The organism is Pseudomonas sp. MC6, from assembly GCF_054790575.1.
In genome coordinates this window covers 3,507,319-3,619,532 of the sequence record NZ_CP186504.1, presented here as the reverse complement: position 1 = coordinate 3,619,532, position 112,214 = coordinate 3,507,319, and the positions used below count along the sequence as shown (strand labels likewise).

Sequence of the window (112,214 nt, the reverse complement as noted above, 5' to 3'; positions counted from 1 at the left end):
GCCTGGACGAGCAGGGCTTCACCTTCTTCACCAACTATGACAGCGCTAAGGGCCAGCATCTGGCGGCCAACCCGTTCGCCGCCATGACCTTCTTCTGGCCCACCCTCGAGCGCCAAGTGCGCATCGAAGGGCGGGTAGTGAAGGTTACGCCCGCGGAGTCGGATGCGTATTATCAGGTGCGTCCGCTGGGCAGCCGTCTCGGTGCCTGGGCATCCCCGCAGAGCCGGGTGATCAACGGGCGCGGTGAGCTGGAAGATTTGCTCAAGGCCACCGAGCAGCGTTTCTCCGACACGCAACCCGACTGCCCGCAACACTGGGGTGGTTACCGTTTGTTGCCTGAGCGCATCGAGTTCTGGCAGGGCCGTTCGAGCCGTCTGCACGATCGCCTCAACTACCGTGTGCAGGGCGCCGACTGGATTCTTGAACGTCTGGCACCCTGAGCAGTCTACCGAGCGGGATAGCCTGCCGCAGCGGCCTCCAGCCACTTCGGCAGATCCCGGCGCTTGATCTTCTGCGCCTGAGCGCGAGCCAGCTGTTCGAGCATGAAGGCACGTTTGTCCTCGTTCTTGCCGGCCAATGACAGCGCCAGATCGCGATCCATCCAGCGCTTGATCCGCACGTACAACCACCAATGGAAGTACAAACCGGCGGCAGTGGTGACGACGATGATGAAGTAATCCATGAAAATCCTTGGTGTCGGTGGCGCAGATTCGGCAATTTGGCGCTACTGTAGGGGCTATGTCAGGGAGAGCGTGCAGGCGTCTGTACCGCGCCTGAATGAAAGCCAATTTATCCGGGCTGCGTCGTGACAGGCGTCAAGCAGCGGAGTTTAATGACTATATGTTTTTTTGGAGTTGATGCTATGCGTAAGTCTGTTCTGCTGGTTGCTTCCTTTTCCACGATGGCGATGTTGCTTACCGGCTGCCAATCGAGCCTGACCGGTGACTCCTACTCCCGTGACGAAGCGCGTCGCGTGCAGACGATTCGCATGGGCACCATCGAATCCCTGCGTCCGGTGAAAATCGAAGGCACCAAAACCCCTATCGGCGGCCTCGCTGGTGCAGCGGTCGGCGGCGTCGGCGGCAGCGCCATCGGCGGCGGCAAGGGCAGCATCGTTGCTGCGGTCATCGGTGCGGTGGCGGGTGGTCTGATCGGTTCGGCGACCGAAGAAGGTCTGACCCGTACTCAAGGTGTGGAAATCACCGTGCGTGAAGACGATGGCAGCATGCGTGCCTATGTGCAGCAGGTTCAGGAGAATGAAGTGTTCCGCGTTGGCGAACGCGTGCGCATCTCCACCGTCGGCGGGACCAGCCGCGTTTCGCACTAAGCGGGATGTAGGGTTAAAAAAAACCCGATCAGGTGACTGGTCGGGTTTTTTTAATGCGTTTCAACGTCCATTGCACGTCAGTTGGAAGTAATAGCGCGGATCTTCGATGGACTTTTGAATCAGCGCCTCAATGGCTTTGATCTGTTGCTGATTCAGGTCGTAGCCTTCCCAACCTTGCTGCTCTGTTTTCCAACCCATGATCGATTTGAGTTGCTCGGTACAATTCTCGGGCAGTTCAATTACTGATGTTTGGAAGTCAGTTTTTTTGTCAAAAGCTTCTACTAAGAATCTCAAGGCTCAATACTCCTTTTCCTGCCTTTTTTCGATTTTTGTTCTTTTTTGTAGACGTTGGCTCGCCAGTGTTTGGATCGAACTCGCCAATGTGTTTGCCTCTGGCGTCATACTTTTCTATAGCGCCATGCATCGAATCCCATTCAAGAATAAGACCTTTAGCGGTTTTCCATCTTTTGCGTTTCGCGCCGCCCCCTTGAACAGCTGTTTTGCGTCCCACAACTTTCGCATCAGGGAAGGCTGGCAAGAAATCAGGCGGCGGATGGTACTCGTGATCCCCTGCTCGGGAATTGATTACGATATATACCGGCTGAACTAACGAACCTGGTGGAAAAACCAGAATAAAGTCTCGGTACTCCGGCGGATAAACCGGATTCACCAGAATCCCATCCGCCACTTTCGTCGGCGGATAAACCCAGATGTGCGGTGCCTGCGGTGCAGTCTCCAGCGCGGGAATACCAAGGATGTCGGAGCCATCCACAGCAGGCGTCCAGATAAGTTCTACGCCTTCACCCAAGTCAGCAATGAACTGGCTGTCACGCAACTTGAACTGCACGACATCAACCATTTCCCAATCGCGATTCTTGCCGGTGTAGAAGCCGTAGCCCTTCAGGCTGCCGTCGGCCTGTTGTTCGACCCTCAGCCGAACACGCGTTCGCGCCTGATCAAGTCCACGCAGTTGCTCGTCGGTATAGAGCGCGCTGTCGCCAAGGCTCGATGGCATGAACAGCGCAACCAAACCAACCAAAGGCGCAACAGCCGCACTAGATACAGCAGCGGGCAGTGCTTCAAACACCGATCCCGCCAGAGCCAGACTGCCAAATCCAACTGGAATAGCAGTTGCACCGATTTTCTTGAGAGGAACTGCGCCGCTCTCATCGGCTTCACGCGCGTCCAGCAGGATCAGCTCGCCGTAATCCTTCAGGCTGTCGGTCGGCACCATCCCCGCAGGATTGGAGTAATCGATAATCGCATCCGGCAATTTGCAGGATTTGGCGAATACGCAGCCGGCACGAACGGGCTCGGCTTTTTTGACCGCCACTTCACGGCTGCGCTCGAACGCTTCTTGTCGCGCCAGCATGGCGTCGTAAGCGTTTTGTCTGGCATCGCGCTCGGCCAGTTCACTGGCTGTCATGTAGCGGTAAGTGACGTGATGCCCGTCGCCTTGCGGTGGGTTTTGAACCCGGGGAATGCCCTTGTTGCCAGCCACTGATCATCCTTTCTTTCATCCGTCGACAGCCCTTCGCAAAGGGCTGCGCGACGTTAACGAAGCAGGAAAATGGTGGCTGTAGGACGCGTCTCTAAAGACGTGGGATTGTTCGCTGTGTAACAGGAACGCAGGAAACTTGTGGCGAGGGAGCTTGCTCCCTCGCCAAAGAGGTTATATCGCTTGGGAGTTCTTGCGACTCGCCGCCGCCGTCACCGCATAACCAATCAACGCCGCCAGAATCGACCCAGTCAAAATGCCCATCCGGTCCATTCCTGCGTAATCGCTCACACCCGGCTCAAACGCCAGCGAACCGACGAACAGGCTCATGGTGAAGCCGATACCGCAAAGAATAGCTACGCCCATGACCTGGCCCCAGTTGGCGCCTTGGGGCAGGGTGGCGATGCCGATCTTCACGGCCAGCCAGGTGAGGCCGAACACGCCGACGGTCTTGCCCAACAGCAGGCCTACCGCGATGCCCATCGGCACATGATGGGTGAAGCTTTCGACGGTAACACCGCTGAGCGACAGGCCAGCGTTGGCGAAGGCGAACAGCGGCAGAATGCCGTAAGCCACCCACGGGTGCAGCGCATGTTCGAGGGTCAGCAGCGGCGACGGCTCGGCGTTTTTCGTGCGCAACGGGATGCAGAACGCCAACGTCACACCGGCCAGTGTCGCGTGAACGCCACTCTTCAATACGCAGACCCAGAGGATCAAACCGATGATCATGTACGGCCCAAGCTTGACCACCCCGAGCCGGTTCATCGCCACCAGCGCCGCGATGCACGCTGCCGCCAGACCCAGCGACAGAGTCGACAGTTCGCCGGAGTAGAAGATCGCAATGATCACGATGGCGCCGAGGTCATCGATGATTGCCAGGGTCATCAGGAACAGCTTCAGCGACACCGGCACGCGCTTGCCGAGCAATGCCAGCACGCCGAGGGCGAAGGCGATGTCGGTAGCGGTCGGGATTGCCCAGCCGTCGAGGGCTGCCGGATTGTCACGGTTGAGGAACCAGTAGATCAGCGCCGGCACCAGCATGCCGCCGATCGCGGCCGCACCGGGCAGGACGATCTGTGACGGCTTGGACAACTGACCGTCGAGAACCTCGCGCTTCACTTCCAGGCCGATGAGCAGGAAGAACATCGCCATCAGACCGTCGTTGATCCACAGCAGCAAGGGTTTAGCGATTTTCAACGCACCGATCTGCGCCACCACCGGGGTGTCGAGCAGGCCGGTGTACAGCCACGACAGTGGCGAGTTGTTGATAATCAGAGCAAGGATGGCCGCAGCGATCAATAACAGACCGCTGGCAGCTTCCAACTGAAAGAAACGCGTGAAAGTGCTACGCAGAGGCAAGGTCGCTCTCCATCGAATCGTCAAAAAGGTGGGACACCCTAACCCGTACTGTTAGTTGTTAAAACAAAAGTTATATTCTTTTTTGTTATATGGCGTTACAAGGTGTCTGGCTCAAGCCACGCTGAGCCTAGCAGTTGTCTGACATATTGAGACTCAGCTGTATCTGTGCGCGCTATAGGATTTTTCCTAAGCTGATGAGTGAGCCTTTTGGACGCATTCATCTCCTGCCCGATTCAAAGAGAACCATCACCATGAGCGACAACCGACAGTGGGCCCGCGAAGCCATCCGCATCATCGAGGCGGATTTTCAGCGTAGCGCCGACACCCACCTGATCCCTTTGCCGCTGCCGGGTTTTGCGGGCATCGAGTTGTACTTCAAGGATGAGTCCAGTCATCCGACCGGCAGCCTCAAACATCGCCTGGCCCGTTCGCTGTTTCTCTATGCGTTGTGTAACGGCTGGTTGAAGCCCGGCGCGCCGGTGATCGAGGCGTCCAGCGGTTCGACGGCGATTTCCGAGGCGTACTTCGCGCGGATGCTCGGTTTGCCGTTTATTGCGGTGATGCCGGCGACCACCTCCAAAGAGAAGATTGCGCAGATCGCCTTCTACGGGGGCCAAAGTCATCTGGTGAAAGATCCCACGCAGATTTACGCTGAATCCGAGCGTCTGGCCCGCGAGCATGGCGGCCACTTCATCGATCAGTTCACCTACGCCGAACGCGCCACCGACTGGCGCGCAAACAACAATATCGCCGAGTCGATTTTCCAGCAGATGCGTTACGAAAAACACCCGGAACCGAGCTGGCTGATTTCCAGCCCCGGCACCGGCGGCACCACCGCAACCCTTGGCCGCTACGTGCGCTATCGCCAGCACTGCACCCGGGTGTTGTGCGCCGATGCCGAGCGTTCGGTGTTCTTTGATTACTACCAGACCGGCGATGCGAGTTTGCGTCTGGATTGCGGTTCGCGGATTGAAGGCATTGGTCGGCCGCGCGTTGAGGCGTCGTTTCTGCCGAAGGTGATCGATGCGATGGTCAAGGTGCCGGACGCCTTGTCGCTGGCGGCCATGCATTATCTGGCGCAGCGTCTGGGACGGCATGTTGGCGGGTCGAGCGGGACCAATCTGATCGGCGCCTTGATGGCGGCGCAGCAGATGAAAGCGGCGGGGGAGTCGGGGTCGATCGTGGCGATTCTGTGCGATGGCGGCGAGCGGTATGCCGACACTTACTACGATCAGGATTGGCTGCAAGCGCAAGGGTATGAGTTGGCGGGGTTGATCGAGGCGGTGACGGCGAGTGCCGAGCGCGGCGAGCCGCTGCCGACTTCAGTCCTGCGCGCCAATATCTGAAGAAACGCAAAAACCAAATATGGGAGCGACGGTGCGACGATTCGACCTGCTCGCGAAGGGGGCATCTCATTCAACATCATTGTTGTCTGAAATACCGCTTTCGCGAGCAGGCTCGCTCCCACAGGGCTTTGTATTGCTTCAGATGATTAGTCAGTCAGGCCGAGAATGTCGCGTGCCACGGCCTCGGCAATGCGAATCCCGTCCACACCCGCCGACAGAATCCCGCCCGCATAACCCGCACCTTCACCGGCCGGGAACAAGCCCTTCACGTTCATGCTCTGCAGTGTTTCGTTACGAGTGATGCGCAGCGGTGACGAAGTACGCGTCTCGATCCCGGTCAACACCGCATCATGCAGCGAATACCCGCGAATCTGCTTCTCGAACGCCGGCAAGGCTTCACGGATCGCCTCAATGGCAAAGTCCGGCAAGGCCAGGGCCAGATCGCCCAGTGCCACGCCCGGTTTGTACGACGGCTCGACTTCGCCCAGCTCGGTCGAAGGAATGTCGTTGATGAAGTCGCCAACCAGTTGCGCCGGTGCCTTGTAATCGCTGCCGCCAAGGATGAAGGCGTGGGACTCCAGACGCTCCTGCAACTCGATCCCGGCCAGCGGGCCGCCCGGATAATCGACTTCCGGGGTGATGCCGACGACGATGCCGGAGTTGGCGTTGCGCTCGTTACGCGAGTACTGGCTCATGCCGTTGGTGACCACGCGGTTCGGCTCGGAAGTCGCCGCGACCACCGTGCCGCCCGGGCACATGCAGAAGCTGTAGACCGAACGGCCATTTTTGGCGTGGTGCACCAGTTTGTAGTCGGCGGCGCCCAGTTTCGGGTGGCCGGCGTACTTGCCCAGACGCGCACGGTCGATCAGTGATTGCGGGTGTTCGATGCGGAAACCCACCGAGAACGGTTTGGCTTCCATGAACACGCCACGGCTGTGGAGCATGCGGAAAGTGTCGCGGGCGCTGTGGCCGAGGGCCAGAACCACGTGTTTCGAATGCAGGGTTTCGCCGCTGGCCAGTTCGACGCCGACCAGTTGGCCGTCTTCGATCAGCACGTCGGTGACGCGTTCCTGGAAGCGCACTTCACCGCCCAGTTCGCGGATCTGCTCGCGCATGTTTTCAACCATGCCGGTCAGACGGAACGTACCGATGTGCGGCTTGCTGACGTAGAGGATTTCTTCCGGCGCGCCAGCCTTGACGAACTCGTGCAGGACTTTGCGGCCGAGGAACTTAGGATCCTTGATCTGGCTGTACAGCTTGCCGTCGGAGAACGTGCCCGCGCCGCCTTCGCCGAACTGCACGTTGGACTCGGGGTTGAGCACGCTTTTACGCCACAGGCCCCAGGTGTCTTTGGTGCGTTGACGGACTTCGGTGCCACGTTCGAGGACGATCGGCTTGAAGCCCATTTGCGCCAGCAACAGACCGGCGAAGATCCCGCACGGGCCGAAACCGACGACGATCGGGCGCTGGCTCAGGTCGCTTGGCGCTTCACCTACGAATTTGTAGCTGACATCCGGCGCCACGTTGACGTTACGGTCGTCGGCGAACTTGCCCAACACCTTGGCCTCGTCGCGCACTTCGAGGTCGATGGTGTAGATGAAGCACAGTTCGGAGGACTTTTTGCGCGCATCGTAGCTGCGCTTGAACAAGGTGAAATCGAGCAGATCATCGCTGGCGATGCCCAGACGTTGCACGATGGCAACGCGCAGGTCTTCTTCGGGATGGTCGATTGGCAGCTTGAGTTCAGTGATTCGTAACATGGCGAGGATCCGGGTTCGCGGGGCGCACAACTGCGCCAGGGCGTTTGAAGGCCGCGATTATAAGCCGCAAAGGCCGGATCCGGTGAGGCTAAAACGCTCAGTCGTTGCGCGATCCGCCGAAATACCCGCACCCGCGCTGCACCTGACCGTCGATGCGCAACTCGGCGCTCATGTGCTGCACGCTGCCGGTGTTGCTGTCGACGCAACGCTGCGGTGCGACCCACAATTCGATGCGCTGATTGTTGGCTTCACTGCTGAGGTTGAAGCGGCCGTCGCCCAGTTGTTCTTCAACATACGGCACGGCAAGCGGCGGCTGGCCTTCGCGGTCGATGACCATGCCTCTGCCGCTGACTTTGACGTTCCATTCCGGGCCATGGCCGGCGGCGCGGAGGATCAGCAGTTTGAAATTCGGATCATCGCAGGCCGTGCCGGAGCGCTCGACGCGATACAACTGAGTCAGGTCGAGGCGGTCACCGGCGACTTTGCCGCGGACATCGGCAAACAGTTTGCCTTGTTCATCAGCAAGTGTTGCTGCTTCCTGCAGAACGCTGGTGCCGCCGATGTCATTGACCACCAGTTGACGCTGCTCCTGGCACGGCTGGAACACCAGTTTGCCGTCAGCGGCGGTCAGTTGCCCCTGCATCCGCGTCTGCCCGACGTGCGAGGCAATTTCTCGCTGGCCGTCGAACAACTGGCAAGCGGCAAACAACGGCAGCAGGGCAACAACGACTAACGAACGGGCAACACGCATCTTCGACTCTCCAGACAAGTGCCGCCACGTTACGCAGCCTGACCGTTCATCACAAGGGTTTAGCCCACGTGAAATGTCTGACCTGTCTGCAAGCCTTCGACACTTTTCGCGTAGGCCAATGCCACATCCGCTGCAGGAACCGGCTTGTAACCACGGAAATACGGGGCGTAACTGCCCATCGCTTCGAGCAGTACGGTCGGACTGATCGAGTTCACTCTCAGGCCGCGTGGCAGTTCGATGGCGGCGGCGCGGACGAAACTGTCCAGAGCACCGTTAACCAGCGCTGCGCAGGCGCCGCTGCGAATCGGATCGTGGCTGAGCACGCCGGTGGTGAAGGTGAACGAGGCGTCGTCATTGGCGAATTCGCGACCAATCAGCAGCAGATTGACCTGACCCATCAGTTTGTCTTTGAGGCCGAGAGCGAAGCTGTCTTCCGTCATCTCGCCCAGCGGTGCGAAGGTCACGTTGCCCGCAGCGCAGACCAGCGCATCGAACTTGCCGGTCTTTTCGAACAGTTTGCGGATCGACGCGCTGTCGCTGATATCCACTTGCAAATCACCGCTGGTGCGGCCGATACGAATGACTTCGTGGCGTTGCGACAGCTCTTTGTCCACCGCCGAACCAATGGTGCCGCCAGCGCCTATCAACAGAATCTTCATCGAGCTGTACCTCAAGTGATTGAACGAGGTTTCAGTCTAGAGTGGTTTTTTCTGCGGATAAGCGCACTAATGGGCAACCTTTGGTTTTCAGATGGAAACAATCCATGAGCGAAATGGATGATCTGGCGGCGTTCGCGGTGTTGATCGAAGCGGGCAGTTTCACCTTGGCAGCGCAGCAGTTGGGCTGTAGCAAGGGGCAGTTGTCCAAGCGCATCAGCCAGCTCGAGGCGCAGTTCTCCGTGGTGTTGCTGCAACGCACGACCCGGCGCTTGAGCCTGACCGCGGCGGGCGCGGCATTGTTGCCGCAGGCGCAAGCGTTGGTCGTCCAGGTCGAAAAAGCGCGTCAGGCCTTGGCGCGGCTAAAAGACGATATGGCCGGACCGGTGCGAATGACGGTGCCGGTGTCTCTGGGGGAAACCTTTTTTGATGGTTTGCTGTTGGAGTTTTCGCACAAATACCCCGAAGTGCAGATCGAGCTGGAGTTGAACAACAGTTATCGCGATTTGTCGCGGGACGGCTTTGATCTGGCGATCCGTAGCGAAGTGGCCAATGACGAACGACTGGTTGCCAAACCGTTACTGGCCTGGCAGGAAATGACCTGCGCCAGCCCGGCATATCTCGAGCGTTTCGGTGAACCGCTGACGCCGCAAGCATTGACCGAACATCGCTGTTTGCTCAACAGCCACTACAGCGGGCGTGAGGAATGGCTGTATCACCAGCAGCATGAATTGTTACGAGTGCGGGTGTCAGGACCGTTCGCCAGCAATCATTACAACTTGCTGAAGAAAGCCGCGCTCAGCGGCGCCGGTGTCGCACGATTGCCTTCCTACTTGCTGCAAGCGGAATTGGCTGACGGCAGATTGCGCTGGCTGCTGCGAGATTTTCAGACCCGACGCATGCCGATGTACCTGGTGCATCCGTATCAGGGCGGATTGCCGAAGCGCACGCAGGTGCTCGCAGACTATTTGATCGGCTGGTTCAAGCGCAGCGGCGAGGCGTTGGATCGACTTCAGCGCTGATCATATGAACATAAACCCCATGTAGGAGCTGCCGAAGGCTGCGATCTTTTGATTTTGTTTTTTTCAAAGCAAGATCAAAAGATCGCAGCCTTCGGCAGCTCCTACAGGTCGGCGTTCAGTTGGCGAAACGGCGGGCGATCAGGTGATCGATCGACACCTTGCCCGGGCCGGTCGCCATCAGATACAGCAACACCGCCGCCCAGGTGCCGTGAGTCGGATAGGCATCGGGGTACACAAACAGCTGAATGGTCAGCGTCATGCCCAACAACGCCAATGCCGAAAACCGTGTGGCGAAGCCGATCAGTATCAGCACCGGAAAAAAGTGTTCGGCGAACGCCGCCAGGTGCGCGGCGAGTTCCGGCGACAGCAGCGGCACGTGGTATTCGCTCTTGAACAACGGAATGGTCGAGTCGGCCAGCCGCGGCCAACCGAGTTGAAAGGTCCCGTCGATCAGGTCGATGGCCAAACCTTCAACCTTGGTTTGCCCTGACTTCCAGAACACCGCGGCTATCGAGAAACGGGCAATGAAGGCGATCAGGCTGTGAGGGATTTTTTCCAGCAGCGCGATGGCGCGGGTGATGAGGAGGAGGCTCATGGCGATTCCTTGTTGTTCAAGTGGGTGATCGCGTTGTGTGCGATCAGCAGGCCGAGGGTTTGGCCGAGATCGAATTCAGGGCTGTTTTCAACCGCTGCCAGAAGTGGTTGGCCATCGATCAGATGACGGATAAACACGCTGGCCCCGGGTTCGAGGGCAAACACTTCGACGTCTAGGCCATTGCGCAGAATCAGGGCATGTTGCCGACGATCGATCTCGATGCCCTCGAGCACAGCGTCCTGCTGATGTGCCGCCCAGATCGCAACCACGGCATAGGCGCAATCGAGCAAGTGCAGGGACGGATGAAACACCAGGCACAATTCACTCAAGGCTTGTGGGGAGGCTAACGCCGCAGTGATTTGTTCGTGCCGCACCGGCTCGGCGTCGGCGGCGTGATAGGCCCGCGTGCGCAAATGCTCGAGCCGCGCGACATCGGCCAGATAGGGCACGCTCGAGGCGGATTCGAATGTCTGGATGAAGGCTGCAAACGCTTCGCCATAGCGATTCATCAGCGGACTTTGCGGCGGCTGCTGTTGTACGAAAATGGCCGCCATGGCGCGGAAGAAATCCTCGCCGACCAATTGCGCAACCACCGGATAACTGTCGCTCAACGCATTGATCAGCGAACCCTGCACGTTATTGCGGTACACCGCGAAACGGCTCGCCGGATCGGCACCGTTGGCGCAGCACAGACCTTCGGGGCAGGGTGCCCGCGTGTCGATGAGCGCGGCAGCGAAATCACGTTGAACGCTCATGAGCGTGCTCCGGCATCCATTAAAAACGCCTCAGCTTGTTGCGCCTCCGCCAGTAGCACCTCGAACGCCGGCACGTGATTGTCGCGCTCGATCAATGTCGCCACCGGACCGATTCGTTGCAGCACTTTCCGGTACAAACGCCAGACGGCTTGATCGATCGGGGCACCGTGATCGTCGATCAGCAAGCGATCGCCAAGGCTGTCGCTATCCTCGGCAAACCCCGCCAGATGAATTTCACCCACCGCGTGTAATGGCAGCGCATCGAGATACGCCAGCGGATCCCGCTGATGGTTGACGCAAGAAACATAGACATTGTTGACGTCTAGCAACAAGCCGCAGCCGCTGCGGCGGATGACCTCGGCGATGAACTCCGCTTCATCGATGGTCGAACGCTGAAAACCCAGATAGGTCGCCGGATTCTCCAGCAACATGGGCCGTTTGAGCGTGCTCTGCACCTGATCGATATGCTCGCAGACGCGGTTCAATGTCGGCGTGTCATAGGCCAGCGGCAACAGGTCATTGAGAAACACCGGGCCATGGCTTGACCAGGCCAGGTGTTCGGAAAAGGATTGCGGTTGATAGCGCTGAATCAGTTCGGCGAGGCGTTTGAGATGCTGTTTATCCAACGGTCCTTCAGCGCCGATGGACAAGCCGACACCGTGCAGCGACAGCGGATACTGCTCGCGGATCAAACCGAGAAAATGATGAAACGGACCGCCGGCCACCATGTAGTTTTCGGCGTGGACTTCGAAGAAGCCAATGTCCGGTAGTGAGCCGAGCACGTCACGAAAGTGCCCGGTCTTGAGCCCCAGCCCGGCACGGGGCGGGAGCCCGAGAAGGGCTGCCTGAGTGCAGGAGGGGGCATGGTCATTGATTGTGAGCATGATCGTCACTCAGGCAGGCCAACGATCAGGACTTGGCTTTGAAGGCTTCCATCTGACCGAAACCGGTCGGCGAGGTTTTGCTTTCAGTGGTGGCGCAGGTGCCTTTCGGTACGAGCTTCCAGGCATTGGCCTGATAGTCCATTTTCGACGTGCCGGCACAGGTGGTGCCCGCGCCTGCTGCGCAATCGTTGTGACCTTTCATGGCCACGCCGAAGCATTTTTCCATGTCGGCGTCGGCAGCATGGACGGTCGATACAGCGGCCATGCTCAGGGCAGAACCGAGGGCCAGAACCAGGGCGGTGGCGGACAGGGTGCGGGTGGTAGCAGTCATGATGTTTCTCCAGTCTTGTTCAGGGTTTTTACAAGCGCGTTTGCGCTTGCTTGTCCCTCTAGAGAAACGAGGTGGCGTTGCGTTACAGCCCGCTCAAAATCTTTTTGGAAAAACGCAAAACCCTGTAGGAGTGAGCCTGCTCGCGATGGCGTCATGTCAGATACTGGTGATGTTGAATGACACAACGCCATCGCGAGCAGGCTCACTCCTACAAGGGCTTTTTGGAGAATCTGAAAATCGTGCAGGCACAAAAAAAACGGCCCGAAGGCCGTTTTTTGTTTAGCGAAACACATCAACCGCCGAGGTACGCCTCGCGTACTTTCGGGTCGGTCAGCAGCGCTTCACCGGTGCCTTGCATGACCACACGGCCGTTCTCCAGAACGTACGCCCGGTCAGCAATTTTCAGCGCCTGGTTGGCGTTCTGCTCAACCAGGAACACCGTCACACCGTCCTTGCGCAGCATTTCGATGATGTCGAAAATCTGCTGGATGATGATCGGTGCCAGGCCCAGCGACGGCTCGTCGAGCAGCAACAGCTTGGGCTTGCTCATCAACGCACGGCCGATGGCGAGCATTTGCTGTTCGCCGCCGGACATGGTGCCGCCGCGCTGGTTGAAGCGTTCTTTCAGGCGTGGGAAAAGTCCGAGAACCTTGTCCATCTGTTCCTGATAGTCGCCTTTGTCGGTGAAGAAGCCGCCCATGGACAGGTTTTCTTCAACGGTCAGACGGGCAAACACCCGACGACCTTCCGGCACCACCGCGATGCTTTTGCGCATGATCTGCGACGAGTCCTGGCCGACCAGCTCCTCACCCATGTAGCGGATGCTGCCGCTGTGCGCTTGCGGCGAACCGCAAAGTGTCATCAGCAGCGTCGACTTGCCGGCACCGTTGGCGCCGATCAGGGTCACGATCTCGCCCTGACGGACTTCGACGTTGACGCTGTGCAGGGCCTGGATCTTGCCGTAGAAGGTGGAAACGTTTTCGAACTGCAGCATTTACGCTTCCCCCAGGTAGGCTTTGATCACTTCAGGATTGTCGCGGATCTGTTCTGGCGTACCGTCGGCCAGAGGCGTGCCCTGGTTGATCACGACGATGTGGTCGGAAATGCTCATGACCAGTTTCATGTCGTGTTCGATCAGCAGCACGGTGACGTTGTGCTCTTCACGCAGCACGCTGATCAGCGCCTTGAGGTCTTCGGTTTCCTTCGGGTTCAGACCGGCAGCCGGTTCGTCGAGCATGAGGATCCGCGGACGGGTCATCATGCAGCGAGCGATTTCCAGACGCCGTTGCTGACCGTAAGCCAGGGTGCCGGCGGTACGGTTGGCGAACTCCTTCAGGTTGACCTTTTCCAGCCAGTACTCGGCAAACTCCATGGCCTCGCGCTCGCTTTTGCGGAACGCCGGGGTCTTGAACAGGCCGGCCAGGAAGTTGGTGTTCAGGTGACGGTGCTGGGCGATCAACAGGTTCTCGACCGCCGTCATGTCCTTGAACAGGCGCACGTTCTGGAACGTGCGCACCACGCCTTTGAGGGCGATCTTGTGGCCCGGCAGGCCTTGAATCGGCTCGCCGTCCAAAAGGATGCTACCGCCGGTGGGCTGATAGAAACCGGTCAGGCAGTTGAACACGGTGGTCTTGCCGGCGCCGTTGGGCCCGATCAGTGCAACCACCTGTTTCTCTTTGACGGTCAGGGCCACACCGTTGACCGCGAGCAAACCGCCGAAGCGCATGCTCAGGTTTTCGACTTTAAGGATCTCGCGGCTCATTTTCGCAACTCCATGTGTGGGCGTTGCATCGGCAGCAGACCTTGTGGACGCCAGATCATCATCAGCACCATCAGCGCACCGAACATCAACATCCGGTACTCGCTGAACTCACGCATCATTTCCGGCAACAGAATCATCACCACGGCAGCCAGGATCACACCCAACTGCGAGCCCATACCGCCCAGCACCACAATGGCGAGGATGATTGCCGACTCGATGAAGGTGAACGATTCCGGGGTCACCAGACCCTGACGGGCGGCGAAGAAGCTACCGGCGAAACCGGCGAATGCAGCGCCGAGGGTGAACGCGGACAACTTGATGATCGTTGGATTCAGACCCAGCGCACGGCAGGCAATTTCGTCTTCACGCAACGCTTCCCACGCACGGCCGATCGGCATGCGCAGCAAACGGTTGATGACGAACAGCGCCGCCAGCGCCAGCACCAGGGCAACGAGGTAGAGGAAGATCACCTTGTTGATCGAGTTGTATTGCAGGCCGAAATACTCGTGGAAGGTTTGCATGCCTTCCGCGGCTTTACGTTCGAAGGTCAGACCGAAGAACGTCGGTTTCTCGATGTTGCTGATGCCGTTCGGACCGCCAGTGATGTCGGTCAGGTTACGCAGGAACAGACGGATGATCTCGCCGAAGCCGAGGGTCACGATCGCCAGATAGTCGCCGCGCAAACGCAGCACCGGGAAGCCCAGCAGGAAGCCGAACGTCGCGGCCATCAGGCCGGCAATCGGCAGGCAGATCCAGAAGCTCAGGCCGTAGTAGTGCGACAGCAGCGCGTAGCTGTAGGCGCCGACGGCATAGAAGCCGACGTAACCGAGGTCGAGCAGACCGGCCAGACCGACGACGATGTTCAGGCCGAGGCCAAGCATCACGTAGATCAGGATCAGCGTTGCGATATCCACCGCCCCACGCGAGCCGAAGAACGGCCACACCAGTGCCAGCAGGATCAGCGCAATGATGAAATAGCGCTGGGTGGTTGGCAGAGTGAGGAAGTTGCTCGCTTTGGCCGGAATCAGCGGCAGGCCCGGCGATGAGCGCCAGGCCTTGCTGATCTGCTGGTTGAACAGCACGCGCAGGAACATCAGCACCGAACAGATGGCGATGGTCGCCAGCACGGTCGGGCTGGTGTTGTGCACTTCCAGGTTGATGCCGACGATGGTCAGTTTCAGACCGAGTACCGGGTAGGCCACGGCCCACACCAGCAAAGCGCTGAACAGCGCCTGTTTAAGATTCCTAGTCATACTTTCTCAACCTCCGGACGGCCCAGAATGCCGGTCGGACGGAACAACAACACCAGAACCAACAAGCCGAAAGCCACGACGTCCTTGTATTGGTCACCGAAGATATCGGCGCCAAACGCTTCCGCCACCCCCAGCACCAACCCGCCGAGCATGGCGCCGGGGATGCTGCCGATACCGCCAAGTACCGCTGCGGTGAAGGCTTTGAGGCCGACGAGGAAACCGGCGTTCGGGTTGATCACCCCGTATTGCATGCTCAGCAGCACAGCCGCAACGGCTGCCAGCGCGGCACCAATGACGAAGGTCAGGGCGATGATGTTGTTGGTGTTGATGCCGAGCAGGTTGGCCATCTTGATGTCTTCGGCGCAGGCGCGGCAGGCGCGACCCAAGCGAGAGCGGGAGATGAACAGCGTCAGGCCGAGCATGGCGATCAGGGTCACCACGAACACCACGATTTGCATGTAGGAAATCAGCACTTCTTGTGCGCCACCTGGGCCGAAGGCAATGTTGCCCGGAATCAGGTTGGGGATAGCTTTGTCCTTGGAGTCTTGCGCCAGCAGAACCGTGTTCTGCAGGAAGATCGACATACCGATCGCGGAAATCAGCGGGATCAGACGGTTGCTGCCGCGCAGGGGGCGGTAGGCAATGCGTTCGATGCTGTAACCGTAGGAACTGGTGACGACGATGCTGGCGATGAACGCCGCCGTCATCAACAGCGGGACACTGTCGAGTCCCATCATGGTCAACCCGGCGATGGCGATGAACGCCACGTAAGAGCCGATCATGTACACCTCGCCGTGGGCGAAGTTGATCATTCCAATGATGCCGTAGACCATCGTGTAGCCGATGGCGATCAAGGCATACATGCTGCCAACGTTCAGGCCGTTAACCAGCTGTTGGAAGAAGTGATAGATGTCAGGCATTACAGCGCTCCTAAAAACCTGATACGCATTTCACTGGTGGAGTCATTTTCCCGCCCGGCCCCGTGGATCTTTATCCACTTCGAATCCGGGTTTTGCCAGCGAACCGCTGATGACGGTTTTGAGATTTTCAGGTGGGGAGACTGGCGGATCACGCCAGCGCGGCCCAATACATTCGTAAAACAAAGCCCACGGCACGCCGTGGGCTTTATTGGCAGTCAGTCAGGCAGCGCCTTACTGAGGCGATACTTCAGTTTTAGGTTTGCCGTTGTGCCACTCGTAGACCACGAATTTGAAGTCTTTGAGGTCGCCCTTGGCGTCGAAGCTCAGGTCGCCAGTCGGGGTCTTGAAGGTCCCGGCGTGGATGGCTTCAGCCACTTTGGTCGCGTCTTCGGACTTGGCTGCCTTGATGCCTTCGGCAATTACAGTCACCGCCGAGTAGGAAGGGAACACGAACGGACCGCTCGGATCTTCCTTCTTGGCTTTGAATGCATCAGCCAGAGCAACGTTGGCCGGATCCTGGTCGAAGGATTTTGGCAGGGTCACCAGCAGACCTTCGGACGCATCCTTGGCGATCTGGGTGATGGAATCGTTACCCACGCCTTCCGGACCCATGAACTTGGCTTTCAGGCCTTTTTCCTGGGCTTGGCGCAGGATCAGACCCAGCTCCGGGTGGTAGCCGCCGTAGTAAACGAAGTCGACGTTGGCTTGCTTGAGCTTGGCGATGATCGCCGAGAAGTCTTTGTCGCCGGCGTTGACGCCTTCGAACACGGCCACCTTGGTGCCTTTCTTCTCGAGGGTCGATTTGACCGCGGTGGCGATGCCTTCACCGTACTGTTGCTTGTCGTGCAGGACGCCGACAATTTTCGGTTTCACGTGGTCGGCAATGTAGTTACCGGCGGCAGGGCCCTGGGCGCTGTCCAGACCGATGGTACGGAAGACCATTTTGTAACCACGGGCGGTGATGTCCGGGCTGGTGGCAGCCGGGGTGATCATGATCACGCCTTCGTCTTCGTAGATGTCCGAAGCCGGTTGAGTGGAGCTGGAGCACAGGTGACCGACGACGAACTTGACGCCGTCGTTGACGACCTTGTTCGCGACCGCTACCGCTTGTTTTGGATCGCAGGCATCGTCGTATTCAACGGCTTCGAGTTTCTTGCCGTCGACGCCGCCCTTGGCGTTGATTTGCTCGATGGCCATTTTCGCGCCACTGAACTGCATGTCGCCGTACTGGGCTACTGGACCGGTTTTAGGGCCGGCGATACCGATTTTGATGGTGTCAGCTGCGAACGAATGGCTGGCAACCCCGGCCAGAACCATAGCGGCAAACAGTTTGGAAATCTGCTTAGTAGCCTTAGTCATAGTGCTCCACTCTTACTGTTGTAATTTTTTTGAGTTCTGGCGCCGTAGCAGCAGAACCGGGTCAGATATCTTTGCGATACCCTCCGGAAATGCCCCCGGCAACTGTACCGGTACAGTGTAGAGCGCCGGTTGTCAGCCTGGGAAGCGGGCGCCGAGGGGCAAAACTTGGGGGTGTCGCATTTTTGAATGAAAAAGACAGAATTGCGGCGGGGCGTTCGTGGGCATATAGCCCAATCAGCAGCATTCCCTGGCGTTCCTGCTCTTTTCGTTCGGTGCAGCCTTTTGCAACCGGGTTTTGCTGGCGGACCACCAACGTTATTATTCGCGTCGATTTCTTTTCCGGACAGCACCCATGAATCAAGAACCTAGCACCCTCTATGCCAAGCTGCTTGGTGAAACCGCATCGATTACCTGGAAAGAGTTGGAGCCGTTCTTCGCCAAGGGTGCCCTGTTGTGGGTCGACCCTGCGCTGGATTTGATCGCCGCCGCCGAGGCCGTGGCCTCGGATGATGGCGAGAAAGTGGCTGCCTGGCTGGCCGAAGACAAACTCGCCAAGCTGTCTGAAACGCGGGCGCTGGATCTTTTCGAGCGCGATCCCGAGATGTGGGCAGTGGTAGTTCGGCCGTGGATTCTGGTCCAGGAAAGGGCGGTCGCTACTGGCGTCGCACCTTGATGGTGCGTCCGGTCATCGGCGAAAAGTGTGTAGCGGAGTAGCGTGATGGCACGTTGCCGTAGAGAAACACCACAAGCGCGGGTGGGCTCACGGTGACGTAAACGTAACGGGAACAGTTTAGTAAGCAGCCTAACGGCTGCTTAATTGTTTCTGGATGTTGGATTCGAGATTTCTTTCGTCTGAAAAGGCCATCGCGAGCAGGCTCACTCCTACAGGGGAACGCATTCCAATTGTAGGAGTGAGCCTGCTCGCGATTGCCGCGACTCGATCCTGGATCAGACCGAGAACGACTTGCCGGTATGGTTATTGAGGGAAATAACCTTGGTCTTGCCAATCCGGTGACGGTAAATCTCGCGCAGGTATTTGATCGACTTCTTCACGCAATCGCGCGACAAACGAATGTCATTGATCGAGACAAACTTCTCTTTGTCGTTGATCAGCTCGCGGTACTTCTTCTCGTACATCGGTTTGATCGCGTACCAGTTGGTATCGAGGATCTTCGCCGGGTTTTCGAACTCGTTGAGCAGGTCGTCGATGCGGTCTTCGTCGAACTCTTCATTAATGATGAAATCGAGGATCGAGTTGTCCAGGGTCTCGTCGAAACGGTACGGGTTCTTCGCGAAGCAGCGTTTGATGAACGCGACGATCAGGGTCAGGAAGTCATCCGAGAGGCACGGGCTCTTCGCGATCAATGTGGTCAGCGACAGGTTGGCCGAGGCGCCGATTACCAGTGCGTAACGCTTGAGCGTGGTATTCGGGAACAGGCTGTTCAGGTGAGTCTTCAACCGGTTCAGGTCCATGTACGACAGCTTGTAGTCTTTCGGCAGCGAGACGATCGAGACCACCGATGAGCAGTTCTTGAAGAAGTGCAGGTCGTGCAGCGCCGCAGCGTCGTAGCCGGAATTCTTGTACTGCTCAAGCGACGCGCGATAACGCTTGGACTCGATTGGCAACAGGCTGATGCCTTCAATCGCCTGGGTCACTTTGTTGAAGTGCGGCAGGTCGATCGAACGGAAGAACAGGTCGTCGATGTTCAGGCGCTGCGGCTCTTTGTCGAACACCTTGAATTTGTCGCTGCTCGGCGGCGGCGTTTCCGGCACCACCGATTCGGCGTAGGCAATCGCCACCGGGCCGGCCAGGCTCATGAACAGGTCGTTGGCGTCGAGGCGAATGGTTTCGCCAATGTCGATACCGGCACGGCGGAAGTAGTTCTGGTCGTAGTCCGTGGTGACAGCCTGCGCCGTCAGAATGTTGAAGATCTGCTGCGAGATGTACTGGTTGGCGTGCTTTTCCATGGCATTGACATCAATGTTCTGGATGTTGCCGTCGTCGCTTTCTTCGGCGTAACGCATGATGTCGTTGGAGATCAACATCATCGCGTTCCAAGGGCGGATACGGCCCATGACGCTGGCTTCGCTGCTGTCTTCGTTGGCGAAGTTGTAGGAGAAATCCCATTCTTCCGAAAGATATTTGCACAGCAGGCGACCGGCGTTGATGTGCAGCGCCTCGGACATTTCGCTGCGGTGATCGGAGATGTTCGGCAGCACGCAGATGCCGCTGGTGAAGATCGGTTCGAACACGAACGAATGCCCGCTCTTGCCGTCATGCTCGTCCATCGGCTTGGTGTCGAACGTCTTGTTCATGTACGAGTGCTGCTGGGCCAGGCCGAACTCCGAGGCCATGCCGGAACCGGTACCGCCGCCAGCACTGAAGATCGAGAAATACAGGCGCGACTGGTTGGCCTTGATGCCGCAGCTGTCGATCAGGTACGAGTGGATCATTTTCCAGTCTGGGCTGGAGAAGCGCTGAGTGTCCTTGTTGAGGATGATCTTCGCCAGGTACTGGCCGAGGATCGGCGCGTTACCGGCGCCACCGGCGTGGACTTCGGACAAGTCCATGATCTTCATTTTGCTGTAGTCGCGCAGGAAGCCGCTTTTCTCGCCTTTGCGCGAGAAACGGATGCGCCCGGCGATGTCCTTGTCGAGGTCGCCGAGCATCACCAGTGGTTCGACCAGAAACACCGGTTTGGTCGATTTGTTTGGGCCGATGCGCAGGTTGTTCTTGATCCACTGCGCCGGGCTGTAGCCCTTGTCGGCCAGGCGGCGATCCGCCGCGCGATCTTCGTTATTGAATTCGTTGAGGTAGAACTTGCGCGCGTTGTACACCAGCTCCGCGACGTCGAGGGCGATGTTCGAGCCGCAGCGACCGAGGCCGATCAGGCACACCGAAGGGAATTCCTGGTCGTTGTGCTGTTCGTTGTCGCCTTCCAAGTGCGGCGGACGCGGGAACACCAGATCACGCAGGCCGTCGAGGTTGTCGAGGATGCGGTCGGTATTGGTTTCGGTGAAGTACAGGTATTGCTGAGTCGACAGCGGGCGCGACGGGACCAATGGCTTCGACGATGACGGGCTGTTGGCGGCAGGGCTCAAAGTCAGATCGGCTACCGCAGTGGCGGGATTGTTTTTAGAATTCATTGTGCGCCATATACCTGGACTGGGTTGGCTCGCGGGCCAGTTGCCTGCGAACCTCACGGAATAAGATCTCGCGTCTTTTAATTGCGCGAATTGAGCCCGAGCATCAGGGTTTTGGCCTGACTGTCGCTGGGGGGAATCCTTTCCTGATCGTTGATGAATCGGCCATTATTCGGCGATCTTTAATCGAAAAGAGGCAAAATGATGTCAACGCTACCTTCGTTGGGGTTCGCCGGAATCGGTCTGATGGGCCTGCCCATGTGCCGGCGTCTGATGGCGGCGGGTTACCCGCTGACCGTGTGGAATCGCAACCCGGCCAAGTGCGCGCCACTGGTCGAGGCCGGTGCCCGCCAAGTGGCGACCTCCGCTGAATTGTGCGAGCACGCCGACGTGGTAATGCTGTGTCTGGCCGATACGGCGGTGGTTCGCGAGGTGGTGTTTGGCGCTGGCGGTATCGCCGAAGGCGCGAAAAACGGCCAGTTGCTGGTGGATTTTTCCAGCCTTGAACCGACGGCCACTCGCGAGATGGCGGCGGCGCTGGCGGATAAAACCGGGATGAGCTGGCTGGACTCACCCGTGTCGGGCGGCGTGGTCGGCGCCGAAGCCGGTAGCCTGGCGATCATGGTCGGTGGTGAAGCGGCAGATCTTGAACGCGTGCGCCCGGTGCTGCTCAACCTCGGTCAACGGGTCACGCACATGGGTGGCATAGGCGCGGGCCAGGTGACCAAGGCCTGCAACCAGATGATCGTTGCCTGCAATGCGCTGGTGATTGCCGAAGTGGTGGCACTGGCCGAACAGGCTGGCGTCGATGCCAGCCTGATCGCCGAAGCCCTGGCCGGCGGTTTCGCCGATTCAAAACCGTTGCAAATTCTTGCGCCGCAAATGGCCGAAAGCCGTTTCGAACCGATCAAGTGGCACGTGCGCACCTTGCTCAAGGATCTCGATACGGCAGTGAAGTTTTCCCGCGAACAAGGCTCGGCGACGCCGATCAGCGGATTGGCCGCACAACTGATGCGCCTGCATGGGGCGCAAGGCTATTTGGCGCAGGATCCAGCGACACTGGTGCAAATGTACCGCGCGCCAGAATCAACGGATTGACCGCGTGTGAATGCTCGCGCTGATTGATTTCTTCCAGCACCGGGCGCAGCTCGTCCAGCGGTACCGGGCGGCTGAGCAGGTAACCCTGAATAAAGTCGCAGCCCGAGCGTTCAAGGAATTCGTACTGCTCCAGGCTTTCCACGCCTTCGGTCACCACTTGCAAATGCAGGGTGTGCGCCATGACGATGATCGCCTGGACAATCTCCATGTCGGCCGTGGCCGTGGGAATGTCGAGGATGAACGAGCGGTCGATCTTCAAGGTGTTGAGCGGCAGGCGCTTGAGGTAGGCCAGTGAGGAATAGCCGGTGCCGAAGTCGTCGATCGACAACGACACCCCGAGCGCACGGATCTGCCGTAGCAGCACCAGGGTGTTGGCGATGTTGCCCATCAACGCGTTTTCGGTGACTTCCAGTTCCAGGCGTTCCGGTGCGACCCCGGCAGTGCGCAAGGCACTTTCGATTTCCGTGGCCAGTTCTTCCCGTGCGAGATTGAGCGGCGAGCAGTTCCAGGCAATTTTCAGTTCTTCGCAGCCATGCCGCGACAATTCACCGAGATCCTTGCATGCGCGGCGCAGCACCCAGTTGTCCAGTTCGGCGATCAGGCCATTGTTTTCGGCGATGGTGATAAAGCGATCCGGGGTCAGCAAACCGTGCAGAGGATGTTGCCAGCGGATCAGCGCTTCGAGTTTGGTGACACGGCCGGTTTTCAGTTCGAAGATCGGTTGGTAATAGAGCGTCAGACCGTTTTCCTCGCGCAGGGCGTGGCGCAGTTCTTCTTCCAGTTGCAGCTCGAAGCTGGCGCGGGTCTTAAGGTTGGAACTGAAAAAGTGCAGGCCATTACGTCCCGCGCCTTTGGATTGATACAACGCCAGATCGGCGTGCTTGAGCAGTTCTTCGCAGGTGCTGCCATCTTCCGGAAACAGACTGATGCCGATGCTGGTGGTCATCACCATGCGACGTCCGGCCAACTCGATCGGCTCTTTCATCTTGAGCATGATGCGCTGCGCCATATTGCGGGCTTCTTCGCGCTCACGCAGGTTAATGAGGATGCAGAATTCGTCGCCGCCGAAGCGCGCGACCACGTCTTCATGGCTGCGCACCGAGCCTTTGATGTGCTGGGCGATGACCTTGAGCAACTCGTCACCGGCATCATGGCCGAGGCTGTCGTTGATCCGCTTGAAGTGGTCGATGTCGAGAAACATCACCGCGAGCATGCCGCCTTCGCTGGTTTTCTGGCTGAGTTTCTCGGCGAAGATCTGGTTGAAACCACGACGGTTGATCAGGTTGGTCAGGGCGTCGTAGTTGGCCACTTGTTGCAGTGACATGCGCGCCTGATCGAGTTGACTGAGCAAGGCGTTGAGCCGGCGCAGATCCTCTTCTTTGTTTTGCAGTTTCTTGTCGGCCAGCCCTGCACTGATCGCACTGCCAAGGATCAGCAGGATGATCAGCGCCACGGTCAGGCCCAGTTGCAGATGCCCGTTATCGCCGCCGCTCGCTGTCAGGTCTCCTTCGGGAAGAACCAGATCCAGCGCAGCCATGCCGGTGAAATGCATGCTGATGATGCCGGCGCCGAGAATCAGTGCAGCGCTGTACTTGAGCAACTGATGCGCCACGCCGCTGCCTTCGCTCAGATAGCGGGCCACCCACAGCGCGGCGAAACTGGCGCCGATGGCGATCGCCACAGACAGCGCGAACAGTACTGGCTGATAGTAGGCGGTGGCGCTCGACTTCATCGCCGCCATGCCAACGTAATGCATGCCGGCGATGCCCAGGCCGATGACAAACGCGGTTTTCAAGCAATGCAATGCACTCGGCTGCGCTTCGCTAAGGGTTTGCATGGCCAGCCAAGAGGCGAGCAGGGCGATCAGCAACGAGAAAAGGGTGATGCCAAGGTCGTACTGAATGTCGATGGGTGTCTGGAAAGCCAGCATGCCGATGAAATGCATGGCCCAGATGCCGCCGGCCAGGCAGGTCGCGCCGATCCAGCGCCAGATCCGCCGCGACCCCGGATCTTCGGCATTTACAACGCGCTCAGCCATATCCAGAGTAGCGAAACTGGCTGCGCAGGCGACCAGATACGCAACCATCACCAGGAGAGGGTTGTGACTGCAATCGAGGATGACCTGCCCGCTCTCCGGCAGCTCGGTAACAAACTGCAAACCAAGCCACTCCATAGCATGCCCCGTCTCTGAAGTCGTCCTGACTGCGCGGTGAACGCAGGCGAATGACAGGAGTATAGAGGCGGTTTTTGGCCTGGAAGGGGTAGTGGCACATTGGCGCTAATGATTTCGGCATTAGCGTCATAGCGATTGGCGCTAAAGGCTCAAGCGATCTGTTCGAAAGGGATTTGCGCCCAGTCCGGTTGCAGCGGCGGCAAACCGAAACGCGCTCGGGCCTTGTCGCAGTCGACATTCTGTTCGCCGTTTTCCCATGACGATTCGAATTCGCGGCAGGGGCTGGAGCGCAATTCATAAATCGAGCACTTCACCTCGCTGCCGACTTCGCCGACCAACGCCGTGCAGCGCGGCGATTTGCAGTCGGTGCCATTCATTGCCACCCGGCTGGGACTGATCTGTGTGACCAGTTCATCGGGCACCGTGCCGCCGGAAGATGAACACTCACCCCAAAAGAAAGACACGCGAAAATGGGAACAGCAGGCACCGCAATTCAGACACGGACTGACTTCAGACATGGGCGAGGGTATCAAAGGGATTGATCGGGAGATCCGGACGGATCCGGCGGCCATTCTAGGCTTTGCCGCAGACTTGGGAAGGGGGGCGCGAAACTATTTTTTTGTGGCAAGGTTTTGCCGCAAAAGCCCCGGTTTTCGGGGGATTGCAGGCTTATCAAGGGCTTACGTTTCGTTACAGTGCCATGGTCCGATATCAGGCAGACGAATGATCACAGACAGCCCCGTCCTGGCTGACTAGATTGCAGGTTCCGGGCTCGGATGCGTTGGCAGTGAAGCCCTATAACAATAAAGAGACGGACCCATGCAGAACTCGACCCAAGCGGCGAATGCCTGGCGCATTCTGTTCCTGCTGTTCCTCGCCAACCTGTTCAACTTCTTCGACCGCACCATTCCGGCGATCATCATCGAGCCGATCCGCATGGAATGGCACCTCAGCGACTTCCAACTGGGGATCGTCGGCACCGCCTTCACCATTGTTTACGCGATTGCCGGCCTGCCGCTGGGGCGGATGGCTGACACCGGCTCGCGCAGCAAACTGATGGGCTGGGGCCTGGCGACGTGGAGTGCGCTGACGGCGGTCAACGGTCTGGTCGGCAGTTTCTGGAGTTTTCTGATCGTGCGCATGGGCATCGGCATCGGCGAGGCCAGTTATGCGCCGGCGGCCAATTCGCTGATTGGCGATCTGTTTCCGGCCCATCGTCGGGCGCGGGCCATGGGCATTTTCATGCTCGGTCTGCCGTTGGGCTTGTTGCTGGCGTTCTTCACCATTGGCTGGATGGTGAAGGCGTTTGACAGCTGGCGTGCGCCGTTCTTTATTGCGGCAGTGCCGGGGCTGATCCTCGCGATCTTCATGTTCTTTATTAAAGAGCCCAAGCGCGGCGCAGCGGAGACCGTGCAGGTTTCGCAAGAGAAAGTCGACAGGCCGATCCGGCGGATTCTCGCGGTACCGACTTTTCTCTGGCTGGTGCTGGCCGGGTTGTGCTTCAACTTCGCAACGTATGCCTGCAACTCGTTTCTGGTGCCGATGCTGCAACGCTATTTCCTCATGCCGTTGCAGGAAGCGGCGGTGGCTACCGGGATGATCGTCGGCGTCACCGGGCTGGTCGGGTTGACGCTGGGCGGCTGGATTGCCGACAAGATTCACCAGCGTGTGGCCAATGGGCGGCTGTTGTTTGCGGCGTTCAGCCTGATTATCTCGACGTTGTGCACGGCCTGGGCGCTGCATGCCGGGCGTATCGAAATTGGTGTGTTTGTCGCGGTGTTCAGTGTTGGTTGGCTGTTTGCCTACAACTTTTACACCTGTGTTTATACGGCGATTCAGGACGTGGTCGAACCGCGTTTGCGGGCGACGGCGATGGCGTTGTTCTTTGCCGGGTTGTATCTGCTCGGCGGTGGTTTGGGGCCGGTGGTGGTCGGCGGCTTGTCCGATCACTTTGCGCATACTGCGATGGCGGCGGCGGGGGCTGAGCAGATGACCGAGGCGTTCAAGGCAGTCGGGCTGCATGATGCGATGTACCTGATTCCGGTGGCGCTGTTTCTGACCATGGTCTTTCTGTTTCTGGCGGCGCGGTGTTTTGTGCGCGATGCACAGCGGATGAAGGAGGGGTTGGTTGCGGTGGTTGAGCCAGAAGTGGCTGCGGCGACGGCTTAAGATCAAAAGATCGCAGCCTTCGGCAGCTCCTACATAGGAGTACGGTTCCTGTAGGAGCTGCCGAAGGCTGCGATCTTTGCTTTTGCTTTGAATAAAAAAGGCGCGCATCACTGCGGGCCTTGTTGTTTTCAGCGCTGGAGCGGGGCGGTCTAGCCCGCCACCAATACCCGAATCGCTTCCAGACGCAACGCCGCTTTATCCAGCATCGCCAGACCCTGCTCACGCTGTTCACGCAACGCCACCAGTTCGCTGTCGCGCACAGTCGGGTTGACCGCTTGCAACGCGGTCAGGCGCGCCAGTTCTTCGTCGGTGTCGGCCGCCAGACGGCGACGGGCCTCGGCCACGCGCTCGGCGTGACGTGGGGCGATCTTGTCTTCACCGGCGTTGATCCGTGGCGTCAACTGATCGCGCTGGGCCTGGATGAACTTGTTGGCGCTGGCGCGTGGCACGCTTTCCAGCTGATCGTTCAGCGTTTCAAACGAGACGCGAGCCGACAGGTCGTTGCCGTTGGCATCGAGCAGGCAGCGCAGCGCGGCCGGCGGCAGGTATCGGCCCAGTTGCAGCGAACGCGGCGCTACCACTTCGCTGACATACAGCAGTTCCAGCAGCACAGTGCCCGGCTTCAACGCCTTGTTCTTGATCAGCGCGACGGCGGTGTTGCCCATCGAACCGGACAGCACCAGGTCCATACCGCCCTGCACCATCGGGTGTTCCCAGGTGATGAACTGCATGTCCTCGCGCGATAGCGCCTGGTTGCGGTCGTAGGTGATGGTCACGCCTTCGTCGTCGCCCAGCGGGAAACTGGCATCGAGCATCTTCTCGCTCGGCTTGAGGATCAGGGCGTTTTCCGAATGGTCTTCGCTGTCGATGCCGAACGCGTCGAACAGGGTTTCCATGTAGATCGGCAGGGCGAACTGATCGTCTTGCTCAAGGATGTCCTCGACCAGCGCTTCACCTTCGCCAGCACCACCGGAGTTGAGCTCCAGCAGACGGTCGCGACCGGTGTGCAGTTCGGCTTCCAGACGCTCACGCTCGCTGCGTGCTTCGTCGATCAGCGCTTGCCACTCGCTGTCGTCGGCTTCTTCGAGCAACGGCAACAGGCGCGGGCCGAACTGATGCTGCAAGGCGTTGCCGGTCGGGCAGGTGTTGAGGAACGCGTTCAGCGCTTCGTGATACCACTGGAACAGGCGCTCTTGCGGGCTGGTTTCCAGGTACGGCACGTGCAGTTCGATGATGTGTTTCTGGCCGATCCGGTCGAGACGACCGATACGCTGCTCGAGCAGGTCCGGGTGCGACGGCAGATCGAACAGCACCAGGTGGTGAGCGAACTGGAAGTTACGGCCTTCACTGCCGATTTCCGAACAGATCAGCACTTGCGCGCCAAACTCTTCATCCGCGAAGTAGGCGGCGGCGCGGTCACGTTCAAGGATGTTCATGCCTTCGTGGAACACCGTGGCCGGGATGCCGGAACGCACGCGCAGGGCGTCTTCTAGATCCATCGCGGTTTCGGCGTGGGCGCAGATCACCAGCACTTTGGTGCGCTTGAGCATTTTCAGCTGATCGATCAGCCATTCGACACGCGGGTCGAATTTCCACCAGCGCTCTTCTTCGCTGGCGTCTGGCTGCGCCTGGAAGCTGACTTCCGGGTACAACTCGGCGTGTTCGCCCAGCGGCAGCTCGAGGTATTCGTCCGGGCACGGCAGCGGGTACGGGTGCAGTTTGCGCTCCGGGAAACCCTGCACGGCGGCGCGGGTGTTACGGAACAGCACGCGGCCAGTGCCATGGCGGTCAAGCAGTTCACGCACGAGGCGCGCGCTGGCTTCGGTGTCGCCGTCGTTGACCGCGGTCAGCAAGGCTTCGCCTTCGTTGCCGAGGAAACCCTGAATGGTTTTGTGCGCTTTGGCCGAGAGACGGCCCTTGTCGAGCAGTTCCTGAACGGCTTCGGCCACCGGGCGATAGTTGTCGCTCTCGGCGCGGAACGCCGCCAGGTCGTGGAATCGGTTCGGGTCGAGCAGGCGCAGACGGGCGAAGTGGCTGTCCTGGCCGAGTTGTTCCGGGGTGGCGGTAAGCAGCAGCACGCCCGGGATGACTTCGGCGAGTTGCTCGACCAGCGAGTATTCGGCGCTGGCTTTTTCTTCGTGCCAGACCAGGTGGTGCGCCTCGTCGACCACCAGCAGATCCCAGCCGGCGGCGAACAGTGCGTCTTGCGCCTTCTCGTCGTCGACCAGCCATTCCAGGGCCACCAGTGCAAGCTGGGTGTCTTCGAACGGGTTGGCGGCATCGCTTTCGATGAAGCGTTCTTCGTCGAACAGCGCGACCTGCAGGTTGAAGCGGCGGCGCATCTCCACCAGCCACTGGTGCTGAAGGTTTTCCGGGACGAGGATCAGCACGCGGTTGGCGCGGCCCGAGAGCAGTTGGCGATGGATCACCAGACCGGCTTCGATGGTTTTACCCAGACCCACTTCGTCCGCCAGCAATACGCGCGGCGCAATGCGGTCGGCAACTTCACGGGCGATGTGCAATTGGTGCGCGATCGGTTGCGCACGCACGCCACCCAGGCCCCAGAGCGAGGATTGCAACTGGCGACTGGTGTGTTCGAGGGTGTTGTAACGCAGCGAGAACCACGCCAGCGGGTCGATCTGCCCGGCGAACAGACGGTCGCTGGCCAGACGGAACTGGATGAAGTTCGACAGCTGGGTTTCCGGCAGGGTGACGGCTTCGTTCTGCCCGTTGAGACCGTGATAGACCATCAGCCCGTCGACGTCGTCGACTTGCTGCACGGTCATCTTCCAGCCTTCGAAGTGGGTGATGCTGTCGCCCGGCGAGAATCGCACGCGGGTCAGGGGCGCATTCCGTAGCGCGTACTGGCGGGTTTCGCCAGTGGCCGGGTAAAGCACGGTCAACAAGCGGCCGTCCTGTGCCAGAACGGTGCCTAAACCAAGCTCTGCTTCGCTGTCACTGATCCAGCGTTGCCCCGGTTGATACTGCTGCGCCATGCTGCCTGACTCCCACCTTGAAAAAGCGGGCTATCTTAACGGAATGAGGGCTTCAGGGCCAAAGATTACTGGGTAGCAGCTGCCGAAGGCTGCGATCTTTTGATCTTTGAGAACCCTTGAGGTTTGAGCTGTCTGATAAAGATCGCAGCCTTCGGCAGCTCCTACACGTGCCAAGTGCGTCACAGATTTGCGACGGATGGCTCAAGGCGCCTTTGCCGCAGCCGATAGCCTGCTGACAGGAGACCCCATATATGTTGCCACCGATGCTCCCCCTGAGCGCTGTGCCGATCACTTCCCAGCAGGATCCGATCCGCCAGCGGCCGGACATTCCTCCGGTGGTGCCGGTGCAGGAAAGCTCCAACGAAAGCACAATCGATCTGCAAAAGCGCGATCCCGAAGAGGATCGATTGCTGGCGCGCGAAGAACAGCGCCGCCAGCAGGAGCGTGATCGCCGCCGCCGCGAGGCTGACGAAGACCCGGAAGAGCATCTGGCCGTGCCGGGCACCGAACTCAACGCCGACAACACCGTGCCGGTGGTGCCGCTGATGGAAGATCAGCCGCGTCAGGGCTTGTGGGTCGATATCGAGATCTGATCTTCGGCTGGTCAGCGCTGGTGTGACGTTGCATTATTGGCGCAGTCCTGCCGGTGATGTGGCAGTTGTGATTCTTTCAAGTGATGTACTGACGCCATGAGCCAAGACGACAAACTGATTGACCTCGGCACTGAGCGCGCCAAGCGCGTGCACGATATTAAAGAGAAGCGCCTGAACGAAGTGCGCCAGGCGTTCGAGCAGGCGATGCCGTTGGGGAAAACCAAGAAAAAGTCGAAAAACAAGCCGAAAAAGCGTTGATCTGCCCCTGCATCCGTTGATGCAGGTCATTTAATTCCCCTCCTTTATCTCCCTTCCTTGCTGGTATTGATCCCGGTCAATTTGTGCGCCTGTGTGTTTGGTAACTTAGTTCCATCGCAGCAGAGCAGGGGCCAGGAGGCCAGTCATGTTTTTCGATAACGTGGTGTTTGCCGGGGTCCTGACTGTAGGGCTGATGGTTCTGTTTTTTGCAGGGTTTGGATTTTTTATCTGGAAGGATGCGAATAAGCGCAAGAAGTGATTCTTCTGGATTGATGAGCACGCAAGGCATTTTGGGGCGACTTCGGTTGCCCCTTTTTTTTGTGTCTTGGCGGCCTTTGGGCCGACCATGTTGTGGGTGTTTGGTGTGTATATCCGTTTTTTCGGTAACGGCGGGTTAGGGTTTCGCCCTTACGGCGACTCACTTTTTTACAAGCGCCTAAAAAAGTAAGCAAAAAACGCTTGCTCCTGCGTGCGGCCCGCTCGCTGGGGCTCGGGGTTCCTTCGCTGCGGGGTCGATCCGGGCGCAGCGCCTACGGTTTGCTTCGCTGCACCTCCTCTCGCTGTGTTTGGCTGCGCCAAACGGTCGCTGCGCTCCCACGCCCGGATCAATCCCTCCACTCAGCCTTCCGACGTCGCCTTACAGATCAAAAGCCGCAGCCGAGCTAACGCTCATCCTGTTGAGTGGTGAAGAGCGGGTGTTCGGCTTTGGTTCGGTGTTGGATTCGCCCCTCACCCCAGCCCTCTCCCGAGGGAGAGGGAGCCGATTTTTTGACCTTTCAGAATCTGAGTTCAATGCGATATCGCATGTCGGCGTACCTCCCCCCTCACCCTAGCCCTCTCCCTCTGGGAGAGGGCTAGGGTGAGGGGGCTTTTGATCTGTTTCACAATCTGAGTTCGACTCGGTATTTCACGTCGGCATAACTCGCCCAAACACCTCGGTCAGTCCCCTCTCCCTCCGGGAGAGGGTTAGGGTGAGGGGCCTTTGATCTGGCTTTTGATCTTGTTTTGGCTTTGGCTCTGGCTTTTGATCTTTTGCCCCACCGTAGCGAGGGAACACTGAGCCTCAGCGAAGTGCCGTACGCCGGGGCAAGCCTTTTTGGTTACTTTTTCGGCGTCTGGAAAAAGTGACTGCCGTAAGGGCGGAACCCTGACCAGCAACACCCGCAACAACGGATATGCCCCCAATCCCAAAACCCCAAACACAAAAAAAGGCGCGATCCTCTCGAATCGCGCCTTTCTCATGTCCCGCTATCTATCAACTACCCAACGCCTTCGACGCCAGCCAGAACAACCCAGCCGACAGCGCAACCGTCGCCGGCAGAGTCAACACCCAAGCCAACAGAATGGTGCGAACCGTGCCACCCTGCAGGCCGCTCTTGTTAGCAACCATGGTGCCCGCCACGCCCGAAGACAGAACGTGAGTGGTCGACACCGGCAGGCTGAAAATGTTGGCCATACCGATCAGACTGGCAGTAGTGATCTGCGCCGACATGCCCTGGGAATAGGTCATGCCCTGCTTGCCGATCTTCTCGCCGATGGTCAGTACCACGCGCTTCCAGCCAACCATGGTGCCCAGGCCCAGAGCCAGTGCAACCGCCAGAATCACCCAGAAAGGCGCGTATTCGGTGGTGGTGGTCAGGTCTTTGCGCAGCTTATCGAGGTCAGCCTTTTCACGCGGTTCCAGACCAGGCAGCTTGCCAACCTTCTTCGCGGTGTCGTCCAGGCACAGCAGGTAACGACGCACTTCGATACGACTTTCCGACGACAGCGAGTGGTAGTCCGCAACACCTTTGAGGGTGTGCAGCAGGGCGCTGATGGTCGGTTCGGTCTGCTGCGGGTTGCAGCGGAATTTCTCCGGCAGATCGCCTTCCACGCTCTTGCCCAGGGCCAGGAATTCACCCAGCGAATCGGCGTTGCGCTGGTAGAACTGACTCAGGTGCAGGGTCGCATCGCGGGTACGTTCGATCTGATACGTGGTGCTGTTCAGGTCGAGAACGAACTGTGCAGGCACGATACCGATCAACACCAGCATGATCAGGCCGATGCCTTTCTGGCCATCGTTGGAGCCGTGCACGAAGCTCACGGCCATGGCCGAGATCACCAGGACCAAGCGGTTCCAGAACGGTGGGTGCTTCTTGTCGTCGATCTTGCGGCGCTGTTCCGGTGTCTTGTGCATCTTCGACAGCGGACGCCACCACTTCAGGCCGATCAGGATCAGCGCGGCGATCAGGAAACCGGCCATTGGCGAGAACACCAGCGAGGCGCCGATGTCGATCGCTTTCTGCCAGTTCACGCCGTCGGCCAACGGAATATCGTTGATCAGGGCGTTGGCCAGGCCGACACCGAGGATCGAGCCGATCAAAGTGTGCGAGCTGGACGCCGGGATACCGAAGTACCAGGTGCCCAGGTTCCAGGCGATTGCCGCGGCGAGCAACGAGAACACCATTGCCAGACCATGGCCGGTGTTCACATTGATCAGCAGCTCAACCGGGAGCAAATGGACAATGGCATACGCCACGCCAACGCCACCCAGCAGCACGCCGAGGAAATTGAACACACCGGAAAAGAACACCGCCAGGTGGGGCGGCATGGCTTTGGTGTAGATAACAGTGGCTACCGCGTTAGCGGTGTCATGAAATCCATTGATGAACTCGAAGGCGAGGACAAACGTCAGGGCGAGCAAGAGGCTCACAAGCACCCAAGCATCCAGTCCGCTGAATAAATCGATCATGAAGGTTTTCTGACCCGGTCGTAAGGGGGCGCGATTATGCCAGAAAAGACTGGAAATCGATCCCCTACCTGCTCATCGGTTACACACTTCTTCGATTTAATTTGTTGCAGCGCATGAAAACCCAGCACAACGCATGGTTTTTCAAGTCATTGATTTTATTCGTAAAAGACTGATTTCGCAGGCGATTTCAACGTCGCGGAGAGGTCTCGAACGCTTGTCTGAAATATCTGTGAAACCTGTAGGACGCCCGTCCTCAATCTGCCAGACCGGATGATGGCCGCTGCCCGCGGGTAGCGGGCGCGCAAGGCATCGTCGTTTCACCGCGCTTGTAACCGGTATCGACGTAAAACCTTCAACGATCCAAAAACCGCGGCTCAAGGCTCTTCGGCTTTGAGTTCCTTTTCGATCTTTTCGATTTCTTGCTTGAAGACCTGATCCTGAACGGTCGGGCGTTTACGCCACGCTTTGCGTTCCGGTTCTGGCTGAGCGGCGTAGGTGGTGACTTCCCCGCCGTAAACTTCCTTGTAACGTTGTTCCTGGCGCTCAAGTTCCGCGCGCAGTTCGTCTTTCGTCACAGTGCTACCTGTATGAGTTGAGTTAAGTGTCTGGTGAAACGCACTGCAACGAATCTATTGAACGAAGCCACCGAGAGTTCAATGCCCAGACAGGCATTGGTTTTATCGATGGGGCGATCAAGACTTCCGTGTTACAGGCGGCTACGGCACCAGATAAAAACTGACGCAGCATCAGTTTCCTGTTTCAGCGAGCGCAGGCGTTGCATGAGTAATGCGCGTCAGGCGCTGGCCGGGCTGTCGGCGATGGACATCGCCACAGCGGGTGACGACCTCGGCGTTTGAAAACGAGGTGCCACTGAGGTGCATTATAGCGGTCGATTCAGGAATGACTATCTTTGCCAAGTTAAAAACGGTTCTGGATGTGTGATTGTTTTGTGACCCGCAACTTTTGTCGCTAGTTGAAGTGCGTGGTGGCCTTTATTGGGCGAGTGATCGGTTTTTGGCGCCATTAAGTCGAACAACTAAGGCCGTGATTCGGATAACGAGAGAAGTTGAGTAAACCCAGAAAGGCGCATGAAACGGCCGCAACGGTTGATTGCGATTATCGGTCGGCGGTTCGATAATCGCCCAATGTTGCAGGTCCGCTGCTTGTGCATTTGTCGGCAAGCCGCTTGTATAGCCCATTGATCCGTGCCGGATAAAAGGACAAGAAATGAACGATCAAATGCGCAACTCCTTCACCTCCGTGGCGCCGCCGATCGTCGCCTCGCCGGCCAAACGCATCCAGGCGCTGACCGGTGATCCGGACTTCATGACTTCGCTGGCCCGGGGCTTGGCGGTGGTGCAGGCGTTTCAAGAGCGCAAGCGCCATCTGACCATCGCCCAAATCAGTCACCGCACGGAAATTCCCCGCGCCGCCGTGCGCCGTTGCCTGCATACCTTGATCAAACTTGGCTACGCCACCACGGACGGTCGCACCTACTCATTGCTGCCCAAAGTGCTGACCCTCGGCCACGCCTATCTGTCGTCGACGCCATTGGCAGTGTCCGCTCAGCCGTATCTCGACCGCATGAGCGAGCAACTGCACGAAGCCTGCAACATGGCCACGCTGGAAGGCGACGACATTCTCTACATCGCGCGTTCGGCGACCACTCAGCGGCTGATTTCGGTGGACCTGTCAGTGGGTGGGCGCTTGCCGGCGTATTGCACGTCGATGGGGCGAATTCTGCTGGCAGCACTCGATGACACATCGCTGCGTGAATACCTCGATCACGCCGAACTGGTCGCCAAGACCAGCCGCACGATCCATACACCAGATGCGTTGCTCGAATGCCTGCAGGAAGTGCGGCAGCAAGGCTGGTGCATCGTCGATCAGGAACTTGAACAGGGCCTGCGCTCAATTGCCGTGCCGGTCTACGACGCGTCTGGCCAAGTGGTGGCGGCGCTCAACGTCAGCACCCACGCTGGTCGCGTCAGCCGTACCGAGCTTGAGCAGCGCTTCCTGCCGGGCCTGCTCAGTGCCAGCCGCGACCTCAGTGCGCAGTTATTCGCCTGATGAAGCTGTTCGATAAACGCACAGTGTTGCGTTTATCGAATTGACGCTAAAACCTTCGGATCATTAATGTCGCGGCAGCGTCATCCGGCGCTGATGTGAATGAGCCCGCCGGATTGTCGACTCCCATAATAATGACAAGAGGCAACTCACCATGCGCACGCTCTCCGACTGTCTCCGCTCCACCCGCTGTTGCCGGGTTTCCCGCAACGCCTGATCCACACCTTCTATTCTTGTGACCGTGCCGCTCTTTGGCCGGCCGCTGTTCGACTGCGTTTTTTGCGTGGAATAAAAATAATGAACCAGCCTCAGTCCGCTGTAGGTAACTGCCTCGACGTGCAGACCTTCATCAATGCCCAACCGATCTCGCGCTATCAGTGGCGCGTGGTGATTCTGTGTTTCCTGATTGTCTTTCTCGATGGCCTCGACACGGCGGCGATGGGCTTCATTGCCCCGGCGCTGTCGCAGGACTGGGGCATCGACCGCGCCAGCCTTGGCCCGGTGATGAGTGCTGCGTTGATCGGCATGGTTTTCGGTGCATTGGGTTCCGGCCCGTTGGCTGACCGCTTTGGACGAAAAGTCGTACTGGTGGGCGCTGTGGTTCTGTTCGGCGCCTTCAGCCTTGCTTCGGCATACAGCACTAACGTTGAACAACTGCTGGTGCTGCGCTTCCTGACCGGTCTCGGCTTGGGCGCGGGGATGCCGAACGCCACCACACTGCTCTCGGAATACACCCCGGAGCGCAAGAAGTCGCTGCTGGTGACCAGCATGTTCTGCGGTTTCAACCTCGGCATGGCCGGTGGCGGGTTCATTTCCGCCAAGCTGATCCCGGCGTTCGGCTGGCACAGCCTGCTGCTGATTGGCGGGATCCTGCCGCTGATCCTCGCCGTGGTGCTGCTGTTCTGGCTGCCGGAATCGGCGCGTTACCTTGTTGTGCGTAACCGCGGCACTGACAAAGTGCGCAAGACCCTGGCACCGATCGATCCGGTTACCGTCGCTCAAGCCTCCAGTTTCAGCGTGCCTGAACAGAAGACCGTCAAGGCGCGCAATGTGTTTGCGGTGATTTTCTCCGGTACTTACAGCACCGGCACCTTGCTGCTGTGGCTGACCTATTTCATGGGCCTGGTGATCGTTTATCTGCTGACCAGTTGGCTGCCGACGCTGATGCGTGACAGCGGCGCGAGCATGGAGCAAGCCGCGTTCATCGGTGCATTGTTCCAGTTTGGCGGGGTATTGAGCGCGGTCGCTGTGGGATGGGCGATGGACCGCTTCAATCCGCACAAGGTCATCGGCATTTTCTACCTGCTGGCCGGGGTGTTTGCCTACGCGGTCGGGCAGAGCCTGGGCAACATCACCTTGCTGGCGACTTTGGTACTGGTGGCGGGGATGTGCGTGAACGGTGCGCAATCGGCGATGCCGTCGCTGGCCGCGCGTTTTTATCCGACTCAGGGGCGGGCGACCGGGGTGTCGTGGATGCTGGGGATTGGCCGCTTTGGCGCGATTCTCGGGGCGTGGATGGGCGCGACGTTGTTGGGCCTTGGCTGGAATTTCGAGCAGGTGCTGACGGCGTTGGTGATTCCTGCGGGTCTGGCGACGGCGGCAGTGTTGGTCAAAGGCATGGTCAGCCATGCGGATGCCACCTGATATCGCGGTGTGAAGCGAAAAGATCGCAGCCTGCAGCAGCTCAGGGTTACGCATTCCCATGTAGGAGCTGCCGAAGGCTGCGATCTTTTGCAGGAAACACGAACCGATAGGCTGACAACAATCTGTTCGATAAACGAACACTCAGTCGATTATCGGATTGTTTGGCCATTTCCCCAGGCTTAATCTGCAGTGACTCCGGCGCTGAACCTCGCGCCTTTTTATCACTGGCGATTCATTACAAAAACAGGAGCCCGCTCCATGGCTGAGATCCTTTCGCTGCACGACGCGGTGAAGCAATTCGTCAACGACGGTGACACCGTCGCACTCGAAGGCTTCACTCACCTGATCCCTACGGCCGCAGGTCATGAAATCATTCGTCAGGGCAAGAAAGATCTGACGCTGGTGCGGATGACGCCTGACCTGATCTACGACCAACTGATCGGCGCCGGTTGCGCGCGCAAACTGATTTTCTCCTGGGGCGGTAACCCGGGCGTGGGCTCGCTGCACCGTCTGCGCGACGCGGTCGAGAAACAATGGCCGCAGCCGCTGGAAATCGAAGAACACAGCCACGCCGACCTGGCCAATGCCTACGTCGCCGGTGCATCCGGCCTACCGTTCGCGGTGCTGCGTGCCTACGCTGGTTCCGACCTGCCGAAGGTCAATCCGCTGATCAAGACTGTGACTTGCCCGTTCACCGGTGAAGTGTTGGCGGCCGTGCCGTCGGTGCGCCCGGACGTGACCGTGATCCACGCACAGAAAGCCGACCGCCAGGGCAACGTGCTGCTGTGGGGCATTCTCGGCGTGCAGAAAGAAGCCGCACTGGCTGCCAAACGTTGCATCGTCACCGTGGAAGAAATCGTCGACAACCTCAACGCGCCGATGAACTCTTGCGTGTTGCCGACCTGGGCCTTGAGCGCGGTTTGCCACGTACCCGGCGGCGCACATCCGTCCTACGCCCACGGTTACAACGAGCGCGACAATCGTTTCTATCAAGCGTGGGATCCGATCGCTCGCGACCGTGAGACGTTCACCGCGTGGATCAACGAATACATCCATGGCTGCGCTGACTTCAGCGCGTTCCAGGCCAAGTTGGCCGCTGCTTCGGAGGCCAAGTAATGACTTACACCACCAATGAAATGATGACCGTCGCGGCGGCCCGTCGCCTGAAGAACGGCTCGGTGTGCTTCGTCGGCATCGGCCTGCCGTCGAAAGCCGCCAACCTCGCGCGCCTGACCTCCTCGCCAGACGTCGTGCTGATCTATGAGTCGGGTCCGATTGGCGCCAAGCCAAGCGTATTGCCGCTGTCGATCGGCGATGGCGAGTTGGCGGAAACTGCTGACACTGTCGTGCCGACCGGTGAAATTTTTCGCTATTGGCTGCAGGGCGGGCGCATAGACGTCGGTTTTCTAGGCGCCGCGCAGGTCGACCGTTTCGGCAACATCAACACCACCGTGGTCGGTGATTACTTCTCGCCGAAAGTGCGCCTGCCGGGTGCCGGTGGTGCGCCGGAAATCGCCGGTTCGGCGAAAAGCGTGTTGATCATCCTTAAACAGTCGGCGCGCTCGTTTGTCGACAAGCTTGATTTCATCACCTCGGTCGGTCACGGCGAGGGCGGCGATTCTCGCAAGCGTCTGGGCCTGCCGGGCGCCGGGCCCGTCGGGATCATCACCGACCTGTGCATCATGGAGCCGGAAGAGGGCACCCACGAATTCGTGGTCACTGCGCTGCATCCAGGCGTAACCCGCGAGCAAGTGGTCGCGGCCACCGGTTGGGCGATTCGTTTTGCTGACAGCGTTGAAACCACCGCTGAACCGACCGACGTCGAACTGACCGCGCTGCGCGATCTCGAAGCGCGCACCGCCGCCGCCCACGGTCAGGCACCGGGAGAAGCATGATGCGTGACGTTTATATCTGCGACGCGATTCGCACGCCGATCGGCCGTTTCGGCGGCGGACTGTCCGCCGTTCGCGCTGATGACCTGGCCGCCGTGCCGATCAAGGCCCTGATGGAACGCAATCCCTCGGTGGACTGGAACGCCATCGACGAAGTGTTCCTCGGCTGCGCCAACCAGGCCGGTGAAGACAACCGCAACGTTGCGCGTATGGCGCTGCTTTTGGCCGGTCTGCCGGAAAGCGTGCCGGGCGTGACCCTCAATCGTCTTTGCGCCTCGGGCATGGACGCCATAGGCACCGCATTCCGTGCGATTGCCAGTGGCGAGATGGAGCTGGCGATTGCTGGCGGCGTCGAATCGATGTCCCGCGCACCGTTTGTGATGGGCAAGGCTGACGCGGCGTTCTCGCGCAACATGAAGCTTGAAGACACCACCATCGGCTGGCGTTTCATCAACCCGTTGATGAAGGCGCAGTACGGCGTCGACGCGATGCCGCAGACCGCCGACAACGTTGCCGACGACTATAAAGTCTCGCGCGCCGATCAGGACGCTTTCGCCCTGCGCAGCCAGCAACGTACCGCCGCCGCGCAGGCCGCCGGTTACTTCGCCGAAGAAATTGTTGAAGTACGGATTGCCCACAAGAAGGGCGAAACCGTGGTCAGCCAGGACGAACATCCGCGCGCCGATACCACGATTGAAGCACTGACCAAACTCAAACCGGTCAACGGCCCTGACAAAACCGTCACCGCCGGCAATGCCTCCGGTGTCAACGACGGTGCTGCTGCACTGATTCTGGCTTCCGCCGAAGCCGTAAAAAAACACGGTCTGACCGCCCGTGCCAAAGTGCTCGGCATGGCCAGCGCCGGTGTCGCACCTCGGGTGATGGGCATCGGTCCGGTGCCGGCGGTGCGCAAATTGATCGAGCGCCTGGGCGTCGCGATCAGCGATTTCGACGTGATCGAACTCAACGAAGCATTTGCCAGCCAAGGCTTGGCGGTGCTGCGTGAACTGGGTCTGGCCGATGACGCTGCGCAGGTCAACCCGAATGGCGGCGCGATCGCCCTCGGTCACCCGTTGGGCATGAGCGGTGCGCGTCTGGTGTTGACCGCGCTGCATCAGTTGGAAAAGACCGGCGGCAAGAAAGGTCTGGCGACCATGTGCGTCGGTGTCGGCCAAGGTCTGGCCCTGGCCATCGAACGCGTCTGACGCAAGCCGTGACGAAAAAGAACAGAGGAAAGCGACATGTCTGACAAGCCTGGTTACCGTCGTCCGAAGGAAGGCACTCAGCCTGAGTACCTGCACCCGACGTATCAATCCACCAACCTGCGCTCGCCGTCGAAGCCGTTGGTGTTTCTGCCGCACTCGCTGTCGGAAATCACCGGGCCGACCATCGGCGCCGAGCGTGTGGGCGACACCGATAACGACCTGACTGCGCAACACAGCGGCGAGCCACAGGGCGAACGCATCATCATTCACGGCCGTGTACTCGACGAAAACGGTCTGCCGGTGCCGGGGATTCTCGTCGAGATCTGGCAGGCCAACGCCGCTGGCCGCTACAACCACAAGCGTGATCTGCACGACGCGCCGCTGGATCCGAACTTCACCGGCACCGGCCGCACCGTCACCGATGCTGACGGCTGGTATCAGTTCCAGACTATCAAGCCCGGCGCCTACCCGTGGGGCAACCACCACAACGCCTGGCGTCCGGCGCACATTCACTTTTCGCTGTTCGGGCCAAGCATTCTCACCCGCTTGGTCACGCAAATGTATTTCCCGGGCGATCCGCTGCTGGCCTACGACCCGATCTACAACTGCGTGCCGGACACTTCGGCCAAGGAACGCCTGATCGCCAGTTTCGATCTGGAAAAAACCATTCCGTCCTACGCCCTCGGTTATCGTTGGGACATCGTGCTGCGCGGGCGTGAAGCCACGCCGATGGAGAAATAAGATGACGCTGACTGCGACCACGTCCCACACCGTCGGGCCGTATTACCACATCGGCCTGACCTGGCTGAACCGCGAAAACCTCACCGTCGAGCAAGCCCTCGGCGAGCGCGTGGCGATCACCGGGCAGGTGGTGGATGGCAACGGCGATGTCGTCAACGACGCCATGCTCGAAGTCTGGCAGGCGAATGCCGCCGGCAAGTATGACCATCCGGAAGACGAGCAGGACAAACCGCTCGATCCGCACTTTGAAGGTTTCGGCCGGGTGCCGGTGGATGCGGAAGGGCGCTTTCGTTTCACCACGATCAAACCGGGCACGGTTGAAGGGCTGAAAGGCTCGACCCAGGCGCCGCACTTGGTGGTATTGGTTTTTGCCCGTGGCTTGGTCAAGCACTTGCTGACGCGGATCTACTTTGAGGGCGAGCCGGCGAACGTCGATGATCCGTTGCTCGAATGTGTGCCGGCCGAGCGTCGTAGTACGTTGCTGGCCAAGCAGGACGCCTCGGGTGTTTACCAGTGGAATGTGATTCTGCAGGGCACTGATGCCGAGACAGTGTTCTTCGATTATTAATAGATCACCACCATCCCCTGTGGGAGCGAGCCTGCTCGCGAAAGCGGTGGGTCAGCCAACATAAATGTTGACTGACACTCCCTCTTCGCGAGCAGGCTCGCTCCCACAGGGGAGAACTGTGTTGCAGATGGAACTGTGGAACGGGACTGTTGCAAAGTATGTCTAGACTCTCACTGTCCCTATCGAGTGAAAAACAATGACAACCACCACCTCCCATTACACCGGTGAAGAGCGCAGCAAGCGCATCTTTGCCATTGTCGGCGCCTCGTCCGGCAACCTCGTCGAATGGTTCGACTTCTACGTCTACGCCTTCTGCGCGATCTATTTCGCCCCGGCGTTTTTCCCCTCCGACAACCCGACGGTGCAACTGGTCAACACCGCTGGCGTGTTCGCCGCCGGCTTCCTGATGCGCCCGATTGGTGGCTGGATTTTCGGTCGCGTGGCCGACAAGCACGGGCGCAAGAATTCGATGCTCATCTCGATTCTGATGATGTGCTTCGGCTCGTTGCTGATCGCCTGCCTGCCGACCTATAAGGACATTGGCGTCTGGGCGCCGGTCCTGCTGTTGTTCGCACGCTTGCTGCAGGGCCTGTCGGTCGGCGGCGAGTACGGCACCACCGCGACTTATATGAGCGAAGTCGCCCTCAAGGGCCAGCGCGGATTTTTCGCCTCGTTCCAGTACGTGACCTTGATCGGCGGGCAACTGCTGGCCGTGTCGCTGGTGGTGGTTCTGCAGCAATTCCTCACCGAAGAAGACCTGCGCGCCTACGGCTGGCGGATTCCGTTTGTGGTCGGTGCGGTGGCGGCATTGATTTCGCTGTTCCTGCGTCGCAGCTTGAAAGAAACCACCAACAAGGAAACCCGCGCGCACAAAGACGCCGGCAGCATCAGCGCACTGTTTCGCGATCACAAAGCCGCGTTCATCACCGTGCTCGGTTACACCGCCGGTGGCTCGCTGATTTTCTACACCTTCACCACCTACATGCAGAAGTATCTGGTGAACACCGCCGGCATGCACGCCAAGACCGCCAGCTACATCATGACCGGCGCGCTGTTCCTGTATATGTGCATGCAGCCGCTGTTCGGCATGCTCGCCGACAAGATCGGCCGACGTAACTCGATGCTCTGGTTCGGCGCGCTTGGTACGCTGTTTACCGTGCCGATTCTGTTGAGCCTGAAAAGCGTCAGCAGTCCGTTCCTTGCCTTTGTGCTGATCACCGTGGCGCTGGCGATTGTCAGTTTCTACACCTCGATCAGCGGTCTGGTGAAAGCCGAGATGTTCCCGCCGGAAGTCCGCGCCCTCGGCGTTGGTCTGGCTTATGCGGTGGCCAACGCGATCTTCGGCGGTTCGGCGGAATTCGTCGCGCTGAGCTTGAAGAATATCGGCATGGAAAACTCCTTCTACTGGTACGTGACGGCGATGATGGCGATCGCCTTCCTGTTCAGTCTGCGCTTGCCGAAACAGGCGGCGTATTTGCACCACGATCTCTAACCCGATGCGCGCGGGCCGTGATGGCCCGCGCCGGCAAGGACTGTTTATGACTCAGCGACCGGGCAATCAATTGTTCGATGCCTATTTCACTGCCCGCAATATGCGCGAAGTGTTCTGCGATCAGGGCCGCGTGCAGGCGATGCTCGACTTCGAAGCGGCGCTGGCCCGGGCCGAGGCGCGGGTTGGTCTGATTCCTTCTGCGGCTGTCGCACCGATTGCAGCGGCGTGTAACGCGGGGTTGTATGACTTCGCGGCGCTGGGCGAGGCGATTGCCACGGCCGGCAATTCAGCGATCCCGCTGGTCAAGGCGTTGGGCAAACAGATTGCCTCCACCGATGCAGAAGCCGAGCGTTACGTGCATTTGGGCGCGACCAGTCAGGACGTGATGGATACCGGGCTGGTGCTGCAATTGCGTCAGGCGCTGGAGTTGATTGAAAGCGATTTGGCGCAACTGGCTGACTCTCTCGCTGTTCAAGCACAACGCCATGCGGCGACGCCGTTGGCCGGACGCACCTGGCTGCAACACGCGACGCCGGTGACCCTCGGCATGAAAATCGCCGGATGGCTGGGCGCAGTGACTCGCAGCCGTCAGCGCTTGCGTGAACTCAAGCCGCGTTTGCTGGTGCTGCAATTCGGTGGCGCGTCCGGGACCCTCGCCGCGTTGGGCGAACAGGCGTTGCCGGTCGCAGAAACCTTGGCCGAAGAACTGCAACTGAGCTTGCCCGAGCAACCGTGGCACACCCAGCGTGATCGCGTGGTGGAGTTCGGCGCGGTGCTCGGTTTGATCGCCGGCAGCCTCGGCAAATTCGGCCGCGACATCAGTCTGTTGATGCAGACTGAAGCGGCTGAGGTGTTTGAGCCATCGGCGCCGGGCAAGGGTGGTTCGTCGACCATGCCGCACAAACGTAATCCGGTCGGCGCGGCGGTGTTGATCGGCGCCGCGACGCGGGTGCCGGGTTTGGTCTCGACGCTGTTCAGCGCGATGCCGCAGGAACATGAACGCAGCCTCGGTTTGTGGCATGCCGAATGGGAAACCTTGCCGGAGATTTGCTGCCTGGTTTCCGGTTCGCTGCAACAGGCGCGCTTGCTCGCCGATGGCCTGGAAGTCGATGCCGAGCGCATGGGCCGAAACCTTGATTTGACTCAGGGGCTGGTGCTGGCCGAAGCCGTGAGCATCGTCCTCGCCCAGCGGGTCGGCCGCGACACCGCGCATCATCTGCTTGAGCAATGCTGCAAACGCGCGGTGGCCGAGCAGCGTCATTTGCGCGCCGTGCTGGGTGACGAACCGCAAGTGACCGCCGAGCTGAGCAATGCTGAACTCGATCATCTTTTGAACCCCGCCCATTACCTCGGTCAGGCGAAAACCTGGGTCGAGCGCGCGGTGGCCGAACACAACGCATTGTCTGACTGAAAGGAGAGGGCTGTGGCTTTCGTTCAACTCGCCGATGGCGAACTGCACTATCAAATCGAGGGCCCGGTCGATGCACCGGTGCTGGTGTTGTCCAATTCGTTGGGCACTGATCTGCACATGTGGGACGCGCAGATGCCAGCGTTCACCGAGCACTTTCGCGTGCTGCGTTTCGATACCCGTGGCCATGGCCAATCGCTGGTGACGCCGGGCCCGTACAGCATTGAGCAACTGGGGCATGACGTGCTCGGCTTGCTCGATGCTCTGCACATTGACCGTGCGCATTTTTGCGGACTGTCGATGGGCGGCCTGATCGGCCAGTGGCTGGGCATCAATGCCGGTCATCGTTTGAACAAGCTGATCGTCTGCAACACGGCGGCAAAAATCGGCGATCCGTCGGTGTGGAATCCACGCATCGAAACCGTGCTGCGCGACGGCGCTGCGGCGATGGTTGCCCTGCGTGACGCATCGATTGCCCGTTGGTTTACTCCGGACTTTTCGGCGGCGCATCCGGCAGCGGCCAAGCAGATAACCGACATGCTCGCGGCCACTTCGCCTGAGGGTTATGCGGCCAACTGCGCAGCGGTGCGTGATGCCGATTTCCGCGAGCAACTGGCGTCGATCAACGTGCCGTTGTTGGTGATTGCCGGCACCGAAGACGCGGTGACACCGCCGTCTGGTGGGCACTTTATTCAGGAGCATGTACGCGGTGCCGAATACGCCGAGTTTTATGCGGCGCATTTGTCCAACGTGCAGGCTGGCGCAGATTTCAGTGATCGTGTCTTGGCGTTTTTGCAGGCTAAGTGAGGAAGTTTTTGTGGACGAGAAACAACGTTACGACGACGGCATGCAAGTGCGCCGCGCAGTGCTGGGTGATGCGCATGTCGATCGCAGCCTGACCACGCTGACCGAGTTCAACTCGGAGTTCCAGGAGATGATCACCCGGCATGCCTGGGGCGATATCTGGACGCGCCCGGGCTTGCCTCGGCATACCCGCAGCCTGATCACTATCGCCATGCTGATTGGCATGAACCGCGAAGGTGAGTTGAAACTGCATCTGCGTGCGGCGGCCAATAATGGCGTGAGCCGGGGCGAGATCAAGGAAGTGATCATGCAGAGTGCGATTTATTGCGGGATCCCGGCGGCGAATGCGACGTTTCATCTGGCTGAATCGGTGTGGGATGAGCTAGGAGTCGAATCCCGGGAATAGTCGTTGGCCGGGCTGACGCCATCGCGAGCAGGCTCACTCCTACATTTGGAATGCGTTCTCCTGTAGGAGTGAGCCTGCTCGCGATAGCGATAGTGGCCGCGACAAATCAGACGGTGGCCACAATAAATATCCGCTTGAACGCAAACAACGTGTGCCCATTCGCCTCCTGCGGATAATGCTCATGCACCCGCATCAGATAGCGATAGATAAACCGCGCCTGTTCCTCTGAATCCAGCGCCTGCATCACCGGCCGCAGCGCCGAGACCTTCACCCAGTCATACACCGGCGATTTGCCGTCAACCACCTGCAACTGCTCGGTCTCCCAGATATCCAGCGACGAGGTCATTGGCGCGAGCAACCGGTAGTAGTCCTCCAGCGCCAACAACGGCCGCGCGGCCATGCGCTGGCGCAGTTCAGGTGTGCCCAATGGCGTGCCGCCAAGGCCACCGTCTTCAAGGGTGTCGAGCACCAGCCGATACCACAACGCATCGCGCCAGTCTGGCATGTGCGCCGCCAGACAACCGCCGGGGTTGATATGGCCGAGCAGGCGCGGCAGCAAGGTCTCATGGCCATCGATAAAATGCAGTACGGCGGCAGCGAACAGCAGATCCGCCGGCTGCTCCGGTTGCCAGTCGAGCAGATCGCAATGTTTCCACAACGCTTTGACCGGCAAACAGCGCGCTTCGGCGAGCATCTGCGCGGAGCTGTCGATCCCCTGCAACTGCGCGCGCGGCCAGCGTTTGGCCAACAATTGCGTAGCAATGCCGGTGCCGCAGCCAAGGTCGTAAATGCGTTGCGGGTTCGGCAGGTCCACACGGTCGAGCAGTTCATTGACCGGGCGTTGCCTGAGACGGGAAAACTGCTGGTACGCCTTGGCGTCCCAGTCGGGTGTTGCGAGACGAGAGATCATTGAGGTGGTCCTCCGGTGATCGTTGGTGTCTTCCGATGACAACCTGGCTCCCAGCTTGAGGACCGACTACGACGACGGAAGCGCAAAGGTGAAGCACCTGAGTCCTTCAGGTTTTGTCACTTTACCTGCCGACCGGCGAAGTGCCACTTCTCCTGACCAATGGCACAAAACCCCTGTAGGAGTGAGCCTGCTCGCGATAGCGGTGTGTCAGTCACTTTAAATGTCACTGATTAACCGCTATCGCGAGCAGGCTCACTCCTACAATTTTATGCGGTGTTTAGAGGAGGCTGATCGGGTAGCTGACGATGAGGCGGTTTTCGTCGAACTCGTTATTGCTGAAGTCCCGGCGCATGGTCGAGTTGCGCCATCTGACGTTCAGATCCTTCAGCGCGCCGCTCTGCACCGTGTAGCCCAGTTCCGATTCGCGACCCCATTCCTTGCCATCGGTGATCGTCCCGGTGTGTACGTTGTCGCCGCTGATATAGCGGTTCATCAGTGTCAGGCCGGGGATGCCCATGGCAGCGAAGTTGTAGTCGTGGCGCAACTGCCAGGAACGTTCCTGCGCATTGTCGTAGCTGGCGTTGTAGCTGTCGTTGGCCAGCGTGCCGCCGCTGGTGCCGTTGACCCGCATCCACGCGCTGTCGCCGGTGAGTTTCTGCAGGCCGACGTAGAAGGTGTTGCCGCCGTATTTGGCCGAGAACATGCCCGACCAGGTCTTGTTGTCGAGATCGCCGGCGCGGGCGCTGCCGTCATCCTTGCCGTAGAAGAAGCCGAGGTTGGCGCCCAGCGTCCAGTCGCCGAGCGGCTGGCTGTGGATCAAATTGACGTACTGCTGGCTGTAGATGTCCTTGAGTTCAGCATTCCACAGGCCGATCTGCGTACGTTTCTCGTTGAAAACGTATTCACCGCCCTGAAAGTTGAAGCGATCAGAAGTGAACGCCGCTTTGCCGGTCATCGACATGTCGCTCATGCTGCTGTCGTCGCGCGGGCTGTTGGCGCGGAACTGGCCGCCGTAAAGGGTCAGGCCGTCGATTTCCTTCGACGTGATCTGCCCGCCACGAAAGGTCTGCGGCAGCGAGCGGCCGTCGTCCGAACGCAGGATCGGCAGCACCGGCATCCACTCGCCGACCTTCACTTCGGTCTGCGAGAGTTTGGCTTTGAAGGCGACGTTGGTGCGGCCGAAGTTGTCCGCTGGGCGACCGTCATGGTCCAACGGCAGCAACGCCGTGCCGCCGGTGCCTTTACCGCCATCAAGCTTTACCGAATACAGGCCGAGCACGTCCATGCCGAAACCGACGGTGCCTTGGGTGAAACCTGATTTGGCGTCGAGGATGAAGCTCTGCGTCCACTCTTCAGCCTTGCCCTGAGCCTTGGTCGGGTTGGTGAAATTGCGGTTGATGTAGAAGTTGCGCAGGTTCAGGTTGACCTTGGCCCCTTCGATGAAACCGGCCTCTTCAGCCATAGCGGGCAGCGCCGCGCCGGCCAGGGCCAGGGCGATCAGACCGGGAAATGCGTAGGGCGCAGGGGAGGTTGTCATAGCTGGGGTCTCTCTTGTTTTTTTAAGGCGAACGGGTGCGCTGCGGCCGTTTTTTACGGTGCAGAAATGCGATGAATTCAGGGGGGAAGCGACGGCGGTCAGCCGGTCGGAGCAGGGCGCGGGAGCATGGTGTCGAACCTGTTGTTATTGGTTTTGTGGAGCGAATGGTGCGGGGGGCGGATGTTCGGATTCAATTGGGTAAAGCGGGTTCTGGGCGATTATCGAACGCAAGATTGAACTTGGTTTTTGGTCAATGGGGGGCCTTTTTCAGGCAAGCCTGTACAAACATACTTCTGGCAGGCAAAAAAGTTGCCAATCGTTGTTAGTGGCTGCTGGAATCATTATCTAATTAGATTTGCCAGCCCTATAGAAGTCATTTTGAATTGTCAACTGTCAGCTATGACAGTTGTAGGTGAGATTGCCGGGGTGTAGGTTTTGTTACTTGTAAGTGCATATTAAACTCTCGATGCGGGAAGGGCTTGCTATGAATAGCGTTCATGTTGGGTTAATTAAGAAATTCGGTGAAAATCTAAGCCAGGTCAGAGCTACAAGTGGTGATATTAACCTTCGAATTACCCGCGAGGGTCTACCGAGTGAAGAGCTGAAAACAGGATGGTTCAATTTCTATATTGAGAGTTGGCGTACTGTAGTCGAGGCTTATTTTGGAGAAGATACTGGCGAAAAGGTCCCAGCAGTGATGTTGCTGGCGAACCATAAGCTGGAGCAGAAGACCTACGAAATAAAAAATCCCTTCGACGATGATTGGCAGGTTAGCGCTATATTTGGTGCCGGCAGGCCTAATGGGGGAATTGCGGGGGATGCATTTGGTAAAGGTCTACTTAAAGTTCATCTTGTTGTTGATGATGCGGAAAAGCAGCGTATTGAAGGGACTTTTTCGTTTAATTATGTAGACGCTCTCGGGACCGTGGTTAAAGTGGAGGCTGAAAATTTCTGGGCAGAATTCAGAAAGTGATGTTTGTCTACTAAGTTTGGTTTTCTATTTTTGTAAAAAAAGGCCCGCCTAAATGGCGGGCTCTTTTTGTTCAACAGATGATCAGAACAACTTCATCTTCGGCGCTTCTTCTTTCAGCGGTTCGTTCTGCGCGGTTTGCGCATTCCAGCCACCGCCCAGGGCCTTGTACAGGTTGACCGCACTGGTCAGCTGCGCGAGGCGGTCGGTGATCAGTGCTTGTTGCGCACTGAACAGCTGGCGCTGGGCATCGAGGAAGGTCAGGTTGCTGTCGACGCCGATGCGATAGCGACGTTCGGCCAAACGGTAGTAATCCTGGTTGGCCTGAACGAAGTCACGCTGCGCTTGCAGCTGCTCGGTGTAGGTCTGGCGCGCGGCCAGGCCGTCGGCGACTTCCTGGAAGGCCGTTTGAATAGACTTCTCGTAGTTCGCCACGCCAATGTCCTTCTGGATCTTGGCGGCGTCGAGGCTGGCGCGCAGGCTGCCGGCGTTGAAGATCGGCAGGTTGATCTGCGGCTGGAACAGCCACGTTCCCGAACCACCCTTGAACAGACCGGACAGATCCGGGCTCAGGCTGCCCGCGTTGGCGGTCAGGCTGATGCTCGGGAAGAACGCCGCACGGGCCGCGCCGATGTTGGCGTTGGCCGCTTTCAGGTTGTACTCGGCTTGCAGAATGTCCGGACGACGTTGCAGCAGATCCGAAGGCAGGCCCGGCGGAACGTCGCTGAGCAGGTCATCCGACAGCGGTTTGGCCGCTTGCAGATTGGCCGGGATACCGGTGCCGAGCAGCAGGGTCAGGCTGTTTTCGTCCTGCGCGACCTGGCGGGTGTAACGCGCCAGTTGTGCCCGGGCGTTTTCCACCGAGGTACGCGACTGCGCCAGGTCCAGTGCCGAAGCGACACCGACTTCGTTGCTGCGGCTGGTCAGCTTGTAGCTTTCTTCGAAGGCACCGAGGGTGTCTTGCGTCAGCTTGAGCAGTTCCTTGTCCGCTTGCCAGGTCAGGTAAGCGTTGGCGACGCTGGCGACCAGACTGATCTGGGTGCTGCGACGTGCTTCTTCAGTAGCGAAGTATTGTTGCAACGCTTGCTCGCTCAGGCTGCGAACCCGACCGAACAGGTCGAGTTCGTAAGCGCTGATGCCGACGGTGGCCGAGTACGAACTGGTGATGCTCGAATCACCGGTCTGTGAGGCACGGGCCGGAATCCGCTGACGGCTGCCGCTGGCATTGGCCGAAACTGCCGGGAACAGATCAGCGCGCTGGATGCGGTATTGAGCCGCATAGGCATCGATGTTCAGCGCCGCGACACGCAGGTCGCGGTTGTTTTCCAGCGAAACCTGGATCAGCTGTTGCAGCGCCGGGTCATGGAAAAACTGCTTCCAGCCTTGCTCGGCAGCGGCCTGCGCCGGTGCCTGGGCCGGCGAGTACGCCGGCCCCTGTGGGTACTGACCTGCGACCGGAGCCTCAGGCTGCTGATAGTCAGGTATCAGCGAGCAACCGCTCAGCACGAAGGCGGCGACTGCGATGGAGAGTAGCGACTTGCTCATTGGCCAGCCTCTTTAGGAGTTTCAGTAGCTTCATCCTCGTCAGCGATCTTACGCTGGCCGATGGACGAAACTGTAACGAAGAACAGTGGGACCCAGAAGATCGCCAGGATCGTGGCTGTGAGCATACCGCCAATCACACCCGTACCGATCGCATGTTGACTGCCCGAGCCGGCGCCAGTGGAGATCGCCAACGGTACAACACCGAGGACGAAGGCCAGCGAGGTCATGATGATCGGTCGCAGACGCATGCGGCAGGCTTCGATCGCCGCGTCACGCAGGCTGCGTCCCTGTTCATGCAGTTCCTTGGCGAATTCGACGATCAGAATGGCGTTTTTAGCCGCCAGACCGATGGTCGTCAACAGCCCCACCTGGAAGTACACGTCGTTGGACAGACCGCGCAGGCTGGTAGCGAGCAGCGCACCAATGATCCCCAGCGGTACCACGAGCATAACCGCGATCGGAATCGACCAGCTCTCGTACAGCGCCGCCAGACACAGGAACACCATCAGCAGCGACAGGGCGTACAGCGCCGGCGCTTGCGAACCCGACAGACGTTCCTCGTAGGACAGACCGGTCCAGGAGATACCGACACCGGCCGGCAGCTTCTTGGCAATCGCTTCGACTTCGGCCATCGCTTCACCGGTGGAATAACCCGGCGCTGGCGAACCGAGCACCTCCATCGCTTCCACGCCGTTGTAACGGGCCAGCTTCGGCGAGCCGTAGATCCACTCGCCTTTGGCGAACGCGGAGAACGGCACCATGGTCCCGGCGTTGTTGCGCACGTACCATTTCTTCAAGTCTTCAGGGCTCATGCGAGCACCGGCCTGACCTTGCACGTAAACCTTCTTCACGCGACCACGGTCGATGAAGTCGTTGACGTAGCTACTACCGAAGGAGATCGACAGCGTGCTGTTGATGTCGGTGAGGCTCAAGCCAAGGGCTTGGGCTTTCTCGTCGTCGATTTCCAGGTGGTATTGCGGTTCATCGTTCAGGCCGTTCGGACGTACCTGATAGAGCACCTTGCTCTGAGCGGCGAGGCCGAGGAACTGGTTACGCGCTTCCATCAGCTTGTCGTGACCGATACCGGCGCGGTCTTGCAGGAACACGTCGAAACCGGTGGCATTACCCAACTCCAGTACCGCGGGCGGGGCGAAAGCGAACACCATGGCATCGCGGAAACTGAAGAAGTGTTGCTGGGCACGTTGGGCCAGGGCAAACACGCTGTTGTCCGAGTTACGCTCGTCCCACGGCTTGAGCATGATGAACGCCAGACCAGAGCTCTGACCGCGACCGGCGAAGTTGAAGCCGTTCACGGTGAACACCGAGGACACCGCGCCTGCTTCTTTATCCAGCAGGTAGCTGCGCATTTCGTCGATCACCACCTGAGTACGCTCGGCACTCGAACCGGCCGGGGTCTGTACCTGGGCGAACAGGACGCCTTGGTCTTCTTCCGGCAGGAACGCGGTTGGAATACGCGTGAACAGCCAGATCATGCCGACCACGATCAACAGATAGGCCAGCAGGTACGGTGCTTTGCGCGACAGCATGTTGCCGACACCGCGCTCATAGCTCTGCACACCACGGTCGAAATTGCGGTTGAACCAGCCAAAGAAACCCTTCTTCGGCGTGCCATGCTCGCCTTTCGGAATCGCCTTGAGCATGGTCGCGCAAAGCGCCGGGGTGAAAATCAGTGCAACCAGAACCGACAGGGCCATGGCCGAAACGATGGTGATCGAGAACTGTTTGTAGATCACACCGGTGGAACCGCTGAAGAACGCCATCGGCAGCAATACCGCCGACAGCACCAGGGCAATACCGACCAGTGCGCCCTGGATCTGGCCCATGGATTTCTTGGTCGCCTCCTTCGGTGACAAGCCTTCTTCGCTCATCACCCGCTCGACGTTTTCCACCACGACGATGGCATCGTCCACCAGCAAACCGATGGCCAGCACCATACCGAACATGGTCAGGGTGTTGATGCTGAAACCGAACGCCGCGAGGATGCCGAATGTACCGAGCAATACCACCGGCACGGTCATCGTGGTGATGACGGTAGCGCGGAAGTTCTGCAGGAACAGGAACATCACCAGGAACACCAGCACGATCGCTTCGACCAGGGTTTCAACCACGCCTTTGATCGACTCGGTCACCACCGGGGTGGTGTCGTACGGGAACACCACTTCCATGCCTTGCGGGAAGAACGGCTTGAGGTCGTCAATCGTCTTGCGCAGCGCCTTGGCGGTGTCGAGGGCGTTGGCACCGTTGGCCAGTTTTACCGCCAGACCAGAAGCCGGGCTGCCGTTGAACTGTGCGGAAATGCTCGAGTTTTCACCGCCCAGACCGACGTCAGCGACGTCGCCGACACGCACTTGCGAGCCGTCCTGGTTAACCTTCAGCAGAATCGCCTTGAACTGCTCGGCAGTCTGCAGACGGGTCTTGCCGATGATCGTCGCGTTCAGCTGCTGGCCCGGCAACGCCGGCAAGCCGCCGAGCTGACCGGAAGACACCTGGACGTTCTGTGCCGAGATCGCGGTGCTGACATCGCCCGGGGTCAGGTTGTACTTGTTCAACTTGGCCGGGTCGAGCCAGATGCGCATCGCGTACTGGGCACCGAAGACCTGGAAGTCACCGACACCGGCGGTCCGCGAGATCGGGTCCTGCATGTTCGACACGATGTAGTTGGACAGGTCGTCCTTGGTCATGCTGCCGTCACGCGATACCACGCCGATGACCAAGAGGAAGTTTTTCACTGCCTTGGTCACGCGGATACCTTGTTGCTGCACTTCCTGCGGCAACAGCGGGGTGGCCAGGTTCAGCTTGTTCTGAACCTGCACCTGCGCGGTGTCGGAGTTGGTGCCCTGCTCGAAGGTCGCGGTGATGGTCATGCTGCCGTCGGAGTTACTTTCCGAGGATACATAACGCAGATTGTCGATACCGTTGAGCTGCTGCTCGATGACCTGGACCACGGTGTCCTGCACGGTTTGCGCCGAAGCGCCCGGGTAGGTCACGGAGATCGCAATGGCCGGCGGCGCAATGCTTGGGTATTGGTTGATCGGCAATTTCAGGATCGAAAGTGCCCCGACCAGCATGATCACCAGGGCAATTACCCAGGCGAAAATCGGACGGTCGATGAAGAATTTTGACATGGATTACTCCCCTTTGCCGCCGGCGGCTTTGTCAGCTGCCTGAGCGGGGGCCGGGTTCTTGTTGCCTACGTTAGTGGCTTCGGACGGGTTGACCTGAACACCCGGGCGTACGTATTGCAGCCCTTCGGTGATCAGACGATCGCCCGCTTTCAAGCCGTCTTCGATCAGCCACTGGCTGCCGACGGTACGGCTGGCCTTGAGCTGACGCAGTTCGACCTTGTTGTCGGCGCCGACGACCAGGGCGGTCGGGGTGCCTTTGAGGTCGCGGGTCACGCCTTGTTGCGGCGCCAGAATGGCCGCAGCGTTGACGCCGGCCTGCAACTGGGCGCGGACGAACATGCCCGGCAGCAGGGTGTGATCCGGGTTCGGGAACACGGCGCGCAAGGTCACGGAACCGGTAGTCGGGTCGACCGTGACTTCGGAGAATTCCAGCTTACCGTCGAGCTTGTATTGGCTGCCGTCTTCCAGGGTCAGTTTGACCGCTGCGGCGGTATCCCCGGACTTCTGCAGGCGACCGCTTTCCAGCTCGCGGCGCAGTTCCAACAGCTCAACCGAAGACTGGGTGACGTCGACGTAGATCGGGTCCAGTTGCTGGATCGTCGCCATCGCGTCGGTCTGGCCATTGCTGACCAGTGCGCCTTCGGTGACCGAAGAGCGGCCGATGCGGCCGGAGATCGGCGCGTAAACCTTGGTGTAACGCACGTTGATCTGCGCGGTCTGCAACGACGCTTCCGATTCCATGCGGTTGGCCACGGCGGTGTCGTATTCCTGGCGGCTGACGGCCTGCTCGTCGACCAGTTGCTTGTAGCGGTCGGAGATCGACTTGGTCGAACGCAAGTTGGCTTCGGCGCTTTTCAGGGTCGCTTCATAGACCGACGGATCGATCTGATACAGCTGCTGGCCGGCTTTGACATCGCCGCCTTCCTTGAACAGACGCTTGAGAATGATGCCGTTGACCTGCGGGCGAACTTCAGCGATGCGGAACGCACTGGTGCGGCCCGGTAGCTCGGAGGTGAGGGTAAAGGCTTGTGGTTGCAGGGTGACTACGCCGACCTGAGGCGGTGGAGCGGCCGGTGCCGCTTCTTCCTTTTTACATCCGCTGAGCAGCGATGCCAGGGCGACGGCAGTGACCAGAGCGGTAACAGCTGGCTTGAATTGCATGAAGATCCTCGGGTCAGGCGCGCAAAGAGCGCACAAGAAGTGTGTAAGGGTAAAAAAAGGATACCGGGTGGATAAGTAGCTTGCTAAGGAATATACTTACGTTCATGGTTGTTTGTAAATACCTTTGCCGCGTACCCGACCCGTTACAAAAGTCGTTGCAAGGTTTGAAATTGTAGGCCGGGGAGCCGATCCGCGAGAGATCGCCCCCTCTTTATTCAGCGGATATTCAGCCATCCCTGAAACATCCTGTTTGAGGTTTTACTGTCATGGTCCGTCGTACCAAAGAGGAAGCTCAAGAAACCCGTAGCCAGATTCTGGAAGCGGCGGAGAAAGCCTTTTATGAAAGGGGCGTCGCCCGTACGACGCTGGCCGATATTGCGACAATGGCCGGTGTTACGCGCGGTGCCATCTACTGGCATTTCAGCAACAAGGCGGATCTGGTCCAGGCCATGCTGGATTCGCTGCGTGAGCCGCTGGATGAATTGGCCAAGGCCAGCGAAAGTGAAGATGAGCTCGATCCGCTGGGCTGCATGCGCCAACTGCTGATTCATTTGTTTCATCAAGTTGCGCTGGACCCAAAAACCCGGCGTATCAACGAAATTCTGTTTCATAAGTGCGAGTTCACCGATGAAATGTGCGATCTGCGCCAGCAGCGCCGGGACGTCAGTCTCGATTGCAACGAGCGTATCGCTCTGACGTTGCGTAATGCGGTCAATCGCGGCCAATTGCCGGAAGATCTCGACACTGCCCGCGCGGCCATCAGCATTCACAGCTATATCGATGGCCTTCTGTATGGATGGCTTCTGGCGCCGGACAGCTTTGAGCTGCATGCCGAGGCCGAGCGTTGGGTCGATACAGGGTTGGATATGCTGCGCCTGAGCCCCAGCCTGCGCAAATGAAACAAAATGCGTAATTGGCACAGCTTATGTCAATTGGCCTGCTTTTATATACGGTTGCGGCGGGGAGTTTATACGTAGCGAGCTAGGCATTTTGTAGGGAATTTGTGTCTTCTGTGTGAATGAGTGTGAGCCGCTTGCCCTCACCCTGACCCTCTCCCAGAGGGAGAGGGTACTGATCGAGGTGTTCTTTCGAGATCCGCCGACCTGAGATATCAGGTCGAACTCCAGATTTGAAACGCACACAAATCGGCTCCCTCTCCCCTGGGAGAGGGCTGGGCGGGCGGCGTTCCGATGAGGGGCTACGTACTCAGCCGCGCAATCGCTCTCCAGGCGAACACAAAAAAGCCCCCGACTCACCACAAGTCGGGGGCTTTGTGTTTCTGCTTCTTACAGCGCTGGATAGTCGATATAACCGACCGGGCCTTTGCCGTAGAAGGTTTCCGGGTGCGCATCATTAAGCGGCGCATCAGCCTTCAAACGAGCCGGCAGATCCGGGTTGGCAATAAACGGCACACCAAACGCCACCGCGTCAGCCTTGCCACTCGCCAGCCACTCGTTGGCGCTGTCCTTGGTGAAACGTTCGTTGGCAATGTACGGGCCGCCAAACGCTTCTTTCAGTTGCGGGCCGAGGCTGTCGGCGCCTTCTTTCTCACGGGAGCAGATGAACGCGATGCCGCGTTTGCCCAGTTCACGTGCGACGTAGGTGAAGGTTTCTGCCAGGTTGTCGTCGCCCATGTCATGGGAGTCGGCGCGCGGTGCCAGGTGCACACCGACACGGCCAGCGCCCCAGACTTCGATCGCGGCGTCAGTCACTTCCAGCAGCAGGCGCGCACGGTTTTCCAGCGAGCCGCCGTAGTTGTCAGTGCGCTGGTTGGTGCTGCTTTGCAGGAACTGGTCGAGCAGGTAACCGTTGGCGCCGTGGATTTCCACACCGTCGAAACCGGCGGCCTTGGCGTTTTCGGCACCGGTGCGGTAAGCGTCGACGATGTCGGCGATTTCAGCGGTTTCCAGGGCGCGTGGGGTCGGGTAGTCGGCCAGTGGGCGAACCAGGCTGACGTGGCCCTTTGGCTGGATCGCGCTCGGTGCCACCGGCGCTTCACCGTTGAGGTACGAAGGGTGGGAAACCCGGCCGACGTGCCACAGTTGCAGGAAGATCTTGCCGCCCGCGCCGTGAATCGCTTTGGTCACATTGGCCCAGCCGCGCACTTGGTCGTTGGACCAGATGCCCGGGGTGTCCGGGTAGCCAACGCCCATTGGCGTTACCGAAGTGGCTTCGCTGAGGATCAGGCCAGCGGAAGCGCGCTGTACATAGTATTCAGCCATCAGCGCGTTCGGCACGCGACCTTCGTCGGCGCGGCAGCGGGTCAGCGGGGCCATGATGATGCGGTTGGCCAGCTCGACGTCGCCGAGTTTGATCGGATCAAAAATAGTTGCCATGTCTACAACCCTCGTAAGTGGAAAGTAATCAGTTAGTTGCAGGGGCCAGATCGGCATTGCCGTTCTGACGGAAAGTAATCAGGGTCACCAGCAGGGCGAGCACTGCCAGCGCGGCGGCTGCCAGCGGCACGCTGGTCAGGCCGTAGCCGTGGGCGATGACGCTGCCGCCAACCCAGGCGCCGAGAGCGTTGCCGACGTTGAACGCGCCGATGTTCAGGGTCGACACCAGATTCGGTGCGGCTTTGCCGAAGGTCACCACGTTGACTTGCAGCGCCGGTACGGCGGCAAAACACGCGGTGGCCCAGAGGAACAAGGTGATTTCAGTCGGGATCAGCGCGACGCTGGTCCAGGTCAGCACGGTGGAGACCACGGCCATGGCGATGAACACGCCGATCAGCGTGGCGGCCATGCCCTTGTCGGCGAGTTTGCCGCCGATGATGTTGCCGACGGTCAGGCCCAGGCCGATCAGCATCAGCGTCCAGGTCACGCCACGCGGTGACACACCGGTGACTTCGCCGAGCAGCGGGGCAACGTAGGTGAACAGGGTGAAGACGGACGCGGCGAACAGCGCGGTCATGCTTAGCGACAGCCAGATCCCGGCACCTTTAAGGGCGGCGAGTTCGGCGCGCATGTCGAGTTTTTCTTCGTCGCGCTTGGCCGGCAAGAAGCGGATCAAGCCGATCAGTGCGATCACGCCGATGACAGTCACCGCCCAGAAAGTCGAGCGCCAGCCGTATTGCTGACCCAGCGCAGTGCCCAGCGGCACACCGAGGACGTTGGCCAAGGTCAAACCGGTGAACATCAACGCCACTGCCGAAGCACGCTTGTTGGCCGGCACCAGATTGGCCGCCACCACCGAACCGATGCCGAAGAACGCACCGTGGCACAGCGCGGTGATCACACGGGCAAACATCAGCACGTTGTAGTCACTGGCAATCGCACAGAGCAGGTTGCCGACAATAAAGATGCCCATCAACGCCACCAGTGCAGCCTTGCGCGGCAGTCTGGCGGTGGCCATTGCCATGAACGGCGCACCGACCGCCACGCCGAGGGCGTAGCCGGCCACCAGCCAACCGGCGCCGGGGATCGACACACCGAGGTCGGCCGCCACATTGGGCAGCAAGCCCATGATGACGAATTCGGTGGTGCCGATGGCGAAGGCGCTCAAGGCGAGGATGAGTAGCGAGAGGGGCATGCAGGTTTCCTTGTCGGCTGACTGACGTTAAGGGTCAGAGCTCTTTACTGAGGGTGCTGAGGAACGCCTGGATCACGTCCTCGTTACGTTTGAAAAAGTGCCATTGTCCGGCCTTCTGGCTGCTGATCAGACCGGCGCGTTGCAACGTCGCGAGGTGTGCCGAAACGGTCGACTGCGACAGGCCGCAGCGTTGATCGATCTGCCCGGCGCAGATGCCGTACTCGTGGTTGTGCAACTGTTCCGGAAATTCGTTCTTCGGGTCTTTCAGCCAGTTGAGGATGTCTCGCCGTACTGGGTGTGCCAGGGCTTTTATTATTTCGTCGAGGTCGAGGTTCATGGCAGGTGCTCACAATGTGTACAACGCTATATCGCGATGTGGCGAAATATAAATCGTTAGATCGCGATACACCAATATGATTTTGATCTGACGCCAGCATAAATTGGTATATCGCGTTATAACGATACATGGGTGTATGGCTTATGGGCCGCAGTGCTAAGCTGCGCCCATGAACTATCTCGCACATTTACACCTCGGTGGCCAGCGCCCCGGGCAACTGCTCGGCAGTCTGTATGGCGATTTCGTCAAAGGTCGGCTGCAAGGGCAGTTTGCGCCGGAGGTGGAAGCGGCCATTCAACTGCATCGACGGATTGACGTGTTCACGGATCGCCATCCGCTGGTGGATATCGCTCTGGGGCGGTTTTCCGACACGCGGCGGCGTTATGCCGGGATCGTCCTGGATGTGTTTTTCGATCATTGCCTGGCGCGGGACTGGACGCTGTATGCCGATCAGCCGCTGGAGGTTTTCACCGCTGATGTGTATCGGGTGCTGACTCACGAACGGCAACTGCCCGAGCGACTGGCGAGGATTGCCCCGCACATGGTTGCCAATGACTGGTTGGGTTCGTATCAACAGTTTGAAGTGCTGGAGCAGGTGTTGCGCGGGATTTCGCGGCGGCTGAGCCGGCCGGAAGAGTTGGCGGGGGCGATGGAGGAATTGCGGCGGTTGTATGAGCCGCTGAGTGACGACTTCCGCTTGTTCTACCCACAACTCCAGGACTTCGCCCAAAACCCCCAGACACAGAAAATCTAATGTAGGAGTGAGCCTGCTCGCGATAGCGGTGTGTCAGTCGACATTAGTATTGACTGACACAGCGCTATCGCGAGCAGGCTCACTCCTACAGGGGATTTGTGTTTTCAAGCGGCAATCAAATCGCCGGCACGACGCGGTTCGGCCGGTTTCGCCACTTCGCCAAACAACGCCTTCTGCACCGCCTGCTGCGCTTCAAACGCCAACGCCGCGCGCTCACGCCCCTGACAGGCGAGCGGCTTGAGCAGGTGCACTTCGACATCGCCGCAATCATTGCTGAACAGGCGCATCAGGTGCGAGAGCAGATCGTCGTCGCCAATGAACGGCGCCAGCGCGTCGATTTCGCCATCACGCAGATAACGAATCGCCACCGGTTGCAGCATCACCTCGGAATCAATCGCCGCCGCCAGCAAGCGACCGTGAAAGGTACGCAGCGAACGGCCATCGGTGGTGGTGCCTTCCGGGAACATCAATAAGGCATGGTCGGTTTGCAGGTGACGGGTCATCTGCTTGCGGATCAACTGGCTGTCGCCCGAACCGCGACGGATGAACAGGCTGCCGGCCTTCGCCGCCAGCCAACCAGCCACTGGCCAGGTGCGCACTTCGGCTTTGGACAGAAAGGACAGCGGTGTGAGCATGCCGAGCAGCGGAATATCCGTCCACGACACATGATTGCTGACCCACAGCATCGGCTGTTTTGGCAGCTCACCGTGAACCGTCACGCGAAAGGGCAGGGCGTTGCTCAAGCGCGCCATGAAAAAGCGCGACCAGCGCTGACGCCGCTCCATCGAATGCGCCAGACCAATCCGTTCAAATACGCCGAAGACGCTGGCCATGGTCAAGCCCAGCGACACCACCAGCAGCACCCGCGCGATCCGCGCGTACACCCGCAACCGGCTCATCACACGGCCGCCTTGAAGTGTTTGGCGTAGCGCGGGCAGAGTTCGTCGCGCTTGAGCAGGATGAACACGTCGGCGACCTGGAAGTCCTCGTCCCAGCATGGCTCGCCGCAGATCTTCGCGCCCAGGCGCATATAAGCCTTGAGCAGTGGCGGCATTTCCGCGATCACGTTCGATGGAATATCCAGCGTCGGCAGCGGATTTTTCGGCTCGGCGCGCAGGTTTTCGGTGCACAGATAACGTTCGCGCAGGCGCTGCATGATCGCGTGGGCCTGAATGCCGCCGTCCTGCATCGGGATGCTCGCGCAACCCATCAGATAACTGTAGCCACCCTGATTCAGCACTTCGGCCAACTCGCCCCACAGCACCGCGATGGTGCCACCGTTGCGGTACGCCGGGTCGACGCAAGTACGTCCGATTTCGAGGATCGGGCCTTGCAGATGCGTCAGGCCATGCAGGCTGAATTCTTCTTCGCTGTAGAACTTGCCGAGGCTGCTCGCGGCCGTGTGATCAAGCAAACGCGTGGTCGCCACCAAGCGGCCGGTGTTCAAGTCACGCACGCCGATGTGGCTGCAGTGAACATCATAATCATCCATGTCCAGACCCAGTTCCGCGCCTTTCAGCTTGGCGTTGAACTCGCCGCTGAAGACGTTGAAGCGCAAGGCCTGGGCTTGCTGCAGAGCCTCGGCGCCGATCAGGCGTTCGGCTTGCAGGCGGCGTTCATTGCCGGTGTCGCTGATGCGGGCGATCTGAGTCATGTGAATCTCCGTACGGGCCTTTAACCCGTCGTGGGTTGCAGCCGATCGACTTTCTTTATGCAGCCGTGTTGTGCAAAGTCAGGCTATGTAGCCCCGGTGTCATCGCCATGAACGTTCGGTGATGCTTATATGACAGCCCACAAGGAGCCTCCTATGCCCTGGCCAGATCTGCTGCACAGCCGTGAACGATTGCCCGCCGTTGCTGACCTGGCCGAGGGTTTTGCGACGTTGTTGCAGCAACTGGGCAACGTCACACCGTTCGAATTGGCGGTCGCGGGCGGGCGGCGGATGGCGACGCCGGGGCTGGCGTTTCTGGTCGGTTATCAAGCGGCTTTGCGCATGTTGTGGCCGAGTGCGCCGCTGAGCCTGGGCGCTTTGTGTGCGACCGAACAGCGCAGTTTGCGTCCGGCGGACATGCAGACGCGGCTCACCGATTTACGCCTGAGCGGGCGCAAGGACTTCGTCACGGCGGGCGATGCGGCGGACTGGCTGTTGATTGCTGCGCGCAGTGAAGAGCCTGGTGAAGCGCCGCGCCTGAGCTTGGCGGTGGTGTATCCCGGCGAGCCCGGCGTGATCGTGGAAAAACTGCCGGCGCTGCCGTTGATGCCGGACATCAGTCATGGCCGGTTGCAGCTGGATGGCGCGTTGTGCGAATTGTTGGCGGGGGATGGCTGGGATGCTTACGTCAAACCGTTTCGCACCCTTGAGGATGTCTATGTACTGAGCGCAATGACCGCGTGGCTGTATGGCGTCGGACAGGACAGCGACTGGCCGCAGGCGCTGCAATTGCGCTTGCTGGCGCTGTTGGCCGGGTGTGCCGAGGCGAGCCGGCAACCGCCGAACAATCCGGCCGGGCATGTGTTGCTGGGTGGGCTGTTTGCGCAGTTTGAAGCGCTGGAGGGTGAGGTGAGTCAGGCGTTGGCTGACGGGCCGGCAGAATGGGCGCAGATGTGGCAGCGCGATCAGGGGGTGATGCAGTTGGCGGCGGGGGCTCGGGCCAAGCGGTTGGCCAAGGCTTTGGCGGCGGGCTGAAGGGCCTCATCGCGAGCAGGCTCACTCCTACAGTTGATCGAGTTTCGTCAGTTGAAATGCGATCCCCTGTAGGAGTGAGCCTGCTCGCGATAGCAATCTAAATAACACCGCATACTTGTCATCAACCCCGACTAGTCTCAGCAGGTTCATTCCCAGAGCCCTCACCATGCGCAAAGGCCTGCCCCTGTTTCTGCTGCTGATCTGCTGCACCGTTCAGGCCGAACCTTGGCCCGCTGAACAATGGTCAACCGGCCCGAAGGTCACCGGCCCGACCGTTGAGGCGCTGGAGAATTACGCCTTCCCACCCCGCGACGACGCAACCCGCCAAGGCATCCGCACCGATGCACTGCTGATCATTCGCGACGGCCAGATCCTCTACGAACGCTACGCCGGCCCGACCACAGCACAAACCCCGCACCTGACCTGGTCAATCAGCAAAAGCCTGATGGCCAGCGTGCTCGGTGTGGCCTACGGCGAGGGCCTGTTCAAACTCGACGATCCTGCCGCGAAATTTTACCCGCCACTGAGCAAACACCCGGCGATAAAAATCGCCGATCTGCTGCACTGGGCATCCGGTATCGACTGGCAGGAAGACTACGAGTACGCCCCGCTGAAATCCTCGGTGGTGGCGATGCTCTATACCCGTGGTCATCGCGACATGGCTGCGTTTACCGCCGATCACGATGCCTACGCCGAACCGGGGCAGGCCTTCCACTATTCCAGTGGCGACAGCAATCTCTTGGCGGCAGCGTTGAAAACGATCGTCGGCCCGCAGCGTTATGCGGATTATCCGTGGACGGCATTGTTCGAGCCGTTGGGCATCCGTCACGCCGTGTGGGAAACCGATGCCAGCGGCACGTTTGTCGCGTCTTCTTATGCTTATCTCACCGCGCGGGATCTGGCGCGAGTCGGGTTGCTGATGGCCCGCGACGGCCGCTGGGAGGCGCGGCAAGTGCTGCCCAAGGACTGGCTCGCGTTCAATCTCAAACCCTTCGCTGGCTATAAGGCCCACGAGGATGAGGCCGTGCCCGGCGGCCACTGGTGGCTCAATCGTCCCGTCGATGGCGCCGCATCACCGTGGCCTGATGCACCGCCTGACACCTTCGCTGCCCTCGGCCACTGGGGCCAGGCGCTTTATGTGATCCCCAGCGAGAAACTGGTGATCGTGCGATATGGCGATGATCGTGACGGTGGCTACCATCACAACGAGTTGCTTAAACGTGTGCTGAAGGCGGTGCGCCCATGAAGCGCTTTTTGCTGTTGCTGCTTGTTTTGCTGCTCGGCTGGGTCGTCTACGAGCGCGAAAATCTGTGGGCCTTCCCCGACATCATCAGCGCCTACACCGCCAAGGAATACTGCTCCTGCCGGTATGTGATGAACAACGATGCCGAGTATTGCCGTGGCTATGTAAAACAATGGCTGCCGACCAGCCAGTTCACCGATGACAGCGCCAGCAAAACCATCACCGTCAGCGGCATGGGTCGCAGCAATCGCGCCCAGTGGTTGAGCGAACGCCAAGGCTGTCGTTTACAGCCATAAAAGATCGCAGCCTTCGGCAGATCCTACATGACCGGGTCCACCCTGTAGGAGCTGCCGAAGGCTGCGATCTTTTGATCTTGATGTTGCAATAACTTTGGGGGCGGTTAAGGTTCGTGCAGGTTTATCGGCCCCACGAGTGTTCAATGTTCAACCGCTCCCTGTGTGCAACCCTGTCCAGCCTGCTGCTCGCCGCCGTCGCGCTGCCGGCGCAGGCCAATTGGTATCTGGACGGCGAGTCGTCGCGGCTGTCGTTCGTCAGTACGAAAAACGCCAATGTCTCCGAAGTGCAGCGCTTTCTGGTGCTGCACGGTAAGGTCGATCCCAGTGGTCGCGCCGAAGTCGAGGTCGAGATGGACTCGATCAACAGCGGTATCCCGCTGCGCGATGAGCGCATGCGCAAGGAGCTGTTCCAGATCGAGCAATTCCCCGAAGCGACCATCACCACCCAGATCGACCTGCGCCCGATCAACGATCTGGCCCCCGGTGCGCAACTGGAATTGCGCCTGCCACTGACCGTCAATCTGCACGGCAAGCAGCACGAATATCCTGCCGAGCTACTGGCGACGCGTCTCGATGATCGTCGTTTTCAAGTGGTGACGCTAGAGCCGCTGGTGATCAACGCCGAGGATTTTGATCTTGCGCCGGGGCTGGAAAGTCTGCGCAAACTCGCCGACCTGTCGGCCATCAGTCTGTCGGTGCCGGTGGGTGCGGTGCTGATCTTCACGGCGCGCTGACATGCGCGGCGCGGTGTTCCCGTGGCGGGATGGCAACCGGTTCGAGCTGTTGATCGATGGCCCGCAATTCTTCCCGCGCATGCTCGAACAAATTGCTGGCGCTCAGGAGCAGATCGAACTGGAGTTGTATCTGGTCGAGGCTGGCGCCTGTGCCGAAACCATCGTGCAGGCACTGGTGCTGGCGGCCGAGCGTGGCGTACGTGTGCGGTGCCTGTTCGACGATTACGGCAGCCTGGCGTTTACCCTCAATCTGCGCCAGCGCCTGACCCAGGCCGGGGTTGAACTGCGTTTCTACAATCGGCTGAACTGGCGGCGCTGGGTCGGTAATTTCTATCGTGATCACCGTAAATTGTTGCTGGTCGATCAGCGTCTGGCGGTGGTCGGCGGTACTGGCGTCACTGACGAGTTCTGGACGCCGGGCCAGGACACCAGCGAATGGCACGAGGTGATGGTCGAGATCAGCGGCCCGTTGGTGATCGACTGGCAATTGCTCTTTGACCGCCAGTGGATTGCCAACCGCTATCGCCGCGCCTGGCGTCCGGCCGCGCATTTTGGTCTGCCACGGTTGCCGCGCGTGCCGGACAAGGGCGAGGGCATGGGCCGCGTGGCGTATGCCGACGCCCGTCAGCACCGCGACATTCTGCAATCGCTGTTTCGCGCTTTGAACAGCGGGCAAAAACGCATCTGGATGGCCACACCGTACTTCCTGCCAACGTGGAAAATCCGCCGCTCCCTGCGCAAGGCGGCGGCGCGCGGTGTCGACGTGCGCCTGCTGCTGACCGGGCCGCGTACCGATCACCCGTCGGTGCGTTACGCCGGGCATCGCTACTACCCGCGACTGCTCAAGGCCGGGGTGCAGATCTTCGAATACCAGCCGTGCTTTCTGCATTTGAAAATGGTCTTGGTGGATGATTGGGTGAGCATTGGCTCGTGCAACTTCGACCACTGGAACCTGCGCTTCAATCTGGAGGCGAATCTGGAGGCGCTGGACCCGTCGTTGACGGCAGCGGTAGAGGCGAGTTTTGTGACGGACTTCGGGCTGAGTCAGCAGGTGAGTCTGGAAGAATGGCAGCGCCGACCGTTGTGGCGGCGGGTCAAGCAGCGGGTTTGGGGCTGGGTGGATCGGGTGGTGGTCAATATTCTCGACCGCCGCGGCTAAAACCGATTCTGAATACACCCTAAATCCAATGTGGGAGCGAGCCTGCTCGCGAAAGCGGTGTGTCAGTCAGCAATTGTTTAGCTGAATGACCGCTTTCGCGAGCAGGCTCGCTCCCACAGGGTTTTGCGGTGTGCTTGCGGTTATAGCAGTTCAAAGCTCTGCTGCGTCACGTCCTGCGAATCCAGGCCGATCTGCACGTTGAACTTGCCAGGCTCCGCCGCGTACTTGAGCTGGGCGTTGTAGAACTTCAGGTCATCCTCAGTGATGGTGAAGTGCACGACTTTCTGTTCGCCGGCCTTGAGCATGATTTTCTGGAAGTTCTTCAGTTCTTTCACCGGGCGGATCATCGAGCCGGTGACATCCTGAATGTACAACTGCACCACGGTTTCGCCGTCACGCTTGCCGGTGTTCTTCACCATGACGCTGGCGTCGAGTTTGCCGGTGGCATTCAGGGTGGTCGACGACAGCGCCATGTCGCTCAAGGCGAATTGGGTGTAGCTCAGGCCATACCCGAACGGGAACAGCGGCCCGGTGGTGTCATCGAAATACTGCGAGGTGTAGTTGCCCGGTTTGCCCGGCGTGAACGGCCGGCCAATGCTCAGGTGGTTGTAGTAGGTCGGGATCTGGCCGACCGAGCGCGGGAAAGTCACCGGCAGTTTGCCCGACGGGTTGTAGTCGCCGAACAGCACATCAGCAATGGCATTGCCGCCCTCGGTGCCGCTGAACCAGGTTTCCAGAATCGCGTCAGCCGACTGGTTCTCTTCGAGAATCGTCAGTGGGCGGCCGTTCATCAACACCAATACCAACGGTTTGCCGGTAGCTTTCAGCGCACGGATCAGCTCGCGCTGGCTTTCCGGGATGTTCAGGTCGGTGCGGCTGGAGGATTCGTGGGACATGCCACGGGACTCGCCCACGGCGGCGACGATCACGTCAGCGTCCTTGGCGGCTTTCACGGCTTCGTCGATCAGCACGTTGGCCGGGCGCGGGTCATCGACCACTTCCGGCGCATCGAAGTTGAGGAAGTTCAGGTAATCCAGCACCTTCTTGTCGCTGGTGATGTTGGCGCCACGGGCGTAGATCAGGTTCGACTTGTTGCCGATCACCGAGCTCATGCCATCGAACAGCGTCACCGATTGCGCAGGGCGCCCGGCGGCGGCCCAACTGCCCATCATGTCGATCGGTGCTTTGGCCAATGGGCCAACCAGTGCGATTTTTGCGTCTTTCTTCAGCGGCAGGGTTTCGTTCTGGTTCTTCAGCAATACCAGGCTGCGACGCGCGACTTCACGAGCCTCGGCGCGGTGCAGACGGCTCTCGGCGTAGGTGTCGGCCGGATCGTCTTCAGCCTTGCCGATGCGCAGGTACGGGTCCTTGAACAGGCCCATGTCGTACTTGGCGGCGAGCACTTCGCGCACTGCGTTGTCGATATCTTTCTGGTCGATCTCGCCGGACTTGAGCAGCCCCGGCAGCTCTTTGCCGTACAGGGTGTCGTTCATGCTCATGTCGATACCGGCCTTGATCGCCAGCTTCGCCGCTTCACGACCGTCGCGGGCAACACCGTGCTTGATCAGCTCAAAGATTGCACCGTGGTCGCTGACCGCCAGGCCTTTGAAGCCCCAGTCGCGGCGCAGCAGATCGTTCATCAGCCAGGTGTTGGCGGTGGCCGGAATGCCGTTGATCGAGTTCAACGCGACCATCACACCACCGGCGCCGGCATCAATCGCGGCGCGGTACGGCGGCAGGTAATCCTGGTACATCTTCACCGGGCTCATGTCGACGGTGTTGTAGTCGCGACCGCCCTCGACCGCGCCGTACAGGGCGAAGTGCTTGACGCTGGCCATGATGCTGTCGGCCGCGCTCGGGGTGGCGCCCTGATAGGCACGAACCATGACGCCGGCAATGCGCGAGGTCAGGTAGGTGTCCTCACCGAAACCTTCGGAACTGCGGCCCCAGCGCGGGTCGCGGGAGATGTCGACCATCGGCGCGAAGGTGATGTCGAGGCTGTCGGCGGCGGCTTCCTTGGCGGCAACGCGCCCGGACTGGCCGATGGCGTCCATGTCCCAGCTCGAGGCGAGGGCCAGCGGAATCGGGAAAATCGTACGGTGACCGTGGATCACGTCGTACGCAAAAAACATCGGAATCTTCAGGCGACTGCGCATGGCAGCGTCCTGCATCGGACGGTTTTCCGGACGGGTGATCGAGTTGAACGTACCGCCGATATTGCCGGCGGCGATCTCTTTGCGGATCAACTCGCGAGGCATTTCCGGGCCGATGCTGATCAGGCGCAACTGGCCGATCTTTTCATCGAGGGTCATCTGGTTCATCAGGTTGCTGATGAACGCATCCTTGTTTTCCAGGGGTACCGGGGTCGTGGCGGCCAATACTTGATGACTGGCCAGGCTGACGAACAGACCCAGCAAACACAGCTTCTTCATGAATATTTTTCTCAAGGGCCCAAGCGGCAATGCAACGCCGGCCAGCCAAAATTTAGGGAGCGACTATTGTTGTTCGGGTACGGGCTCAAAGAAACAGAGCCAAAAACGGCAGCCGACACTTGCCAGCATGATCACGCAGGGCACTTTTTAGCCCATTGCCCCGTCGTAATCCAGCGACGCGGCCGATTATGCCCCAAGAGCCCGCTGAGAATGTTTCGCGCTCGGTTTTTATAATGATATGTGCCAAGGAGCATCACTGCGATGAATGTAAGCCCAACCAATCGCTCGCGTTTGCAGGTCGCCACACTGCTGGTGCTGGCCACGCTGCTGACCGCGTGCGGCATCAACAATATCCCGACCCTCGACGAACAGGCCAAAGCCGCGTGGGGGCAGGTACAGAACCAGTACCAGCGCCGCGCCGACCTGATCCCCAATCTGGTGGAAACGGTGAAGGGTTACGCCAAGCATGAAGAGGAAACCCTGACCGCAGTGATCGAGGCGCGGGCGAAAGCCACGTCGATTCAGGTCGACGCCAGCACCCTCGACAACCCGGAAAAACTCAAGCAGTTCCAGCAGGCGCAGGATCAATTGACCGGTGCGTTGAGCCGCTTGATGGTGGTCTCCGAGCGCTATCCGGATCTGAAGGCCAACCAGAACTTCCTCGCCCTGCAATCGCAGTTGGAAGGCACGGAAAACCGCATCGCCGTGGCGCGCCGCGATTTCATTCTGGCGGTGCAGAAATACAACACCGAGATTCGCACCTTTCCCGGTCGCCTCTGGCACAGCGTGATGTACAGCGATCTGCCGATCCGCGAAACCTTCGAAGCCACCACGCCCGGCGCGGAAAAAGCCCCGCAAGTGAAATTCTGATTCGAGGTTGTCCATGCGCGTGTTGAAAATGGGCCTGGTGCTGATGCTGTGGTTGTTCGCCGTCAGCGCCCGGGCCGAGTTGACGTTCCCGGCGCTGAGCGGGCGGGTGGTGGACGAAGCGCAGATGCTCGAGCCGTCGGTGCGCGCGCAACTGAGCCAGCAATTGCAGGCCCACGAGCAGGCGACCGGCGAGCAACTGGTCGTGGTCACGCTACCGGATCTGCAAGGCACGACCATTGAGGATTTTGGCGTTCAGCTCGGGCGACACTGGGCCATCGGGCAAAAGGACAAGAACAACGGCGCGCTACTGATCGTTGCTCGTGACGAGCGCAAACTGCGCATCGAAGTCGGTTATGGCCTGGAGGATCGGCTGACCGACGCGCAGACTTCAGTGATCATCCATCAAGTCATTACGCCCGCCTTCAAGGCCGGCAATTTCAGCAAAGGCATCAGCGACGGCGTGGCGGCGATGCTGGTGGTGCTCGGCGGTAATCCGCTGGATGAGCCGTCGACGGTGTATGAATCCAGCGGTGATCCGTCTGATGATTTCATCTCGCGGCACCCGGCATTGTTCGTGTTTTTGGTGATGTTGTTCATCCTGACGGTGTTTGTCTGCCAGATGCTCGGTATCCTGCCTGCCGGCCGGGGTGGCTCCGGAGGAGGGGGTGGCTTCGGCGGTGGTGGCGGATTTGGCGGCGGCGGTGGAGGCGGAGGCTTCAGCGGCGGCGGGGGCAGTTTCGGCGGCGGTGGTTCGTCCGGCGGCTGGTGATATCAGAAGAATAATGAGCAGGCACTTTTCAACATGGCACTACTGACCGAACACGAACAACGCAAAGTCGCCGAGGCGATCGCCCGGGTCGAGCGCGACACCGACGCCGAACTGGTGACGGTGCTCGCGGCGCGCGCTGATGACTACGCGTACATCCCGCTGTTGTGGGCGAGCCTTTTGGCGCTGGTGGTGCCCGGCGTCGTGCACTACCTGACCGGGTGGTTGACCATGCACAGCTTGCTGCTGGTGCAGTGGGGGGCGTTTATCGTGCTCTGCCTGCTGTTTCGTCTGCCGAAAGTCACTACTCATCTGATTCCGCGCCGCGTGCGGCATTGGCGCGCGTCGAACCTGGCGCGGCGGCAGTTTCTCGAGCAGAACCTGCATCACACGGTGGGCAGCACCGGCATGCTGATTTTTGTCTGTGAGGCGGAGCGGTATGTGGAGATTCTGGTGGATGAGGGGATTTCCAAACGGCTCGATAACAAGAGTTGGGATGCGATTGTGGCGGCGTTTACTGAGCAGGTCAGGCGGGGGCGCACATTGGAGGGGTTTGTCACGTGTATCGAGGCGTGTGGGGAGTTGCTGAAAGTGCATGTGCCGGTGACGCAGGTGAGGAATGAGTTGCCGAATCGGTTGATTGTGCTGGGGTAAGACCTGGATTATTCGTCGACGCTGAGATCCAGCCCCTCACCCCAGCCCTCTCCCAATGGGAGAGGGGGAAAGGGAGCAGATCGGGGGCCTTTCAAACTTGAGTTCGGCTCGGTATTTCAGGTCGGCGTAACTCGTGAAAACACCTCGGTCGGTCCCCTCTACCTCTGGGAGAGGGCTAGGGTGAGGGCGCTTCAAACAACCGTTGGGTAAATAAGAGCGTGTCCCCAACCCCCATCCCCCCTAAAATACCCGCCATTCCCGATTTCGCCCGTCCGAGGCCGCTTCTCCATGCCCGTTACTGCTCCAGCCACCAAGCCTGCGCCCGATCACCACGCCCAGTTCATCGAGCTGCTGCAAACCAGTCTCGAACAGAACGGCTTCATCAAACTGGTACTGGCCAAATACGTCGGTGAAGAGGCGGATCTGCAGCGGGTCATCATCAAGCCGGTGACCGTCAAAGCGCAGCCTAACCTGTCGTTCGTCTATCGCTACAAAACCCGCGACATCACCAAAAACCTGCCCTTGGTCGAAGGTGTGGCGGCGATTGCCGGGTTGTTGCCGGCCTCGTTCAAAAATGCACATTTACTCGCGGTGACTGACGAAGCCCAGCTCGAATACAGCAAAAAGGGCAAGAGTTCGCTGTTCAAGAGCAAACCTCAGCAATTGCGCGAAGCACCGTCCGCCGAGCACAACCGCGAGAAAAACCGCTTTCTCGAATTGAGCCGGCCGTTCCTCAAGGACCTCGGCGTGACCAATGCGCAACATGAGCTGATCCCGGCGATGTCGCGCAAGTGGAAGCAGATCAACAAGTTCATCGAAGTGTTCAGCCACGCCCTGACCTCGTCGCCGCTGGCGCTGGACCAACCGGTGCGGGTGGCGGATTTCGGTTCGGGCAAGGGTTACCTGACGTTTGCGATTCACGATTACCTGCGCAACACCTTGAAGGCCGAGGGCGAGGTCACTGGCGTTGAGTTGCGTGAGGAAATGGTCAACCTGTGCAACGCCGCGGCGGCAAAACTCGATCATCCGGGGCTGGTGTTCAAGTGCGGTGACGTACGCAGCGTGGCGCCGAGTGAACTGGACGTGATGATCGCCTTGCATGCCTGCGACATCGCCACTGACTACGCGATCCACACCGGCATCCGCTCGGGCGCGTCGATCATCATGTGCTCGCCGTGCTGCCACAAACAGATCCGCCTGCAGATCCAGAGCCCGGCGTTGCTCAAACCGATGCTGCAATATGGTTTGCATCTGGGGCAGCAGGCAGAAATGGTCACTGACAGCTTGCGCGCGCTGTTCCTTGAGGCCTGCGGATACGAGACCAAGGTCTTCGAATTCATCTCGCTGGATCACACCAACAAGAACAAGATGATTCTGGCAGTGAAGCGCGCCGAGCCGGTGGATCCGGCGCAGTTGTTGGTGAAGATTCAGGAGTTGAAAGACTTCTACAACATCAGCGAGCACTGCCTGGAAACCTTGCTGCGCGCTGACGGCTACCTCGCCTGACACAAAACCCTGTGGGAGCGAGCCTGCTCGCGAAAGCGGACTGACAGTCAACGATGATGTTGGCTGTTACGGACCCTTCGCGAGCAGGCTCGCTCCCACATTTGATTTCACCGCAGTCTTGCGGCCGAGAATGACAGTGGCAATCACACCACACGCAAACACCCAGGTAATCGGCTCGACATGTTCACCAAAGAACAGCGCCGAGAACGCGATGGTAAAGAAAATCTGCAACAACTGGATCTGACTGACCCGGGCAATCCCGCCCATGGACCAGCCCGGCGTACCAGGCAAAGAAGCCGAGAAACTGCGAAAACAGCGCCACATAACCAAACGCCCACCAGGTCTTGGCCGACACCGCGCCCTGATGTTGCAGCGCCAGATACAGCACCGGCCCGATCAACAGCGGCGTCGACAGCACCAGCGCCCAGCAGATCACCTGCCAGCCGCCCATCTCCTTGGCCAATCGGCCGCCTTCTGCATAGCCCAGCCCCCCGACGGCAATCGCGCCGAGCATCAACAGATCACCCGCCTGAATGCTGCCCGCTCCGGTATACAGCGCATAACCAAGCACCAACGCACTGCCCAGCGCCGCGCAGGCCCAGAAGGCTTTTGACGGGCGTTCGTGTGACAACCACGCGGCATACAGCGCCACGCACAGCGGTTGCAGGCCGTTGACCAGCGCACCGTGGGATGCCGGCAAGGTTTGCATGGCCCACGCCGACAACACCGGGAAACCGAGAATCACCCCGGCGATTACCAGGCTCAGGCCTTTGACTTGCTGCCACGTCGGCCATTTCTCGCGGTGCCACAACAACAGCAGCGCTGCCGGAATCGCCGCGAACAATGCGCGGCCCAAACCGTTGAGCAGCGGATGCAGTTCCTGCACCACGATGCGGGTGAAGGGCAGGGTGAGGCTGAAAATCACCACGCCGAGCAGGCCGAGGGCCATGCCGGTGTTTTCGCGCGAGGACATGATGGTGGACCAGAATTGAAGGTGGCAGGGAATGGCCTTTATAAAGCCATAAACCATGACTTTCTGGCTGTTACAGCTAGGCACGGACTTATCCGTACAGTTGCGGGTAATCCCCGCAACGTAGGAGCTGCCGAAGGCTGCGATCTTTTGATTTTACGGGCAAGATCAAAAGATCGTCCGATCGCGGCCCGAGCCTTCGGCAGCTCCTACAGTAGTAGCCCGTTGTTACCCGTCACTCTCGAATAGGTCTACCTTGAACACTTCCAGGTAATTTCCAGAGGAGTCCTCCCCATGGCCGCGAAAAAGATCCTGATGCTGGTCGGCGATTACGTCGAAGATTACGAAGTGATGGTGCCGTTCCAGGCTCTGCAAATGGTCGGTCACACCGTCCACGCTGTTTGCCCGGACAAGGCTGCCGGCAAAACCGTGCGCACCGCGATTCATGACTTTGAAGGCGATCAGACCTACAGCGAAAAGCCCGGTCACCTGTTCGCCCTCAACTTCGACTTCGCCAAGGTCAGCGAAGCCGATTACGACGCGCTGTTGATCCCCGGCGGTCGTGCCCCGGAATACCTGCGCCTCAACGAAAAAGTCCTCGACCTGGTGCGCGCCTTCGACAAGGCCGGCAAACCGATTGCCGCGGTCTGCCACGGTGCGCAATTGCTCGCGGCGGCGGGCGTGCTTGAAGGCCGCGAATGCAGCGCCTATCCGGCCTGCGCGCCGGAAGTGCGCCTGGCGGGCGGTACGTACATCGACATCCCCGTGACGGACGGCCACGTTCAAGGCAATCTGGCCACAGCCCCGGCATGGCCGGCGCATCCGAACTGGCTGGCCGGTTTCCTTGGCTTGCTCGGCACTAAAATCACCCTGTAACGAGGAATCGCCGATGTGCGAGCTCTACGTCAAGGCTGACCCGATTCTCTATGAATCACGCTCGCGCTCGCTGCGCATCTGCGGCGTGGTGACCACGTTGCGTCTGGAGAATCAGTTCTGGGACATCCTCAGCGAAATCGCCGAGGTCGACGGCATGACCACCAACCAATTGATCGCCAAGCTGTATGAGGAGGTGATGGATTATCGCGGGGAGGTGGTGAATTTTGCCTCGTTCCTGCGGGTGAGTTGTACGCGCTATTTGAGTCAGCGGCGGGTGAGTGCGCCGGAGTTGTCGGTGGTGCGGGCGGTGGTGAAATAGCCGGCACCGAGTTGCCTCATTCGCGAGCAGGCCGGTACAAGCGACAGATAGTGAGGACTGGTCTTTACTCTGAAGCGCGAAATCTCTCAATCGCCAAGGAGCAACGAGCATGTCCGGATGGTACGAAATCAGTAAAAGCAGCAACGGCCAGTTCAGGTTTGTGCTGAAAGCGGCGAATGCCGAAACGATTCTGACCAGCGAGCTGTACACCACTCGCGCCGCAGCCGACGGCGGTATCGCTTCGATGCAAACCAACAGCCCGCTGGATGAACGCTACGAGAAGAAGTCGACGAAGGATGGCCATCCGTACTTCAACCTGAAAGCGGCCAATCATCAGGTCATCGGCAGCAGCGAGGCGTATTCATCGGATGCGGCGTGCGATAAAGGCATTGCCAGCGTCAAGGTGAACGGGCCGAGCAAAGTGATCAAGGACAAGACTTTGCCGGTGCTCTGACCTCACTTTCAAATCCACCAAAATCCCCTGTGGGCGCGAGCCTGCTCGCGAAAGCGGTGTATCAGTCAACATCATCATCGACTGATACATTGTCTTCGCGAGCAGGCTCGCTCCCACATTAAATTTGCTTTGTGTCAGGGAGATCAGCGCAGGGTCTTCAGGATCGTTTTCAGCTGCGTTTGACCTGCCTCACTCAATGGAAACACCGGCAAACGCGGATCGCCCGATTCAAGCCCTGTCTGCCGCAACCCGGCCTTGATCGTCGCCGGCAAGCCACCCTTGAGAATGAAATCCAGCAGCGGCAGCTGGCGATAGAACAAATCCCGCGCGCGATCCAGATCGCCGGCCATGGCCGCGTCATAAAGATCCAGGTTCAACTGCGGAATCAGGTTCGGCGCCGCTGTGCACCAGCCTTTCGCCCCGGCGGCAAACGCTTCCAGCGCCAGCGGATTGCAGCCGTTGTAGAACGGCACCTGACCTTCGCCGAGCAGTTGCAGCTTGTGCATGCGTTGAATATCGCCGGTGCTCTCCTTGACCATGGTCACGTTTTCCACGCCATTGACGATGCGCAGAATCAAATCCACCGACATGTCGGTGCCGCTGGTGGCCGGGTTGTTGTAGAGCATGATCGGCACGCCGATGCTTTCGCCGATGGCGCGGTAGTGGGCGAGGATTTCCGCTTCGGTGAGCTTCCAGTACGAGGCCGGCAGCACCATCACCACATCGGCGCCGTGGGCTTCAGCGAAACGCGCGCGGCGTACGGCTTTGGCGGTGGTCAGGTCAGACACGCTGACGATCGTCGGCACACGTTTGGCCACGTGCTTGATGCTGAACTCGGCGACCTGATCCCACTCCGCATCGCTCAGGTAAGCGCCTTCGCCGGTGCTGCCCAATGGCGCGATGGCGTGGACGCCGCTGTCGATCAAGCGATCGATCGATTGGCCGAGCGCTGGCAGGTCCAGCCCTTCGCCGTTGGCGCCGAACGGGGTGATGGTGTAGCCGATGATGCCGTGAATAGTGGACATGGGAATCTCTCCGTAACAGGGTTCAGTTCAGGCAATCGGCGTGTTGACGCAGGTTCTGCCGGGCGTAGTAGTTGAAGGCCGCGGCGTGGCGTTTCGGCTTGGCGATCCAGTCGTGCGCCTCGCGGCCCAGCTCGGGAATGATCGGCTTGATCGTGCCGGCGGCCATCGCCAATAGTTGCAGTTTGGCCGCGCGCTCGATCAGTTGGGCGATGACACAGGCTTCCTCAATCGTCGTACCGGTCGACAACTGACCGTGGTGCGAAAGCAGGATCGCGCGTTTGTCGCCCAGTGCACCGGCAATCAACTCGCCCTCTTCGTTACCGACCGGCACCCCCGGCCAGCCTTCGAGAAATGCGCAGTCGTCGTACAGCGGGCACAGATCCATGTGGGAAATCTGCAGTGGCACTTCCAGCATCGACAGCGCCGCCACGTGGGTCGGGTGAGTGTGGATGATGCAGTTCACATCCGGACGAGCCCGGTACACCCAGCTGTGGAAACGGTTGGCCGGGTTGGCCATGCCGTTACCTTCGAGGACCTCCAGATCCTCGTTGACCAGCAGCAGATTGCTCGCGGTGATTTCGTCGAAACCCAGGCCCAATTGCTGAGTGTAATAGGTGCCGGGCTGCGGCCCACGAGCGGTGATTTGCCCGGCCAGGCCTGAGTCGTGACCGTTTTCGAAGAGAATCCGGCAGGTCAGGGCCAGCTTTTGCCGGTCGGTCCACGTATTATCCGCGAGGCTTTTTTGCATCTGGGTCAGCGCTTGCTTGACCAGTTGGTCTTTGGGTAGTGCTAATGTCTTAGCCATGTCTGTGTCCTTTGGGTGAGTGCAAATGACACGAAAGAGGCTATATGACACAAAGTGTCATTGGCAAGCACAAATCGTCGCTTCCTTGCTGGAATAACCGCTGCGCATGTCTATCCGTTTGAAATTATTGAGAAAAAAACTTGGCGTAACCCTTGAGGCACTGGCCGAAAAATCCGGCATGACCAAGAGTTATCTGTCGAAAGTCGAGCGCGGACTGAACACTCCGTCGATTGCCGCCGCGTTGAAACTGGCGAAAGCGCTGAACGTCAAAGTCGAGGAATTGTTCTCCGAAGACAACGTCAGCCTCGACAGCTACAGCCTGGTGCGCAGTCACGAACGGCAGTCACTCGCCGCGAATGACCAGAGCCCGGGGTATGCGGTGCTGGCGCATCAGGTCAGCGAGCGCAACCTACTTCCGTTCATCATCTACCCGCCAAATGAGTTCAGCGACAAGACCTTCAAGGAGCATTTGGGCGAGGAGTTTCTGTTCGTCCACGAAGGGCAGGTCGAAGTGGATTTCATGAACGAAAAGGTGCTGCTGGAGCGCGGTGATGCGCTGCACTTCAATGCACAGAAACCGCACCGGATCAGATCGGTCGGGGATGTGCAGGCGCAGTTGCTGGTGGTGGTGCACAGCGCCGATGAATGAGTTGATTGGGCTAAAGCTATCGCGAGCAGGCTCACTCCTACAGTTGAAATGCGATCCCCTGTAGGAGTGAGCCTGCTCGCGATAGCGTCGGTAGCCTTACCACTAAATCTCGACCGGCACCGACAATTTCGGACTGCCCAGCGCATGCGTCTTGGCATCAAAAAACCGCAACTCAACCCCCGTCCCCTCAAACACCTGCGCGTAATGCCGCTTCTGATGCTGAACAAACGCCGCACTGCGCGGATAAATCGAGATCGCCACCGTCGCAGGTTTCGCCAACCGCAGCGCCCGAACGATATGCGCATCCTGCTCGCCCAACGCATGGCCAAAAATGCACAAACTGCCGCCATGCCCGAGCAATTGCTGATAACAGAACGACAGATAATCCGAACTGCGAATGGTCTTGAGCTTGTCCGCACTCGGCCCTTCGGTGACGAACAGCGGTACGTCATCCAGCGTCTTGATCGTATTGTTGATCGCGAAGCTGCCGAGCAGCGTGCCTTCGGTTGACGTCAGTTTGCGCGCCGTGCCGTCCTGATTGCGCACCAGATGCAGGCCACCGTGCAGGTACAACAAGCGCGGTTTGTCGGTGGCAGTTTCGCTCAGATCAAAACTCGCGTTGGCACCGTTGAACAGATCATCGATGGCGTCGCTTTGATGTTGCAGCGCCCAGTAATTAAGCAAGTCGTAATTGGTGGTGAACACCGTGCGATAGCGCGAAAGTTCTTCGTTCAACGTCGCCAGCGTCGAAGGCTTCACCAGTCGCCACGGAATGTGCACGGCGTGCACGGTGTTGATCAACGCTTCCTTGATCGCGTAGTAACGATTGCGCGGCGCCGCTGAGCTGACGGCCAACGCTTTGTTGACCCGGCTGGTGGTTTTCAGCGCGCCGAGTACCTGCTCGAAGCTGCGCGTCTGCATGGCGTCGAACACCGCCAGTTCCGACGGGCTCAGCGGTTTCTCCTCGACGGTTCGGGCGTTTTCGAACAGCGAGTCATAGCCGAAATCGTCCCACACCGCGCGGCTGGCGCCATTGCCCACGAGCAAACCGTTGAACTCGGTCGCGGCGCGCAGGGTGTTCCAGTCTTCAAGGCTGGCGTCGACATCGAGAAAATCGGTCATTGCGTAGGAAGTCTCAAAACAAAGGGCTGATGGGCGGCGACTTTATCACGAGCGGGCATTGAGCCAGATCAACATCGACGCTGACCGATCGGTCGATGCTGTGCTTATCCGCTGAATCGGAGCAGTCGATTCGGCCCCTGTCAGGAGACGCGCGCATGACCAGCACCTTTTTCATTCCAGCGGTAAACATCATGGGCAACGGTTGCCTCGACGAAGCCATGGTCGCGATCCGCAACTACGGTTTTCGCAAAGCGCTGATCGTCACCGACGCGGGACTGGCCAAGGCGGGCGTGGCGACGATGGTCGCCGAGAAGCTGGCGATGCAGGACATCGATTCGGTGATTTTCGATGGCGCCAAACCGAACCCGAGCATCGCCAACGTTGAGTCGGGCCTGGGGCTGCTCAAGGAAAGTCGCTGCGATTTCGTCGTGTCGCTGGGCGGCGGTTCGCCGCACGACTGCGCCAAGGGTATTGCCTTGTGTGCGACCAACGGTGGGGAGATTCGCGATTACGAAGGCGTCGATCAATCGAGCAAGCCGCAACTGCCGCTGATCGCGATCAACACCACCGCCGGTACCGCCAGCGAGATGACCCGTTTTTGCATCATCACCGACGAATCGCGCCACGTGAAAATGGCCATCGTCGACCGCAACGTCACGCCGTTATTGTCGGTCAACGATCCGGAACTGATGGTCGCCATGCCCAAAGGCCTGACCGCCGCCACCGGCATGGACGCGCTGACCCACGCCATCGAAGCCTATGTCTCGACCGCTGCCAACCCGATCACCGATGCCTGCGCGTTGAAAGCCATGACCCTGATCAGCAACAACCTGCGCCTGGCCGTACGCGACGGCAGCGACCTCGCCGCGCGGGAAAACATGGCGTACGCGCAGTTCCTCGCCGGCATGGCGTTCAACAACGCCTCGCTCGGTTACGTGCATGCGATGGCGCATCAGTTGGGCGGGTTCTACGACTTGCCCCACGGCGTGTGCAACGCCGTGCTGTTGCCCCATGTGCAGACGTTCAACGCGTTGGTTTGCGCCGATCGGCTGACCGATGTGGCTCACGCCATGGGCGCTGATATCCGCGGTTTCAGCCCGGAGGAGGGCGCGCAAGCGGCGATCACTGCGATCCGTTGCCTGGCCAAAGATGTCGAGATCCCCGGTGGCCTGCGCGAACTCGGTGCCAAGCTCAGCGACATCCCGGTACTTGCCACCAACGCACTGAAAGACGCCTGCGGCCTGACCAATCCTCGAGCGGCGGATCAACGCCAGATCGAGGAGATCTTTCGCAACGCGTTCTGAAACGGGTACAGCGGCGGCTAGTGGCGTTATGCTCAGCGCTCTTCCGCGCCGCCACTGCCGAGTCTCGCATGTTGCAAAAAAGCCTGATCCGCCGCCTCGACCTGATCACCCTGCAACTGTTTGTCGCCGTCCACGAGGAGGGCACGCTGACCCGTGCCGCCTCGCGCGAAGCCATCGCGGTGTCGGCGGCCAGCAAGCGCCTGATGGAGCTGGAAGAGGCGCTCGGGATCAGCCTGTTTGTGCGTCAGGCCAAGGGCATGACGCTGACGCCGGCTGGTGAAACGCTGCTGCACCATGCGCGGCAGATGCTGTTCAACGTCGAGAAAATGGGCCTGGAACTCGGCGAACACAGCCACGGTGTACGCGGCTATGTGCGCATGCTGGCGAACCTGTCGGCGATCATTCAGTTTCTTCCCGAAGACCTTCGCGACTTCTCCGCGCAGCACCCGCAGGTCAAGACTGACCTCGAAGAGCGACCCAGTGCCGGGGTGATTCAAGGTGTGCTCGATGGTGTGGCGGATCTGGGTATCTGCTCCAACGACAGCGACATCAAAGGCCTGCACAGCGTGTTGTACCGCGAGGACAAACTGGTAGTGGTGATGCTGCCGGAGCACCCGTTGGCCACCCGTGAGTCGGTGGCGTTCGATGAAACCCTGGACTCTGATTACGTCGGTTTGCACGCGGCCAGTTCAATCAATATGCGCACCCATGCGGCGGCGCGCCAGGCTGGCAAAGTCCTGCGTATTCGCATTCATGTGCCGGGGTTCGATGCGGTGTGCCGGATGGTCCAGGCCAACATGGGCATTGGCATTTTGCCGCAACGTGCTTATGAGCTGTTTGGTCAGGCGCTGGGGTTGCACGCGGTGCCGTTGACGGATGACTGGTCGGATCGCGCGTTGATTGTGGTGGTGCGCGATGAGGCGGGATTGTCGCCGGTGAGCCGGATGCTGTTTGAGCATTTGCGTGGGCTGGGCTCCTGAGATTCTCCGCGGTCTGATTGAGGATATTTTGCGCAATGCTTTCTAGCGCTTGTCACTCATCGGCGCGAACCGCACGCAGAGCATCGCGCCGACAGCGAGCAACGTACACAGCAGCGACAAGCGCCAGGCTTGTGGACTAGCGATCAGACTGGCCATCGCGCCAATGATCGCCGCCATCAATTGATGAATGAACCCGCTCAGTGCCATCGCATAAGCTCCGGCAATCGGCGCGCCATCGTTGGCACGGGACAGGCTGATCGGGTAGTTCAACGATTGGCCGAACACGGCCACGCAATACGGCAGCCAAAACAGTAATGCGATGGAGCTGGCCGTCAGACTGCCCAGCAACATCACGCTGCTACCCGCCAATACCAAACTTGCGCCGACAGTCATCAACCATGCCTGACCGGTGCGCAGCACGAAGTGATTGACCGCCAGCGCGCCGAGAAAATATGCAGCGCTGATTGGCCAGCCGAGCAGTCCGTAATCCACCGACGACCAAGCGAATGTTCCCTGCAAAATCAGTGGCGCCGCAGTGTTGAATGCGATGATCACGCCGTAGCCCAAGCCACCGGCCAGAGCCGGCAGCAGAAACGCCCGGTGCGACAGAATTTGCCGATATGCCGACCATGATGAGGCGCTGCCCGGTTCCTCAGCCCTCGCAGGGAAAGTGACGCGCGACACCATCAGCGCCATCAACAGGCACGTCACTCCGAGCAGGTAGAAGATCGCCTGCCAGCCCAGCGTCGCCTCGATCAGCGAGCCCACATATTGGCCGATGCCCAGCGCCACCACGAATGAAATGGAAATCCACGACAACGCTTTGGCCAGCAGATTGCCGTGAAAGCTGTCACGGATCAGCACCCGCGCCATCACCGAAATTCCGCTGGCACCGATACCTTGCATCAGTCGCAGCAGCAAAAACGATTCAAGCGTCGAACCCGGCGGCAACGCCAGATTGGCCAACCCGTAAATGACCAACGCCGCCAGTAACACCGGTTTGCGTCCGATGCGCTGGGCCAGACTGCCCCAGAACAACATCGGCAACGCCATGCCGATCAGGTACAGCGACAACCCCCACGACACCTGTGCGGGTTCCGCACCCAGGTATAGGGCGATCTCCGGCAACGCCGGCAAATAAATACTCATGCCCAATTGGGCGAGAAAAACCGTGCTGCAGGTGATCAGGAGGGTGACGCTGGCGTTCATGACTCGTCCCTGTTTTCAGTCGTCGAGATCGCAATGGTGGGTGCGCAACAGCCCGGTGACCCTTTCACAGAAGCTTCGAACAAGCGCCGGCTGCATGTCCGCGCGCAGCGTAATACGTATGGCTGCCTTGCCTTGAGCGACCACCGGGAAAAATACCGCGCTGGTGAAAAATCCCTGTTCGGCCAATTCACAGGCAATACGATTGGCCACAGCAGCCTGACCGCACTTGATCAACCGAATGGCCATGTTGCTGTGGCACTGATCGGTGCTGATCAGGCTGTCGAAGAGGCAGATGTTAGCCTCAAGATCGCTTTGCAGCGTGACAAACTCGGCGCTGCGATGCAGGCGGATCGACGCTCTGCCGGCACCGATCGCCGCGCAGTTGAGACTCTGCGACCAGTTGCTTGGCCCGCCGTAGCGTTGCACAAGCGTCTTCTGTCTCCCGTTGCCCAGCATCACCAACCCGCCGCTGGCGCCAAACGACTTGGCCAGTGACGCGACGATCAGGCAGTCCTCCTCCAGCGCCGCCACCCGTGGCCGAACGAGGCCGGCGCCCTGCTGACCGACAGCGGACAACGCGTGGGAATCATCCAGATAAAGAAACAACCCGTAGCGATCCTTCAAGTACAGCAGACCTTCCATGTTGGCAACGCCGCCCATGCTGTACGCGCCGTCAGCGACATACGCCACGCGGCCGTGTCGCTGGCAGACGCGTTCGAGGAAATCCATATCGTTGTGCGGCGCAGTCACCACGAGGGTTTCATCGGCACATGCGGCCTTCAAATGATTCATCGAATAATGCGCGTGACGATCAAACACCATTACCGGTGGCCGGCCTTCGGTAAAGATGCCGCTGGCCAGCAATGGCAGGATTCCAGCGCTGGCGGCGCTGCAAGACAAGGTGCTCAGGCAGACGGCGTCGAACAGTTGCGACAATTCGCTCTCGTATTGCTCGAGAATCGCCAGTTTGCAACGGTTTTTCGAGTTGGCGACGCGCAGGCTGCCGGTTTCGCGCAACGCGGTGATGGCGCCTTCGAGCAAGGCAGGGTGGTGGTCGAGGCCAAGGTATGAGGTCGTACAGAAATGATGGAATTCACGTCCATATTGATCAAGCAGGTGGTTGGGGCTCTTCACTTCGACATTGAGGCCGGCGACTTTGCCCTGTTCGGCGATGTCCCAATCGTGGTCGACCAAGGCGATGATTTTGCGCAAGTTGGAATACAGATTGGGCGTGTGCAACGGAAGATTCACAGGCGACATTCCTTGAGCGAAGCGATCCATGGGGTGTTGCAATTTGTGTGTGTTGCCAGACTTTACAGAGCGAAAAGTTCGGCAAAAATCGGCTGTTTCCGTGAATCCTGAGAGGCGACGGAGTTTTGTTTGTAGGGCGAAGCGACGAAAGTCTGTCGAGTAATCACCTTTCTGACTTGGGCGAAAGTCGGGCAATCCTGCCGTCACTGGACCAACCCCGATCGGCGAGCCCAACAGGCGGAAGGCTGACCTGAGCTCAACGAAATCTCACCCAAGCGTTCGCATTTCGCGAACGCTCATTGCCGAGAGAAGATTGGATTTTGCGCTTGGCGTTCCTCTAGCCTTGGCCACCTACTCCAAGAACAAGAGGTACCCCGCGATGACTGCCCCTTTGAGTGCGATCAAAGTGATCGAGATCGGCACCCTGATCGCCGCGCCGTTTGCAGCGCGCATGCTCGCCGAGTTTGGCGCCGAGGTGATCAAGATCGAAGCCATGGGTCAGGGCGACCCGCTGCGCAAATGGCGCAAGCTGCACGAAGGCACGTCGCTGTGGTGGTACCTGCAATCACGCAACAAGAAATCCCTGGCACTCAATCTGAAATCTGCCGAAGGCATTGAACTGGTCAAGCAACTGGCCAGCGATGCCGACGTCATCATCGAAAACCTGCGCCCCGGCGCATTGGAAAAACTCGGCCTCGGTTGGGACGTACTCCACGCGCTGAACCCCAATCTTACCCTCGTGCGCATTTCCGGCTACGGCCAGACCGGCCCGTACCGCGATCGTCCGGGTTTCGGCGCGATCGGCGAGGCCATGGGCGGCATTCGCTACACCACCGGCACCCCCGGTTCACCGCCGGCGCGGGTCGGCGTCAGCCTCGGCGATTCGCTGGCTTCGCTGCACGCGGTGATCGGCGCGCTGATGTCGCTGCTGCGGGTCAAGACCGGGCAGGGCGGCGGGCAAGTGGTCGATGTGGCGCTGGCCGAAAGTGTGTTCAACGTCATGGAAAGCCTGGTGCCGGAATACGACATGCTTGGCCATGTCCGTGAGCGCAGTGGCGGCGCCTTGCCGGGCATCGCACCGTCGAACACTTACCTCACGGCGGATGGCGCTTACGTGGTGATCGCCGGCAACAGCGACCCGATCTACAAACGTCTGATGCAAACCATTGGCCGTGATGACCTGGCTGAAGCAGCGGAATTCGCTCACAACGATGGTCGTGCCGCCAAGAGCGGTTTGCTCGACGCCGCGATCACCCACTGGACCAGCAGCCTGCCGATCGACGATGTCCTCGCGGCACTGGAAGCCGCTGAAGTGCCGGCCGGGCGAATTTATTCGGTGGCCGACATCGTTGCCGACCCGCACTATCTGGCACGGGACATGCTGCTCAATGCCGAGTTGCCCGGCGGTGCAACAGTGAAGATGCCCGGCATCGTCCCCAAACTCTCGGAAACCCCCGGCGGCGTGAACTGGTCGGGGCCGAAACTCGGCCAGCACACCGACGGTATTCTTGCCGGCCTCGGCCTGACTGAACTCGACATCGAACGCCTGAAAAGCCAAGGGGTGGTGCAATGATCACGGACATTTCGCAAACCCTGATCGTCCAGGAAGTCTCGCCTCGCGATGGCTTGCAGATCGAGCCGACGTGGGTGGAAACCGCTGACAAGATCGCGTTGATCGATCAACTGTCGCTGGCCGGTTTCAGTCGCATCGAGGCCGGTTCGTTCGTGTCGCCGAAAGCCATTCCGGCGCTGCGTGATGGCGAACAGGTCTTCACCGGCATTCAACGACAGCCGGGGGTGATTTACGTCGCGCTGATTCCCAACCTCAAAGGTGCACAGCGCGCGTTGGCGGCGGGTGCCGATGAACTGAATCTGGTGATGTCCGCCAGCCAGACGCACAACATGGCCAACATGCGCATGCGTTGTGAAGATTCGCTGGCGGCGTTTGCAGAGATTGTCGCGTTTTCCAGCGGTTCTGGCGTGCGCCTCAACGGCAGCATCGCGACGACGTTCGGTTGTCCGTTCGAAGGTCAGATCGATGAGGATCGCGTACTGCAAATCGTCGATGCTTACCAGGAACTCGGCATTGCGGGCATCACCCTGGCCGACACCACTGGCATGGCCAATCCGCGCCAGGTGGATCGTTTGGTGCGGCGGGTGTTGCAGCGGGTTTCGCCGGCTGATCTGACCCTGCATTTCCACAACACCCGTGGTCTGGGTTTGTGCAATGTGCTGGCGGCCTACGAGGCGGGGGCGCGGCGTTTCGATGCGGCGCTCGGTGGTCTCGGTGGCTGCCCGTTTGCGCCGGGTGCGTCGGGCAATATCTGCACTGAAGATCTGGTGAATCTGTGCGATGAGATCGGCATCCACACCGGCATCGATTTGCCGCTGCTGTTGAAACTCTCGCGCGGCTTGCCGGATCTGCTGGGCCACGAAGTGCCCGGCCAACTGGCCAAGGTCGGGCGCAACTGCGACCTGCACCCGATCCCCACCTGACAACCCCAATCTCCCTGTAGGAGTGAGCCTGCTCGCGATAGCGGTGTGTCAGGCAACATTTGCGGTGATTGATACACCGCTATCGCGAGCAGGCTCGCTCCCACATTTAAAAACGCATACCAGACAACAAAAACAATCGGACGCCCACCGGCAGTCCGCCTGGAGAAAGCTATGAGCCTCAATGTAATGGAGGCGGGCGCGCGTCCGTCCGTCGATCACGATGCCGAAAAAGCCTTGGTCAGCAAAGTCGCCTGGCGCCTGATGCCGCTGATCATGGTCTGCTACCTGTTCGCCTTTTTCGACCGCATCAACATCAGCTTCGCCAAGTTCCAGCTACAGACCGATCTGAGCCTGAGCGACACCGCGTACGGCCTCGGCGCCGGGTTGTTCGTGGTCGGTTACGTGCTGTTCGAAGTGCCGAGCAACATGATGCTGTACAAGGTTGGCGCACGGCGCTGGATCGCGCGGATCATGATGTCGTGGGGCGTGGCGACGGCGGCGATGGTGTTCGTCAACAGCGAATGGCAGTTCTACGCGCTGCGCTTTGTGATCGGCGCGATGGAAGCCGGTTTTGCCCCGGGCGTGCTGTATTACCTGACGCTGTGGTTCCCGCAGCATTTCCGTGGCCGCATCACCTCAATGTTGTTTCTCGCGTCGGCGTTCGCCGGGCTGGTCGGCGCGCCGTTCTCCGGTCTGGTGCTGGAACACCTCGACGGTGTGCTGCAAATGCGCGGCTGGCACTGGTTGTTTTTGCTCGGCGGCGTGCCGTGCATCGGTCTCGGTTTTCTGGTGCTGATGCTGCTCAATGATCGCATCGAGGATGCACACTGGCTGAGCGCTGACGAGAAGAAACTGCTGTCCAGCCGCATCGCCCGGCATGAGCCGCACAAGAGTGGTGGTTCGTTGCTCGCGGCGTTGAAGATTCCCGGTTTTCTGACCTTGGGTCTGATCTACTTTCTGATTCAGGTCGCGTCCTACGGTTTGAATTTCTGGGCGCCGCAATTGATCCGCAGCGCCGGCACCGAGAGTCCGGTGATGATCGGTCTGCTGACGGCCATTCCGTACATTTGCGGGGCGATCAGCATGGTGGTGATCGGGCGTTTGTCGGATGCCACCGGTGAGCGGCGCAAGTTTGTCGCCGGGCTGGTGGTCGTCGGCGCCATCGGCTTTTTCAGTGCGGGAATTTTCGCCAGCCACACGACGTTCCTGATCGTAGCCCTCGGCTTGCTGGGTGCCGGGATCATTGCTTCGATTCCGAGCTTCTGGACGCTGCCACCGAAGTTGTTGGCCGGTGCTGGCGCTGGTGCGGCCGGCGGGATCGCGGTGATCAATACACTCGGGCAATTCGGCGGGATCGTCAGCCCGGTGATGGTGGGGCGGATCAAGGATCTGACGGGCAGCACCACGCCGGCGCTGTATGTCATTGGCGTGGCGGCATTGATCGCTGCGGCACTGTTGCTGTGGGGCTTGCCGCAGAAATTGCGCACGCTCGACAAGTTCTGAGATCTGCGGTGTCTGCAATGACGCCTTCGCGAGCAAGCTCGCTCCCACATGTGATCGCATTTCTCCAGTTGGAATTCGGCACCTGTGGGAGCGAGCCTGCTCGCGAAGACTGACTTCCAGACACTGATAAATCACGGATTGACTCCATCAGTTAACAGCCACCCCATTTTTCTCAAACACACGAATCAACACCACCCTGGCAATCGCCAACATCGCCCCAACGCCCGCAACGCCGTCAACGATTTCTCGCTACCAAGCGGGAAATGCACTTTGGTTTACTGATGATTCGGTTGAAAGGGTCGATACAGCAGGGGATAGTGCGCGGCTGAAAAGTGCTCAAGGAGCGGGAAGTGACAGTGAAGTCTGGCTGGATCGGGTGTGCGGTATTGTGCGGGTGGTTGCTGGCGCGGCAGGCATTTGCCGATTGCACACCGGCACCCACGGCGCATGAGATGGATTTTTCCCTCTGCAGGGATTGGCCGGCGTATCCCGGGCTGACGCTCACCGCTGCTGCCAATTTCTCGCCCGATCCGGTGTATGGCGAGTCAGGGACTGTAGGGCTTTACGATCTGCGTTTGTCCTTGGTGGCGAGCGGAGATTCAAAGCCGTTAGCGAGCTTTTATCAGCCCTCGGCATTTTCTGTTGATGCCATCGCGCTTGATGATCTGAAATTCGATACCGCCCGCTATAAGCTCGCGCCGCAATTGCAGGCCTTTGGCGTGCGAGTACGGTTCAAAGGCTCTTCGCGCGTGAATCCTGTGGATGAAACCTGGTTGTCGCTCTATGTGAAAGACGACAACGCACTGCGTCCTGTCATGAATCGGCTGGTGGTTTATGAATATGGCGGGGAGTGGGATGGCAATTGTGCGGGAGAGCGCTACGAGACTACGCGAACCGTGGCTCTGGCCAAGACCAGCAGCCATGGCTATGCCGACCTGATTATCAAAACGATCCGTAGCTCGACTGTTGGCGAGGGCGAAGGCGAGGCGTGTGTATCCAATACCGTCACGCAAAAACCGGTCTTGACGACACTTCGCTATGACGGCAAAAACTACGTAGTGCCCGAAGACTTCAAAGGCCACTAAGAAAGATGTCTATTACTCAAGGAAGAACAATGATCTCGCGTATCACCTTGCTAGGCTCCTGCGTCGCAATGAGTCTTTTAGCCATGACCGTCCAAGCCCAGGCCGCCTGCCAGACCAAAGACTTCGACGGCAAATCCCTGTCGCGCTGCAAAGTCTGGCCCGCCGTGCAGAATCAGGCGATCGCAGTCAAATCCACCTACCTTGCCGACGCCGGCGACGATGATGCCGGGGTGTTCGATCTGGATCTTTCGATCGTCAACGCCAGCACTTACAACCCCATCGCCACTTACCGTAAACCGGGCGCCTACAACTCCGATGCCGTGCGCTTTGAGGATCTGCGCATCGACACGGCCCGTTATCGACTGGCGCCGGAAGTTCGGGCTTTCGGTCTGCGTTCAAAGTTCGCGCACAGTTCCCACGCCATTCCCTACGAGAAAACCGATCTTGCGCTGTACATTCGCGAAGGCAATGAGTTGCGTGCGGTGCTGGAGGGCTTGGTGGTCGCCAAGAGCAACGGTGAGTTCATGAATGATTGCGAAGGCTACACAAAGACGATTCGCCGAACGGTCGAGATCGGCCCTTCCAGTCATCATGGTCTGGCCGATTTGATCGTCACCACCAGCGGCAGCAAAATGAAAAACACCCAGTCGGGTAAAGAGTGCGTTTCCAATACCACCCGCCTGAAGCAGAAACAGATCACCCTGACTTACGACGGCCAACAATACATCGTCCCTGAAGACCTCAGAGGTTACTGACACGATGCTCACCGGCCTCAACCACCTGACCCTCGCAGTCAACGATTTGCACCGCAGCCTGGCGTTCTACCGCGATGTGCTGCAGTTGCGCGTAGAAGCCACGTGGGACGCCGGTGCCTACCTTTCGCTGCCGGGGCTTTGGTTATGTTTGTCGTTTGATCCGCTGCGTTCGAGTGAATCCTGCGCCGATTACACCCATTACGCCTTCAGCCTCAATGCTGCCGACTTCTCAGCTTTCGTGCACAAGCTAAAAGCCGCGAACGTACTGGAGTGGCGTGACAACCGCAGCGAAGGCGCGTCGTTCTACTTCCTCGATCCCGACGGGCACAAGCTCGAAGCTCATGTCGGCGATCTCGCTTCCCGACTGGCAGCGTGTCGGCAAAAACCGTACGCCGGCATGCGTTTTTACGACGAGTCATGATCAGACACATTTGTCTGTTATAGACTGGCGGCCACGTGTTCTGGCGCTTGCAGGTTTTCCATGACTCCATCGTTGCTAATGGCCGTGCTGGCCTCAGGTTTCATTTATGGCATTACGCCCGGGCCGGGAGTACTGGCGGTGTTCGGCATCGGCGCTGCCCATGGGCGGCGGGCCGGGGCGGGGTTTCTATGTGGGCATCTGCTCGGCGATGTGGTCTGGTGCAGCACGGCGCTGATTGCGATTGTCGGCGCCCGCGAAATCGGCAGCACCGCGTTTGATGTGCTCGGTGTGCTCAGTGGCCTCTATCTGTTCTGGCTCGGCTGGCGCGCGGTGCGCGCCCAGCGCCGCAACGGCGACGAACCCCAGGGCGCGGCGCGCAAACCGTTCTGGCACGGCATTCTGTTCGGGCTGACCAATCCCAAGGCCTACCCGGTGGCGGTCGCGACCTTCACCGCGCTGTTGTCGAGCCGCGCCGAACTGCTCAACTGGTCGATGTTGCCGGCGCTGATTGCCCTGAGTTTCCTCGGTGGCTTGCTGGCCTACGCTATTCTGATAGGCGTGGTTGGCGCGCAGCGGGTTCGCACGCTGTATCAGCGTCATGAGCTGCTTATCACTCGTTTGTGCGGCGTGATGTTCATCGGTTTTGCCATCAACGCGCTGCTGCATGCGCTGCCGGGACTGATGCCGAACAAGGCTTGAGGGTGTGTGCAGGGATGCGCAATCAAGCGCTCAGGCAGGGTAGGTAAAGCGGCGCCGTTCGTCGCAGCGACTGCAACTTTTCTAAACCTTTGCCGGCCAGAAAATTCTCAATCTAGGCGGGCACCTGCTCGCCACGATCATTACCAAGAGGTAGAGAATCATGCCTAACTCAAGAAACTCGAACTCGGGAAACTTCGCCAACGATCGAACCAAGGCCTCTGAAGCGGGTCGCAAAGGTGGGAAAACCACCACAACGACCGTCGACAAAGAGCCAAAACCAGATATGGGCCGCAAGCCCGCTCAGAAATCGAAGTAGTCGGTGAAGGTAGTTTTGATTGAGAGGCGGGGGCGTAAGCTCCCGCTTGAATTTCGCTAGTAAGGAGGGCGCGACCATGAGCCGGATGGCCACCCGTATACGCAACATGAGTTTTGTATCGCTGTTGGGCCTGTGTGCCAGCAGCGCTTTCGCCCAGTCGCCCGCCGATTTCATCAACGATGCCTCGGCCAAAGGCATGGCCGATATCGAGGCCAGTCGCTTGGCCCATAGCAAGGCCGAATCGAAAGAGGTCAAGGACTACACCATCGTCGTCATCAACGATCGCACCACGGCCAACCAGCACTTGGCGAAAATCGCCAAGAAGCTCGACCTGCCGGTCGCGCCGCGTGAGGAACTGGCCGGCAAGGCCAAAGAATTGATGCCGCAAGTGACCGAAGGCGCATCCTTCGATCAGGCCTACGCTGCCAGTCAGGTTAAAGCTACCGAAGAGGCCATCGAGCAGATTCAGCAGGAAGCGCAGACCACCGACGTGCCGGAGATCAAGGCGTTTGCCGACGAGACCTTGCCGAAGCTGCAAAGTCATCTGGAAATGGCTCGCGCGCTGCAGGCTAGCCGCTAACCAGGATCAAAAGATCGTAGCCTTCGGCAACTCCTACAGGATTTTGTAGGAGCTGCCGAAGGCTGCGATCTTTTGCTTTTTATCTAACTATCAGCACTCATTCAAATCCTGCTTGGACTTGCTCTTCTCGCCCAGCCCCTCCAGATTGAACACTTCGCCTTCACCCAACGAACGGTAGTGCCTGCGCAGCGCTTCCAGTTGTTTAAGATCCAGCGCCTCCAGCCCAAGCATCGCGTTCTGCGCCTCTTTGGTCACTAACAGCAATTCATCGATCTTCAAATGCAGAATGTCGGTGTCGCGGTTCTGCGTGTTCTGGATCAGGAACACCATCAGGAACGTGATGATCGTGGTCGAGGTGTTGATGATCAGTTGCCAGGTGTCGTTGTAATGAAAAATCGGCCCGCTCAACCCCCACAACCCGATCAGGATCAATGCTCCCATGAAGGTCTTCGGACTTCCGGCCACCATCGCGAGCTTCTGGGAGATTTTTGCGAATTTCATAGCGGTGTTCCTTATTGGGGGAGTGCTTGAAATTCAGACATTGGGGGAGATATGAAAATTCTACTTACATCCATGCCCTTTCGATAAAAACACGGTCGCGCAAAGTTCGCCTGATGGCGAAACTTTCATTGTGTGGTTTTGTGGCTAGTATCAAGTGGCAATCAAATTGCCAGTAGCCCATTACACGGACAGACATCACGCAAGAGGCCACTCATGGAATTCTTCGAAAAGTTAGCCAGCCTAGCCGCCAAAGTACGGTTGCAGAGCGCCGCAATCCAGACGGAAGAGGCAACGAAAAATGCGTTCGTCATGCCATTTATCAGCACGGTGTTGGGCTACGACGTCTTTGACCCGACTGAGGTGACGCCAGAGTTTGTCTGTGACATCGGCACGAAGAAGGGCGAGAAAATTGATTACGCCATCATGAAGGAGGGCGAAGTACAGATTTTGATTGAGTGCAAAAAGATCGGTGAACCTCTGCATATCAATCACGCCTCCCAGTTGTTTCGGTACTTTCACGTCACCAGCGCTCGAATTTCCATCCTCACCAACGGTCAGGTCTACAAGTTTTTTACCGACCTGGATGCGCCAAACAAGATGGATGAAAAGCCCTTTCTGGAATTGGATCTTCTCGACATCGATGAGTACTCGGTCCCCGAACTGATCAAGCTGACGAAGTCGGCTTTTGATGTGGACTCGATCATCAACGCCGCTGGCGAATTGAAATATGTCAGTCAAATCAAAAAGGTTATCGCAGCTCAGGTCAGCAAGCCGGATGATGACTTTGTGAAGGTATTTGCCTCCCGCGTTTACGACGGTGTGATCACTCAAAAAGTACGTGAGCAGTTTCATGAGCTGACGAGAAAAGCCGTTGTGCAGTTCTTGAATGACCAGATCAATGATCGCCTCAAATCGGCAATGAGTGGTGCCATTCAACCAGCATTGGCGTCCTTGCCGTCCACCTCTACCGGGACAGATCCAGTAGATCCGCGAGATGAGTCGGATGACAAGGTTCTGACAACTCTGGAAGAGCTTGAGGGCTACCACATCGTTCGCGCGCTGGTCCGGTCGGTGGTCGATGCCAAGCGAATCGTTCAGCGTGATACGCAGAGTTATTTCGGGATACTGCTGGATGACAACAATCGCAAACCAATCTGCCGGCTGCATTTCAATCGGTCACAGAAGTACATCGGTATATTTGATGAGGAAAAAAATGAGACCCGTCATCCGATTAGCTCTGTGGATGATATCTACGAGTATTCGGATCATCTGAAAAAAACGGTCGGCTATTACGACTGAAAATGAAACCGGCCTTAAGGGCCGGTTTTTTGTCGATTAGTTCGTGATTTTCAGTCCTAAAGTCCAGTGGAAGTAACCCACCACCTCACACTGCTGATTGACCAGCATGAAACTCAGTTCGCATTGCACGTCGCCGGGTTTCTTCGGCGTGCAGGTCCAGAAATGGTCATCAGCCTGTCGGCTGCCCGGTGTTGTCGGGTCGTCCGGGTTGGGCGCGGGCACCGTCAGGTTGGTATGAATTTGCAGGTTCGGTTCGGAAAGCACGCCGCTGTCAGCCACTGTCATGCGGTACACAACCATACTGTGTTCGGCGATCAGGCTGACGGAGCGTCCGCGAACGTGCAGGTCGCGGCCAATTTCGACCGGGATTGTTGTTGTGCTGTCATTTATGGCTATTTCTTTCGAGTTATTACCTATGGCGAAAAAGATAAATCCATCGGTAATGCTCGTTGGCGCGGCAGCGTCCAGACTTGGGTTCGGATAACGCGTCAGCACTGATTCGGCATCGACGATCAGCAACACATTGTGTGCGTCGGTGACGGCGGATGAGGGTGAAGGGATCGGTTCGCTGGTCATCATGGATTCCTTTCATGATGTTGGCACAAGACGACAGCCGCTTCGGTCAAGGCAAGACATCCTGTTCCGGACGCAGCGGCAGCGGATGTGTCGAGCCCTTTGTCACCAAAGGGCTCGACACATCATCAGTTATGGATGGAGATGAACGGATCCCACGAGCAGCAGCCGATGATCTGGCAGTTGCGGTCGACGATCAGGAAGTGGAAGTGATAGGTCACGCGACCACAGTCGAGGGTTTCGGATGACCAATAGTGGTTGTCGACTTTCTGGCAGCTTGGTACGGATGGATTGCTCGTGTTGGGCACAGCAACGCACGCTGTGGCCTTGCGCGGGGAGGGCGGCGAGATCAGGTTCTCTCCGGCGTTGGGGACGAATTTGTAGAAAATCACCGCCTGTTCGAAGCTCTGCGACAGGCTGGTTTCACGCCAGCGGATCAGATCGCCGACCTGAGCCTTGAGATCCAGTTCGCCACCGGCCTGGCCACTGACGACGTTGTCCTGATTGGTGACCATGTACACATGTTTCCAATCGATCAGCGTGGGATTCTTCGGATCCTTGCTGATGTTTGGATACTTTTTCAAAATGGTTTCGGTGTCGATGGAAACCAGAATATCCGTCACTCGAGACATGGTGATGCTCCTTTTTCATAGTGAACGTCGGACTGCAATCCAGGCACGACGACGCTTGCTTGCCGTATGGCTTTTGCCAGCACACTACTGGGGGAACCCACTGATCACGAGAAATGAACAGGCCATGCTCCTTGCACGAAATCGACTGATTCGGGTTCCTTCCGATTGCCGCTCCTTGACTATAGGTACGATTTTTTAGCTGTCAAAATCGCTTTTGTCTGGCTCGACGGACGGTCGTCGAATCCATAAGGTCCGACCTATTGGCTATAAGCAGGCAGGACGGTCTGACACCGTTTGCAATCGAGCCGCTGTGGAACTGCTCGCTGCGCACCCTGTATCGTGACGAACCGCTGAAATGTCCCCGACAGGAGAACGCAATGAGTTGGTCCGCCAAACAATACGTCGCTTTCGAAGATGAACGCACCCGCCCGGCCCGCGATCTGCTGGCGGCGATTCCCACGTCTGACGCGCGAACTGTGGTCGATATCGGTTGTGGTCCCGGTAACTCGACGGAGCTGCTGGTGCAGCGTTTTCCCGGGGCGAAAGTCAGCGGGCTGGACAGTTCGGCGGACATGATCGATGCAGCACGCAAGCGCTTGCCGTCGTTGCAGTTCGATGTGGCGGAGATTGATCAATGGGCGGATGAAGGCCCCTTCGATGTGATCTTCGCCAATGCCGTGTTGCAGTGGGTGCCGGATCACGCGACGTTGTTGCCGGCGTTGGCCAGCAAGTTGTCGGCCGGTGGCAGTCTGGCGATCCAGATGCCGGACAACCTCAATGAACCCTCCCACCGCTTGATGCGTGAAGTCGCCGCGAATGGCCCTTGGGCCAGCAAACTCGCGGGTGCAGCGGGCCAGCGTACCGACATGGCGAGCGCCGGCGATTATTTCTCGATGCTGCGGCCACACTGTGCGCGGGTCGATGTGTGGCGTACTACCTATCACCATCAGCTAACTGGCGGAGCGGCGGGGGTGGTGGAGTGGTTCAAGGGCAGCGGGTTGATTCCGTTTTTGAGTCCGCTGACTGAGGCGGAAAAGGCGCAGTACCTGGAGCAGTATCTGGCGGAAGTTGAGAAGGCTTATCCGGCGCTGACGGATGGCTCGGTACTGCTGCCATTCCCACGGTTATTTATCGTCGCGACGCGCTGAAATAAATTGATCCCCTCACCCCAGCCCTCTCCCGAGGGAGAGGGGGCCGTTTGGTGTCGCTTGCAAAACCTGAGTTCGCCTCGATTTTGCACGTCGGCGTAGTTCGTGCCGCCACCGCGGTCAGTCCCCTCTCCCTCTGGGAGAGGGTTAGGGTGAGGGCTTCTCAGCGCTGCACCGCCACCAACATCATCATCGGCCGCTCCCGCTCTTCTGCCAGCGCCGGTTGCGCCGCCACTTCAGCATCGCTCGGCCCCCATTCATTGACATGACGAATGGTAAACCCCGCATCGATCAGCGAATTGAGCAATGTCCCGACCGTACGATGCTGCTTGATCACGCCCTCAGCCAGCCAGTTGGTCACCCGTTCACCCTCCAACTGATAGCTGTCCAGCGGCCAACGCTTGTTGCCTTCACTATCCACCAGCCAACCCGGATTACGCGGCGCCATGAAGATTGGATGCTCAATGGAAAACACAAGATGCGAACCCGGTTTCAGCGCCGCGTACAGGTGCGCAAACAGCCCCGGCAGATCCTTGATGTAATGCAGCGCCAGTGAACTGTAAGCCAGTTCAAAACTGCAGGCGGGCAGGTCGAGCTGTTCCAGATCGCCGCGCTCATAGCGAATATTCGCCGCCGTCGTGGTCGCACGCGCGCGCTCCAGCATCTTTTCCGAGACATCCAGCCCCAAGACACTGGCCGCGCCATTCTCAATGGCCCAGCGGCTGAACCAGCCATAACCGCAGCCCAGATCCACCACGTTCAAGCCGTGCATGGATGGCAGCAATGCCTTGAGCGCTGGCCACTCCGGCGCCGCGTCGAGGCCGCCGATGGAGCGGTTCATCTGGCTGTAACTCTGAAAAAACTCGGGATCGTCGTAAATGTTTTGCGTCATGGTGAAATGCTCTCTTGAGTTCGATCGTCAGCGGCAAAGTGGCCGCGAGTGGAATCCCTCGAAAGTGATGGCACGTATTCGTCGATGGCCGCGCAGGGGGAGGGTGGTGGTTGATAGGGAAATGCTAGTCGGTCGAGACGAAGGTGAAAATCGATGGAGTGTTGTGGATCTGTAATGTCAGAAAATTCTGCAAGGTTTTTGTCTGCTTAAACGCATTCGGTGGCCAGTGTTTATAAGTGTTCGGTGTTACGTCCTGAAGCCTACAAATCCTTGCGCCGTTGCCTACCGCTACGCCAGAATCCGCCGGCTTGTGCGCTTGGTAGGCGGTCGGTAACTTGGTTCGCGTCACTGATTTCCAGTGATCGGGTTTAGTAGCTCGGCATCCTCAATCTAAATAGCTGCATGAGTACCACTCAGTCAGGCGAATGCTTGCACCTGATGGCGGCTGTGCGCATGGCGCCCTCGGGTGCGCCGGATTTGGATTGGGGTCCGGTCTACTAACTTGCGCACAGCTGCCACCCATCCGTTTAGTAGCGAGATCGGTTGCGGCCTTACTAAAAGGTCTCAATCCAATGTTCAAAGTAACGCCCAATCCGCCGGAAACCGATCCGGCATCCCCCTACGAATCACCCAACTCAAAGAAATTCCACGAAGCCGCCGAACGCGCCCTCGACCACTACCTCAGCCCCACGGCCAGAATCATGGGTTCCACCCACGAACCCGAACCGATGTACCTCGCCAACCCGAAATACGACACCGAATCCCTGCTCGCCAACGCCAGCGAAACCCTCGGCTCGGCCACCACCATGCTCAATAACTTCGCCGCGCTGCTGGACACCTCACACCGCAAGACCGCACTCGGCATCGCGCAGGTTGTCATGTTGGGCGAATTGGCGGTGAATCAGGCACTGGATAAGGTTGTGCCGGCGGATTAACCCTAACGCTTTAAGAAGCCAAAGAAACCGGCCAATTAGCGCCGGTTTCTCGAGACTGCTAACTGGCAGCACGAACTCAGGCAAGTAGCCCGATGTTTTGGTCGATGCGTTGTTGAATGGTGCGCAAGGTTTCCTGGGTGATCACACCCGGATACAGACTTTCAGCCATGGTTGAGAATCGGCTAGCTACCACGCAAAATCTGTCAATGATGTCGGCGGCCGTAGCGGCATTTACTTCAGCCTCTACTGCAAGGTTGAGCAGGTTTTCTCTTCCAATTTCCAAGGCTTCACCCATCACGTCCATCTGGTGATAGCCTCCCGGCCCCTCGCAGAACGTGACGTCATAGGCCGGCGCTAATTTCCAGTCTCCGCCAGGCGACATGATGTAAGCAAAGTTCTTCGGATGGTCGTCTCGGTTGTTGAATGCGACATTGAAGACGACCCGCTCAAACGCTGCGGCTTTCTCTCGTACGTCATTGCTGCACTTATGAGTCGCACGCAGGAAGTTGACGTAGTCCAGCGCCCCGGGGGATCTGAAATCCGCACCGGTAAAGGCTGCAAGACTCTGCATGGGCACCCGCAAGTCGTTTTGTCGGTCAAAGCGTTTGGTGGCAAAAGCGGCCATTCCCTCAGACAGGCTGAAATAACGAGTGTCAGGAGTCTGGATACCGCACAAGCGTAAACATTCGGCATAGACCATTTCGATGGCGCACACCTCGGGATGTTCTTGCTGAGCCGGAAATTTCACCAACCAGGCTTCGAAACCGGGAGTGGCAGCCGTAGTAAAGGCATCAGTGTGCGGATCGCGATATACCAGCGCTTTTGGTCGGGCGCCCTGTGGAGAACCTCCGATCAGTAGTAGCTTCTGGAGAAGCTCTCCACCTTTACCTTTGAGTACTTCCTGCACTTCGGACGCGAGCAACTCGATGGGAACATGCAGTTGCGGTTCCAGCGCCTCGGGTGCAACAGGTTCAAACGACATGGCCCCCATGGCATTGTTGCCAATGTAGGCTAGCCGCTCCAAGGGGCCTATGCGCGCTGGGTTGAGGCCTCGACGTTTGAACAATCGGTCCATCAGCAACATGCCCCAGCCATCTGGCAGCGAGTCATAAACCGGCCCAGGCAGTCCCAACTGATGTGACGGGAAATCCCGGTTTAACCTGGCTCCCTGTAATGGAAGCCTCAAGGAGGAGAGTTCCAGCCCTCTGTTTTTTGCCTCATCGCTGTACTCAAACATGACCTGCGGGCGACCGGTCAGGGCTTTCGTCGTAGCAAGTGTGCCCCACCGCCAACGTTCACCCCAGCCCGCGTAGTAGACGTCCACTTGTTCAAGCATTGTCGGCTTTCCTTTTGATGCGATGACGCTTGGCCGTTTTTTCGTAGCGAATGATATCGTCCAGAGTTTCGAGCCTTGGCAGAAACAACCCTTCGAGTTCCTTTTCGCGCCCGAGAACCATCGCCACTCGCACCATGTTGTCGAAACTCACATTACGACCGGCTTCAAGGTTTGACACTGTATTCGTCGCAATGCCCGCGCGAGCGGCCACGTCTGCCTGTGTCATCTCCAAAGCCAATCGTTCTGTGCGCAGGCGTTGGCAAATCCGTTTGACGATCTCGCTCGCGGTAGTGAGGCTTAAATCCAGCATGTCGTGTGTACCGTCGGCGTTCAGTTTTGATTGTCAGTACACAATATACTGTGGATTAAACCTGAAAATATAATTTAACTCACAAGAAAATGTAATTAGGTTTAATGGGTAGGATAGGCCAGCACGGGTTGACGCGCCAAGGTTCAACCCTGCTGCAAAACTTTCAGAGCCGCCGACGCCAGAAAGCCCGAGCGGCTTTTCTCTTCCGGGTGATGCAACACATACTCATCAATGCGGTTGAGCAAGTGCCCCGGTAGGGTGATGTTGAGCTTTTGGGCTTTGCCCAAATACTTGAGCACATCGATATCCACCACGGCCCATGCACAACCGGCGTATTTCGGGTTGGCTACGTGCAGGCTCAGTTTGCTGGCCGCTGGAATGGGGACGTCGTCGTCCGCGAGAATCTCGAAATGACCTTCGATGGCTTCGCGAGCCATGGCGACGGCATCGTCCAGATCCTCTCCGGCGGAAAAGCATCCAGGAATGTCCGGGACTTCTACACCCCAGGCGTGTTGGTCATCGCCAATTGAAATCGCAATCGGGTAGAGCATATTCGTTGTCCTCCATGGCGCAAATGACTCAGAGGGTCAAAGCAGCGCCTGCTGCAAAATACTGATGGCCGTTTTTTTCAGCAGATCCTTTTTCGGATGTGGCACGGTGACCAGTCCTGGTTTGGTCGGATGCTTGAAGTGATGGTGACTTCCTTTGATCCGTACCAGATACCAACCGTCTGCGACGAGTTGGCCGATTAAAAAACGGCTATTCACAACACCTCCCTGTGGTGTGCTTGGTGGGTACTATACCCATTGAATTAATATGATCAACACCATAACCACCGGTCGGTCGTCTTCCGCTGACGGGCGGGGTCGCTTACCGCAGTCTAGGTAAGGCAGAAGCGATGGTGAGGTGGGTGTGTTACCGGGTTTTGCTTATGTTCATGTGGCGATCTTCCGCTGCAAAATAATGGAACACATCTTTTTCTGACGTCACTGCTCGGGCTGCTAACGTTGAACTCTAATGGGCGAAGGTCATGACCCTCAACGAGCCTGTTGAAAGGAAATCACCTCTCGATATAGCCAGCGTAGTTATGCATGGAATTTGCCCATGTGATCGTCAGAAGGGAGTGAAACGGATGTCGACTCTAAAATTCAGCTATAGAGATGCAAAGGGCGATTTAAGTCAGCGGGAGTTGATTCAATGGTCAGAGAATTCGGTTTACATTCAAGGACGATCGGCCAGCGATACCTTTCCTAAAACCTATCGCAAGGATCGCATCATCGAAGTATTGCTTGGGGCTGAGCTGCTCTTAAAGGAGGCCGCTCCTCCTTCTCCGAGGCTTCAGCACGATCGAAAGCCACCGGCGCTCGTTGCTTCAGAAGCCGCTTCGCAAACGCCTGATCCGAAAATGTCACCGGGTAGGATCAATCAAATTCTTTTCACTGGGTTCGCAGCTGCACAACGGGCTGAGCTTGAGCAAAAGGCACTGGAATATGGGTTGAAGGTCATGAGTACGGCAGGCAAGACGCTGACGTTTCTTTGTTATGGTGAAAATGCGGGGCCAACCAAAGTTTCCAAGGCACTTGAGGCTGGAGCTTTCATCATCAACTCAGAGCAATTCTTGAATCTGATCACAACGGAAGAAATCCCCTGAAGTCATCACTTCGCTCAGCCTGCGCATTGAAACTGCACCAACCGCCGAATGCTTGTTACATGCAGCCAGCATCACCTCATTCTGCTTCTTGGTAGCTGCGGTCAGCACTTCACGGTAAACACGCTTTTTTTCATGGGATTTCGCATTACGGATGAAGTCTGCGAATGGGCTTGCGTACTCCCCTTTGAATCCGATTGTCATGGAATTGCCCCGTCATAGATCCCGAGCATGGGCACCATTTCGTGCCTCGCACGCTTCTCAAGGATTGTCGTTAGAGAGAACAAAAGCGTACAGGGGGAGAGCGCATCTTCAACTAGCGGAGTGTTTCTGAAAGGTTCCGAACTGCCCAATTGGCCAACCTCAAATCCCAGCCACAAAAAAACCGGCCCTATAGGCCGGTTTTTTCTATCCCTGCATCCCCCGTCAAAAAAACCAACGTGAGACCAATATTCGAGTGGAGCGGGTAGAGGGAATCGAACCCTCGTCGGAAGCTTGGGAAGCTACTGTTCTACCATTAAACTATACCCGCTCAGAGCGGCTGACTTTGTACCAGACTCGGCCACGGATTTGAAGTTTTTCTTTTACTCATGAACGCTTTGAATCACTGAAAACGGTCAATCGCGGGCGAGCACTGCGGTGAGAAAAGCAAAATCCCAGCCCGGCAGCCTCGCTCGCGACGACACCCTTTCAAATAGCCAATGCATGTTGATCCTGAACAAACGAGTAACGCGTTCGGCTGGTCTGCTGCGCCGGTTTCAGAAAGCCGAGCAAGGCGTTCTGGCTATCGCGGCACGCGGCCTTGTGTTCCATGTCGAGAAAATGCCCGGTGGCTTGCAGCGTGGTGAACGTGCTCTGCGCCACGTGGTTGCCGAACAGGCGTGCATCTTCGGCAGCGGTGTATTCGTCCCATTCGCCGTTTAGAAACAGCACCGGCACGTTGATCTTTTTCGCTGCATTCAGATAGCACTGCCGATCGCTGTGCAGCACGTCGCTGATGTGGAAGTGCATCTGCCCGTATTCGTGCTCGGCGAGGCTGCTGACGTGACGGTAGTTGAAGCGTTTGAACAGTGACGGCAGGTGTTTGCCGATGGTGTTGTTGACCAGATGGCCGACGCGGTCGCCGTCACGCTGGCCGAGGTAGTCGACGCCGCGTTCGAGGTAATCGAGCATGTGTGCGTTGATCACTGGCGAGAACGAACTGATCACCGCCCGTTCGATGCGCCGTGGCTGGTGGGCGAGGGCGACCAGGGTCGCGGCGCCGCCCCAGGAAAACGACAGCACGTGTTCGGCGGCGAAGTGGTCGATCAGCTCGAGCAGAATCTGCCCTTCGACGTCCTTCGTCAGATGTTTCTCGTGGCGGTTGTGGGCTTTTGACCGACCCGCGTAGGGCTGGTCGTAACAAACCACGTTGAATTGCGGGTGCAGGTTTTTCACAGTCTGTGCAAACGACGCAGTCGTGGCCATCGAGCCGTTGACCAGAATGATGGTCTTTTCTGCGGCGTCTGCGCGATAGAACTCCGTGTAAACCCGATACTGACCCTGTATATCCAGCACAGCGATTTCTGGCCTCATGTCATAAGACTCCTGGCAAGCAAGCGGGTATGCGCGCAAATAGAGATTGCACGAGCTTTGTGACAGGTAGGCATACGCCTGGAATTTGCTTGGCCCATGTCGATCCATGACTGCGGTCGACGGGTATTGTTATTGGCGGGCAGTTTGTCGGCTGAGGCGAAGCCCTTGGGGCTTACGACCGGCAAAAAGTTTCTTAGAAGTATGTTGTGACTCGTCGGTCACAATCTGGCCGACGTCCTGATTCAAGCAGGGGAGTCGGGATCACGCAAGTGCCGTTGGTAAATTGTTCGACAACTTCTGCTGAGCGGTCGCCGGCTTAGAACAAATGGATCTCTTCGGTGCGCAAAGCGCGGTACTCGCCCGGTTTTAGCGCGTTATCGAGCAGCAGCGGGCCCATCGATTCGCGGTGCAGGCGCAGGACTTTGTTGTTGAAGAAACCAAACATCCGCTTCACCTGATGGTAGCGACCCTCGACGATGCTCAACCGCGCCGAGCGTGGACCGAGCAGCTCCAGTTGCGCTGGCTGCGTGGTCAGGTCTTCGAAGGCGAAGTAGATGCCCTCGGCAAAAGTGCTCGCATATTGCGCGCCAATCTCCTGCTCGGTCTCGACGTAGTAGACCTTCGGCAGTTTGGTCTTAGGTTGGGTCAGGCGTCGCGACCACGCGCCGTCGTTGGTGATCAGCATCAGACCGGTGGTGTTGAAGTCCAGGCGCCCGGCGATGTGCAGATCGTCCTTGTCCGGTTCATCGATCAGGTCGAGCACGGTCGGGTGTTGCGGATCGCGGGTGGCGCTGACGCAGCCCGGCGGCTTGTGCAGCATGAAGTAGCGCGCCGGTTTGCCGCTTTGCAGGACTTCGTCATCGACTTCGACACGGCTGAATTCCAGCACTTCGCTGTGCGGGTCGCTGACGACTTTTCCGTCAATCCGCACGCGTTTTTCCACCAGCAACAGGCGAACCTGCTGACGGTTGTAGCGGGGCAGGTTGCTGAGGAAACGGTCGACGCGCATGTTCAGTGTTCGATGAATGAAGGGGCGCGCATCTTACGGGATCGGCCGCTTGGCCGCTTGCAGTTGCGCCTCGACCTGCGCGCAACGCGGGCACAGGCAGGATTGGTTGCGCAGTTCTGGCGGCAGTGCTTCAAGCACGGCCAGGTCGATGCTGACGCCATAGCACCAGCATTCGCGGTCGGCGGTGCGCGGGTCGGCAAGGCTACAATCGTTGCGGGCGCCGCAGGCCGGGCAGTGGTCGGGTTTAACGTCGGAATCAGGCATAAGTCGAGTGAGGCATTTCCACGCAGGTGCGATTGCGGCCGGTTTGTTTGGCTCGGTACATCGCATGATCGGCCCGCGACAGCAGGCTGTGCAAGGTGTCATCGCGTTGCAGGGTGGTGGCGCCGATGCTCACCGTCAGATTGAGGCGATGGCCGTCGTAGGCATATTCGTGCTGTTCGACATGTTGGCGGATCTTTTCGGCAATTTTCTGACCGGTGTCGCCGTCGGTGTCCTTCAGTAAAACGATAAATTCCTCACCACCCCAGCGGCAGACAATGTCGGCGTGGCGCAGGCAACTTTGCAGGTCGCGGGCAAAACCGATCAACACCTGATCGCCGGCCATGTGCCCGTAGGTGTCGTTCAATACCTTGAAATGATCGAGGTCGAGCAGCAATGCCGTTAGCGGTTTGGTCTCGCGTTGCGCTTCGTGCAGGGCTTGTGCGGCAAGAATGTCGAAGCCACGGCGATTGGGCAGTTCGGTAAGACTGTCGAGAATGGCCTGCGCCTGGATTTTGCTTTGATAGCGCTTGATCACGCGATTGAGCAACGCCAGGACAATCAGCGTCACCAGCAGGCAGATCAGCAGATTCAGGTACAGCGACTGACGGATTTCACTCAACGCGCCGTCTTCGCGTTTATCGACGAATAGATACCAGTTCAGCTCCGGGATAAACCTCACATTGAGGAAATGGCCCTGGCCGTGGGCGGAATATTCGTAGCTGCCGCTGTGCGGTTTCGGCAACTGGCTGACCAGACTCTTCATGCTTTCCAGTTCACTCAGGCTCTGGCCAATGTGCGCGCCTTCCGGACCGCCTTCGGCGCCGGTCAACACCAGTCGGCCGAAGGTGTCGACGAAGTACACGCTGCGTTGATAGCGCTGTTGATACTTGTCGATCAGCTTGATCACGGCGTCCACGGTCAGACCGACACCCGCCGCACCGATGAAGCGGTTGTGGTAGTCGTAAACCTTGTAGTTGATGAAGAAGGTCAGGTTGTCCTTGTTGGCCAGATCCGGGTCGACGTTGATCTCGTACGGATCCTTCATGTCGCGCACACGGAAGTACCAGGCGTCGCGCGGTTCATCGACCTTGACCTGCTTGAGCACGCCTTTGGCGTGGTAGTAAGTGTGGCTGGCGTTGGAGACAAAAAACGCGGTGTAGGCGCCGTAGTGGGTCATGACCTCGTCGAGGTAACGAGTCATCTGCTCGGGATTCTGCTCGCCGTTGACCACCCAGTCGCGCATAAAGGTGTCCCGGGACATCATCGAGGAAATCAGGATCGGCCTGACGAGGTCTTTCTGAATTTCCGAGTAGACCGTGTCGGAGGTCAGCGGCAGTTCGGTGTTGACGATGTTGTCGCGGATCGACGCGCGGGAGGCGTAGTAGCTGAGCAACGACGTGGCAAGGAAACCGGCGCCGAGCAGGGCGATCAGCGTCAGAACCAGTGAGCGTTGCGAGTACAGGGGAGAACGAAGCGGCATGGCGGTTCCGTTGGCAGTGGCCCGATGGCATGCATTCTAGTGGGATGGCCGGGAAAAGGCTGCGGGATTCATGCCTGAAATGGCGGGGGATATGACGTTGAGGGAATGTCAGAAGGATCGCTCCCTCACCCCAGCCCTCTCCCGGAGGGAGAGGGAGCTAGATTGTGGTGATTTCAAAACCTGAGTTCGCCTCGGTTTCACCGAATGACAACCACCTGACAAACACCTCGGTCAGTCCCCTCTCCCTCCGGGAGAGGGCTAGGGCTGGTTTCTGGATCAGCTCCGAGTTTCAAGATACGCCCGCCAGCCCCCCAAATGACTGATGTCTTGTGCACCTTCCAAACCATACGGCTCACAAATAAACCCGCTCTCCCAACGCCCATCCGCCAGTTGCACCTTGCCCAATCCCAGCGGCGCCGGAATCCCAGTGAGGAACGAGCCCAACTCACTGCTCGGCAATTCCCACACCTCCACTGCAATCGCCACACCGCCATCCTTGACCCGCACCATCCCCGGCCGTAATGGCGGACCGCCGGCCAACGCGTGCAGTTGATAGTCCGGTGAGCTCAACGTCGATTCCAGCAACCGCCCACCTCGTTGGGTCAGTTGCCAGTTCAACGCCAACCCTTGCAGATGCGCGCCACACACCACGATGCGTGCACGATCATGGCGTGCAACGTTCGTGGGTGTCGGCAGGGTCGGGTCCTGCTGGCGCTGCATCGCATCCGCGAGACTCAACAGATATTGATCGGTAAACGCCCGGCCAAACAGCGTCACGCCCCACGGCAATTCATTGGCCATAAACCCGCTCGGCACGGCGACGGCGGCGTAGTCGAGCAGGTTCATGAAGTTGGTGTAGTAACCCAGTTCCGAGTTGCGCAATACGGGTTCGGCGTGCAGTTCGGCGAGTGTCACCGGGCGGCCAATGGTTGGCGTGAGCACACAGTCGAGGCCTTCGAGGGCCTGATCGCACAGGGCTTTCAGGGCTTGCAGCCGATATTGCGCGCGGAAAGTCTGCACGCCGGTCACCGCCGGCGCCTTGGCCAGTACGGCGCGGATCACCGGTAAAACCGCCTCGGGATTTTTCTCCATCAACTCACCCGCCACGCTATAGCGCTCGGCAACCCACGGCCCTTCGTAAAGCAAACGCGCAGCTTCGAGGAACGGCGAAAGATCCAGCTCAACCGCTTCGCCACCCAAGGGCTTGAGCCGGTCAATGGCATCGCCGAACAGCAGTGGCCCTTCGACGCAACCGAAAAACTCCAGATCCTGTGCGCGCGGCACGCCGAAACGAAACGCCCGGGGCGCACCAAACGCCGAGCCGTCATTCCACGATGGATTGCGACGGCTGTACTCATCGCGCGGATCAAGTTTTGCCGTCAACGCGAGCAACTGACTGGCCTCACGCGCCGTCGCGGTAAACGTGGTCACGCAATCCAGCGTACGACACGCCGGCAGCACACCGGCGGTGGAGATCAGACCTTTGCTCGCCTTCAATCCGACCAGATTGTTCAGCGCCGCCGGCACTCGACCGGAGCCTGCGGTGTCGGTGCCCAAAGCAAAACTCGCCACACCCAGCGCCACCGCCAGCGACGAACCGGCGCTGGAGCCACCGGACGGATATTCCGTCAGCACGCTGTTCGGACAAGCGCCATACGGCGAGCGACTGCCATTGAGTCCCGTGGCAAATTGATCGAGATTGGTCTTGCCCAGCGGAATCGCCCCCAAGGCGATCAACTGCTCGATGATAGTCGCCGAGCGCTCCGGCACATAAGCAAAGTCCGGGCACGCGGCGGTGGTGGGAATGCCCGCCAGATCAATGTTGTCCTTGATCGCAAACGGCACGCCATACAGCGGCAGACTGTCGAGCTCGCGACCGTCGAGAGCGGCGAGATAGGGCTCCAGTTCTGCGACGCTGAGCAGGTGGATGAACAGGTGGTAATCCGGGTTCAGCGCGGCGGCTTTCTCGCGCAGTTTCGGCAGCAGTTGACGTGGTGTGGTGTCGCCATTGCGATAGGCCTGGCGCAGAACATCGAGTTGCAGATTCATGAGTTGATCCTTATCCAATTGGCTTCAGTCGAGTGCCAGCACCACGACCCGTTGTCCGGCACGCACCGCCGAACCGGGCTGCACGCGGATCTCGCGCACCACCCCGGCCATCGGCGCGAGCACCGGGATTTCCATCTTCATCGACTCGAGAATCACCAGCACATCGCCTGCTGCGACGCGACTGCCGGCCTCGACCTGCACCTGCCAGAGATTGCCGGCAATGTGGCTGTCGACGCTGTGTTCACCGTCGGCCAGCGACGCATCCTCAGTCAATTCCGCCACGGCTTCTTCGCTGTCGAAATGCGCCTGACCGCTGGCGATCCAGCGTTCGCGCTCGGCATTGAATGCGCCTTGTTGCTGAGCACGAAACGCGCTGATGCTCTCGGCTTCACGATTGAGAAACGTCTGATACTCGGCGAGGTTGAGCTGGCTGTGTTCGATGTTGAGATCGAAGCGGCCCAGCGGGAAATCGCGGCGGATGCGCAGCAGTTCTTCAGCGCTGACCGGGTAGAAACGAATCTGATCGAAGAAGCGCAGCAGCCACGGTTTACCATCGAACGCGGCGACTTCGCGGTAGCGATTCCACATCTGCAAAGTGCGCCCGACAAACTGATAACCGCCGGGGCCTTCCATGCCGTACACGCACATGTAGGCGCCGCCGATGCCTACCGAGTTTTCAGCGGTCCAGGTGCGCGCCGGGTTGTATTTGGTCGTGACCAGACGATGGCGCGGATCCAGCGGCGTGGCCACTGGCGCACCGAGGTACACGTCGCCAAGGCCCATCACCAGATAGCTGGCATCGAACACCGTGCGCTGCACTTCGTCGAGATTGGGCAGGTCGTTAATGCGACGGATGAACTCCAGATTGCTCGGGCACCACGGCGCGTCCTTGCGCACGGTGGTCATGTATTTCTCGATGGCCAACTGGCAGGCCGGGTCGTCCCACGACAACGGCAAATGCACGATGCGTGACGGTACTTTCAGGTCGTTGGCGGCGCACACCGCGTCCCATTCACCGGCGATTATGCCGAGCAGATCGGCGAGTGGCAGTTGCTCCGGCTGGTAGTGGATTTGCAATGAGCGAATGCCGGGGGTGAGGTCGATCACGCCGTGCAGGGATTTGTGTTCCAGCGCTTGCATGAGGGCGTGGGCGCGGAAGCGCAGAACAAGATTGAGTTCAGGCTCGCCGATTTCCAGGAGTAAATGGGTGTCGCCAGAAACCCGCGCAACAAGCCGCCGATCCCCCTGACCCAAATCCAGCACTACAGGTGACATCAAACCCTGTGGGAGCGAGCCTGCTCGCGAATGCGGTGGATCAATCAATTCTGATGTGTCTGAAATATCGCCTTCGCGAGCAGGCTCGCTCCCACAGGGGAGATCCCATTTCAGGGCGAGATCACGAGCGGTCTTTAGGTCGACAGGGATGAACAGGATTTTATCGCCCGCCTTGAGCTGCCCAAGTTGCCACAGATCCGCTTCAATCACCGTCACCGGGCACACGAACCCGCCAAGGCTCGGGCCGTCCTGCCCGAGGATCACCGGCATGTCACCGGTAAAATCCACCGCGCCGATGGCATACGGATTGTCGTGAATATTCGACGGATGCAACCCGGCCTCGCCACCGTCGGCCCGCACCCACTCCGGTTTCGGCCCGATCAGCCGGACTCCGGTGCGGCTGGAGTTGAAATGCACTTCCCACTGGGTTTCAAAGAACGTGCCGATGTAGTGTTCCGTGAAATATTCCGGTGCGCCGTGCGGGCCGTAAATCACCCGAATCTGCCGCACGGCGGGCAACGCGGTGATGTGTTCTTCAGCCAGTTGTTGACTGCTGCTGCGATCACTTAAAGCAGGCACATGCAACACGTCCCCCGCACGCAACGCCCGACCACCATGCCCACCAAACTGACCCAGAGTGAAAGTACTTTTGCTGCCCAGATAATCCGGCACCTGCAAACCGCCGCGCAGGCACAGATAACTGCGTGCCCCGGCGCCGCTGATGCTGCCCAGATGCAACGTCGCACCCGCCGGGATCAGCAGGGCGGTATTCATCGGCACGCTTGCACCTTCAAGCGTCAGGGCAATCTGCGCGCCGGTCACCGCGACCACCGCTTCACAATTGAAGCGCAACAAAGGTCCGCTCATGGTGATTTCCAGCGCCGCCGCACCTTCAGCATTGCCAAGCAAGCGATTGCCCAGGCGCAGCGCGCGACTGTCCATCGGCCCCGACGGCGGCACACCAACGGCCCAATAACCGAGGCGGCCGGGATAGTCCTGCACGCTGGTTTGTGTGCCGGCGCTGAGCACTTCGAAAGTGTTGGCGCGATAAACCAGACTTTCCAGGCAACGGGTCCACGGTTCACCGCTGGCGAACGGCGTGTCGAGGAGAATCTGCCGCAGGTAATCGCGGTTGGTTTCCACGCCATACAACAGACTCTCGCGCAGCGCTTGATGCAACTCGGCACGCGCCTGTTCGCGAGTCGGCGCCCAGGTGATGACCTTGGCGATCATCGGATCGAAATACGGCGGGATCTCGCAGCCGGCCTCGACCCAGGTATCGATGCGCAGTTGAATGCCGTTGGCCGGTGGAAATTCCACTGCCGTCAGCAAGCCCGGGCTGGGCTGAAAATCGCGCCCTGGATCCTCCGCGTACAACCGCGCCTGAATCGCATGGCCCTCGGGGTTCAGCTCACGATACAAGTCGCTCAGCGGCGGCAAATCTCCCGCCGCCAGCTCAACCATCCAGCGCACCAGATCGACGCCCCAGACCTGTTCGGTGACGCCATGCTCCACCTGCAAGCGCGTGTTCACTTCGAGAAAATAGAAGCGTTGCGCCTCGCTGTCGAAAACGAATTCCACTGTGCCGGCGCTGCGATAATTCACCGCTTTCGCCAGTTTGATCGCTGCCGCGCACAGCGCATCGGCCATGCCGTCCGGCAGGTTCGGCGCCGGGGTTTCTTCGAGGACTTTCTGATTGCGCCGCTGCACCGAGCAGTCGCGCACGCCGAGGGCGATGACCTCACCGCGACCGTCACCGAACACCTGCACTTCCAGGTGCCGGGCGCGCTGGATGTACTTCTCGATAAACACACCGGCGTCGCTGAAGTTGTTCTGGTCCAGACGTTTTACCGCTTCAAACGATTCGCTTAATTCAATGGCGCATCGGCATACACGCATGCCGATGCCGCCACCGCCGGCGGTGCTTTTCAGCATGACCGGGTAGCCGACCTGTTCGCCGGCAATCAGCGCGGCGTCGAGGCTGTCGAGCAGTTCGGTGCCTTCGAGCATCGGTACGCCGTGTTGTTTGGCGAGGGCGCGGGCGGTGTGCTTGAGGCCGAACACGCGCAGTTGTTCGGGCGTTGGACCGATGAAGGCGATGTTCTGCGTTTCGCAGGCTTCGGCGAACGCGGCGTTCTCTGACAGAAAACCGTAGCCGGGATGGATCGCCGTGGCGCCGCTTTGTTTGGCAATGGCGAGGATCTTTTCGACGGCCAGATAAGTGCCGGCGGCGGCGCCTTCACCGAGGCTGTGGGCTTCATCGGCGTGCAGGATGTGCAGGCTGGCGACGTCGGCTTCGGAATACACGGCCACGCCTTTCACCTGCAAAGATTCAAGGGTGCGCAGGATGCTGCAGGCGATGGCGCCACGGTTGGCGATGAGGACTTTTTCGAACATGGCATAACCCCTGAAGGGGGAGCGGGCCGTCCCGCTGTTTTTCGACAGACATCCGGGCCGTCCCGGATGAAAAACACACTTCAGAACACCACCGATCCCCTGTAGGAGTGAGCCTGTTCGCGATAGCGTCGGATCGGTCAAAACTCATGTACCTGACACACCGCTATCGCGAGCAGGCTCACTCCTACAGTTTGATCTGTGGTGGTTTCACTTTTTCAAGCACTGCCCGGAGCGCGCCTGGCACAGGGCGAAAAGCCAACGGCGCAACCGGCTGATTTTCAGTTCCATACCAGCAGCTCCGCAGGTGTCGGGTTGTAGGCGTTGCACGGGTTGTTCAACTGCGGGCAGTTGGAAATCAGCACGATTACATCCATCTCCGCACGCAAGTCGACGTACTTGCCCGGCGCCGAAATCCCGTCCTCGAACGTCAGTCCGCCGTCCGCCGTGACCGGCACATTCATGAAGAAATTGATGTTCGGCCCGATGTCGCCTTTGCCCAGTCGGCCGTCATGGGCGCAGGCGCGCAGGTAGTTGTCGCGGCAGCTGTGCATGTAGCGTTTCTCCAAGGCGTAACGCACGGTGTTGCTCTCCTGCGCGCAGGCACCGCCGAGGGTGTCGTGGCGCCCGCAGGTGTCGGCGACGATGGTCAGCATTGCGTGGCCGAGGTTGGAATACAGCACGCTGCCGGTGCTCAGGTAGACGCTGTTCTGCCGGCGCAAAGTGCGCTGCACGTCGTAGCGTTCCTTGGGATTGGCGAGGCTGTAGAACAAGGTATCGACCGCTTGATTGCCTTCCAGGTCGAGAATGCGCAGCGTCTGCCCAGCCTTGACCTCCATCAGCCAGGGTTCCCCGGCCGGGATCGTGGCGCGGTACACCGCTGTGTCGGGTTGGTTTTGCGAAGTGGCGATAGCAACTGACATGACAGCGATCCTCAGGCGAACAAACGGTCGGTGTTGATAAAGCCGCGCTCATTTTCCGGGCGCGAGTTGCGGCAGTGTTCGGCGACGCTGGCGTCGGCGTTCATCCAGCTCAGCTTCAGTGGTTTCGGTGCGTATTCCGGCGACGGGTCCATTGGATGTTGCAGCGCGGTGAGCACCACCAGCGTGTCCATCGGCGCGTACAATTCGATGTAGTCGCCAGCCTTGGAGTTGCCCTCGACGAAGTGGAAACACCCGGCCTCATCGACGTTCACACGGCTGAACAGATTGAGCGTCATCAGCAGATCCGACAGGCCCAGCCCCCACTTGCCGAGCTCCACCAGCAGGTTGTCGGTGCCGTTGCGGAAGAAGCCGTTGCGCAGTTCCTGATAGCGGCCCTGACCGTACTTCTGCGCGACTTCTTCGGCGCAGAGCACACCGCCGAGGCTGTCGCTCCAGCCGCAGGTGTCAGCAGTGATTGCAGCCAGCACGCGGCCCATGTCCGAGTACAGGCAATGGCCACTGGTGAGCTTGGCGGTGTGTTGGCATTTGAGGCTGTCGGGCAGGTTCAGCCGCTCGGTTTTTTCATTGGCGTTGAGCAAGGTCAGGCTGACGTTGGCGCCGCCGCGCAGATCGGTCAGGCGCAGCAATTGGCCGCGCTTCAACACGAAGGAACGGTGGCCGCCGCCGGGGAGCATTTCTTCGGCAAACGGTGGGAACAGTTGAGTCGAATCGGTCATCGGCTTATTCATTGAAGAAGTCCTCTCAAGCGGTGCGAAGGGCGCCTGCAAGTGGCAACGGCAGGGCGTCGACGGCGGCGCGTTGGGCGCGGCGGTCGCTGTTCAAAGGGATGTCGTAGGTGATGCGCGCGCCATAGGCGCCGGGGGCGTGCGGGTCGAGGCGAACCTTGTCGAACACCAGCAGACGCGTGCCGAGGCTGAAGCCTTCGGACAGGTCATGGGTGACCATGAACACGGTCAGTTTGGTCTCGCGCCACAGCTCCAGCAGCAACGCGTGCATGTCTTTGCGGATGCCCGGATCGAGCGCGCCGAACGGTTCGTCGAGCAGCAACACCCGTGGTTTCATGATCAGCGCCTGGGCTATCGCCAAGCGTTGCTGCATGCCGCCGGACAGCTGCGCCGGGTATTTGTCGAGGGCATGGCCGAGGCCGACTTTATTCAGCAATGTCGCCGCTTGTTCGCGCGCCTCACGTTTGGCAATGCCGAACAGCCGACCGAGCAACGGTGCACGCGGCAATTCAAGGCCGAGGGCGACGTTGTCCAGAACGCTCAAATGCGGGAACACCGAGTAGCGCTGGAACACTACGCCACGGCTGGCATCCGGTTCGCTGGCCAGCGGTTGACCGTCGAGCAGAATCTCGCCGCGGCTCGCTGTTTCCTGACCGAGCAGCAGGCGCAGGAAGGTCGATTTGCCGCAACCGGACGCGCCGACCAGGGTGCAGAACTCGCCCTCATTGACGCTCAGGTTCAAGCCTTCTAGCACCACCTGATTGGCGTATTGCTGCCAGACGTTTTTCACGGTGATGAAGCTCATTTGGCCGCCCCCTCATACCAAGGGAAAGCGTGACGGGTCAGGTATTTCAGGCCCCAATCCATCAGCCAGGCGAGGAGGGTGATCCACACCACGTACGGCAGAATCACGTCCATCGCCAGATAACGCCGCACCAGAAAAATCCGGTAGCCGAGGCCGTCGGTGGAGGCGATCGCTTCGGCGGCAATCAGGAACAGCCACGCTGAACCGAGCATCAGCCGCAACGAGATCAGCAAGCGCGGCAGCAGTTGTGGCAACACCACCCGCAGCATCAGCGTCCAGGTCGAAGCGCCGAGGGTCTGCGCCTTGATCAGCAGTTCGACGGGAATTTCCCGTGCGCGCTGTTCCAGGTCGCGAGCGAGGGCCGGGGTGATGCCGATCACGATCAGCATGACTTTCG

109 protein-coding genes, 1 tRNA gene and 1 pseudogene (2 of these 111 only partly in view) are annotated in these 112,214 nt (G+C 59.1%); 52 read left to right on the top strand and 59 right to left on the bottom strand.

Annotated features, from left to right (window positions below):
- Positions 1-440 carry the 3' portion of a pyridoxamine 5'-phosphate oxidase gene (gene pdxH / locus ACOYXE_RS16215; protein ID WP_160056385.1) on the top strand. 208 nt of this gene lie to the left of the window's left edge, so 440 of the gene's 648 nt are visible here — the last part of the coding sequence; its start codon lies off the left edge, out of view; the stop codon is at positions 438-440.
- A 5-nt stretch (positions 441-445) separates the two neighbouring features.
- On the opposite strand, the gene ACOYXE_RS16210 is transcribed toward pdxH, so the two are convergent.
- On the bottom strand, positions 446-682 hold the full coding sequence (locus ACOYXE_RS16210) for a hypothetical protein (RefSeq protein ID WP_160056387.1): 237 nt from the start codon (positions 680-682) through the stop codon (positions 446-448).
- 180 nt (positions 683-862) lie between these two features.
- Here ACOYXE_RS16210 and ACOYXE_RS16205 point away from each other — a divergent pair, with 180 nt between their 5' ends.
- On the top strand, positions 863-1,327 hold the full coding sequence (locus tag ACOYXE_RS16205; protein WP_007918566.1) for an outer membrane lipoprotein: 465 nt from the start codon (positions 863-865) through the stop codon (positions 1,325-1,327).
- Between the two features lie 60 nt (positions 1,328-1,387).
- On the opposite strand, the gene ACOYXE_RS16200 is transcribed toward ACOYXE_RS16205, so the two are convergent.
- The 3 genes from ACOYXE_RS16200 to nhaA all read right to left on the bottom strand — a co-directional run bounded on the left by ACOYXE_RS16200 (position 1,388) and on the right by nhaA (position 4,184).
- Positions 1,388-1,621 carry a DUF7683 domain-containing protein gene (locus ACOYXE_RS16200; protein ID WP_277760930.1) on the bottom strand — a complete coding sequence of 78 codons (234 nt, stop codon included), beginning with the start codon at positions 1,619-1,621 and terminating at the stop codon, positions 1,388-1,390.
- Positions 1,596-2,828 carry a colicin E3/pyocin S6 family cytotoxin gene (locus tag ACOYXE_RS16195; protein ID WP_460926288.1) on the bottom strand — a complete coding sequence of 411 codons (1,233 nt, stop codon included), beginning with the start codon at positions 2,826-2,828 and terminating at the stop codon, positions 1,596-1,598. Before ACOYXE_RS16195 ends, ACOYXE_RS16200 begins: the two co-directional genes overlap by 26 nt.
- 171 nt (positions 2,829-2,999) lie before the next feature.
- A complete protein-coding gene (nhaA, locus tag ACOYXE_RS16190; RefSeq protein WP_099758184.1) occupies positions 3,000-4,184 on the bottom strand; it encodes a Na+/H+ antiporter NhaA in 1,185 nt (394 codons plus the stop codon).
- 251 nt (positions 4,185-4,435) lie between these two features.
- Here nhaA and ACOYXE_RS16185 point away from each other — a divergent pair, with 251 nt between their 5' ends.
- Positions 4,436-5,530 (top strand): PLP-dependent cysteine synthase family protein, encoded by a 1,095-nt coding sequence (locus ACOYXE_RS16185; protein WP_460926287.1) that lies wholly within the window; start codon positions 4,436-4,438, stop codon positions 5,528-5,530.
- Positions 5,531-5,676: 146 nt separating this feature from the next.
- On the opposite strand, the gene ACOYXE_RS16180 is transcribed toward ACOYXE_RS16185, so the two are convergent.
- The 3 genes from ACOYXE_RS16180 to ACOYXE_RS16170 form a co-directional block, all read right to left on the bottom strand.
- Positions 5,677-7,290 carry an NAD(P)/FAD-dependent oxidoreductase gene (locus ACOYXE_RS16180; protein ID WP_160056391.1) on the bottom strand — a complete coding sequence of 538 codons (1,614 nt, stop codon included), beginning with the start codon at positions 7,288-7,290 and terminating at the stop codon, positions 5,677-5,679.
- Between the two features lie 97 nt (positions 7,291-7,387).
- Positions 7,388-8,041: a COG3650 family protein gene (locus ACOYXE_RS16175; RefSeq protein ID WP_460926285.1), complete on the bottom strand. Its 654-nt coding sequence runs from the start codon at positions 8,039-8,041 to the stop codon at positions 7,388-7,390.
- A 59-nt stretch (positions 8,042-8,100) separates the two neighbouring features.
- Positions 8,101-8,700 carry a short chain dehydrogenase gene (locus ACOYXE_RS16170; RefSeq protein WP_160056395.1) on the bottom strand — a complete coding sequence of 200 codons (600 nt, stop codon included), beginning with the start codon at positions 8,698-8,700 and terminating at the stop codon, positions 8,101-8,103.
- 104 nt (positions 8,701-8,804) lie between these two features.
- Between ACOYXE_RS16170 and ACOYXE_RS16165 the strand changes: the two genes are divergently transcribed.
- Positions 8,805-9,719 carry a LysR family transcriptional regulator gene (locus ACOYXE_RS16165; protein ID WP_160056396.1) on the top strand — a complete coding sequence of 305 codons (915 nt, stop codon included), beginning with the start codon at positions 8,805-8,807 and terminating at the stop codon, positions 9,717-9,719.
- A 115-nt stretch (positions 9,720-9,834) separates the two neighbouring features.
- Here ACOYXE_RS16165 and ACOYXE_RS16160 read toward each other — a convergent pair whose 3' ends face one another.
- The 9 genes from ACOYXE_RS16160 to ACOYXE_RS16120 all read right to left on the bottom strand — a co-directional run bounded on the left by ACOYXE_RS16160 (position 9,835) and on the right by ACOYXE_RS16120 (position 17,578).
- On the bottom strand, positions 9,835-10,314 hold the full coding sequence (locus tag ACOYXE_RS16160; RefSeq protein WP_160056398.1) for a DoxX family protein: 480 nt from the start codon (positions 10,312-10,314) through the stop codon (positions 9,835-9,837).
- Positions 10,311-11,069 carry an HvfC/BufC N-terminal domain-containing protein gene (locus ACOYXE_RS16155; protein WP_405122197.1) on the bottom strand — a complete coding sequence of 253 codons (759 nt, stop codon included), beginning with the start codon at positions 11,067-11,069 and terminating at the stop codon, positions 10,311-10,313. The genes ACOYXE_RS16160 and ACOYXE_RS16155 overlap by 4 nt, the downstream gene beginning before the upstream one ends.
- On the bottom strand, positions 11,066-11,953 hold the full coding sequence (gene bufB / locus ACOYXE_RS16150) for an MNIO family bufferin maturase (protein ID WP_160056402.1): 888 nt from the start codon (positions 11,951-11,953) through the stop codon (positions 11,066-11,068). The genes ACOYXE_RS16155 and bufB overlap by 4 nt, the downstream gene beginning before the upstream one ends.
- Positions 11,954-11,978: 25 nt before the next feature.
- Complete coding sequence (locus ACOYXE_RS16145) at positions 11,979-12,284, bottom strand: BufA1 family periplasmic bufferin-type metallophore (RefSeq protein ID WP_007918537.1); 306 nt, start codon at positions 12,282-12,284, stop codon at positions 11,979-11,981.
- Positions 12,285-12,576: 292 nt separating this feature from the next.
- Entirely contained in the window at positions 12,577-13,278 is a 702-nt protein-coding gene (locus tag ACOYXE_RS16140) for an ABC transporter ATP-binding protein (protein WP_008082262.1), read from the bottom strand.
- Positions 13,279-14,046 carry a high-affinity branched-chain amino acid ABC transporter ATP-binding protein LivG gene (gene livG / locus ACOYXE_RS16135; RefSeq protein ID WP_077571419.1) on the bottom strand — a complete coding sequence of 256 codons (768 nt, stop codon included), beginning with the start codon at positions 14,044-14,046 and terminating at the stop codon, positions 13,279-13,281. It abuts the gene before it with no gap.
- Positions 14,043-15,299, bottom strand: a complete 1,257-nt coding sequence (locus ACOYXE_RS16130) for a high-affinity branched-chain amino acid ABC transporter permease LivM (protein WP_160056404.1) — start codon at positions 15,297-15,299, stop codon at positions 14,043-14,045. Before ACOYXE_RS16130 ends, livG begins: the two co-directional genes overlap by 4 nt.
- Positions 15,296-16,219, bottom strand: a complete 924-nt coding sequence (gene livH, locus ACOYXE_RS16125) for a high-affinity branched-chain amino acid ABC transporter permease LivH (protein WP_007918526.1) — start codon at positions 16,217-16,219, stop codon at positions 15,296-15,298. Before livH ends, ACOYXE_RS16130 begins: the two co-directional genes overlap by 4 nt.
- Positions 16,220-16,450: 231 nt before the next feature.
- Positions 16,451-17,578, bottom strand: coding sequence for a branched-chain amino acid ABC transporter substrate-binding protein (locus ACOYXE_RS16120; protein ID WP_095138462.1), 1,128 nt, complete (start codon positions 17,576-17,578; stop codon positions 16,451-16,453).
- Between the two features lie 352 nt (positions 17,579-17,930).
- On the opposite strand from ACOYXE_RS16120, the gene ACOYXE_RS16115 reads away from it, so the two are divergent.
- Positions 17,931-18,251 (top strand): DUF2288 domain-containing protein, encoded by a 321-nt coding sequence (locus tag ACOYXE_RS16115; RefSeq protein WP_160056406.1) that lies wholly within the window; start codon positions 17,931-17,933, stop codon positions 18,249-18,251.
- A gap of 275 nt (positions 18,252-18,526) precedes the next feature.
- On the opposite strand, the gene ACOYXE_RS16110 is transcribed toward ACOYXE_RS16115, so the two are convergent.
- On the bottom strand, positions 18,527-20,725 hold the full coding sequence (locus tag ACOYXE_RS16110; protein WP_160056408.1) for a hypothetical protein: 2,199 nt from the start codon (positions 20,723-20,725) through the stop codon (positions 18,527-18,529).
- A 198-nt stretch (positions 20,726-20,923) separates the two neighbouring features.
- On the opposite strand from ACOYXE_RS16110, the gene ACOYXE_RS16105 reads away from it, so the two are divergent.
- Positions 20,924-21,820, top strand: a complete 897-nt coding sequence (locus tag ACOYXE_RS16105) for an NAD(P)-dependent oxidoreductase (protein ID WP_174244435.1) — start codon at positions 20,924-20,926, stop codon at positions 21,818-21,820.
- Here ACOYXE_RS16105 and ACOYXE_RS16100 read toward each other — a convergent pair.
- Both ACOYXE_RS16100 and ACOYXE_RS16095 read right to left on the bottom strand, forming a co-directional pair.
- Positions 21,711-23,993 (bottom strand): putative bifunctional diguanylate cyclase/phosphodiesterase, encoded by a 2,283-nt coding sequence (locus tag ACOYXE_RS16100; protein ID WP_405122193.1) that lies wholly within the window; start codon positions 23,991-23,993, stop codon positions 21,711-21,713. The two genes, ACOYXE_RS16105 and ACOYXE_RS16100, sit on opposite strands and share 110 nt — an antisense overlap.
- A 149-nt stretch (positions 23,994-24,142) precedes the next feature.
- Positions 24,143-24,511 (bottom strand): YkgJ family cysteine cluster protein, encoded by a 369-nt coding sequence (locus ACOYXE_RS16095; RefSeq protein WP_007918504.1) that lies wholly within the window; start codon positions 24,509-24,511, stop codon positions 24,143-24,145.
- A gap of 301 nt (positions 24,512-24,812) precedes the next feature.
- On the opposite strand from ACOYXE_RS16095, the gene ACOYXE_RS16090 reads away from it, so the two are divergent.
- Positions 24,813-26,162, top strand: a complete 1,350-nt coding sequence (locus tag ACOYXE_RS16090) for a spinster family MFS transporter (RefSeq protein WP_160056414.1) — start codon at positions 24,813-24,815, stop codon at positions 26,160-26,162.
- Between the two features lie 149 nt (positions 26,163-26,311).
- Here ACOYXE_RS16090 and rapA read toward each other — a convergent pair whose 3' ends face one another.
- Positions 26,312-29,158, bottom strand: a complete 2,847-nt coding sequence (rapA, locus tag ACOYXE_RS16085; protein ID WP_008082238.1) for an RNA polymerase-associated protein RapA — start codon at positions 29,156-29,158, stop codon at positions 26,312-26,314.
- Between the two features lie 251 nt (positions 29,159-29,409).
- On the opposite strand from rapA, the gene ACOYXE_RS16080 reads away from it, so the two are divergent.
- From ACOYXE_RS16080 to ccoM, 3 genes are all read left to right on the top strand, one after another.
- Entirely contained in the window at positions 29,410-29,751 is a 342-nt protein-coding gene (locus tag ACOYXE_RS16080) for a hypothetical protein (protein ID WP_003222394.1), read from the top strand.
- 96 nt (positions 29,752-29,847) lie between these two features.
- On the top strand, positions 29,848-30,009 hold the full coding sequence (locus ACOYXE_RS16075) for a hypothetical protein (protein WP_405122191.1): 162 nt from the start codon (positions 29,848-29,850) through the stop codon (positions 30,007-30,009).
- 145 nt (positions 30,010-30,154) lie between these two features.
- On the top strand, positions 30,155-30,268 hold the full coding sequence (ccoM, locus tag ACOYXE_RS16070; protein WP_003222396.1) for a cytochrome c oxidase subunit CcoM: 114 nt from the start codon (positions 30,155-30,157) through the stop codon (positions 30,266-30,268).
- A 996-nt stretch (positions 30,269-31,264) separates the two neighbouring features.
- On the opposite strand, the gene ACOYXE_RS16065 is transcribed toward ccoM, so the two are convergent.
- Both ACOYXE_RS16065 and ACOYXE_RS16060 read right to left on the bottom strand, forming a co-directional pair.
- Positions 31,265-32,740 carry an inorganic phosphate transporter gene (locus tag ACOYXE_RS16065; RefSeq protein WP_034153067.1) on the bottom strand — a complete coding sequence of 492 codons (1,476 nt, stop codon included), beginning with the start codon at positions 32,738-32,740 and terminating at the stop codon, positions 31,265-31,267.
- Between the two features lie 374 nt (positions 32,741-33,114).
- A complete protein-coding gene (locus tag ACOYXE_RS16060; RefSeq protein ID WP_008080067.1) occupies positions 33,115-33,315 on the bottom strand; it encodes a hypothetical protein in 201 nt (66 codons plus the stop codon).
- Positions 33,316-33,967: 652 nt separating this feature from the next.
- Between ACOYXE_RS16060 and pcaR the strand changes: the two genes are divergently transcribed.
- The 11 genes from pcaR (at position 33,968) to pcaC (ending at position 44,967) form a co-directional block, all read left to right on the top strand.
- The gene (pcaR, locus tag ACOYXE_RS16055; RefSeq protein ID WP_007917109.1) at positions 33,968-34,810 is read left to right on the top strand and encodes a pca regulon transcriptional regulator PcaR; all 843 of its coding nucleotides are present in this window, start codon (positions 33,968-33,970) and stop codon (positions 34,808-34,810) included.
- 294 nt (positions 34,811-35,104) lie between these two features.
- Positions 35,105-36,451 carry a 4-hydroxybenzoate transporter PcaK gene (locus tag ACOYXE_RS16050; RefSeq protein WP_160056418.1) on the top strand — a complete coding sequence of 449 codons (1,347 nt, stop codon included), beginning with the start codon at positions 35,105-35,107 and terminating at the stop codon, positions 36,449-36,451.
- 258 nt (positions 36,452-36,709) lie between these two features.
- Complete coding sequence (locus ACOYXE_RS16045) at positions 36,710-37,567, top strand: CoA transferase subunit A (RefSeq protein WP_160056420.1); 858 nt, start codon at positions 36,710-36,712, stop codon at positions 37,565-37,567.
- Positions 37,567-38,346, top strand: a complete 780-nt coding sequence (locus tag ACOYXE_RS16040) for a CoA-transferase subunit beta (RefSeq protein ID WP_016982817.1) — start codon at positions 37,567-37,569, stop codon at positions 38,344-38,346. Before ACOYXE_RS16045 ends, ACOYXE_RS16040 begins: the two co-directional genes overlap by 1 nt.
- Entirely contained in the window at positions 38,343-39,548 is a 1,206-nt protein-coding gene (gene pcaF, locus ACOYXE_RS16035) for a 3-oxoadipyl-CoA thiolase (RefSeq protein WP_460926284.1), read from the top strand. Before ACOYXE_RS16040 ends, pcaF begins: the two co-directional genes overlap by 4 nt.
- A 36-nt stretch (positions 39,549-39,584) precedes the next feature.
- The gene (gene pcaH / locus ACOYXE_RS16030; protein WP_460926283.1) at positions 39,585-40,289 is read left to right on the top strand and encodes a protocatechuate 3,4-dioxygenase subunit beta; all 705 of its coding nucleotides are present in this window, start codon (positions 39,585-39,587) and stop codon (positions 40,287-40,289) included.
- Position 40,290: 1 nt separating this feature from the next.
- On the top strand, positions 40,291-40,857 hold the full coding sequence (gene pcaG, locus ACOYXE_RS16025) for a protocatechuate 3,4-dioxygenase subunit alpha (protein WP_460926282.1): 567 nt from the start codon (positions 40,291-40,293) through the stop codon (positions 40,855-40,857).
- 196 nt (positions 40,858-41,053) lie between these two features.
- On the top strand, positions 41,054-42,349 hold the full coding sequence (locus ACOYXE_RS16020) for an MFS family transporter (RefSeq protein WP_095049154.1): 1,296 nt from the start codon (positions 41,054-41,056) through the stop codon (positions 42,347-42,349).
- Positions 42,350-42,395: 46 nt separating this feature from the next.
- Positions 42,396-43,760 carry a 3-carboxy-cis,cis-muconate cycloisomerase gene (locus tag ACOYXE_RS16015; RefSeq protein WP_460926281.1) on the top strand — a complete coding sequence of 455 codons (1,365 nt, stop codon included), beginning with the start codon at positions 42,396-42,398 and terminating at the stop codon, positions 43,758-43,760.
- A gap of 12 nt (positions 43,761-43,772) precedes the next feature.
- Positions 43,773-44,564, top strand: coding sequence for a 3-oxoadipate enol-lactonase (gene pcaD, locus ACOYXE_RS16010; protein ID WP_160056426.1), 792 nt, complete (start codon positions 43,773-43,775; stop codon positions 44,562-44,564).
- A 10-nt stretch (positions 44,565-44,574) separates the two neighbouring features.
- A complete protein-coding gene (pcaC, locus tag ACOYXE_RS16005; protein WP_025110738.1) occupies positions 44,575-44,967 on the top strand; it encodes a 4-carboxymuconolactone decarboxylase in 393 nt (130 codons plus the stop codon).
- A gap of 106 nt (positions 44,968-45,073) precedes the next feature.
- Here the strand turns inward: pcaC and ACOYXE_RS16000 are convergent, their stop codons facing one another.
- Entirely contained in the window at positions 45,074-45,877 is an 804-nt protein-coding gene (locus tag ACOYXE_RS16000) for a methyltransferase domain-containing protein (protein ID WP_160056428.1), read from the bottom strand.
- 277 nt (positions 45,878-46,154) lie between these two features.
- On the bottom strand, positions 46,155-47,414 hold the full coding sequence (locus tag ACOYXE_RS15995) for an OprD family porin (protein WP_160056430.1): 1,260 nt from the start codon (positions 47,412-47,414) through the stop codon (positions 46,155-46,157).
- 484 nt (positions 47,415-47,898) lie between these two features.
- Here ACOYXE_RS15995 and ACOYXE_RS15990 point away from each other — a divergent pair, with 484 nt between their 5' ends.
- The gene (locus ACOYXE_RS15990) at positions 47,899-48,387 is read left to right on the top strand and encodes a hypothetical protein (protein ID WP_160056432.1); all 489 of its coding nucleotides are present in this window, start codon (positions 47,899-47,901) and stop codon (positions 48,385-48,387) included.
- Positions 48,388-48,468: 81 nt separating this feature from the next.
- Here the strand turns inward: ACOYXE_RS15990 and emhC are convergent, their stop codons facing one another.
- The 3 genes from emhC to emhA are packed head-to-tail and all read right to left on the bottom strand — an operon-like array spanning position 48,469 to position 54,236.
- Positions 48,469-49,929, bottom strand: a complete 1,461-nt coding sequence (gene emhC / locus ACOYXE_RS15985; RefSeq protein ID WP_160056434.1) for an efflux RND transporter outer membrane subunit EmhC — start codon at positions 49,927-49,929, stop codon at positions 48,469-48,471.
- A complete protein-coding gene (gene emhB / locus ACOYXE_RS15980) occupies positions 49,926-53,075 on the bottom strand; it encodes an efflux RND transporter permease subunit EmhB (protein ID WP_460926280.1) in 3,150 nt (1,049 codons plus the stop codon). The genes emhC and emhB overlap by 4 nt, the downstream gene beginning before the upstream one ends.
- Before the next feature lie 3 nt (positions 53,076-53,078).
- Positions 53,079-54,236, bottom strand: coding sequence for an efflux RND transporter periplasmic adaptor subunit EmhA (gene emhA, locus ACOYXE_RS15975; protein ID WP_064393040.1), 1,158 nt, complete (start codon positions 54,234-54,236; stop codon positions 53,079-53,081).
- A gap of 266 nt (positions 54,237-54,502) precedes the next feature.
- On the opposite strand from emhA, the gene emhR reads away from it, so the two are divergent.
- A complete protein-coding gene (gene emhR / locus ACOYXE_RS15970) occupies positions 54,503-55,135 on the top strand; it encodes an efflux system transcriptional repressor EmhR (protein ID WP_077571468.1) in 633 nt (210 codons plus the stop codon).
- 387 nt (positions 55,136-55,522) lie between these two features.
- Here emhR and ACOYXE_RS15965 read toward each other — a convergent pair whose 3' ends face one another.
- The 3 genes from ACOYXE_RS15965 to ACOYXE_RS15955 are packed head-to-tail and all read right to left on the bottom strand — an operon-like array spanning position 55,523 to position 58,104.
- A complete protein-coding gene (locus ACOYXE_RS15965; RefSeq protein ID WP_160056438.1) occupies positions 55,523-56,572 on the bottom strand; it encodes an alkene reductase in 1,050 nt (349 codons plus the stop codon).
- Positions 56,573-56,600: 28 nt separating this feature from the next.
- Positions 56,601-57,767: an MFS transporter gene (locus ACOYXE_RS15960; RefSeq protein WP_460926279.1), complete on the bottom strand. Its 1,167-nt coding sequence runs from the start codon at positions 57,765-57,767 to the stop codon at positions 56,601-56,603.
- Positions 57,768-57,801: 34 nt separating this feature from the next.
- The gene (locus tag ACOYXE_RS15955) at positions 57,802-58,104 is read right to left on the bottom strand and encodes an ArsR/SmtB family transcription factor (RefSeq protein ID WP_007917068.1); all 303 of its coding nucleotides are present in this window, start codon (positions 58,102-58,104) and stop codon (positions 57,802-57,804) included.
- A 169-nt stretch (positions 58,105-58,273) separates the two neighbouring features.
- Between ACOYXE_RS15955 and ACOYXE_RS15950 the strand changes: the two genes are divergently transcribed.
- The gene (locus tag ACOYXE_RS15950; protein ID WP_137218057.1) at positions 58,274-58,858 is read left to right on the top strand and encodes an acyl carrier protein phosphodiesterase; all 585 of its coding nucleotides are present in this window, start codon (positions 58,274-58,276) and stop codon (positions 58,856-58,858) included.
- A gap of 104 nt (positions 58,859-58,962) precedes the next feature.
- On the opposite strand, the gene ACOYXE_RS15945 is transcribed toward ACOYXE_RS15950, so the two are convergent.
- Together ACOYXE_RS15945 and olsB are read right to left on the bottom strand one after the other, a co-directional pair.
- Complete coding sequence (locus ACOYXE_RS15945) at positions 58,963-59,757, bottom strand: lysophospholipid acyltransferase family protein (RefSeq protein WP_160056444.1); 795 nt, start codon at positions 59,755-59,757, stop codon at positions 58,963-58,965.
- On the bottom strand, positions 59,757-60,512 hold the full coding sequence (olsB, locus tag ACOYXE_RS15940) for an L-ornithine N(alpha)-acyltransferase (protein WP_160056446.1): 756 nt from the start codon (positions 60,510-60,512) through the stop codon (positions 59,757-59,759). Before olsB ends, ACOYXE_RS15945 begins: the two co-directional genes overlap by 1 nt.
- A gap of 153 nt (positions 60,513-60,665) precedes the next feature.
- Between olsB and ACOYXE_RS15935 the strand changes: the two genes are divergently transcribed.
- The 5 genes from ACOYXE_RS15935 (at position 60,666) to ACOYXE_RS15915 (ending at position 64,976) form a co-directional block, all read left to right on the top strand.
- Entirely contained in the window at positions 60,666-61,544 is an 879-nt protein-coding gene (locus tag ACOYXE_RS15935; RefSeq protein ID WP_160056448.1) for an acyl-CoA dehydrogenase middle domain-containing protein, read from the top strand.
- A gap of 166 nt (positions 61,545-61,710) precedes the next feature.
- Entirely contained in the window at positions 61,711-62,790 is a 1,080-nt protein-coding gene (locus tag ACOYXE_RS15930; RefSeq protein ID WP_460926278.1) for a serine hydrolase domain-containing protein, read from the top strand.
- Entirely contained in the window at positions 62,787-63,083 is a 297-nt protein-coding gene (locus tag ACOYXE_RS15925) for an amidase (RefSeq protein WP_160056452.1), read from the top strand. The genes ACOYXE_RS15930 and ACOYXE_RS15925 overlap by 4 nt, the downstream gene beginning before the upstream one ends.
- A gap of 143 nt (positions 63,084-63,226) precedes the next feature.
- Positions 63,227-63,817, top strand: coding sequence for a YceI family protein (locus tag ACOYXE_RS15920; RefSeq protein WP_160056454.1), 591 nt, complete (start codon positions 63,227-63,229; stop codon positions 63,815-63,817).
- A gap of 1 nt (position 63,818) precedes the next feature.
- A complete protein-coding gene (locus ACOYXE_RS15915; RefSeq protein ID WP_460926276.1) occupies positions 63,819-64,976 on the top strand; it encodes a phospholipase D-like domain-containing protein in 1,158 nt (385 codons plus the stop codon).
- A 140-nt stretch (positions 64,977-65,116) separates the two neighbouring features.
- Here ACOYXE_RS15915 and bglX read toward each other — a convergent pair whose 3' ends face one another.
- Positions 65,117-67,408: a beta-glucosidase BglX gene (gene bglX, locus ACOYXE_RS15910; protein WP_460926275.1), complete on the bottom strand. Its 2,292-nt coding sequence runs from the start codon at positions 67,406-67,408 to the stop codon at positions 65,117-65,119.
- Positions 67,409-67,669: 261 nt separating this feature from the next.
- Between bglX and ACOYXE_RS15905 the strand changes: the two genes are divergently transcribed.
- From ACOYXE_RS15905 to ACOYXE_RS15890, 4 genes are all read left to right on the top strand, one after another.
- Positions 67,670-68,278, top strand: a complete 609-nt coding sequence (locus tag ACOYXE_RS15905; protein ID WP_116028830.1) for a LemA family protein — start codon at positions 67,670-67,672, stop codon at positions 68,276-68,278.
- Between the two features lie 13 nt (positions 68,279-68,291).
- Positions 68,292-69,047 carry a TPM domain-containing protein gene (locus ACOYXE_RS15900; protein WP_460926274.1) on the top strand — a complete coding sequence of 252 codons (756 nt, stop codon included), beginning with the start codon at positions 68,292-68,294 and terminating at the stop codon, positions 69,045-69,047.
- Positions 69,048-69,080: 33 nt separating this feature from the next.
- Positions 69,081-69,698, top strand: a complete 618-nt coding sequence (locus ACOYXE_RS15895) for a TPM domain-containing protein (protein WP_160056464.1) — start codon at positions 69,081-69,083, stop codon at positions 69,696-69,698.
- Between the two features lie 288 nt (positions 69,699-69,986).
- Positions 69,987-71,204 carry a class I SAM-dependent methyltransferase gene (locus ACOYXE_RS15890; RefSeq protein ID WP_405122183.1) on the top strand — a complete coding sequence of 406 codons (1,218 nt, stop codon included), beginning with the start codon at positions 69,987-69,989 and terminating at the stop codon, positions 71,202-71,204.
- Positions 71,205-71,270: 66 nt separating this feature from the next.
- Here the strand turns inward: ACOYXE_RS15890 and ACOYXE_RS15885 are convergent.
- Positions 71,271-72,177 (bottom strand): annotated as a pseudogene (locus tag ACOYXE_RS15885) (DMT family transporter).
- A 291-nt stretch (positions 72,178-72,468) separates the two neighbouring features.
- Between ACOYXE_RS15885 and ACOYXE_RS15880 the strand changes: the two are divergent.
- The 3 genes from ACOYXE_RS15880 (at position 72,469) to ACOYXE_RS15870 (ending at position 73,823) form a co-directional block, all read left to right on the top strand.
- Positions 72,469-73,050, top strand: a complete 582-nt coding sequence (locus ACOYXE_RS15880) for a DJ-1/PfpI family protein (protein WP_095049176.1) — start codon at positions 72,469-72,471, stop codon at positions 73,048-73,050.
- Between the two features lie 13 nt (positions 73,051-73,063).
- A complete protein-coding gene (locus tag ACOYXE_RS15875) occupies positions 73,064-73,369 on the top strand; it encodes a ribbon-helix-helix domain-containing protein (protein WP_016982789.1) in 306 nt (101 codons plus the stop codon).
- A gap of 109 nt (positions 73,370-73,478) precedes the next feature.
- Positions 73,479-73,823, top strand: a complete 345-nt coding sequence (locus ACOYXE_RS15870) for a YegP family protein (RefSeq protein ID WP_460926273.1) — start codon at positions 73,479-73,481, stop codon at positions 73,821-73,823.
- Positions 73,824-73,966: 143 nt separating this feature from the next.
- Here the strand turns inward: ACOYXE_RS15870 and ACOYXE_RS15865 are convergent, their stop codons facing one another.
- Positions 73,967-74,848, bottom strand: coding sequence for a dihydrodipicolinate synthase family protein (locus ACOYXE_RS15865; protein ID WP_160056472.1), 882 nt, complete (start codon positions 74,846-74,848; stop codon positions 73,967-73,969).
- Between the two features lie 22 nt (positions 74,849-74,870).
- Positions 74,871-75,653 (bottom strand): aldolase, encoded by a 783-nt coding sequence (locus ACOYXE_RS15860; RefSeq protein WP_405122179.1) that lies wholly within the window; start codon positions 75,651-75,653, stop codon positions 74,871-74,873.
- Between the two features lie 106 nt (positions 75,654-75,759).
- Here ACOYXE_RS15860 and ACOYXE_RS15855 point away from each other — a divergent pair, with 106 nt between their 5' ends.
- Entirely contained in the window at positions 75,760-76,302 is a 543-nt protein-coding gene (locus ACOYXE_RS15855) for a helix-turn-helix domain-containing protein (RefSeq protein ID WP_405122178.1), read from the top strand.
- A gap of 102 nt (positions 76,303-76,404) precedes the next feature.
- Here the strand turns inward: ACOYXE_RS15855 and ACOYXE_RS15850 are convergent, their stop codons facing one another.
- Positions 76,405-77,424, bottom strand: a complete 1,020-nt coding sequence (locus ACOYXE_RS15850; RefSeq protein WP_460926272.1) for a DUF4917 family protein — start codon at positions 77,422-77,424, stop codon at positions 76,405-76,407.
- Between the two features lie 155 nt (positions 77,425-77,579).
- On the opposite strand from ACOYXE_RS15850, the gene yiaY reads away from it, so the two are divergent.
- Complete coding sequence (gene yiaY, locus ACOYXE_RS15845; RefSeq protein WP_160056478.1) at positions 77,580-78,728, top strand: L-threonine dehydrogenase; 1,149 nt, start codon at positions 77,580-77,582, stop codon at positions 78,726-78,728.
- A gap of 68 nt (positions 78,729-78,796) precedes the next feature.
- Complete coding sequence (locus ACOYXE_RS15840) at positions 78,797-79,708, top strand: LysR family transcriptional regulator (protein WP_160056480.1); 912 nt, start codon at positions 78,797-78,799, stop codon at positions 79,706-79,708.
- A gap of 42 nt (positions 79,709-79,750) precedes the next feature.
- Here the strand turns inward: ACOYXE_RS15840 and ACOYXE_RS15835 are convergent, their stop codons facing one another.
- Together ACOYXE_RS15835 and ACOYXE_RS15830 are read right to left on the bottom strand one after the other, a co-directional pair.
- Positions 79,751-80,917, bottom strand: a complete 1,167-nt coding sequence (locus tag ACOYXE_RS15835) for an MFS transporter (RefSeq protein WP_460926271.1) — start codon at positions 80,915-80,917, stop codon at positions 79,751-79,753.
- 15 nt (positions 80,918-80,932) lie between these two features.
- Positions 80,933-82,177 (bottom strand): aminotransferase class I/II-fold pyridoxal phosphate-dependent enzyme, encoded by a 1,245-nt coding sequence (locus ACOYXE_RS15830; RefSeq protein ID WP_460929838.1) that lies wholly within the window; start codon positions 82,175-82,177, stop codon positions 80,933-80,935.
- Between the two features lie 370 nt (positions 82,178-82,547).
- Here ACOYXE_RS15830 and ACOYXE_RS15825 point away from each other — a divergent pair, with 370 nt between their 5' ends.
- The 9 genes from ACOYXE_RS15825 to ACOYXE_RS15785 all read left to right on the top strand — a co-directional run bounded on the left by ACOYXE_RS15825 (position 82,548) and on the right by ACOYXE_RS15785 (position 90,023).
- Complete coding sequence (locus tag ACOYXE_RS15825; RefSeq protein ID WP_460926270.1) at positions 82,548-83,741, top strand: CaiB/BaiF CoA transferase family protein; 1,194 nt, start codon at positions 82,548-82,550, stop codon at positions 83,739-83,741.
- Entirely contained in the window at positions 83,738-84,664 is a 927-nt protein-coding gene (locus ACOYXE_RS15820) for a hydroxymethylglutaryl-CoA lyase (RefSeq protein ID WP_460926269.1), read from the top strand. The genes ACOYXE_RS15825 and ACOYXE_RS15820 overlap by 4 nt, the downstream gene beginning before the upstream one ends.
- Positions 84,665-84,835: 171 nt before the next feature.
- Complete coding sequence (locus ACOYXE_RS15815; protein WP_460926268.1) at positions 84,836-86,167, top strand: MFS transporter; 1,332 nt, start codon at positions 84,836-84,838, stop codon at positions 86,165-86,167.
- Between the two features lie 350 nt (positions 86,168-86,517).
- The gene (locus tag ACOYXE_RS15810) at positions 86,518-87,252 is read left to right on the top strand and encodes a PA3715 family protein (protein WP_460926267.1); all 735 of its coding nucleotides are present in this window, start codon (positions 86,518-86,520) and stop codon (positions 87,250-87,252) included.
- An 83-nt stretch (positions 87,253-87,335) separates the two neighbouring features.
- Positions 87,336-88,007: a PA3715 family protein gene (locus tag ACOYXE_RS15805; RefSeq protein ID WP_460926266.1), complete on the top strand. Its 672-nt coding sequence runs from the start codon at positions 87,336-87,338 to the stop codon at positions 88,005-88,007.
- 4 nt (positions 88,008-88,011) lie between these two features.
- Positions 88,012-88,428, top strand: a complete 417-nt coding sequence (fos, locus tag ACOYXE_RS15800) for a fosfomycin resistance glutathione transferase (protein ID WP_160056494.1) — start codon at positions 88,012-88,014, stop codon at positions 88,426-88,428.
- 60 nt (positions 88,429-88,488) lie between these two features.
- Positions 88,489-89,127 carry a LysE family translocator gene (locus tag ACOYXE_RS15795; RefSeq protein WP_160056496.1) on the top strand — a complete coding sequence of 213 codons (639 nt, stop codon included), beginning with the start codon at positions 88,489-88,491 and terminating at the stop codon, positions 89,125-89,127.
- A gap of 160 nt (positions 89,128-89,287) precedes the next feature.
- Positions 89,288-89,443 carry a KGG domain-containing protein gene (locus ACOYXE_RS15790; RefSeq protein WP_007911485.1) on the top strand — a complete coding sequence of 52 codons (156 nt, stop codon included), beginning with the start codon at positions 89,288-89,290 and terminating at the stop codon, positions 89,441-89,443.
- A 76-nt stretch (positions 89,444-89,519) separates the two neighbouring features.
- Complete coding sequence (locus ACOYXE_RS15785; protein ID WP_460926265.1) at positions 89,520-90,023, top strand: DUF4142 domain-containing protein; 504 nt, start codon at positions 89,520-89,522, stop codon at positions 90,021-90,023.
- A gap of 90 nt (positions 90,024-90,113) precedes the next feature.
- Here the strand turns inward: ACOYXE_RS15785 and ACOYXE_RS15780 are convergent, their stop codons facing one another.
- Positions 90,114-90,524, bottom strand: a complete 411-nt coding sequence (locus tag ACOYXE_RS15780) for a low affinity iron permease family protein (protein WP_123594790.1) — start codon at positions 90,522-90,524, stop codon at positions 90,114-90,116.
- A gap of 213 nt (positions 90,525-90,737) precedes the next feature.
- Here ACOYXE_RS15780 and ACOYXE_RS15775 point away from each other — a divergent pair, with 213 nt between their 5' ends.
- Positions 90,738-91,823, top strand: a complete 1,086-nt coding sequence (locus ACOYXE_RS15775; RefSeq protein ID WP_077571499.1) for a type I restriction endonuclease — start codon at positions 90,738-90,740, stop codon at positions 91,821-91,823.
- A gap of 36 nt (positions 91,824-91,859) precedes the next feature.
- Here the strand turns inward: ACOYXE_RS15775 and ACOYXE_RS15770 are convergent, their stop codons facing one another.
- Positions 91,860-92,399 carry an AidA/PixA family protein gene (locus ACOYXE_RS15770; RefSeq protein ID WP_460926264.1) on the bottom strand — a complete coding sequence of 180 codons (540 nt, stop codon included), beginning with the start codon at positions 92,397-92,399 and terminating at the stop codon, positions 91,860-91,862.
- A 125-nt stretch (positions 92,400-92,524) separates the two neighbouring features.
- Positions 92,525-93,028, bottom strand: coding sequence for an inclusion body family protein (locus tag ACOYXE_RS15765; RefSeq protein ID WP_007911481.1), 504 nt, complete (start codon positions 93,026-93,028; stop codon positions 92,525-92,527).
- Between the two features lie 377 nt (positions 93,029-93,405).
- Between ACOYXE_RS15765 and tam the strand changes: the two genes are divergently transcribed.
- Positions 93,406-94,176 (top strand): trans-aconitate 2-methyltransferase, encoded by a 771-nt coding sequence (tam, locus tag ACOYXE_RS15760; RefSeq protein ID WP_460926263.1) that lies wholly within the window; start codon positions 93,406-93,408, stop codon positions 94,174-94,176.
- Between the two features lie 163 nt (positions 94,177-94,339).
- Here the strand turns inward: tam and ACOYXE_RS15755 are convergent, their stop codons facing one another.
- Positions 94,340-95,068: a class I SAM-dependent methyltransferase gene (locus ACOYXE_RS15755; RefSeq protein ID WP_460926262.1), complete on the bottom strand. Its 729-nt coding sequence runs from the start codon at positions 95,066-95,068 to the stop codon at positions 94,340-94,342.
- A gap of 572 nt (positions 95,069-95,640) precedes the next feature.
- Here ACOYXE_RS15755 and ACOYXE_RS15750 point away from each other — a divergent pair.
- Positions 95,641-96,003 (top strand): DUF6124 family protein, encoded by a 363-nt coding sequence (locus ACOYXE_RS15750; protein WP_160056506.1) that lies wholly within the window; start codon positions 95,641-95,643, stop codon positions 96,001-96,003.
- 76 nt (positions 96,004-96,079) lie between these two features.
- Here ACOYXE_RS15750 and ACOYXE_RS15745 read toward each other — a convergent pair whose 3' ends face one another.
- From ACOYXE_RS15745 to ACOYXE_RS15730, 4 genes are all read right to left on the bottom strand, one after another.
- Complete coding sequence (locus ACOYXE_RS15745) at positions 96,080-97,339, bottom strand: type II toxin-antitoxin system HipA family toxin (protein WP_160056508.1); 1,260 nt, start codon at positions 97,337-97,339, stop codon at positions 96,080-96,082.
- Complete coding sequence (locus ACOYXE_RS15740; RefSeq protein WP_095119135.1) at positions 97,332-97,649, bottom strand: helix-turn-helix domain-containing protein; 318 nt, start codon at positions 97,647-97,649, stop codon at positions 97,332-97,334. Before ACOYXE_RS15740 ends, ACOYXE_RS15745 begins: the two co-directional genes overlap by 8 nt.
- A 143-nt stretch (positions 97,650-97,792) precedes the next feature.
- Positions 97,793-98,200 (bottom strand): type II toxin-antitoxin system HicB family antitoxin, encoded by a 408-nt coding sequence (locus tag ACOYXE_RS15735; protein ID WP_095119134.1) that lies wholly within the window; start codon positions 98,198-98,200, stop codon positions 97,793-97,795.
- Between the two features lie 36 nt (positions 98,201-98,236).
- Positions 98,237-98,416: a type II toxin-antitoxin system HicA family toxin gene (locus ACOYXE_RS15730; RefSeq protein ID WP_095049193.1), complete on the bottom strand. Its 180-nt coding sequence runs from the start codon at positions 98,414-98,416 to the stop codon at positions 98,237-98,239.
- Between the two features lie 365 nt (positions 98,417-98,781).
- On the opposite strand from ACOYXE_RS15730, the gene ACOYXE_RS15725 reads away from it, so the two are divergent.
- Positions 98,782-99,300: a BRCT domain-containing protein gene (locus tag ACOYXE_RS15725; protein WP_460926261.1), complete on the top strand. Its 519-nt coding sequence runs from the start codon at positions 98,782-98,784 to the stop codon at positions 99,298-99,300.
- Here ACOYXE_RS15725 and ACOYXE_RS15720 read toward each other — a convergent pair.
- The 12 genes from ACOYXE_RS15720 to ACOYXE_RS15665 all read right to left on the bottom strand — a co-directional run.
- Positions 99,256-99,501, bottom strand: coding sequence for a hypothetical protein (locus tag ACOYXE_RS15720; protein WP_460926260.1), 246 nt, complete (start codon positions 99,499-99,501; stop codon positions 99,256-99,258). The genes ACOYXE_RS15725 and ACOYXE_RS15720 overlap by 45 nt on opposite strands.
- 254 nt (positions 99,502-99,755) lie before the next feature.
- Positions 99,756-99,829, bottom strand: a tRNA-Gly gene (locus ACOYXE_RS15715).
- 158 nt (positions 99,830-99,987) lie between these two features.
- Positions 99,988-100,872: an alpha/beta fold hydrolase gene (locus ACOYXE_RS15710; protein ID WP_064119706.1), complete on the bottom strand. Its 885-nt coding sequence runs from the start codon at positions 100,870-100,872 to the stop codon at positions 99,988-99,990.
- Positions 100,873-101,188: 316 nt separating this feature from the next.
- Entirely contained in the window at positions 101,189-101,881 is a 693-nt protein-coding gene (locus ACOYXE_RS15705; protein ID WP_095119132.1) for a pseudouridine synthase, read from the bottom strand.
- Between the two features lie 33 nt (positions 101,882-101,914).
- Positions 101,915-102,145 carry a cysteine-rich CWC family protein gene (locus ACOYXE_RS15700; protein ID WP_460926259.1) on the bottom strand — a complete coding sequence of 77 codons (231 nt, stop codon included), beginning with the start codon at positions 102,143-102,145 and terminating at the stop codon, positions 101,915-101,917.
- Complete coding sequence (locus tag ACOYXE_RS15695) at positions 102,138-103,625, bottom strand: sensor domain-containing diguanylate cyclase (protein WP_460926258.1); 1,488 nt, start codon at positions 103,623-103,625, stop codon at positions 102,138-102,140. Before ACOYXE_RS15695 ends, ACOYXE_RS15700 begins: the two co-directional genes overlap by 8 nt.
- Positions 103,626-103,901: 276 nt before the next feature.
- On the bottom strand, positions 103,902-105,674 hold the full coding sequence (gene atzF, locus ACOYXE_RS15690) for an allophanate hydrolase (protein WP_460926257.1): 1,773 nt from the start codon (positions 105,672-105,674) through the stop codon (positions 103,902-103,904).
- A 24-nt stretch (positions 105,675-105,698) separates the two neighbouring features.
- Entirely contained in the window at positions 105,699-109,346 is a 3,648-nt protein-coding gene (gene uca / locus ACOYXE_RS15685; protein ID WP_460926256.1) for an urea carboxylase, read from the bottom strand.
- Between the two features lie 278 nt (positions 109,347-109,624).
- Positions 109,625-110,266 carry an urea amidolyase associated protein UAAP2 gene (locus ACOYXE_RS15680; protein WP_127926182.1) on the bottom strand — a complete coding sequence of 214 codons (642 nt, stop codon included), beginning with the start codon at positions 110,264-110,266 and terminating at the stop codon, positions 109,625-109,627.
- A gap of 11 nt (positions 110,267-110,277) precedes the next feature.
- Positions 110,278-111,003, bottom strand: coding sequence for an urea amidolyase associated protein UAAP1 (locus ACOYXE_RS15675; protein ID WP_160060059.1), 726 nt, complete (start codon positions 111,001-111,003; stop codon positions 110,278-110,280).
- Between the two features lie 25 nt (positions 111,004-111,028).
- Complete coding sequence (locus ACOYXE_RS15670) at positions 111,029-111,817, bottom strand: ABC transporter ATP-binding protein (RefSeq protein WP_460926255.1); 789 nt, start codon at positions 111,815-111,817, stop codon at positions 111,029-111,031.
- Positions 111,814-112,214: the end of an ABC transporter permease gene (locus ACOYXE_RS15665; protein WP_460926254.1), read on the bottom strand. Its footprint extends 415 nt past the window's final position; the window shows 401 of its 816 coding nt (coding positions 416-816); its start codon lies off the right edge, out of view; the stop codon is at positions 111,814-111,816. Before ACOYXE_RS15665 ends, ACOYXE_RS15670 begins: the two co-directional genes overlap by 4 nt.

Bases quoted from the DNA above. Each gene is read 5' to 3' on its own strand.
- ACOYXE_RS15905 (WP_116028830.1), top strand. From the start codon at position 67,670: ATGAATGTAAGCCCAACCAATCGCTCGCGTTTGCAGGTCGCCACACTG.
- ACOYXE_RS15765 (WP_007911481.1), bottom strand. From the start codon at position 93,028: ATGTCTCGAGTGACGGATATTCTGGTTTCCATCGACACCGAAACCATT.
- ACOYXE_RS15855 (WP_405122178.1), top strand. From the start codon at position 75,760: ATGTCTATCCGTTTGAAATTATTGAGAAAAAAACTTGGCGTAACCCTT.
- ACOYXE_RS15680 (WP_127926182.1), bottom strand. From the start codon at position 110,266: ATGTCAGTTGCTATCGCCACTTCGCAAAACCAACCCGACACAGCGGTG.
- ACOYXE_RS15995 (WP_160056430.1), bottom strand. From the start codon at position 47,414: ATGACAACCTCCCCTGCGCCCTACGCATTTCCCGGTCTGATCGCCCTG.
- ACOYXE_RS15880 (WP_095049176.1), top strand. From the start codon at position 72,469: ATGGCCGCGAAAAAGATCCTGATGCTGGTCGGCGATTACGTCGAAGAT.
- ACOYXE_RS16160 (WP_160056398.1), bottom strand. From the start codon at position 10,314: ATGAGCCTCCTCCTCATCACCCGCGCCATCGCGCTGCTGGAAAAAATC.
- ACOYXE_RS16165 (WP_160056396.1), top strand. From the start codon at position 8,805: ATGAGCGAAATGGATGATCTGGCGGCGTTCGCGGTGTTGATCGAAGCG.
- ACOYXE_RS16170 (WP_160056395.1), bottom strand. From the start codon at position 8,700: ATGAAGATTCTGTTGATAGGCGCTGGCGGCACCATTGGTTCGGCGGTG.
- ACOYXE_RS16045 (WP_160056420.1), top strand. From the start codon at position 36,710: ATGGCTGAGATCCTTTCGCTGCACGACGCGGTGAAGCAATTCGTCAAC.
- pcaG (WP_460926282.1), top strand. From the start codon at position 40,291: ATGACGCTGACTGCGACCACGTCCCACACCGTCGGGCCGTATTACCAC.
- ACOYXE_RS16080 (WP_003222394.1), top strand. From the start codon at position 29,410: ATGTTGCCACCGATGCTCCCCCTGAGCGCTGTGCCGATCACTTCCCAG.
- ACOYXE_RS16050 (WP_160056418.1), top strand. From the start codon at position 35,105: ATGAACCAGCCTCAGTCCGCTGTAGGTAACTGCCTCGACGTGCAGACC.
- emhC (WP_160056434.1), bottom strand. From the start codon at position 49,929: ATGAGCAAGTCGCTACTCTCCATCGCAGTCGCCGCCTTCGTGCTGAGC.
- ACOYXE_RS16090 (WP_160056414.1), top strand. From the start codon at position 24,813: ATGCAGAACTCGACCCAAGCGGCGAATGCCTGGCGCATTCTGTTCCTG.
- ACOYXE_RS15965 (WP_160056438.1), bottom strand. From the start codon at position 56,572: ATGGCAACTATTTTTGATCCGATCAAACTCGGCGACGTCGAGCTGGCC.
- ACOYXE_RS15900 (WP_460926274.1), top strand. From the start codon at position 68,292: ATGCGCGTGTTGAAAATGGGCCTGGTGCTGATGCTGTGGTTGTTCGCC.
- ACOYXE_RS15750 (WP_160056506.1), top strand. From the start codon at position 95,641: ATGTTCAAAGTAACGCCCAATCCGCCGGAAACCGATCCGGCATCCCCC.
- rapA (WP_008082238.1), bottom strand. From the start codon at position 29,158: ATGGCGCAGCAGTATCAACCGGGGCAACGCTGGATCAGTGACAGCGAA.
- ACOYXE_RS15830 (WP_460929838.1), bottom strand. From the start codon at position 82,177: ATGTCGCCTGTGAATCTTCCGTTGCACACGCCCAATCTGTATTCCAAC.
- emhR (WP_077571468.1), top strand. From the start codon at position 54,503: ATGGTCCGTCGTACCAAAGAGGAAGCTCAAGAAACCCGTAGCCAGATT.
- bufB (WP_160056402.1), bottom strand. From the start codon at position 11,953: ATGCTCACAATCAATGACCATGCCCCCTCCTGCACTCAGGCAGCCCTT.
- ACOYXE_RS16145 (WP_007918537.1), bottom strand. From the start codon at position 12,284: ATGACTGCTACCACCCGCACCCTGTCCGCCACCGCCCTGGTTCTGGCC.
- ACOYXE_RS16015 (WP_460926281.1), top strand. From the start codon at position 42,396: ATGACTCAGCGACCGGGCAATCAATTGTTCGATGCCTATTTCACTGCC.
- ACOYXE_RS15860 (WP_405122179.1), bottom strand. From the start codon at position 75,653: ATGGCTAAGACATTAGCACTACCCAAAGACCAACTGGTCAAGCAAGCG.
- ACOYXE_RS16040 (WP_016982817.1), top strand. From the start codon at position 37,567: ATGACTTACACCACCAATGAAATGATGACCGTCGCGGCGGCCCGTCGC.
- ACOYXE_RS15740 (WP_095119135.1), bottom strand. From the start codon at position 97,649: ATGCTGGATTTAAGCCTCACTACCGCGAGCGAGATCGTCAAACGGATT.
- ACOYXE_RS16110 (WP_160056408.1), bottom strand. From the start codon at position 20,725: ATGAATTCTAAAAACAATCCCGCCACTGCGGTAGCCGATCTGACTTTG.
- ACOYXE_RS15990 (WP_160056432.1), top strand. From the start codon at position 47,899: ATGAATAGCGTTCATGTTGGGTTAATTAAGAAATTCGGTGAAAATCTA.
- ACOYXE_RS15895 (WP_160056464.1), top strand. From the start codon at position 69,081: ATGGCACTACTGACCGAACACGAACAACGCAAAGTCGCCGAGGCGATC.
- olsB (WP_160056446.1), bottom strand. From the start codon at position 60,512: ATGACTCAGATCGCCCGCATCAGCGACACCGGCAATGAACGCCGCCTG.
- ACOYXE_RS15930 (WP_460926278.1), top strand. From the start codon at position 61,711: ATGCGCAAAGGCCTGCCCCTGTTTCTGCTGCTGATCTGCTGCACCGTT.
- ACOYXE_RS15925 (WP_160056452.1), top strand. From the start codon at position 62,787: ATGAAGCGCTTTTTGCTGTTGCTGCTTGTTTTGCTGCTCGGCTGGGTC.
- atzF (WP_460926257.1), bottom strand. From the start codon at position 105,674: ATGAATCTGCAACTCGATGTTCTGCGCCAGGCCTATCGCAATGGCGAC.
- ACOYXE_RS15915 (WP_460926276.1), top strand. From the start codon at position 63,819: ATGCGCGGCGCGGTGTTCCCGTGGCGGGATGGCAACCGGTTCGAGCTG.
- ACOYXE_RS16075 (WP_405122191.1), top strand. From the start codon at position 29,848: ATGAGCCAAGACGACAAACTGATTGACCTCGGCACTGAGCGCGCCAAG.
- tam (WP_460926263.1), top strand. From the start codon at position 93,406: ATGAGTTGGTCCGCCAAACAATACGTCGCTTTCGAAGATGAACGCACC.
- ACOYXE_RS15825 (WP_460926270.1), top strand. From the start codon at position 82,548: ATGACTGCCCCTTTGAGTGCGATCAAAGTGATCGAGATCGGCACCCTG.
- ACOYXE_RS16140 (WP_008082262.1), bottom strand. From the start codon at position 13,278: ATGCTGCAGTTCGAAAACGTTTCCACCTTCTACGGCAAGATCCAGGCC.
- ACOYXE_RS15755 (WP_460926262.1), bottom strand. From the start codon at position 95,068: ATGACGCAAAACATTTACGACGATCCCGAGTTTTTTCAGAGTTACAGC.
- ACOYXE_RS15780 (WP_123594790.1), bottom strand. From the start codon at position 90,524: ATGAAATTCGCAAAAATCTCCCAGAAGCTCGCGATGGTGGCCGGAAGT.
- pcaF (WP_460926284.1), top strand. From the start codon at position 38,343: ATGATGCGTGACGTTTATATCTGCGACGCGATTCGCACGCCGATCGGC.
- ACOYXE_RS15820 (WP_460926269.1), top strand. From the start codon at position 83,738: ATGATCACGGACATTTCGCAAACCCTGATCGTCCAGGAAGTCTCGCCT.
- ACOYXE_RS15840 (WP_160056480.1), top strand. From the start codon at position 78,797: ATGTTGCAAAAAAGCCTGATCCGCCGCCTCGACCTGATCACCCTGCAA.
- ACOYXE_RS16065 (WP_034153067.1), bottom strand. From the start codon at position 32,740: ATGATCGATTTATTCAGCGGACTGGATGCTTGGGTGCTTGTGAGCCTC.
- ACOYXE_RS15785 (WP_460926265.1), top strand. From the start codon at position 89,520: ATGAGCCGGATGGCCACCCGTATACGCAACATGAGTTTTGTATCGCTG.
- ACOYXE_RS15865 (WP_160056472.1), bottom strand. From the start codon at position 74,848: ATGTCCACTATTCACGGCATCATCGGCTACACCATCACCCCGTTCGGC.
- pcaR (WP_007917109.1), top strand. From the start codon at position 33,968: ATGAACGATCAAATGCGCAACTCCTTCACCTCCGTGGCGCCGCCGATC.
- ACOYXE_RS15670 (WP_460926255.1), bottom strand. From the start codon at position 111,817: ATGAGCTTCATCACCGTGAAAAACGTCTGGCAGCAATACGCCAATCAG.
- ACOYXE_RS16155 (WP_405122197.1), bottom strand. From the start codon at position 11,069: ATGAGCGTTCAACGTGATTTCGCTGCCGCGCTCATCGACACGCGGGCA.
- ACOYXE_RS15950 (WP_137218057.1), top strand. From the start codon at position 58,274: ATGAACTATCTCGCACATTTACACCTCGGTGGCCAGCGCCCCGGGCAA.
- yiaY (WP_160056478.1), top strand. From the start codon at position 77,580: ATGACCAGCACCTTTTTCATTCCAGCGGTAAACATCATGGGCAACGGT.
- ACOYXE_RS16095 (WP_007918504.1), bottom strand. From the start codon at position 24,511: ATGTCTGAAGTCAGTCCGTGTCTGAATTGCGGTGCCTGCTGTTCCCAT.
- ACOYXE_RS15720 (WP_460926260.1), bottom strand. From the start codon at position 99,501: ATGACAATCGGATTCAAAGGGGAGTACGCAAGCCCATTCGCAGACTTC.
- ACOYXE_RS15725 (WP_460926261.1), top strand. From the start codon at position 98,782: ATGTCGACTCTAAAATTCAGCTATAGAGATGCAAAGGGCGATTTAAGT.
- ACOYXE_RS16180 (WP_160056391.1), bottom strand. From the start codon at position 7,290: ATGTTACGAATCACTGAACTCAAGCTGCCAATCGACCATCCCGAAGAA.
- ACOYXE_RS15700 (WP_460926259.1), bottom strand. From the start codon at position 102,145: ATGCCTGATTCCGACGTTAAACCCGACCACTGCCCGGCCTGCGGCGCC.
- ACOYXE_RS15960 (WP_460926279.1), bottom strand. From the start codon at position 57,767: ATGCCCCTCTCGCTACTCATCCTCGCCTTGAGCGCCTTCGCCATCGGC.
- emhA (WP_064393040.1), bottom strand. From the start codon at position 54,236: ATGCAATTCAAGCCAGCTGTTACCGCTCTGGTCACTGCCGTCGCCCTG.
- uca (WP_460926256.1), bottom strand. From the start codon at position 109,346: ATGTTCGAAAAAGTCCTCATCGCCAACCGTGGCGCCATCGCCTGCAGC.
- ACOYXE_RS15795 (WP_160056496.1), top strand. From the start codon at position 88,489: ATGACTCCATCGTTGCTAATGGCCGTGCTGGCCTCAGGTTTCATTTAT.
- ACOYXE_RS15955 (WP_007917068.1), bottom strand. From the start codon at position 58,104: ATGAACCTCGACCTCGACGAAATAATAAAAGCCCTGGCACACCCAGTA.
- ACOYXE_RS15675 (WP_160060059.1), bottom strand. From the start codon at position 111,003: ATGACCGATTCGACTCAACTGTTCCCACCGTTTGCCGAAGAAATGCTC.
- ACOYXE_RS15870 (WP_460926273.1), top strand. From the start codon at position 73,479: ATGTCCGGATGGTACGAAATCAGTAAAAGCAGCAACGGCCAGTTCAGG.
- ACOYXE_RS16210 (WP_160056387.1), bottom strand. From the start codon at position 682: ATGGATTACTTCATCATCGTCGTCACCACTGCCGCCGGTTTGTACTTC.
- livG (WP_077571419.1), bottom strand. From the start codon at position 14,046: ATGAGCCGCGAGATCCTTAAAGTCGAAAACCTGAGCATGCGCTTCGGC.
- bglX (WP_460926275.1), bottom strand. From the start codon at position 67,408: ATGAAGAAGCTGTGTTTGCTGGGTCTGTTCGTCAGCCTGGCCAGTCAT.
- ACOYXE_RS16185 (WP_460926287.1), top strand. From the start codon at position 4,436: ATGAGCGACAACCGACAGTGGGCCCGCGAAGCCATCCGCATCATCGAG.
- ACOYXE_RS16205 (WP_007918566.1), top strand. From the start codon at position 863: ATGCGTAAGTCTGTTCTGCTGGTTGCTTCCTTTTCCACGATGGCGATG.
- ACOYXE_RS16000 (WP_160056428.1), bottom strand. From the start codon at position 45,877: ATGATCTCTCGTCTCGCAACACCCGACTGGGACGCCAAGGCGTACCAG.
- pcaH (WP_460926283.1), top strand. From the start codon at position 39,585: ATGTCTGACAAGCCTGGTTACCGTCGTCCGAAGGAAGGCACTCAGCCT.
- ACOYXE_RS15945 (WP_160056444.1), bottom strand. From the start codon at position 59,757: ATGAGCCGGTTGCGGGTGTACGCGCGGATCGCGCGGGTGCTGCTGGTG.
- livH (WP_007918526.1), bottom strand. From the start codon at position 16,219: ATGCCTGACATCTATCACTTCTTCCAACAGCTGGTTAACGGCCTGAAC.
- ACOYXE_RS15710 (WP_064119706.1), bottom strand. From the start codon at position 100,872: ATGAGGCCAGAAATCGCTGTGCTGGATATACAGGGTCAGTATCGGGTT.
- ACOYXE_RS16175 (WP_460926285.1), bottom strand. From the start codon at position 8,041: ATGCGTGTTGCCCGTTCGTTAGTCGTTGTTGCCCTGCTGCCGTTGTTT.
- ACOYXE_RS15920 (WP_160056454.1), top strand. From the start codon at position 63,227: ATGTTCAACCGCTCCCTGTGTGCAACCCTGTCCAGCCTGCTGCTCGCC.
- ccoM (WP_003222396.1), top strand. From the start codon at position 30,155: ATGTTTTTCGATAACGTGGTGTTTGCCGGGGTCCTGACTGTAGGGCTG.
- ACOYXE_RS15745 (WP_160056508.1), bottom strand. From the start codon at position 97,339: ATGCTTGAACAAGTGGACGTCTACTACGCGGGCTGGGGTGAACGTTGG.
- ACOYXE_RS16130 (WP_160056404.1), bottom strand. From the start codon at position 15,299: ATGACTAGGAATCTTAAACAGGCGCTGTTCAGCGCTTTGCTGGTGTGG.
- ACOYXE_RS16120 (WP_095138462.1), bottom strand. From the start codon at position 17,578: ATGACTAAGGCTACTAAGCAGATTTCCAAACTGTTTGCCGCTATGGTT.
- ACOYXE_RS15735 (WP_095119134.1), bottom strand. From the start codon at position 98,200: ATGCTCTACCCGATTGCGATTTCAATTGGCGATGACCAACACGCCTGG.
- ACOYXE_RS16105 (WP_174244435.1), top strand. From the start codon at position 20,924: ATGATGTCAACGCTACCTTCGTTGGGGTTCGCCGGAATCGGTCTGATG.
- fos (WP_160056494.1), top strand. From the start codon at position 88,012: ATGCTCACCGGCCTCAACCACCTGACCCTCGCAGTCAACGATTTGCAC.
- ACOYXE_RS15890 (WP_405122183.1), top strand. From the start codon at position 69,987: ATGCCCGTTACTGCTCCAGCCACCAAGCCTGCGCCCGATCACCACGCC.
- ACOYXE_RS15875 (WP_016982789.1), top strand. From the start codon at position 73,064: ATGTGCGAGCTCTACGTCAAGGCTGACCCGATTCTCTATGAATCACGC.
- ACOYXE_RS16100 (WP_405122193.1), bottom strand. From the start codon at position 23,993: ATGGAGTGGCTTGGTTTGCAGTTTGTTACCGAGCTGCCGGAGAGCGGG.
- ACOYXE_RS16020 (WP_095049154.1), top strand. From the start codon at position 41,054: ATGACAACCACCACCTCCCATTACACCGGTGAAGAGCGCAGCAAGCGC.
- ACOYXE_RS15775 (WP_077571499.1), top strand. From the start codon at position 90,738: ATGGAATTCTTCGAAAAGTTAGCCAGCCTAGCCGCCAAAGTACGGTTG.
- ACOYXE_RS15705 (WP_095119132.1), bottom strand. From the start codon at position 101,881: ATGCGCGTCGACCGTTTCCTCAGCAACCTGCCCCGCTACAACCGTCAG.
- ACOYXE_RS15805 (WP_460926266.1), top strand. From the start codon at position 87,336: ATGACCGTCCAAGCCCAGGCCGCCTGCCAGACCAAAGACTTCGACGGC.
- ACOYXE_RS15935 (WP_160056448.1), top strand. From the start codon at position 60,666: ATGCCCTGGCCAGATCTGCTGCACAGCCGTGAACGATTGCCCGCCGTT.
- ACOYXE_RS15770 (WP_460926264.1), bottom strand. From the start codon at position 92,399: ATGACCAGCGAACCGATCCCTTCACCCTCATCCGCCGTCACCGACGCA.
- ACOYXE_RS15815 (WP_460926268.1), top strand. From the start codon at position 84,836: ATGAGCCTCAATGTAATGGAGGCGGGCGCGCGTCCGTCCGTCGATCAC.
- ACOYXE_RS15850 (WP_460926272.1), bottom strand. From the start codon at position 77,424: ATGACCGATTTTCTCGATGTCGACGCCAGCCTTGAAGACTGGAACACC.
- emhB (WP_460926280.1), bottom strand. From the start codon at position 53,075: ATGTCAAAATTCTTCATCGACCGTCCGATTTTCGCCTGGGTAATTGCC.
- ACOYXE_RS15835 (WP_460926271.1), bottom strand. From the start codon at position 80,917: ATGAACGCCAGCGTCACCCTCCTGATCACCTGCAGCACGGTTTTTCTC.
- ACOYXE_RS15790 (WP_007911485.1), top strand. From the start codon at position 89,288: ATGCCTAACTCAAGAAACTCGAACTCGGGAAACTTCGCCAACGATCGA.
- ACOYXE_RS16115 (WP_160056406.1), top strand. From the start codon at position 17,931: ATGAATCAAGAACCTAGCACCCTCTATGCCAAGCTGCTTGGTGAAACC.
- ACOYXE_RS15695 (WP_460926258.1), bottom strand. From the start codon at position 103,625: ATGCCGCTTCGTTCTCCCCTGTACTCGCAACGCTCACTGGTTCTGACG.